The sequence below is a fragment of the Sphaerotilus sp. genome, assembly GCF_031429695.1.
Taxonomy (GTDB): Bacteria; Pseudomonadota; Gammaproteobacteria; order Burkholderiales; family Burkholderiaceae_C; genus Sphaerotilus.
Genome location: NZ_JANPAB010000034.1, coordinates 1 through 101,617, shown reverse-complemented (window position 1 = coordinate 101,617; position 101,617 = coordinate 1). Strand labels below are relative to the sequence as shown.

Genomic DNA, 101,617 nt, shown 5'->3' with positions numbered 1-101,617 from the left:
GCAGGTGGTGGAGTTGCAGGTGCGGGCCGCAGTGCTCAACCGCTTCACCCACTTGGGCACCCCGGTGACGCGGGCTGTGGCGTAACTCCGTCTGGGGTCAGGGGAAACTCAGCCTCGGCTGGGTTATGCAACAAAGCCGTGTGAAGGGGTGCATACGAAGCCTGCACCATACCCCGCCGGGCGCTGTGTCGCTCCCCGCGGCTACTTCTCGGCCGCGACCTTCAGATTGGCAAGCCCGGTCTCGAAATCCTTGCCGACCATCTGGTCCATGCTGACGAACACGCCGATGACTTTGGAGATGAGGGGCATCGGCCCCTGCATGGTCCATGTCACGGCCGTGGCGCCGTTCTGGGGCACCAGGGTGAAGGTCGCGGTGTTGTGCGCCTCGAATGGGGCAAGGAAATCGAGCTGGATGTCCACGCTCGACACGGATCGGGCCGAGCGGATTTCCATGCGTCCGCTGCCGACGTCCTTGTTGCCCTCCCAGGCATAGACCGCGCCCTGGCCACTGGCTGCGCCGCTGAAGTTGCGCTTCATTGCGGGATCACGCTTTTCCCAGGGCGACCAGGCACTCCATTGGTGGAAGTCGGCCAGGTAAGGGTAGATCTTGTCCGGTGGTGCCTGGATGTTGACGGCACGCTCGACCACGAAGGTGTCAGGCTGGGTGCTGGCGTAGCCCAGCAGGCCGAGGAGCGCCACGGCGATCCCCATCAACAGAGTCTTGAGCATGGCGCACTCCGGGCAGCGGCGCGGCGGCTTGCCGCGATCCGATTTTGACGCGAATCCGTGGCCGTGCGGTTCGTGAGAAACCCGGCGGTACCGGGTCGCTCAGCGGGTGCAACGGGTTCAGCGGCGGCGGCTGGTGCTGCCGCCCAGCAGCGAGCCGAGCACGCCGCGCACGATCTCGCGTCCGACGGAGGATCCGACCTGCCGCACCGCCGACTTGGCCATCGTCTGGACCAGCCCGTCGTGGCGGGCGCCGCGCGGGCCGGTCGAGCCAAACAGCAGCCCGCCGAGCGCGCCGGACAGCATGCCGCCGAGGCCACCGCCGCCAGCTTCCTCGGTCGCCGCACGGGCGCCATCGGTGATCGACTTGCCCGCTTCGCCGCGCAGGTTGTCGCCTGCGTCGGACGAGGTCGCCGCGCGGCCCTTGAGCTTCTCGTAAGCCGATTCGCGGTCCACCGTTTTCTCGTAGACGCCCGCCACCAGCGAGCCTTCGCGCAGCTGCTGGCGCTGGCTGGCACTGATCGGGCCGATCTGGCTGCCCGGCGGCAGCACATAGACCCGCTCGGTGACGCTGGGCCGCCCCTTGGCGTCGAGCAGGCTGATCAGGGCTTCGCCGACGCCCATTTCCGTGATCGCGGCGGCGATGTCGAGCTTCGGGTTCGGGCGCATCGTGTCGGCTGCCGACTTCACTGCCTTCTGGTCGCGTGGCGTGAAGGCGCGCAGCGCGTGCTGCACGCGGTTGCCGAGCTGGCCGAGCACAGTCTCGGGGATGTCGAGCGGGTTCTGCGTCACGAAATACACGCCCACGCCCTTGGAGCGCACCAGCCGCACGACGAGTTCGATCCGCTCGGTCAGCGCGGCCGGGGCGTCCTTGAACAGTAGGTGCGCCTCGTCGAAGAAGAACACCAGTTTCGGCTTGTCCAGATCGCCTACTTCCGGCAGCGTCTCGAACAGCTCCGACAGCATCCACAGCAGGAAGGTCGCGTACAGCCGCGGTGCGTTCATCAGCTTGTCGGCGGCGAGGATGTTGACGACACCCTGGCCGTCCACCGTCTGCATGAAGTCCTCGATCGACAGCATCGGTTCGCCGAAGAACTGGTCGCCGCCTTGCTGGTCGATCTGCATCAGGCCGCGCTGGATCGCGCCAACGGACGCCGCACTGATGTTGCCGTACTCGGTCTGGAACTCGCTGCTGTTGTCGCCGACGTACTGCAGCATCGCCCGCAAGTCCTTCAGGTCAAGCAGCAGCAGGCCGTTGTCGTCGGCGATCTTGAAGACGAGCTGCAGCACACCCTGCTGCGTCTCGTTCAGGTTGAGCATGCGCGACAGGAGCAGCGGGCCCATGTCCGACACCGTGGCGCGCACGGGATGGCCCTGTTCGCCGAACACGTCCCACAGCGTGGCCGGGCAGGCGCTCCACTCGGGTTCGCTCAGGCCACGCTCCTGGAGGAGCTGCGCCAGCTTGCCGCCGAGCTGGCCCTTCTGGGCGATGCCGGTCAGGTCGCCCTTGATGTCGGCCAGGAAGACCGGGATGCCCAGGCGCGAGAAGCTCTCGGCGAGCTTCTGCAGCGTGATCGTCTTGCCGGTGCCGGTGGCTCCGGTGATGAGGCCGTGGCGGTTCGCCAGTGCCGGCAGCAGGTGACATTCGATGTCGCCATGGCAGGCGAGCAGGATCGGCTCAGTCATTTTTGTGTCTCCGGGTCGGGTGCGCAGCGCGGCAAAAGTAAAATGGCAGTCTAACGAACTCAGCGCACGCAAGCGTACCCAGGAGCATTCATGGCCGGTCATTCCAAGTGGGCCAACATCCAGCATCGCAAAGGCCGCCAGGACGAGAAGCGCGGCAAGATCTGGACCCGCATCATCCGTGAGATCACGGTCGCTGCGCGGCAAGGTGGCTCCGACATCGGCACCAACCCGCGCCTGCGTCTGGCCATCGAGAAGGCCAAGGCCGCCAACATGCCGGCGGACCGCATCAAGTACAACATCGACAAGGCGTCCGGCAACCTCGAAGGCGTCAACTACGAGGAGATCCGCTACGAGGTCTACGGCATCGGCGGTGCGGCCATCATCATCGACACGATGACCGACAACCGTGTGCGCACCGTGGCCGAGGTGCGCCACGCCTTCAGCAAGTACGGCGGCAATCTGGGCACCGATGGCTCGGTGGCGTTCCAGTTCAAGCACTGCGGGCAACTGGTGTTCGCACCGGGCACCGACGAGGACAAGGTGATGGAAATCGCGCTGGAAGCCGGCGCCGAGGACGTCATCGCCGACGCGGACGGCGCCATCGAGGTGCTGACCGCGCCGCCGGAGTTCGAGGCGGTCAAGGCCGCGCTGGAGCAGGCCGGTCTCGTGGCAGAGATCGCGGGCGTGACGATGCGGGCCGAAAACACGGTTGATCTGGCGGGCGACGATGCCCAGCGCATGCAGAAGCTGCTGGACGTGATCGAGGATCTCGACGATGTGCAGGACGTGTACCACAACGCCGAAATCGGCGAGTGACCGGCGAGTGACAAGGTAGGATTCCGAGGCGGGGACCGGGCGCGCTGCGTGCCCGGGTTCAGTTTTCAGACAAATATGATGAAGAAAGTCCCATGAAAGTTCTCGTGATTGGCGGCGGTGGCCGTGAGCATGCACTGGCTTGGAAGCTGGCCCAATCCCCCCGCGTCCACAAGGTGTTCGTGGCGCCGGGCAACGGTGGCACGGCGCTGGATCCGCGCATGGCGAATGTGCCGATCTCGGATGTGGCCGCGTTGGCCGACTTTGCGCAGACCGAGAAGATCGGCATGACGGTCGTCGGCCCCGAGGTGGCGCTGGCGGCGGGTGTGGTGGACGAGTTCCGCGCCCGGGGAATGCGCATCTTCGGTCCGACGCAGGCGGCGGCGCAGCTCGAAAGCTCCAAGGCCTTCGCCAAGGACTTCATGAAGCGCCACAAGATCCCGACCGCGGCCTACGAGACCTTCAGCGACGCGGCGCAGGCGCATGCCTATGTCGACGAGATGGGTACGCCGATCGTGATCAAGGCCGACGGGCTGGCGGCGGGCAAGGGCGTGGTCGTGGCGATGTCGCTGGACGAGGCGCACCAGGCCGTGGACTGGATGCTGCTCGACAACAAGCTCGGCGTGCAGCACAACGCTGACGGCGCCCGCGTGGTGATCGAGGAGTTCCTGGTCGGCGAAGAAGCCAGCTTCATCGTCATGGTGGACGGCCGCAACATCCTGGCGCTGGCCACCAGCCAGGACCACAAGCGCCTGCTGGACGCCGACCAAGGCCCGAACACCGGCGGCATGGGCGCCTACTCGCCCGCCCCGGTGGTGACCCCCAACATCCACGCCAAGGTGATGCAGGACATCATCCGCCCGACGGTGGACGGCATGCGCCGCGATGGCATCCCCTTCACCGGTTTCCTGTATGCCGGGCTGATGATCGATGCCAAGGGCGGCGTGAAGACGCTGGAATTCAACACCCGCATGGGCGACCCGGAGACGCAGCCGATCATGATGCGGCTCAAGAGCGACCTGCTGCAGGTGCTGCAACATGCTACCGACGGCACGCTCGACCAGGTCACGCTGGACTGGGACCGCCGCGTGGCACTCGGCGTCGTGATGGCGTCGGCCGGCTATCCGCTGGACCCGAAGAAGGGCGACGCGATCCGCGGCCTGCCGGCGGAAACCGAGGACTGCAAGGTCTTCCACGCTGGCACCGCCACGGCCACGGGCCCGAACGGGAGCGTCGTCACCAGCGGTGGGCGCGTGCTGTGTGTGACCGCGTTGGGCGACTCGGTGCGCAATGCGCAGCAACGGGCCTATGACGCGGCACAGGGCATCCAGTACGCCGGCATGCAGTACCGCCACGACATCGGCTACCGCGCCATCAAGCGCACGCAGCAAGTCTGAGCCCGGACGTGCGATGACGACCACCGACGACACAGTGCTGTCCAACACCGAGGTGCGGGCCTATCTGCTGGGCCTGCAACAGTCGATCTGCGACAGGGTGGGTGCCGAGGACGGTCAGGCGTTCATCACCGACGCCTGGGAGCGCCCGCCCGGCGGCAAGCTCGAAGGCGCGGGCATCACCCGGCTGATCGAGAACGGTGGCCTGCTGGAGCGTGGCGGCTGTGCGTTTTCGCAGGTACGCGGCACGGCGCTGCCGACCTCGGCGACCCAGCACCGGCCCGAGCTGGCCGGCGCACCCTTCGAGGCGATGGGCGTGTCGCTGGTGTTCCATCCACGCAACCCCTATGTGCCGACGGTCCACATGAACGTGCGCATGCTGTCGGCGACGCCCACGGAAGGGCCGCTGGCGGGCCAGACCGTGCGCTGGTTCGGCGGCGGCATGGACCTGACACCGTTTTACGGCTTCGAGGACGACGCGGTCCATTTCCACCACACCTGCTGCGACGCGCTCGACCCGCACGATCCGGCGCTGTATCCGCGTTTCAAGACGTGGTGCGACGATTACTTTTTTCTGAAGCACCGCAACGAGCCGCGTGGCATCGGCGGCATCTTCTTCGACGATTTCTCGGCGCTGGGTGTGCAGGGCAGTTTCGCGATGCTGAAGGACGTGGGCGACGCGCTGCTCAAGGGCTGGCTGCCGATTGCGCAGCGCCGCCGCGAGACACCCTACGGCGAGCGCGAGCGCGATTTTCAGGCGTACCGGCGTGGGCGCTACGTCGAGTTCAACCTCGTCTGGGACCGCGGCACGCTGTTTGGCCTGCAGTCGGGCGGGCGCACCGAGTCGATCCTGATGTCGATGCCGCCGCAGGTCACCTGGCGCTACCAGTGGGCGCCCGAGCCGGGCACACCCGAGGCGCGTCTGTACACCGATTTCCTGCGCCCGCGTGACTGGCTGGCGGAGTTCGATGGCCGCTGAACCCCGGCGCATCGGGCTCTATGGCGGCAGCTTCGACCCGGTCCACCAGGCACACCGCACGCTGGCCGACACCGCCTTCGCCCAGCTCGCGCTGGACGAGTTGCGCTGGATTCCGGCCGGCCAGCCGTGGCAGAAAACCCGCCGTCTGGCGTCCGCCGAACACCGCGCGGCGATGGTCGGGCTGGCAATCGGCGACAATCCCGCTTTCGTGCTCGAAAAGTGCGAGATCGAACGGTCTGGTCCGAGCTACACGCTGGACACCGTGACACTGCTGCAGCAGCGCGAAACACACCCGGCCCGCTGGTTTCTGGTCATCGGGCAGGACCAGCTGGCGGGCTTCTGCACCTGGCATGGCTGGGCCGATTTGCTGCAGCGGGTGACGCTGGCGGTGGCGGGGCGCGCAGGCGTTCCGGTGCAGGCCCCGAACGAACTACTGAACACCGGACACCGCATCGTGGCACTCGACATGCCGTCGATGGCGGTGTCTTCGACAGAGCTGAGAACCCGGTTGGCCGCAGGCGAGCCGGCCCTTTCACTGGCGCCCCGGATGGTGGCGCCCGACGTGGCGCGCTATATTGATCGCCACGGGCTGTACCGATCCCACCATCCACACTCTGGTTTTCCCCCTCAATCCTGAATCCTCTGGAACAAGAACGGCGCTGAATGGACATCCGCAAGCTGCAACGCACCATCGTCGATGGACTCGAAGATGTGAAGGCCCAAGACATCGTGGTCTTCAACACCGAACACCTCTCGGCGATGTTCGAGCGCGTCGTCATCGCCTCCGGCACGAGTAACCGGCAGACCAAGTCGCTCGCCGCCAGCGTGCGCGAGAAGGTCAAGTCGCTGGGCGGCGACGTCCTGAGCGTCGAGGGCGAGGACAATGGGGAATGGATCATCGTGGACTGCGGCGCGGCCGTGGTGCATGTCATGCAACCCGCCATCCGTCAGTACTACCACCTCGAAGAGATCTGGGGTGGCAAGCCGGTGCGCCTGAAGCTCGCCAGCGCCACGCAAGGGCTGGTCAAGGCTTCGCGCGACGAGGACGAAGACGAGGACGAAGCCCCGACGGCACCCGCCCGCAAGGCTGCGCCTCGCAAGCGTTCGTCGTCTGCGTCGGAAGCGGCCGCTGACGTGAGGAAGCCCGCCGCCAAGAAGGCACCCGCCCGCAAGACCGCTGCGACCTCCGCCACGGGTGCGGTCGCTCGCAAGGCGCCGGCCCGCAAGTCTGCATCCGGTGCAGCACCGAAGATCAAGACCATCGTGGTCAACGCGCCCGACCGCGAGCGCAAGACGCCCGCCCGCAAGAAGGCCGCCGCACCCAAGCGCGGCGCCTGACGCCGGCGCGGTGAGTCGACCGTGAAGCTGCACCTCGTCGCGGTCGGGCAGAAGATGCCCGAATGGGCCGAGACGGCCTACGCGGACTACGCCAAGCGTTTTCCGCCGGACTGCCGTCTCGAACTCAAGGCAGTCAAGACCGAACCACGCACCAGCGGCAAGCCGGTCGAGGCGCTGATGGCGGCCGAGCGGGTGCGCATCGAGGCGGCCCTGCCAAAAGGGGTGCGCCGCGTCGTGCTCGACGAGCGTGGCACGCGGGTGACGACGGTGGCGCTCGCCGAGCGGCTCAAGGTCTGGCAACACGATGGCCGTGATGTCGCGCTGGTCATTGGCGGTCCGGACGGGCTGGACCCTGAACTGCGCGCCAGCGCGGACGAGTTGCTGCGCCTGTCGGACCTGACGCTGCCGCACGCTTTCGCGCGCGTGATGCTGGCCGAGGCACTCTACCGGGCGTGGTCGGTCACGGTCGGACACCCTTACCACCGCGAATGACGACCTCCCGCTCCCCCTGGCTCTACCTCGCCTCGCAAAGCCCGCGCCGCCGCCAGCTGCTCGACCAGATCGGTGTGCGGCACGAACTGCTGCTGCCCGACGTGGACGAGGATGCCGAGGCGCTCGAAGCCGTCCGTCCCGGCGAGGCGCCGCGCGCCTATGTGCAGCGCGTGACTCTGGCCAAGCTGGACGCGGCCCGCGCCCGGCTGCAACGCGCTGGCCTGCCGTCGGCGCCGATTCTGTGTGCGGACACGACCGTGGCGCTGGGCCGCCGCATCTTCGGCAAGCCAGCGGACGCTGACGATGCCTGCGAGATGCTGGGCGCCCTGTCGGCGCAGGAACACCGTGTCCTCACCGCCGTGGCGCTGGCGGACGGCGACCGGATCTGGCGGGGTTTGAGCGTCTCGCATGTGCGGTTTGCCGTGATCGACACCAGGCGCATCGCCGCCTACGTCGCGACCGGCGAGCCGATGGGGAAGGCCGGCGCCTACGCGATCCAGAGTGGTGCGGCGGCCTGGGTCGAGCGAATCTCCGGCAGTTATTCGGGCATCATGGGATTGCCCCTGTTCGAGACCGCCCGGCTGCTGAGCGCAGCGGGCTGGACGCTCTGAACCCACAAGAACAACGGAGACATCCCATCCCATGCAAGACATCTTGGTGAACTGGTCGCCGCAGGAGACGCGCGTGGCCATCGTCGAACACGGCGCGGTGCAGGAACTGCACGTCGAGCGCACGCTGGAGCGTGGCCTCGTCGGCAACATCTACGCGGGCAAGGTCGCCCGTGTGCTGCCAGGCATGCAGAGCGCCTTCATCGACATCGGCCTGGAGCGCGCCGCCTTCCTGCATGTGGCCGATGTGCAGGTCGCCGGCCAGCCCGGCCGCGGCCACCACGCCGAGAACGGCACCATGCCGCCGATCGAGAAGCTGGTGTACGAGGGCCAGACGCTGGTGGTGCAGGTCATCAAGGATCCCATCGGCACCAAGGGTGCGCGGCTGTCCACGCAGGTCAGCGTGGCCGGGCGGCTGCTGGTCCATCTGCCGCAGGACGACCACATCGGCATCTCGCAGAAGATCGGTTCGCACGAGCTGCGCGAGCAGCTCCGCCAGCGCATGGGCGTGCTGGTGGGCAACCGGGAGACGGGTGGCGGGGGCGGCTTCATCCTGCGCACCAACGCCGAGGACGCCACCGACGACGAGCTGGCCGAGGACATCGCCTACCTGCGCAAGACCTGGGTCACGATCCGCGCGCTGGCGCTGAAGTCGCCACCCGGCTCGCTGCTGCACGAAGACCTGAACCTGGTGCAGCGGGTGCTGCGCGACCTGGTGGACGAACGCACGGCGACGATCCGCATCGACTCGCGCATGCAGTTCGACACGCTGCGCGCCTTCGGTCAGCAGTTCACGCCGAGTTCGGTCAACCGCCTGCAGCACTACAAGGGCGAGCGCCCGATCTTCGATCTGTTCGGCATCGACCAGGAAATCGAGAAGGCACTGGCGCGTCGTGTCGATCTGAAATCGGGCGGCTACCTCGTCATCGACCAGACCGAGGCGCTGACGACGATCGACGTCAACACCGGCGGCTACGTCGGCGCGCGCAACTTCGACGACACGATCTTCAAGACCAATCTCGAAGCGTCGCAGGCCATCGCGCGGCAGTTGCGTCTGCGCAATCTGGGCGGGATCATCATCCTCGACTTCATCGACATGACCCGCGCCGACCACCAGGAGCAGGTGGTGTCGGAACTGCGCAAGCAGCTCGCCCGCGACCGCACCAAGATCACGATCAGCGGCTTCACGCAGCTCGGTCTGATCGAGATGACCCGCAAGCGCACCCGCGAGTCGCTGGCGCACATGCTCTGCCAGCCGTGCCCGACCTGTGGCGGGCGTGGGCAGGTGAAGACACCGCGCTCGGTCTGCTACGACATCCTGCGCGAGATCCTGCGCGAGGCGCGGCAGTTCAACCCGAAGGAGTTTCGCGTCATCGCCTGCCCGGCGGTGATCGAGATGCTGCTCGACGAGGAAAGCCCGCACTTGGCCGGGCTGAGCGACTTCATCGGCAAGCCGATTTCGCTGCAGGCGGAGGCGGCGGTGAATCCGGAGCAGTACGACATTGTGTTGATGTGAGGTCTCGCCGCAGCGCAAACGTTACCGCGTCTGCGAGGCCGTGCGCGGCGTTGTCGTACGTGTAATCGGCGACGAGCTGGCGCCCTCGCGTCGACATTCGCTGCCAAAGTGCCTCATCGGACAGCAGCACCGTTGCAGCGTCGATCCAGGCGCGCAGGTCCAGCGGCAGGATGCGGCCGTTTTCGTGGTCGCGCACGATCTCGCCCGCAGCCCCGGCCATTGGCGTGACCAGCACTGGCAAACCAACCGCACAGGCCTCGTTGGCGACCACGCCCCACGGATCCCAGCTAGATGGAAACAGGAATATTTTCCCCTGCCGGTAGGCTCGGGGCAGGGCTGTTTGATCGAGAAAACCGGGGAATTTCACATCGACCAACTCCGACATGGCACGGGCCTGCGCCTGCAGATCGTTCCAAAGCGGTCCTTTGCCCAGGTAGACCATCGACACCCGTCGACCTATGCGATGTGCTGTGCCGGCCGCCACGTCCATCGCGAAACCGGGGTTCTTGACCGGATGCATCCGCCCGCTGAAGATGAAATCGACGGGACGTTCTGTTCCCTCTGCTGCCTGATCTACTGCCTGAAAGTGTGCCATGTCGGCACACAGGTGCGACTGGAAGATGGACCCCGACGCGATGCCATAGGAGGCGTACAAGCGTCTGGAACCCAGACTTGGCCCCACGAACGCCGCAGAGCGGGCAAATACGGCGCGGCGTATCTGCCGGTGCATCCAGGTTAGGCTCTGTTCGGACGTGTCGGTCCCGTCAGTCATGACCACATGCGGAATGTTTCGGCGCCAAGCATGGAGAAATGCTGTGAGATACGGCTGGCTGTACGACGTGGTGACGACCACGTCGGGTGCAATCTCGGCAAGCAGCGCCGACAGTCCAGCAGTGAAATGGATGAACTTGTCACCGACCTGGAGTTCGCGCGAGGGAGGATAGTGGACATGAACGGAATCCGAAGTCGCTTCCAACTGCCAGTCTCTGTTGGGCTCCTTGTGCGTCAGATAGATGCAATGCACGTCGGCATTCGTCAGGGACGCTAGCGCGGCAAAGACCGGAACGCGGTAGGGCGCCGGCATGTTGGTGACGATCGCGATCCGGGGGCGCTGGGAAGGGGTCTGGTGATGCCGATGACGCATGAGATGGACGCGAAAATGCGCTCGCAGTTGACTTGGAATGGTAGTGAGCGCATGCCCGGGTGCCGTGTGCAAATTACCATGCTCACCCCCGGAAATCCGGGGTCAACGGCGCGTTTTTGCGCTCAGCCACTCGTGTACATGCTGCCCGACCGTTCGGTAGCCCTCTGTGGACGTGTGCGTGTCGTTCGGGCTGTAGAGATCGCGTGTCTGGCGGCTCAGGCGAACGAAGTCACCGAACAGGTCGGGTCCGAGGCCAGCCGTTTCCAGCGTGCCGCCAACGGTGGCGGCCCGGTCTGCCTGCAGGTAGATGCTGCTCTTGTTGGGCAGCACCAGCCAGGTGATGGACAGGTCAGCCTGGCGTCGGGCCAGTTGCTGCATCTGCTCGACGGACGAAGGCCCGAATGGTGCCGAGGTCCGGTCGTCCGCGAAGAACAGGCCGCGCTCGCACAACCGGTGGCTGAAGCGCTGGCAGCCGTCCGGCACCCGCTGGATGCGGACCCGGTCTGCGCCATCGGTGTGGTGAACCAGTTCTTCGGCACCGGACAGGCGCGCGTGGCGGGTGTGCAGCGTCGTCAGCAGCCCGGTGAACAGGGTTTCGCTGGTGTTCAGACCGAGGGGGCCGGTCGTGTCCCAGTCGCGCGCTGTCTGGCGGGTCTGGAGACGGCCGGTGCGCTGCTGCGCGCAGGCCAGCGAGGCGTCGAGGTGGCCGGCCAGTCCGCGCTCCACCGATTCGATCACCACCGCCGAACCGCGGAATCCCTGGGCCCGCAGCAGGCTGCCCAGATCGGCGCAGACCGGCCCGATCACCTGCCAGTCGATGGTGGCCACCTTCAGGCCATGGGCCACCAGCGCCGATTGCCACAGCAGCGGTGCGGAAAAGCTGTCGCCGATGACCAGCACGTCGGCGTCCTGCAGCGCGCTCGACACACGCAGCGCGCGCTCGATCGATCGCGGGGGCTGCGTCGGGCCGAATTCGGTTTCCGACAGGCGCCCGAGTCGTGTCAGGTCGCCCCGGAACGGTGGTGTCAGCAGGGTCCACAGCAGCAGTGCGGCGACACCCGCCACCACCGCGCCGAAGACACGCAGCCAGAGCCGAACGGAGGGGGACGCGGCGGTGGACTCGGCCTCGGCCGTGGCGAAGTGGTCAGCGGGTTGCATCAGAACTGGAAGTACAGAAAAGCACTGTGCGCGCCGAGGTGCGACACGCCCGCGCCGAACAGCACGCCCAGCACCAGTGCGCTCGCCACAACCCGGCCGCGGCCGCTGATCCGCGGCGGCAACCAGCGCGCGATCTGCCCGGAATTCGGCAGGCAGAACGCGATCAGCGCGCACAGCAGGAAGGTCCGGTAGAACTCCGACACCTTGAACGGCAGCTCGAAGCCGGCGAAGGGGCGGCTCGACCAGCCATTGAGCCCGGCCATGCCGCGGTAGAGGGCACCCGCCACCTCCATCGACTCGGCGCGGAACACCACCCACGCCACCGTGACCGCCACGAAGGTCAGCACCGCGCCCGCAAACCGCTGCAGCCGCCCGGACGGCGCGCTACCCACGTCGCGGCGCCACAGGTGGTTGATGACGAGGAAGGTGCCGTGCAGCGCCCCCCAGACCACGAAGGTCCACGCCGCGCCATGCCACAGGCCGCCGAGCAGCATGGTCAGCACGAGGTTGAGGTAACGCCGCGTCGTGCCGTGGCGGTTGCCGCCGAGCGGCACGTAGAGGTAGTCGCGCAGGAAGGTGGACAGCGAAATGTGCCAGCGGCGCCAGAACTCGATGATGCTGGTGGCCCGGTAGGGCGAATCGAAGTTGATCGGCAACCGGATGCCCAGGCACAGCGACAGCCCGATGGCCATGTCCGAATAGCCGGAGAAGTCGAAGTAGATCTGGAAGGCGTAGGCGATGGCGCCGAGCCAGGCCGTCAGCGCCGTGAGGTCCACGCCATGGCCCGCGGTGCCGAACACGACATCGGCGTACTGGCCCATCGGGTCGGCCAGCAGCAGCTTCTTGGCCAGGCCGACCGTGAAGGTGGCGAGTCCGAGCACCAGCTTGGCGCGGTCGAGCCGGTAGCTGGCCGGGTCGGCGAACTGCGGCATCATCTGCGCGTGGTGCAGCACCGGCCCGGCGATCAGGTGCGGGAAGTAGGTGACGAAGAGCAGGTAGTGCGAGAACGAACGCTCGCGCACCTTGCCCGCCCAGGCGTCCACCAGGAACGCGATCTGCGTGAAGGTGTAGAACGAGATGCCGATCGGCAGCAGCAGGTGGGGCAGCGGCCAGGTGGTGCCGGCCACCGCGTTGACGTTGCCGAGGAAAAAGTCGGCGTACTTGAACAGCCCGAGCAGCCCCAGGTTCATGGCCAGCGCGCCACGCAGTCGCCACAGGCGTGCGCGGTCGCTGCGGCCGGGCAGCGGCGTGACCCACAGGCCGGCAAGGTAGTTGACGCCGATTGACGCCAGCAGCAGTGGCACGGCCGACACGCCCCACCAGCCGTAGAAGAACAGCGACGCGCCACCCAGGAAACGCGCCGCCGCCAGCGCGTGGCGCGCGCCCAGCAGGTAGTGCCCGACCAGCACCAGCGGGAAGAACAGGAACAGGAACTCGTAGGAGTTGAAGAGCATGTGACTGGATGTCGGGTCGGTCAGGCGCGCAGGCGCGCTTTCAGCGCATCGATGCGCACGGTCAGACCGGCGAAGGCCACCCGCAGCCACTTGCTCAGGCGCCAGCCGGTGCGCACACGAAAGCGCCCGTCCCACAGCAGCGGCAGTGGCGGCCGGCGGGCCGGGTCTGCCAGCAGCGCGGCGAGGAACTGCTCGCGCTGCTCCTCGCGGTCGGTGGCGGCGCGCACGGTGTCGAGACAGCCGGCCAGCGTTGCATCGCGCTGCCACTGGCGGTGCAGGGCGAGGTGGCGGTCGGCGACGCGCTTGAGCCGCGTGCGCAATGCCGCGCCGTCGGCATCGACATGGCGCCCCGAGACCCCACCGCGGCGGTAGCGCAGCAGCGGCGCGTCCACCGTGCAGGCACCACCGGCACACAGTGTGCGCAGCGTGTTCACCTGGTCTTCGAGCAGGCAGTCGTCGGCCATCGGACCGAACCGGTCGAACAGGCGGCGCGTGACGGCGTGGGCGGCGCCGATGACGTGCGGGCGGCGACGTGCCCAGTCCGCGACGCTGCGCCACTGTGCGAGGTCATCGACGCGCAGGAGGCCGAGGTCCGTGCCGTCCGGCGCCATGTCGATGACGTGGGAGGCGATCAGGTCCACCCGCCGGCCAGTGGCGTCCCAGGCCTCGCGCACGCGCTGTGCCCGTTCGGGCAGACACAGGTCATCGCCCGCCATCAGCAGGATCAGCTCGCCCCGCGCCGCCTGCATCACCGTGTTGACATGGGCGCCCAGACCGAGGTTGACCGGGTTGCGCCGCGCGATGACCTGGTGCGGGCCGTGGTAGGCGGCGGCGTGGGCCTGCATGCGCGCGAAGGTGTCGTCGGGCGAGGCGTCGTCCGACAGCAGGATCTCGATCGGCTCGCCCGTCTGGGCCAGTGCGCTGGCGATGGCAGCGTCGATCAGCGGCGCCTGCCGGTAGGCCAGCACGACGAGGGTGAGCAGGGGCGCGGTGGTCATCGTCATGCGTCGATCGCCTTGAGCACCCGGGCCGGGATGCCGCCTGCCACCACCCCGGGCGGGATATCGGACAGCACGATGGCGCCGTTGGCGATGACCGAGCCTCGGCCGATCGTGACGCCCTTGAGCACGCGCACGTTGGAGCCGAGGAAAACGTCGTCCTCGATGACGACCGGGCTGGCCCAGGCCGGGTCCGAGCGCGCCCGGTCCTCCCGCCGGAGGCCGTGGAAATCGCTGTCGAAGATCTCGACGCCCGTGCCGACGAGCACCCGCTGGCCGAGCGTGATGCGGGTGTGTTCAGCGATGGCGCAGAAATTGTTGTTCAGCACCGTGCCGTCACCGATGTGGATCGACGCGCCGGGGTGGCGGGCTTCCAGATAGGCCAGCGTGGTGTGGAAGTGCGGCGAGGGGTAGACGCCGATGGTGACACGGCCCTCGAAGCGGATCTCGCCGCGGCCGGTGGCGTGCAGCGGCTGGCGCAGCCGTGGCCGGCCGCTGCAGCGGGCCGACGACAGCAGGCGGTGCAGCAGGATGCGCGGGCGCTGCATCCAGTGGTTGATCCGGACCGAGAACGGCATCCCCACGTCAGGCGGCCTGGAAGAAGCGCGTGATGACCCCGACCACTTCGTCGACCTGCGCCGGCTGCAGGTGCGGGCCCATCGGCAGGCTCAGCACCTCGTCGGCCAGCCGCTCGGCCAGCGGCAGGCTGCCCGGGCCGAGGCCGAGTTCGGCGTAGGCCTGCTGGCGGTGCGGGGCGATGGGGTAGTGGATCAGGGTGCCGATGCCGGCCTGGGTCAGGGCGGCCTGCAGCGCGGCGCGGCGCGGCGTGGTGATGACGTAGAGGTGCCAGGCGGGGTCTGCCCAGTCAGGGCAGGTCGGCAGGGTCAGGTCGGGTCCGGCCACGGCGGCGAGGCCACGCGTGTAACGCTCGGCCAGGGCACGACGCCGGTCGTTCCAGGCGTCGAGGTGGGCCAGCTTGACCCGCAGCACGGCGGCCTGCAGCGGGTCGAGCCGGCTGTTCCAGCCCTTGACCTCGTTGACGTACTTGACCCGCGAGCCGTAGTTGCGCAGCACGCGCAGGCGGTCGGCGAGTGCGGGGTCGCTGGTCGTCACTGCGCCGCCGTCGCCGAGCGCACCCAGGTTCTTGCCCGGGTAGAAGCTCCAGGCCACCGCATCGCCGTGGGCGCCGAGCGGGCGGCCCTGGTAGCGCGCGCCGTGGGACTGCGCGCCGTCTTCGAGGATGCGCAGGCCGTGTCGGCGCGCGATGGCGCACAGCGGGTCCATGTCGGCGGGCTGGCCGTAGAGGTGGACCGGCAGGATCACGCGCGTCTTCGGCGTGATGGCGGCTTCGACCCGGGTCGGGTCGAGCGTGTGGGTGTCCGCGCGCGGCTCCACCGGCACCGGCGTCGCCCCGCACTGGCTCACGGCCAGCCAGGTCGCGATGTAGGTGTTGGACGGCACGATCACCTCGTCGCCCGGCCCGACGTCCATCGCCAGCAGCGCCAGGTGCAGCGCATCCAGCCCGTTGGCGGTGCTGACGGCCTCGGCCGCGTGGCAATAGGCGGCGAACGCGCGCTCGAAGGCCTCGACCTCCGGGCCGAGGATGAACCAGCCGGAATCCAGCACGCGCTGGATGGCCGCATCGATCTCCGGCTTCAGCTCGTCGTAGGGCGATTTCAGGTCGAGAAAGGGGACCATCTCAGGGGGTCTCGGTGGGGGTTTCGGCGGCGGTGGTGGCCGTGCCGCAGAGCCCGAGGAACGCGTTGTAGTCGCGCACGTAGTCCGCTGCATCGTAGTAGTGCGAGGCGAAGACCATCAGCAGCGCGTCCGGGGAATACTGGTACTGGATGCCCCAGACCATCGGCGGCAGGTGCAGGCCGATGTCGGGCCGGTCGAGCACGAACTCCTGCCGGTGCGTGCCGTCGTCCGCCACGGCGCTGCACTGGCCGCGCACGCAGATCAGGAACTGGTGGCACAGGCGGTGTGCGTGTTCGCCGCGGGTCTCGACGCTGGGCACGTCGAACACCATGAAGTAGCGCCGCACCGGGAAGGGGACGGAGCGCTCGAATTCGCCCACGGTGAGGCTGCCGCGGATGTCGGTGACCCGTGGCAGGCGGTGCAGCGTCACGCCGCGGACGCGGGTGGGGGTGAAGCCGGGCTTGGCAGGGACGGAGGGGCCGTCGGCCTGGGCGTCGGCCTTTGCGGCATCGACGTAGCCGATGATCCGCGCCGGATTGCCGACGACGATGGCGTTGGGTGGCACCGAGCGCGTGACGACCGCCCCCGCACCGACCATGACGTTGCGGCCAATGGTCAGCCCCGGCAGGAGGGTCGCATTGGCACCGATCGACGCGCCGGCCTCGACGACCGTCTGCAGAAACTGCTCCGGGCGCTGGCGGCTGCGCGGAAAGCGGTCGTTGGCGAAGGTGACGTTCGGGCCGATGAACACATCGTCCGCCACGCGCAGCCCGTCCCAGAGCTGCACGCCGCTCTTGACGGTGACCCGGTCGCCGATGACCACATCGCCCTCGACCAGGGTCTGCGCGCAGAGGTTGCAGTCCCGGCCGATGCGTGCACCGGTCAGCACGACGACAAACTGCCAGACGCGCGTGCCGGCACCGATGTGCGGGCTTTGCACGTCGGCCAGCGGGTGGATGAAGGTGGACTCAGACATGTTTCCAGGCTCCGTGTTCGCGCAGCATGTGCAGGCTGTGCCCCGTGCGTTTCGTTTCCTCGGCGGACCACTGGTCGCGCTGGCGCTCGCGCTGCAGCTTGAAGCGCTTGCGTGCCAGCCAGCCCATGCCGAGGCGGCTGTAGAAATAGTGCCGGTCGCCGAGCGCCTTGGCGCCGGTTTCCTTCTTCAGCGCTTTCTGCGTGATCGAGCCGAAGTGGTGGAACACCGCGTCGCCGACCGTGCCGACCGGGATGCCGGCGCGGGTGCAGCGCACGAGGTATTCCATGTCCTCGTGGCCGCCGAGGCGCCGGTCGGTGTCGGGGAAGCCGATTGCCTCGAACACGCTGCGGTGGACCGCGAAACACACGCCGTGGAACCAGCCGCGGCGCACCGTGCCGGCCATCTTCACGAGGTAGTCCGGGGCGAACTGCGCGTAACCGTAGTCGTCGGCCCCTTCGAGCAGCGCGGGGCTGACGACCTTGAGACCCTGGCGCTCGGCGGCGTCGAGCAGGGCCTCGATCGCCCGCGGCCCGGCCAGCACGTCGTTGTTGAGCAGCACGACCCACTCGGCGTCGCCGGCCAGCAGCGCGCCCTGCGTCCACGCACCGCCGCAGCCGAGGTTGACGCGGTTGCGCTGCTGCGCGAGTTCCGGGTGGTCGGCCAGCCACTGCGGCGTCTCGTCGGTGCTGGCGTTGTCGATGACGAGGATGTCGCCGGGGGCCACGCCCTGGGCGCGCAGGCTGTCGATGCACATCACGGTGTAGCGCAACTGGTTCAGCACCGGGATGACGATGGTGGTGCGGCGGGTCATGGGGTGGGCGTCCTTCCTCGGTGCGACTCAGGCCACGAGCGTGTAGTGCTTGTGGCTCAGGTCCAGGCCGAACCAGCGCTCCAGCCGCATCGCGTGGCGGTGCTTGCGCTCGCGGCGGGTGAGCGTGTGGTCCGGGTCGGGCGTGAACGTGGGCTCGGCGTCGTGGGCGAGCCAGTCGGTCATGCAGGCCGGGTGTGTGCCAGTGAACGGGCGCAGGGCCTGCGGGTCGATCGTGTAGCGCATCTTCGGCGGCTGGTGCGACCAGTATTTGCTGACCTGGTCCATCTTGGCCTGCATGTAGTCGAGCCGGCGGACATGGCCGTAATGGTAGATGTGGGCGTTGGCCAGCGCGGCCTTGGGGTGGCGGCCGTGGCGGTGCCTGTCCATCACGACCCAGAACTGGCCGTCCGGTGCGTACGAGCGGATCGTGTTGCGGATCAGCCGGCACTCGCGCCGGTACCACGCCGGGCTCACGGCCAGCCACTGCGGCGCGCCGTAGAAGTGCAGGTAGTCGAACACCAGCGCCTCGACCTCCGGGTTGCCGTGGTGGCGGTCGACCGATGCGCGGATGGCTGCCAGCTCGCCCTCGTGCAGCACCTCGTCACCTTCCAGATAGAAGGCCCAGTCGCCCGTGCAGGCGTACTGCGCGATCATCTTCTGCTGCGCGTAGACAAAGCCGCGCTCGGCCATGCGTTCGTTCCACCGCGTGTCGAGGATGCGGATCTTGGGCTCGGCGGCGGCGAGCGCCCGGATGCGGATCGCGGTGTCGTCCTCACCGGCGCCGAGCGCGATGACGAACTCGTCCACCAGTGGCAGGATCGAGCGGATCGACGCCTCGAACGGGAAGCCGAGCTTCACGCCGTTGCGCAGGAAGGTGAAGCCGCTGATGACGGCGCGCGGGGTCGCACTCATGCGCGCGGCGGGCGTGGCTGGCGGCCCATCAGGAAGAACTCGTCGTTGGGTCGCATGCCGATCAGGTTCGCCATGCGGTTGGACAGCCCGAAGAACGCGGTGATGCCGCCGATGTCCCAGATGTCCTCGTCGCTGAAGCCGTGGGCGTGCAGCGTGGTGTAGTCGTCCTCGCCGATCGCGGCCGAGTCGCGGCAGACCTTGAGCGCGAAGTCGAGCATCGCCTTCTGGCGCGGCGTCAGGTCCGCCTTGCGGTGGTTGACGGCGATCTGGTCGGCGATCCGCGGGTTCTTCTCGTGGATGCGCAGGATGGCGCCGTGTGCGACCACGCAGTAGAGGCAGCCGTTCGCGCCCGAGGTGGCCACAACGATCATTTCCTTTTCGCCCTTGCTCAACCCGGACGGGCGCAGCATCAGCGCATCGTGGTAATCGAAGAAGGCGCGGCACTCGTCGGGCCGGTGCGCCAGTGCCAGAAACACGTTCGGCACGAAGCCGGCCTTCTCCTGCACGGCAAGGATGCGCGTGCGCAGGTCTTCAGGCAGCACGGCGAGGTCGGGCACCGGGTAGCGGCTGATCGGCAGGGTCGTCATGGGGAGGGTTCTCCGGTCGGTCCCGTGATTGTCAGGGCTGAAGTCAGGTTTGAAACTGAAGCGCATGCAGGCGGGCGAACAGGCCGCCCCGCGTGAGCAACTCCGCCTGCGTGCCCTGCTCGACGATGCGGCCCGCTTCCAGCACGATGACGCGGTCGGCCCGCTCGATGGTGGACAGTCGGTGCGCGATGACGATGGCGGTGCGCCCGACCATGAGCCGCTCCAGTGCGGACTGCACCAGCCGCTCGGATTCCGAGTCCAGCGCCGAGGTGGCTTCGTCGAGGATCAGGATCGGTGCGTCCTTGTAGATCGCGCGTGCGATCGCCAGCCGCTGGCGCTGGCCACCCGACAGGCGCTGGCCGTTGTGGCCGATGCGGGTGTCGATGCCCTCGGGCAGGGCGGCGGCGAAGTCGTGCAGGTTGGCGGCGCGCAGCGCGGCCTCGACCCGCACGCGGTCCACGGTCTGGCCCAGCGCCACGTTGGCGGCCACGCTGTCGTTGAACAGCACGACGTCCTGGCTCACCAGCGCGAACTGCTGGCGCAGGGCGGTGACGCGCCAGTCGATCAGCGGCGTGCCGTCGATCAGGATGGTGCCGGCCGTGGGTTCGACGAAACGGGCCAGCAGGTTGATCAAGGTCGTCTTGCCGGCGCCGGAGGGGCCGACCAGCGCGATCACCTGACCGGCGGGGATGTGCAGGTTCACGCCTTGCAGCGCCGGGGTGTTCTGTTCGCCGTAGGTGACATCCACCTGCTCGAAGGCGATCTCGCCGCGGGCGCGTCCCGGGTCGAACGGACCGTCGCGCTCGACCGGGGCCTCGTCGATCATCGCCATGCCGCGTTCGAGCGACGCGAGCCCGCGGGTGATCGGCACGGCGACCTCGGACAGGCGCTTGATCGGGGCCACCAGCATCAGCATCGCCATCACGAAGCCGACGAAGCCGCCGACCGTCTGGCTGTCGTGCCCGCTCTGCCACAGCGCGGTGACGATCACAGCGGACAAGGCGACGGCGGCGAGCACCTGGGTCAGCGGGGTCATCGTGGCGGCCGCGGCGACCGACTTCATCGCGATGCGGCGCATGTCCTCGCTCATGGCCAGGAAACGCTCGGTCTGGTGCTGCTGCGCTCCGTGCATGCGGACCACGCGCCAGGCCTGGACGTTTTCCTCCACCGTGTAGGCCAGATCGTCGGTGGCCTGCTGGCCGAGCAGCGTCAGGCGGTGCAGGCGGCGGCTGACCGTGCGCATCACGAAGGCCACCGCCGGGAACAGCACCGACACGAACAGCGTGAGCTGCCAGTTGATCCACAGCAGGTAACCCAGCAGCGCCACCAGCGTCAACAAGTCGCGCAGCAGGGTCAGGCCGGACGTGGACAACTGCAGCGCGCCGGCCTGCACCTCATGCGCGACCATGTTGGTCAGCGTGCTGGCGGAGTGAGTGGCATAGAGCTGCGGATGTGCGTCCATGAGGCGGCGGAACAGCGCCTCGCGCATGCCCTGCGTGCCGCGGTAGGCGACCCAGGCGAGCGTGTACTGCCCGACATAACCCGCGGCGCCACGGACCGCAAACAAGCCGATGATCGCCACCGGCACCTGCCACAGCGGAATGCCGGCCGCCCCTTGCTTGAAGCCTGAATCCAGCAGGCGCTGCATCAGGCTCGGCACCATCGGTTCAGTGGCGGCGACGATCACGGTGCAGATCGCCGAGACGATGAACCCGGCGCGGCTCGGAGAAAAATAAGGCCAGATGCGGCGCAGACGCTGGAACAGGGATTTCATCGGAGCGGGCTAAAGCGATTCTGAAGAGCGGGGCGCCGCGGAGGCGCAATTATCAGCGCAGGCGGCTTGTTGCCTACAATCTGCGCGGCCCGACCGTCTGGGTTGCCTCCGCTTGGCCTTGCATCCTTGAACCGAATCCTCTCCTGGCTCCACTTTCTGCCCCTTTTGTTGCTGACATGAATCTGACAATTGCGCCGCGTTTGTCAGTGATCGTCATCACGCGCAACGAAGTGCTGCGGCTGCGGCGCTGTCTGGACTCCGTGTCCTTTGCGGACGAATGCATCGTCGTGGACAACGGCAGCACGGACGGCACGCCGGAACTGGCCCGTTCGCTCGGCGCCCGGGTGACCAGCACCACCGACTGGCCCGGCTTCGGCGCGCAGAAGAACCGCGCACTGGCGCTGGCCCGCGGCGATTGGGTGCTGAGCCTGGATGCGGACGAATGGCTGGACGACGAACTCGCGGCGCAGGTGCGCGCGGTGGTCGAGACGCCTGGCACGCCAGCCTGCAGCCACACGCTCTCCCGCCTGTCGTCGTTCTGCGGGCAGTGGATGCGCCACAGCGGCTGGTACCCGGACCCGGTGCTGCGCCTGTTCCCGCGCGGCGCGGCGCGGTTCAGCGACGATCTCGTCCACGAGCGTCTGCTGTGCGATTTGCCGACCCGGTCGCTGCGTGGACACCTGCTGCACGAGAGCATGCCGACGCTGACCGTGGCCAACGACAAGATGAACCGCTACTCCAGCGGACGCGCCGCCGACCTCCATGCGCGGGGACGCCGCGGCGGGCTGGGGAAGGCCGTCGGACATGGCTTCTGGGCGTTCGTGCGGACCTACGTGTTGAAACGTGGTTTTCTTGATGGACGTATGGGGTTCATACTCGCGGTCCACAATGCCGAGGCTTCTTACTACCGTTACCTGAAAATGTGGCTTGAATGCGACGATCAAACTCGGATGCGATGATGGACCGGCGACTGTTTCTGCACCGCGGTCTGGGTGCTGGCGCTGCGATGGCGGGGGTGCTGCCGGCGGCGGCGCAGTTCCGTGTCGAGATCTCGGGCATTGGCACCGCGCAGGTACCGGTCGCCATCTCCCGCTTCCGGGATGAGGAGAAGGCCGGATTCCCTGTGTCGCAGATCGTGCGCGCCGATCTGGAGCGCAGCGGCCTGTTCAAGCTGGTGCCCACTGCGCCGGACAACCTCGATGAAACCTCGCGCCCGGTGTTCACCGAGTGGCGCAGCCGCAATGCCGATGCGCTGGCCGCCGGCACCGTGACCCGGCTGGCGGACGGCCGTTTCGACCTGCGCTACCGCCTGTGGGATGTGGTCAAGGGCACCGAGCTGATCGCGCAGTCGCTGGCTGTGCAGAAGGAAGATCTGCGACTGGCGGCCCACCGCATCGCCGACGACATCTACCAGAAGCTCACCGGCGAACGTGGCGTGTTCTCCACCCGCATCGCCTATGTCTCCAAGGGAGTCGGCCGCTACACCTTGTTCGTCGCCGATGCGGATGGCGAAGGTTCGCGGTCGGCCCTGAGCAGTGTGCAGCCGATCATTTCGCCAGCTTGGTCACCCGAAGGCAACGAATTGGCCTATGTCTCATTCGAGACTGGCAAGCCGGTGGTCTACGTGCAGGACGTGCTCAACGGCCGTCGGCGCACGGTGGCCGAGTTCCGCGGCTCGAACAGCGCGCCAGCGTTTTCGCCCGATGGATCACAACTCGCCGTCACGCTGACCAAGGATGGCAATTCCGAGGTCTATGCGATGGGCCGGCAGGGCGACAACCTGCGCCGCCTCACCACGGCGCCGGGCATCGACACCGAGGCGGCGTGGTCCTCCGATGGCAAGTCGATCTACTTTGTCAGCGACCGCGGTGGCGGCCCGCAGGTCTACCGCATGGGTGCCTCTGGCGGCAACGCCGAGCGGGTCACCTTCAGCGGCAACTACAACATCAGCCCCGCCCTCAGTCCCGATGGCCGCTATCTGGCCTACGTCAACCGCAATGGGGGCAACCAGTTCCGCCTGCAGTTGATGGACCTCGCTTCGGGAACTGTGACCGCACTCACGGACACCAACGACGACGAAAGCCCGAGCTTCGCACCCAACAGTCGGCTCATCATCTACGCCAGCCGCGCTGGCGGACGTGATCTGCTGATGACCACCACGCTCGACGGCACCATCAAGGCCCGCCTCAGTCCGCCCCAGGCGGAGGTGAGGGAGCCGGTCTGGGGGCCTTACAGCCGCTGAACCCGCGTGCCGCGGTGTGTTTTTTTGTTCAAACCCACGTTCCCGGAGTCAATCCATGTCCCCATTCCTCAACGGCCGCACCGTGTGGCTGGCTGCGTTCAGTGCCGCTGTGCTGGTGCTGACTGGCTGCGCATCGAATACCCGTGTCGAGCCACCTGCGCCGGTGGAAAGCCGCCTGGCGGGTGCTGCCGGGGCCGCTGCAGCGGTCTCCTCGAACGCCAATGCCGGCGCCACGACCGGCCAGGCTGCGCAGTCCACGGTCACGCCGGTCGACGTCACCCGCAATGACGCGGCAGCGAACGGCGCAGGCCGTGTCGTGTACTTCGACTTCGACAGCTTCGTGGTCAAGGACGAGTTCCGCGGTGTGGTCGAAGGCAATGCGCGCCGCCTGAGTGCGGACCGCAAGCGCCGTATGCTGGTCGAAGGGCACACCGACGAACGCGGTGGCCGCGAGTACAACCTGGCGCTGGGACAGCGTCGCGCCGAGGCGGTGCTGAAGTCGCTCACCTTGCTGGGTGTGCAGGACAGTCAAGTCGAGGCCGTGAGTTTCGGCAAGGAAAAACCGGCCGCCACGGGCAGCAACGAAGCGGCCTGGGCCAAGAACCGCCGCGCCGAGCTGAAGGACCGCTGAGATGCGCCGCGCCCAGCCCCTGAAACTGTCCGCCCTGACCGCAGCCCTGGTGCTGGTCACCTCTGCGCTCTGGCCGATGACGGCCAGCGCCGGTCTGTTCGATGACGAGGAGGCCCGCAAGGCCATCGTCGAGCTGCGCACCCGGTTCGAGCAGTCTCAGCAGCGGCAGGCGCAGTTCGAAGAAAACGAGCGCAAGGCGCTGGCTGCGCAGGTCGCTGACCAGGTCGAGCAGATCAGCGTGCTCAAGCGCAGCCTGCTCGACCTCAATGCACAGATGGAAACCTTGCGCTCGGAGATGGCCAAGCTGCGCGGTGCCGACGAGCAGCTCGCCCAGGGCAACAAGGATCTGGCCCGCGAGCTGGCCGATCTGCAGCGCAAGTACAAGGATGCGATGGCCGCGATCGACGACCGCATCCGCCGGCTGGAGCCGCAGCGCGTGTCGCTGGACGGCAAGGACGCGGTGGTTGATGCGCCGGAGAAGAAGGCCTACGACGAGGCCATCGGCATCCTGCGCAAAGGCGAGTTCGCCAATGCGGCGACGGCGCTGGCGGCGTTCCAGAAACGCTTCCCGTCGAGCGCCTACAACGGCCATGTGCAGTACTGGCTCGGCAACGCGCTGTACGGCAAGGGCGAGGTCAAGGAAGCGATGAGCATCTTCCGCACCCTGGTGTCGACCACGCCGGACCACCCGCGGGCTTCCGAGGCACTGCTGGCGCTGGCGAATTGCCAGATCGAGCTGAAGGACGGCAAGGGTGCGCGCAAGACGCTGGAGGAGCTGATTGCCAACTATCCGCAATCCGAGGCGGCGCAATCCGGACGTGAGCGCATCAAGCAGATCAAGTGATCCCGGTGACCTCTGCTGATGTGCAACTGCTGACGGCCCAGGTGCTCTGGGCTGTTTTTTCATTGGCGTTTGCGCTGGGTGTGCTGGTGCGCCAGACGCATTTCTGCACCATGGGCGCGGTGGCGGACATCATCAACCTGGGTGACTGGAGCCGCATGCGCATGTGGGCACTGGCCGCCGGGGTGGCCGTGGCGGGCTTCAATGGCCTGGTCGCGCTGGGCCTCGTGCAGGCGTCCAACACCGTGTACGGCGGGCCGCGCTGGCTGGTCGGATCGGCGCTCGCGGGCGGGCTGCTGTTTGGTTTCGGCATGGTGATGGCGTCGGGCTGCGGCAGCAAGACGCTGGTGCGCGTGGGCGGTGGCAGTCTGAAATCGCTGGTGGTGCTGCTGGTGATGGGGCTGACGGGCTGGGCAACGCTGCGCGGGCTCACCGCGGTGCTGCGGGTGAATACCGTGGACCGTCTTGTCATTGAGCTTCCGGTGTCCCAGGATTTGCCCAGTCTGCTGTCACATGTGACCGGGCAGCCAGTGGCGACGCTGGCCGGTGTGTGTGCGCTGCTCATTGGCGGAGGGGGTGTTGCGTGGGCACTGGCGCGGCCGGAGGGCCGGCATCCCCACGTGCTGGCCGGTGGTGTCGGCACGGGTTTGCTGGTTCTCGCGATGTGGTGGACCACGGGGCGTTTCGGCTTTGTCGCCGAACATCCCGAAACGCTGGAGGCCACCTTCCTGGCCACCGCCTCGCAGCGCATGGAATCGTTTTCCTTTGTCGCTCCGGTTGCGCAGGCGCTGGAGTGGCTCGTGTACTTCAGCGACCGCAGCCGGACCGTGGGCGTGGGCATGGTGGCGGTCGGGGGTGTTCTGTCGGGCGCGGCCGCTGCGGCGCTGGTGACCCGGAGTTTTCGCTGGGAGAGCTTCCGGGACGAGGGCGACATGGGGCGGCATCTGGTCGGCGCCGTGCTCATGGGTGCTGGGGGTGTGACGGCGATGGGCTGCACGTTCGGACAGGGGCTGTCCGGCCTGTCCACGCTGGGGCTCACGAGCCTGGTGGCGGTGCCGGCCATCCTGGGTGGGGCGGTGCTCGGCCTGCGGTTTCTGACGTGGCAACTGGAGCGTCAGGCATGACGACGACCCATAGGGTGGATTTTCCGGCGCTGGATGCCGATCTGGAGCGCCGCTTCGGTGGCCTTCGCCGTCTGTGGGGCGATGAGGGCTACCAGCGGGTGCGAGCGGCGCGGGTGGCCGTGGTGGGTGTCGGGGGCGTTGGCTCCTGGGCGGTCGAAGCGCTGGCACGCTGCGGCGTGGCGGCGCTGGTGCTGATCGACCTTGACCAGATCGCCGAATCGAACATCAACCGCCAGATCCAGGCGCTCGGCGCCACCGTGGGCGCGGCCAAAGTGACTGCGCTGCGCGAGCGGGTGGCCGACATTCATCCCGGCTGTGCCGTGTACGCGGTGGAGGAGTTCGTCGAGCCGGGGAACTGGCCGGCGCTGCTGCCCATCGAGGTGGATGTCGTGGTCGACGCTTGCGACCAGAATGCGGCCAAGTTGGCGATGGCGCGCTGGTCGATCACGACGGGCAAGGCGCTGGTCATGGCTGGCGCGGCGGGTGGCAAATCCAGGCCGGAGCGCATCGAGGCGGCCGATCTGGCCGAGGTGACGCACGATCCCTTGCTGGCGCGTTTGCGGCAGCAGTTGCGCAAGGACGGTGCGCCGCGCACGGGGCGCATTGGCGTGCGCTGCGTGTTTTCGCGGGAAGAGGTGCGCCTGCCGCCGCAGGACGCCTGCACGGTCGATGGCAGCCTGAACTGCCACGGCTATGGCTCCAGCGTGATGGTGACGGCCAGTTTTGGTATGGCTGCCGCTGCACAGGCGCTGGAACTCGTGCGTGGCACTTGACGAAGTGGGTAGCAGTTGGTTTAGAATCTAAGGCTCGACTCCAAACAAAATCGATCCGGTGATGGAAAGTAATGTGAAGACGAGAGGCGGCGGGTCGTTAGCTCAGTTGGTAGAGCAGCGGACTTTTAATCCGTAGGTCGCAGGTTCGAGTCCCGCACGACCCACCAAGCGCCAAAAGCGTGTTATAGTATCGGTCTTGACGCAATATGCGTTAGGCAAGTGGGGTTCTTAGCTCAGTTGGTAGAGCAGCGGACTCTTAATCCGTAGGTCGAGTGTTCGAGTCACTCAGGACCCACCACCAGATACTTGTGCGAACGCACGAACGCGAAATACCGCATCCAGATTTGCGGGCTCTTAGCTCAGTTGGTAGAGCAGCGGACTCTTAATCCGTAGGTCGAGTGTTCGAGTCACTCAGGGCCCACCAGAAATGCACCAAAGGACTTCCAGAAATGGGAGTCCTTTTTTGCTTTCCGGGCCAGCTCTTGAAAACCTGGTGGGTTCGCCTCAAGTTTCCTTCAACCGGAGGACACCCATGCGACTCGACAAACTCACCACCTTGCTGCAACAGGCGCTAGGCGATGCCCAGAGCCTGGCCTTGGCGGCGGACCACCCCTACATCGAGCCTGCGCACTTGCTGAAGGCGTTGCTGCAGCAGGAAGACGGCCCGCGCTCGCTGCTGCAACGTGCTGGCGTGAACCTGAAGGCGCTGGACGACGCCGTCGAATCCAGTCTGACGCGCATTGCCATGGTCGGTGGCGGTGAGTTGCAGCCCAGCCGCGAGCTGGTGGCCCTGCTGCAGGCTGCCGAGAAGGAATCGACCAAGCGCGGCGATCAGTACATTGCCACCGAGATGGTGCTGCTGGCACTGACCGAATCGAAAACCGACTTCGCCCAGGCCGTGCGCGGTGCGGGCCTGACGCGCAAGGCACTGGAGTCGGCGGTGGATGCGGTGCGTGGTGGCCAGACCGTGGATTCGGCTGAAGCGGAAGGCCAGCGCGAGGCCCTGAAGAAGTACACGCTCGACCTGACCGAGCGCGCCCGCCAAGGCAAGCTCGACCCCGTGATCGGCCGTGATGATGAAATCCGCCGTGCCATCCAGGTCTTGCAGCGCCGCACCAAGAACAACCCGGTGCTGATCGGCGAGCCGGGCGTCGGCAAGACCGCCATCGTCGAAGGGCTGGCGCAGCGCATCATCAACGGCGAGGTGCCCGAGTCGCTGAAGAACAAGCGCGTGCTGGTGCTGGACATGGCCGGGCTGCTGGCGGGGGCGAAGTTCCGCGGTGAGTTCGAGGAGCGGCTGAAGACGGTGCTCAAGGAAGTGGCGCAGGACGAGGGCCGCATCATCCTGTTCATCGACGAGCTGCACACCATGGTCGGTGCCGGCAAGGCCGAGGGCGCGATGGACGCGGGCAACATGCTCAAGCCGGCGCTGGCCCGCGGCGAGCTGCATTGCATCGGCGCTACCACGCTGAACGAGTACCGCAAGTACGTCGAGAAAGATGCGGCGCTGGAGCGGCGCTTCCAGAAGGTGCTGGTGGCCGAGCCGACGGTCGAAGCGACGATCGCCATCCTGCGCGGCCTGCAGGAGAAGTACGAGGTCCACCACGGCGTGGAGATCACCGACCCGGCCATCGTCGCCGCGGCCGAACTCTCGCACCGCTACATCACTGACCGTTTCCTGCCCGACAAGGCCATCGACCTGATCGACGAGGCGGCGGCCAAGATCAAGATCGAGATCGACTCCAAGCCCGAGGTGATGGACAAGCTCGACCGCCGCATCATCCAGCTCAAGATCGAGCGCGAGGCGGTGCGCAAGGAGAAGGACGATGCCTCCATCAAGCGCATGGGATTGATCGAGGAAGAGATTGCCAAGCTGGTGCGCGAGTACGCCGATCTGGAAGAGATCTGGAAGGCGGAAAAGGCCACGGCGCAAGGGTCGGCTCACGTCAAGGAAGAGATCGACCGCACCAAGCACCAGATCGAGGAATGGAAGCGCAAGGGCGATTTCAACCGTGTGGCCGAGCTGCAGTACGGCAAGCTGCCGGATCTGGAGAAGCGCCTGAACGAGGCGCAGGCCAAGGAGGAATCCAAGACCCGTGCCGGCAAGGATGGCAAGGGCGGCCCGCAACTGCTGCGCACGATGGTGGGGGCCGAGGAGATCGCCGAGGTGGTCAGCCGCGCCACCGGCATCCCGGTGTCCAAGCTGATGCAGGGTGAGCGCGACAAGCTGCTGCAGATGGAAAGCAAGCTGCACCAGCGTGTGGTCGGGCAGGAGGAGGCCATCGTCGCGGTGTCGAACGCGATCCGCCGTTCGCGCGCTGGCCTGTCCGACCCGTATCGACCGCTGGGCTCGTTCCTGTTCCTTGGCCCGACAGGCGTGGGCAAGACCGAGCTGTGCAAGGCGCTGGCGGGTTTCCTGTTCGACAGCGAGGACCACATGATCCGCATCGACATGAGCGAGTTCATGGAGAAACACTCGGTCAGCCGGCTGATCGGCGCCCCTCCCGGCTACGTCGGCTATGACGAAGGCGGTACGCTGACCGAGGCCGTGCGGCGCAAGCCCTACAGTGTCGTGCTGCTCGACGAGGTGGAAAAGGCGCACCCGGACGTGTTCAACGTGCTGCTGCAGGTGCTCGACGATGGTCGGCTCACCGACGGGCAAGGCCGCACCATCGACTTCAAGAACACCGTGATCGTGATGACCAGCAACCTCGGCTCGCACCTGATCATGGCGATGGCGGGTCAATCGACCGAGGACATCCGCGAAGCGGTCTGGGGCGAGGTGAAGGCGCATTTCCGGCCCGAGTTCCTGAACCGGATCGACGAGACCGTCGTGTTCCACGCGCTGGACCAGAAGAACATCGAGTCCATCGCCGCGATCCAGCTCAAGGGGCTGGAGGGGCGTCTGGCGAAGATGGAGATGGTGCTGGAGGTGACACCCGAGGCGCTGAAGGAGATCGCCAAGGTGGGCTTCGACCCGGTGTTCGGGGCGCGTCCACTCAAGCGGGCGATCCAGCAGCGCATCGAGAACCCGGTGGCAAGGCTGATCCTGGAAGGGCGGTTCGCGCCGCGGGACGTGATCCCGGTCGGGCTGGGCGTGGACGGCAGCTTCACCTTCGGCCGCACGGTCCACTGAAGCCTCAGAGGACTGGCGCCCTGGGCAGTGCAGCGTCCATCGCCATCAGGCGTGGGCGCAACTGGGTCCAACTGGTGAGGCTCGGGTCGTAGACCAGGTGCAGGGCCAGCCCTGGTTGTGCCTGCAGTGCCCGCACCCCAAGCGCCTCGTTTCCGCCCATCACGAGCACCTCGTCGGCTTGTCCCGCGAGGTGCAACTGTCGGCGCGTGCTGCTGCCCGCGGCCAGCAGCAGCGAGCCGCGGCGGGCCAGATCGTTGGCGAGGAAGGCCGCTCCAGCGTGTGCGGCCACGCGGCTGGTTGCTACATGGAACACACAGGCGCTTTGCACGCCGGGCAGTGCGTGTGCTTCCAGCACGAACCGCTCGATCGGGTGCGCACGCGCGGCCAGCGGCGCCAGCGCGGCTGGCGTGGTGGCGAGATCTGGCATGTCATGCAGCGTGTCGCGGCCGGTGGCCAGCGGGCTGAGCTGCGGGCCGTTGCCTTCCGGGTGCAGGGCGGCTTGCAGGCGGTTCCATGACTCGCTCACGAAGGTCCATGCCTCCACCGGTCGGCTCACCCGTGGCGCGATCTGGCACACCACGCCGCTGCCCGGCCCGAGTGCGGCGACCAGCCCGGCCAGTGCGGCATGGCTGCTGGCGGCCAGCGGCATGAACTGCAGGTAAGCACAGTGCCAGTCGGGCCGGAACATGGCGTCGCGGAGTGGCTGCAGAGCGTCGCTCAGGGCGTGCGGTGGCACATCACCGACGAGGACCACCGTCTGCGTGGCTTGGGCCATGAGCACGCGGGCGAGGGCCGTGCGGGTGGCGCTGTCGGCTTCCACATCGGTGCTGTACAGGCGCACACGCTGGCCGCGGCTGGCGGGGCAGTCCACGTAGTCGATGCTGGCCAGCACCGTGCCGTAGCTTTGCCGGCGGATGCTCAGCCGCTCCACTGGCCGTTCCGCTGCAGACGCGATGGCATGCAGCAGTCGGCGTGCGCTGCGGCTGGCGACATCGTGCAGGGCGATGTAGCTCGGGCGCAGGTACTCGAACTGCTGCTGCAAGGCTTCGCCCGGCTCGCAGGACACGAACAGCTCGCGGGTGTGGTTGCCGACCGGGCGGCCGATGTCGAGGGCGTTGTCCAGGCGGTCGTCGACGCTGCGCTGGATGTGGGTAGGCGACGCGTCGAGGCCGGAGTCGGATCCGTCGGCGGGCAGGGTCATGCCGTGGTCTCCAGGGAACGAAAAGGCGCGGGCATCCTATCATCCGCACCCTGCATCCTCTGGAACCATCAAATGGATACCTTGCCTGTCGTGATCGTGGGGGCCGGACTGGCCGGGCTGACTGTGGCGCTGCACCTTGCCGCCGAGCGGCGTGTGATCGTGCTCGCCAAGCGGCAGCTTGGCGAGGCGGCCACCGCCTGGGCGCAGGGTGGCATCGTCGGCGTGCTCGGCAGCGATGACAGCATCGACAGCCATGTGCGCGACACCCAGGAGGCCGGCGCCGGTCTGGTGGACGAGCACACCGCCCGCTTCATCGCCGAGCGCAGCGCCGATGCCGTGGGCTGGCTGGTGGCGCAGGGCGTGGCGTTTTCGCCCGATCCGGACGGCCCGCTCGGCCTGCACCTGACCCGTGAGGGCGGCCACGCCGTGCGCCGCATCGCCCACGCCGCCGACGCGACGGGTTACGCCATCCACCAGGCGTTGCTGGCCGAGGTGAAGCGCCACCCCAACATCGAGCTGCGCGAGCGGGCGATGGCGGTCGATGTGATCACGCCGCGCCACCTGCACACCGACACCGCGCCGCGCTGCTACGGCGTCTACGTGCTCGACATCGACAGCCAGCGCATCGAGACCATCGCCACCAGTGCCGTCGTGCTGGCCAGCGGCGGCGTCGGCAAGGTCTACCGCTACACCAGCAACCCCGACACCGCCACCGGCGACGGCATTGCCATGGCGTGGCGCGCGGGGTGCCGCGTGGGCAACATGGAGTTCATCCAGTTCCACCCGACCTGCCTGTACCACCCGCAGGACCGCAGCTTCCTCATCACCGAAGCCTTGCGCGGCGAGGGTGCCTTTCTGCGCCTGCCGGACGGCACGCGCTTCATGCTGACCCACGACGCCCGTGCCGAACTCGCGCCGCGCGATGTCGTCGCCCGCGCCATCGACTTCGAGATGAAGCGCCTCGGCGTGGACCATGTGTGGCTGGATGCGACACACCTCGGCGAAACCTTCCTGAAGGAGCATTTCCCCACCATCCATGCGCGCTGTCTCAAGCTCGGCATCGACATCGCGCAGCAGCCGATCCCCGTGGTGCCCGCGGCGCACTACACCTGCGGCGGCGTCGTCACCGACCTGCATGGCCAGACCGACCTGCCGGGACTCTACGCGGTGGGCGAGACGACCTACACCGGTCTGCACGGCGCGAACCGGCTGGCCAGCAACTCGCTGCTGGAGTGCGTGGTGCTGGGCCGCAGTTGCGCCGAGTCCATCATGACGGCCCCGACGACGGACCACCCCGCGCTGCCGCTGTGGGACGAAAGCCAGGTCGAGAACGCCGACGAGCAGGTGGTGATCTCCCACAACTGGGACGAGCTGCGGCTGGTGATGTGGAACTACGTCGGCATCGTGCGCACCACCAAGCGGCTGGAGCGGGCGCTGCACCGCATCCAGTTGCTGCGCGACGAGATCGACGACTACTACGCCAATTTCCGGGTCAACCGGGATCTGCTGGAGCTGCGCAATCTGGTGGAGTGCGCCGACCTGATCGTGCGCTCGGCGCTGATGCGGCATGAGAGCCGCGGGCTGCACTACAGCCGCGATTTCCCGACCACGCTGCCGGTGAGCTTTCCAACGGTGCTGGTGCGGCCGGCGCGCAGCCAGCGGGGTTCCAGGGCGGGCGCCCGGCGGCTGGCAGGTGGCCCGCCGCCGACAGGCTTGTGCGGCTGAGGTCCGCCGCAGCGGGGTCAGCGCTGGCTCAGCGGCGGGCCCGCATCGCCATGCGGGCTTGCACGAACTCGAAGGCGAAGGTGACGGCGTCGGTGATGGTTTCGTCCATCGCCAGGCGCTCCTTCTCCGTGAGGTAGAAGGTCAGATCGACCGAGTGCCGGATGTAGCGCGCCCCCAGCCGGTTCAGCGCGACACAGGCCACGTCCGGCAGGGCTTCCGCGTCGAGGTAGGGGTAGCCGGGCGCCAGACGGACCACCGTGTCGAACACCGGCCGTTCGTAGTGGTTGTGGACGGAAGTGAAATCGATGTTCATGGTGGGGATGTCGGCGTCCCCACCATGAACTTGACGTACTTCAGGCCGCGCCGATGTTCGCCACAAAGCCTTTTGATGGCTGGCTGATCGCAGCCGGGTTCGCTTTCACGAAGTCCAGCATCCGGTCGATGCAGCCGAGTGCCTGGCTGCGGATCGGCTCGTCCACATGGATCTCGCCTTGGCCGCGCTCCAGCCCTTCCAGGCAGTCGATCACGCCCTGCAGCGCGTTCATCGCCATCCAGGGGCAGTGCGCGCAGCTCTTGCAGGTGGCGCTGTTGCCGGCGGTGGGCGCCTCGATCAGCACCTTTGTCGGGGCGGACTGGCGCATGCGGTGGAACATGCCGTTGTCGGTGGCGACGATGAACTCGGGTGCGTCCAGCGTCATCACGGCCTTGAGCAACTGCGCCGTGGAGCCGACCACGTCCGCCTGATCGACGACCGCCTTGGGCGACTCGGGATGGACGAGGATCTTGGCCAGTGGGTGTTCACGGCGCAGCAGGTCCAGCTCGACGCCCTTGAACTCGTTGTGGACGATGCAGTCGCCTTGCCACATCAGCATGTCGGCACCGGTCTGGCGCTGCACGTAGCTGCCCAGGTGGCGGTCAGGTGCCCAGAGGATTTTCTTTCCCTGTGCATGCAGGTGGCGCACGATCGCCTCGGCGCATGAACTCGTCACCATCCAGTCGGCGCGGGCCTTCACGGCGGCGCTGGTGTTGGCGTAGACGACGACGGTGCGGTCCGGGTGGGCATCGCAGAACGCAGCGAAGGCGTCCGGCGGGCAGCCCAGGTCCAGCGAGCAGGTGGCGTCCAGATCGGGCATCAGCACCCGTTTCTGTGGCGACAGGATCTTGGCGCTCTCACCCATGAAGCGCACGCCAGCGACGATCAGGGTCTGCGCCGCATGGTCGCGGCCAAAACGGGCCATCTCCAGCGAGTCGCTGACGCAGCCGCCGGTCTCCATGGCGAGATCCTGCAGATCGCCGTCCACGTAGTAGTGGGCGACGAGCACGGCGTTGTGCTGTTTCAGCAGGTCGCGAGCGCGCTCCTTGAGGGCCGTGCGCTGGCTTGGGGTGAGTGGAGCGGGCACCTTGGCCCAGGCGTGCGCGGTGCAGCTCTGGCCCGAGGCGTCCTGTTGGGTGTAGTCGAATTGAACGTCGGTCATGGCGGAATCGTAGCGGAGGCGGTGCGTCAGACCCACTGGTTGCGTGCGACAGCGATCTGCCAGCGGGCCGCGCTGAGGTCGCCGAACTCGCGTTCGACGCAGGCAAGGATGAGCAGGCCCGGCTGCCTGGGCACGGGCAGCGCGAGGTGGTGGTGGGTCGGGCCGCTCCAGGACAGTTCCAGCAGCGGCTGTCCGGCGCCCAGCGTGCGGTGTGCCCGCCAGAGCGCACAGCCGGCCCGTGCCGTGCCTTCCAGCAGGGTCAATTGGTCGTCGGACTGGGTCTGCACGCTCAGCAGGCGCGCGTCTTCGACGGCGACGACGGCGCAAGCCGTCACACCCACGCCCATCGACAGCACACGCAGCACGCGGTGCATCACGGTGGCGGACACATCGGGCAGCGCCGAGGACACCGCCACCAGCGGCGCCAGTGCTGGCGACATGGCAGGTGCCGCCGGCTTGGCCGGTGCGGCTACAGGCGCAGCAATTGGAGCGGCAGCGGAGAGCGGTTGAACGGGAGCCGGTGCCGGTGCCGGTGCGGCTTTCGGCGACGGGGCCATGGCAGGTGCTGGAGTTGCCTTGGGTGCGGTGGTTTCTGCCGGGCCATCGATGGCGCCAGGAACGGTCGGCTCGCCGCTGGCAAAACCGGTCACCAGCGAGATCAGTTGCTGCGACCAGCCAGGGTCGTTGACAGAAAACAGCTCCAGCACGTGCATCTTCATGCCACGCGGCCAGGTGGCACGGCGCAGCCGGTCGGCGCGGCTGGGTTTGTCCGCCGGCGACACCAGCAGCAGCGAGGGGCCGCGCCAGGCGTCCGCACGCACGAAGTCGTTGATGCGCCGGATCAAATCCTTGTCGCCATTGGCGCCCGCCAGGATGACGGAGCGGTCCGCCTGTTCCAGCAGCGTCAGCGCGACACTGAGGCTGCGGTTGTCCGCGAACGAGGCGTCTACCTCGATCACGCCGAGCGACTGCCCGGAAGGCGTCGGCAGCACCGTGCTGCGCAGCAGGGCGACCGGCTCGGTGCCCTGCTCCTGCATCAGCGAAATTTCACTGATGCGGCCATGCGCGGCCAGGGCGAGCTGGGCGATCGAGAAGCCGGGCCAACTCCCCGATGGATCCCACACGGCCACCGTCTGCTGCGGCTGCACCGAATCGCGCGAGAACAGCGTCTGCACTGGGGGTGCGGTGGGTGTCTCGGCGCGGGTGCGGAGTTCGCGGGTACTGACGGGAACGGTGGTCGGTGGATCTGCGGGCAGGCTGCTTTGGCCGGCCCAGGCAGCGTCAGGCGGGGGGGTGTGGGTGCGCTTGAATTTCAGACTGAGCATGGTGTCTAGGGTAGGAGCCGGGTCGCATCACATCAGCACCTGCTGTGCCTCCATGATGCGGTAGCGCGTCATCGCCAGATTGCTGCGCAGCTTGTCCAGCACGGCCAGGATGAACAGGTCTGGGTGAGCGCGCAGCGTCCTGAGAATATGGTATCGGCTTCCGGCCGTCACCAGTATCTCTTCCAGCGGATCGCCGGGGCGGGAATGCCCCAGCTGGCGCAGGGTGCGGCGGTGGGTCTTCCAGATTTCCGCGGCCGCCAATGCGGCACGGTCGATGTCCGGCCCACGCGCCGGGCTGGCCTTGACCAGCCCGGTGTTGCCATCGACCAGCGCCACAAAGATCAGCCCGTCCAGCACGGTCAGCTCATCCAGTACCGCCAGCGCGCGCCGCGGGTGCACCGGCTGCCGGCCTGTCTCGGGCGTGTTGACCTCGGCATCGGCGGCGGCCTCCAGGGGCGCGACAAACAGCGTCGACTGCCGCGCAGGCGGCAGGGCCGGGAAGCTGGGCTGGCCGGCGTCCGACAGCGGCATTGGCGCGCTGCCGGGGGGCGGCGCGACAGCGGCGGGAGGGGAGGCCGCAGCGGGAAGGGCGCTGGCCTGTTCGGAGCGCAGGCGCTGCCAGTAGGCCAGCATCCGGTTCCACACCGCGCTGGCGCTGGTCAGTGGCTCGCAGATCGACTCGACGCGCACCTGCGCTGGCCAGTCCATGCGCTCGATTTTCTGCACCATCCAGCTTGCGCCCACCGGCAGCATGAACAGCAGATTGCGGCACTGCCAGTGCAGGCTCAGCGTTGCGCTGTGCAGATCCGACAGCATGTCGTCGATGGCCGAAGGTGCCATCGGACCGATGATCACCACCGACATGTCCGAGCGCTCCATCAGCGCCATCTGCACCTCGGCTGCGTCGCCGCCCTCGGCCTGAATGTCCGCGTGGTAGATCTTCAGCGTGTCGTCCGTGCGCCGGGGCAGGGTGGTGCGCTCGATGGTGGCCATCAGGTTCAGGCTGGACTGGTCGCGCAGGCTCAGGCGCTCAATGGGCTGGCCGCTCGCATCGGCCAGCGCCCGGATCACCGAAGCGGCCCACATGTGCGACGGGTCGCACATCGTGATGAGCTTCTGCCGCACGAAGGTGTCCTTGCGGCTGCCGGCAAAGTGGGCGCGCATGGCCTGCGCGGGCGAGCCGCTGACCAGCAGGTCATCGTGGTGGCGCGTGTCGGTGTTCTCTGTCGATTCGGACGGATCGCTTTCGTGGCCCATGATCGCCGTGGAGGCGAACTCGGGCTGCTCGGTGTCGTGGGCCGCGGCCTTGTTGCTCGCACGGGTCGAAGCGTCACGGTCACGCAGTGGGGTCAGATCGCCGAAGAGGCTCTTGAGCATGTTCATCGCGTGACGGGGCCGTCCGGAAAGAGGGGGGGTTGCATCGCTACTTTAGTCTCTGAAGCTGGTCGCGGCCTGAGTTTGCGTGAAAGTGCCTGAAATGGACGCATTCCGTCATCAGGGGTGTTGACGAAACTGAAATCCGGAAATGCGGGATTTTGTGATCGTTTCAGCGAAAATGCACGCGAGAGTGTGAACGCCGTGCCAAAGCGTTTGAACTGGTGTCGCGTGCGCTCGCCTGTCCGGGGGATCAATGCCCCGTGAACCAGGTCGCGGCAAGCTGGCTTTTGGGTGTGGAAATCCGGGTTCGTGCAGGACACACTGCTGGTCGGTTAGGCTGATCGGATGACGATGAATTGTTTCGCTGGATGGCGACTGCTTGCGCGGGCGGTGTGGTGCTGCCTTTGCGTTGGACTGGTCTGGCTGGCTGGTGCGCCGGCCGCCCGGGCCGCCGAGGCGTTTCTCGATCCCGAGCAGGCCTTCCACCTCACCGCCCGGGTCGCGGACGACCACACGCTGGCACTGCGCTTCGAGGTTGCACCGGGGTATTACCTGTACCGCGAACGGTTCGATGTCCGTGCTGTGGCACCGGATGTCGTGCTGGCGCCGCCGGTTTATCCGGCCGGAGTGGTCAAGTTCGACGAGACCTTCCAGAAGGACGTCGAGGTCTACCACGACAGCCTGGAGGTGCCTCTGACCATGCAGTCTGCGTCGGCGCAGTTCACGCTGACAGTGACGCACCAGGGCTGCGCGGACAAGGGCTTGTGCTATCCGCCGCAGGTACACCAGTTGCAGGTGCGCGCTGAGGCAGGAGCCTTGCGCACGGTGCGGGTATTGGCTGCCGACGCGCTCACGGGGGCGCCATCGCCGTCGTCGTTGGACGCCCTGCCGGAGAGCGGGGTGTTCGACCGCTTCGGCACCGTGTTGCGTTCGGGCAACCTCTGGGCCGTGGCCGGGATGTTCGCACTGGCGGGGGTGCTGCTGTCGTTCACGCCATGTGTGCTGCCGATGGTGCCCATTCTGTCGTCCATCATCCTGGGGCAGGGCGTTGCCAGCTCCCGTCGGCGCGGGCTGGCGCTGTCGGTGGCTTACGCGCTGGGCATGGCGCTGGTCTACACCGCGATGGGTGTGGCGGCTGGCCTCGCCGGGGAAGGGCTGGCCGCGGCGCTGCAGACGCCCTGGGTGCTGGGCGCCTTCGCACTGGTGCTGGTGGCGCTGTCGCTGTCGATGTTCGGCGTCTACGAACTGCAGCTGCCCTCGTCGTGGCAGACCCGCCTGCACGTGGCGAGCAGCCAGGTCGAGGGCGGCCGCTACGGCGGTGTGTTCGTGATGGGCGGGGTCTCGGCGCTGATCGTCGGGCCGTGCGTGGCGGCGCCGCTGGCGGGGGCGCTGGTCTACATCAGCCAGACGCGCGATGTGGTGCTCGGCGGGGTGGCGTTGTTCGCCATGGCTTGCGGGATGAGCGTGCCGCTGGTGCTGGTGGGGCTGTCGGCGGGGTCGCTGCTGCCCAAGGCGGGGGCGTGGATGGTCTGGGTGAAGCGCGGTTTCGGCGTGCTGTTGCTGGCGGTAGCCGCGTGGATGGTCTGGCCGGTGCTGCCGTTCGGGAAGACCGCCGAGACGCCTGGTACCGCCATGCACACGACGCCCGGTGATGGCGTGGTGTTCCGCCGCATCCGAACCGTGGCCGAACTGGACGAGGCGGTGCGCACTGCAGGGCGCCCGGTGCTGCTGGATTTTTATGCCGACTGGTGTGTGTCCTGCAAGGAAATGGAGCGATTCACCTTCATCGACCCGGCGGTCAAGGCGCGCATGGGCGAGATGCTGCTGCTGCAGGTGGACGTGACCGCCAACAACGCCGAAGACAAGGCGCTGATGCGCCGCTACGGCTTGTTCGGGCCGCCGGCGATCCTGTTGTTCGATGCGGCTGGCCGCGAGTTGCCCGAGCGCCGCATCATCGGCTTCCAGTCGGCCGCCACTTTTCTGTCTCACCTGAACCTGCCATGACGATGACCTCGACCTGTGACCTCTGCGACCTGCACAAGGGCGACACCAGCGGTGCGTTCCGCGTCCTGCCGCCCGTGTTTCGCTCCTTTGGTGGCCGCGCGGCGTTCGCCGGTCCCGTGACGACCGTGAAATGTTTCGAGGACAACACCTCCGTCAAGGCCGCGCTGGAAAGCCCGGGCCACGGCCGCGTGCTGGTGGTGGACGGCGCCGGCTCGCTGCGCCGCGCGCTCATCGGCGGCAACATCGCGGCTGCGGCGGCGCGCAATGGCTGGGCGGGTGTCGTGGTCGATGGCTGCGTACGCGATCTGGCAGAACTGGCCGCGTGCGACGTGGGCCTGTTTGCGCTGGCGCCCATGCCACTGCCGACCGAGCGGCGCCAGGCCGGGCTGGTCGACGTGGTGGTGCAGATTCAAGGCGTGCGGGTGCAGCCCGGCGACTGGCTGGTGGCGGATGCCGATGGCATCGTTGTCCTGGTGGCCGGGGCCTGAGATCCACGATTCAGGTCGTGCAGTGCGTCACGGTCGAGGTGGACCGTGTTTACAGGACGGTGGTGTCGGCGCCGAAAAGCGGCTATGCACGTGCTCTCCGCCCCGTCTGACCTCCTCGCGCCCTCGGTGGCGTCGGCTCTGCCCGATGCGCTGATGCTGTCGGCGCTGGTCGCCGACATCGGCATTCCGCCCTGTCCCGAAATGCTGGTGCGCCTGCGGGTCGAACTGGACCGCAAGCCGCCGCGCACCGAGGCGCTTGCCCGCATCGCGATGACCGATGTCGCCGTGTCTGCCGCGCTGCTGAAGGCGGCGTACGCGCCATGGACTGGCCGTGGCCGGGGGCGCGGCACGGTGGCGCAGGCCTTCGAACGGCTCGGCCCCGTGCGCTGCACGGCGCTGCTCAGTGCCCTGGTGCTGCGCGAGGTGCTGCCCGCCCATGGCCCGTCGCTGGAACGCTTCTGGGATGTCGCGCACCGGCGCAGCGTGGCGATGGCCTGGCTGGCGCGGCGGCATGGCGAGGTCGAACCGGACGTGGCGCAGACCTTCGGCCTGTTCTGCGATGTGGGAATTCCCGTGCTGCTGCAGCGCTTCCACGCGCCCAGCTACCGCGTCACGCTGGCAGAGGCCAATCTGGGCTACCGACCCTTCACCGAGGTGGAACGTACCCGCCACGGCACCGACCATGCCGTCGTCGGGGCCGCGCTGGCGCGGACCTGGGGCGCGGGCGAAGACATCGTCGAGGCGGTCTGTCTGCACCACGACTACCGGGTGCTGGGCATGTCCTGCCAGCAGCGGCCGGCCAGCCTGCTCATCGCGCTGGCGCTGGTGGCCGAGCGGATGATCCAGTTGCACCGCGGGCGCAACCGCCACGGTGAATGGCTGCGCGGTGGTCCCCAGGCGCTGGCCACGCTGGGCATGTCTACCGACGATTTCGAGGACTGGAGCGACGAAATCCGCACCCAGATGGTGCTCAGCGGGCCGTGACGATCTCCAGCAGCCGGTCCAGCCCGCCGTCGTTGATCGCCACCATCGCCTGCGCCCGTACCTTCGGCTTGGCCTGAAACGCCACCGACAGCCCGACGGCGCCCATCATCGGCAGGTCGTTGGCACCGTCACCGACCGCGATGGCCTGCGCCGGCGCACAACCGAGGTCGGCACACGCGGCCAGCACGGTACGGCGCTTTTCCTCGCCGTCGCAGATGTCGCCCCAGTCCTGCGCCAGGACGCGGCCGGTGAGGTGGCCATCGACGATCTCCAGCAGGTTGCTGCGCGCCTGGTCCATTTGCAGCCGCGCACGCACCCGGTCGGCGAAGAAGGTGAAGCCGCCCGACACCAGCAGCGTCCGCAGCCCCGCGTCACGGCAGGCAGCCAGCAGCGTCTCGGCACCCGGGTTCAACCGCAGCCGCTCGGTGTAGACGGCTTCCAGCGCCCCGGCCGGCACGCCCGCCAGCAAGGCCACGCGCCGGCGCAGGCTGTCCTTGAAATCGGTGATCTCGCCGCGCATGGCCGCTTCGGTGATCGCGGCGACCTCGGCCTTGCGCCCGGCGGCGTCGGCGATCTCGTCGATGCACTCGATGTTGATCAGCGTCGAGTCCATGTCGAAGGCGATGAGCTGGAAATCGCGCAGGCGCAGCGGCGGCTCGAAACCCTGGATCACCAGGCCGGGGGCAAATTCGCGGGGAGCAGCAGACATCGGGCAGGTCGTCAGATCGGGAAAGGCCGCGATGCTACCTGCTTCAGCCCGGCAACGGCTGCCCCAGTGCCCGCAGCACATCCCGCACGTACTGCGCCCGGTCCTTCGCGTCCGGATACGCCCGCTCGATGCGCAGCTTGTCGTTGCCGGCGAGCTTCACGTTCCGGTTCTTCTGCACCAGGTCGATGATGCGCATCGGGTCGATGGGCGGATTCGGGCGGAAGTGGATGGTGATCACTGCCGGCCCGGCGTCGATCTTGCTGACCCCATACGGCTTGGCCTGCACACGCAGGCGGTGCAGGTCGAACAGCGCCTGTCCCTGGGCAGGCAACTTGCCGAAGCGGTCCACGCACTCTTCGAGCATCGTGTCGATCTTGTCGGCCTTGTCTGCCGTGGCCAGGCGCTTGTAGAGGTTCAGGCGCACCTGCACATCCGGGCAATAGGCGTCGGGCAGGAGCGCCGGTGCGTGCAGGTTCACGTCCGTCGTGGCGCCGAAGAAGCCGGTGGGCGAGAGCAGATCAGGTTCCTTGCCCGCCTTGAGGGCCCGCACGGCTTCCGAAAGCATCTCGTTGTAGAGCTGGAAACCGACCTCCATCATGTTGCCACTCTGGTGGTCGCCGAGCACTTCGCCCGCGCCGCGGATCTCCAGGTCGTGCATGGCGAGGTAGAAGCCCGAGCCGAGTTCCTCCATGCTCTGGATCGCGTCCAGCCGCTGCTGGGCCTGCTTGGTGAGACTTTCGATGTCGGGCACCAGCAGGTAGGCATAGGCCTGGTGGTGGCTGCGGCCGACGCGCCCGCGGAGCTGGTGCAACTGGGCCAGACCGAATTTGTCCGCACGCGCCATGATGATCGTGTTGGCAGTCGGCACGTCGATGCCGGTCTCGATGATGGTCGAGCACAGCAGCACGTTGTGGCGCTGCGCCACGAAGTCGCGCATCACCCGCTCCAGCTCGCGCTCGGGCATCTGGCCGTGCGCAACGCCGATGCGTGCCTCGGGGATCAGATCCTGCAGCGACTGGCGGCGGTTCTCGATCGTGTCCACCTCGTTGTGCAGGAAATACACCTGCCCGCCGCGCTTCAGCTCGCGCAGCACGGCTTCCCGGATCGTGCCCTTGTTCTCGTTGCGCACAAACGTCTTGATCGCCAGCCGCCGCTGCGGCGCGGTCGCGATCACCGACAGGTCGCGCAAGCCTTCGAGCGCCATGCCCAGCGTGCGCGGAATCGGCGTGGCGGTCAGCGTCAGCACGTCCACCTCGGCCCGCATCGCCTTCATCTGCTCCTTGTGCCGCACGCCGAAACGGTGTTCCTCGTCGATGACCAGCAGCCCCAAGTTCTTGAACTTGGTGTCCGGGCTGAGCAGCTTGTGCGTGCCGACCACGATGTCCACTGTGCCGTTCGCCAGCCCCTCCATGGCGGCCTTGACCTCCTTGGGCGAACGGAACCGGCTCATCTCGGCGATCTTCACCGGCCACTGCGCGAAGCGGTCCACCAGCGTCTGGTGGTGCTGCTCGGCCAGCAGGGTGGTCGGGGCCAGGATCGCGACCTGCTTGCCGCCCGTCACCGCGACAAATGCCGCCCGCAGCGCCACCTCGGTCTTGCCGAAGCCCACGTCGCCACACACCAGCCGGTCCATCGGGCGCGGACTGATCATGTCCTGGATGACGGCGTGGATCGCGGCGTTCTGGTCGGCGGTCTCCTCGAAGCCGAAGCTGGCGGCGAAGGCCTCGTAGTCCTGTGCCGAGTAGCGGAAGGGGTGGCCTTCGCGGGCAGCGCGGCGGGCGTAGAGATTGAGCAGCTCGGCCGCAGCGTCGCGCACCTGCTCGGCCGCCTTGCGCTTGGCCTTTTCCCACTGGCCGGAGCCGAGGCGGTGCAGCGGCGCCTCGTCCGCGCTGACGCCGGTGTAGCGGCTGATCAGGTGGAGCTGCGCCACGGGGACGTAGAGCGTGGCCTTGTCGGCGTATTCGAGGTGCAGGAACTCGGTCGGGCCTTCGCCGAGGTCGATGCCAATCAGGCCCTGGTAGCGGCCGATGCCGTGGTTGGCGTGGACCACCGGATCGCCGACCTTCAGCTCGGACAAGTCCTTGATCAGCGCCTCGACATCGCTGGTGGCCTCCTGGCGACGGCGGCGGCGCGTGGTCGGGGCGCTGTCGAACAGCTCGGTCTCGGTGACGAGCTGGACGTGTTCGTCGGTCCAGAAGAACCCTGACGACAGCGGCGACGTGGTGATCGCGTAGCGGTGATCGCTGGCGAGGAAGGCGGCGAGCGAATCGACCGGCGCGGGTTCCAGCCGGTGGTCACGCAGCAGTTCGAGGATGCTTTCACGCCGCCCCGCACTCTCGGCGACGATGAGCACGCGGGTGGCGGAGCGCGCCTCGCCTTGGCTGCGTGCCGTGCGGGCGAGGTGGGCTTCCAGCTTGCGCAGCGGATCCTGGCCGCCACGCTCGATGCCCAGATCGGGCAGCGGCCGCGCCCAGTCCACGGCCTCATTGCCGCGGATCGACAACTGGGCGTGGGCGTTGCAGCGCGTGAAAAACTCTTCCAGCTTCAGGTACAGCTCTTCGGGCGGCAGGATCGGCCGCTCGGGGTCGTGCTGCAGGAAGCGGTGGCGCTCGCGGGTTTCGGTCCAGAAGCGCTCCAGCGTCTCGTTGACCTCACCGTGCAGTGCGAGCACGGCGTCCGGGCCGAGGTAGTCGAAGATGCTGGCTGTCTCGTCGAAGAACAGCGGCAGGAAGTACTCGATGCCGCCGCCGACGATGCCCTGGGCGATGTCCTTGTAGAGGCGCGCCCGGCTTGGATCGCCGTCCATGCGTTCGCGCCAGCGGGCCCGGAAATCCTGGCGGGCACGCTCGTCCATCGGGAATTCGCGCCCAGGCAGCAGCCGCACTTCCGGCACCGGGTAAAGGCTGCGCTGGCTGTCGGGGTCGAAGACACGGATCGAATCCACCTCGTTGTCGAACAGGTCCACGCGGTACGGCACCACCGACCCCATCGGGAACAGGTCGATCAGCCCACCGCGCACGGCGTATTCGCCCGGCGACACCACCTGGCTGACGTGCTGGTAGCCGGCAAGCGTGAGCTGTGCCTTCAGGCCGGCTTCATCCAGCTTCTGCTTCTGCTTGAAGTGGAAGGTGTAGCCAGCCATGAACGACGGCGGCGCCAGCCGCGTCAGCGCCGTGGTCGCCGGCAGCAGCACGACATCGACCTCGCCCGAGCGGATGCGCCAGAGCGTGGCCAGCCGCTCGGAGATCAGGTCCTGGTGCGGGCTGAAGGTGTCATAGGGCAGCGTCTCCCAGTCCGGGAACACGGCCACACGCAATTCGGGCGCGAAGAAGGCCAGCTCATCGGGCAGACGCTGCACATCGGCGGGTTCGGCCGTGACCACCCCGAGCACCTTTCCGGCCGCCTTGTGCTGTTGCGCGAACCGGGCCAGCAGCAGCGCGTCGGCCGATCCGAGCGGGCGGGGCAGCGTGTAGCGGTGGCCGGGGGCGATCTTGGGGAGCTGCATGGGCATGGTGTGGGGAGAAGCGGCGGGGCGGTCAGCGAGGTCGGCGGCGATTTTAGGCCGCAGGTCCGCAGCGGCGACAATCGGGGGCATGCAGATCGGAACCCTTCCCCGTTGTTACGCCCTTGTGCCCTGCGCGGGTGTTGGCCAGCGCGCTGGCGCCGCAGGTCCCAAGCAGTACAAGCCGGTCGCCGGTCGGGCCATGGTGGCGCACACACTGGCCGCGCTGGCGCAGGTGGCGCGCATCGAGGCCACGCTGGTCGTGCTGTCGCCGGAGGACGATCAGTTCGAAGCCGCTGCGCCGGACCATGCTGGCGCGCGGGCCTGGGTCGCACGCTGCGGCGGCGCCACGCGCGCGGAGACGGTGGCGCACGGACTGGTCGAATTGCAGGCCCGGGGTGTTCAGCCGCACGATTGGGTTCTGGTGCATGATGCGGCCCGATGCCTGTTGCAGCCAGCCTGGGTCGATCGCCTGATCGACGCCTGTCTGGACGACGAAGTGGGTGGTCTGCTGGCGCTGCCGCTGGCCGACACGCTCAAGCAGGCCGAGGGAGGGCGGGTGCAATCGACGGTCGATCGCACCGGCAAGTGGGCCGCGCAGACGCCCCAGATGTTCCGTGCCGGATTGCTGTTGCCCGCCTTGCGCATGGCTGGCGATGCCGTCACGGACGAGTCCAGCGCCGTCGAAGCGCTCGGGCATGCGCCGAAATTGATACTTGGGGATCACACCAATCTGAAAGTCACCTGGCCCGAGGACTTTGTCCTCGCCGAGAGGCTGATGAAAGGCTTAAATGGAATCCCCTGACCGCGGGATGTCGCGGTCGCTGTGTCTTCCTCGCTTGACTTTCCTTCCTGACTTGATTTCCTCCTATTTCCGGACAACAACACCATGAAAACCGTATGGATCGTGGACGGGGCCTACCTGTTCAACTATGGCCGCAACCGCCCCTTCGACTACCTCAAGCTCAAGGCGGAGATGACCCGCTTGAACGGCGGGCCGATCTACGAGTCGTACTACCTCAACTCGACCCCGGACGCCGCCACCGAGAGCCAGAACGCCTTCCACAGCTGGCTCAAGTCGGCCCCGCCGCGCGGCCCGAAGATGCGGGTCCAGCTCTACACGATCAAGGACCTCAACACGACGTGCCCGAGCTGCGCGCATCCTTTCCACCGCTCGGTGCAGAAGGGTGTGGACGTGGGCATCGCCACGCTGATCATCAAGCTGGCCGCGCAAGGCGTGTACGACCGCCTGATCCTGTCGGCGGGTGACGGCGATTTCGAGGACGCGATCACCTACATCAAGTCCGAGCTGCACAAGGAGTTCTGGCTGCACGGTGCCATGTCCAACCTGTCCACGGATCTGCAGTGCTACGCCGACCATGTCTTGTGGATGGACGACATGCACCCGGCGATCGACAAGGACAAGCCGAGCTACGGCAGCGGCTCCGCGGTGTCGGCATGAACCTGAGTGCCTTGCGGATCGGTGAGGGCTGGGACACGCACGCCCTGGTCGCGGGCCGCCCGCTGGTGCTGGGCGGCGTGACCATCCCGCATGTGGCTGGGCTGCTGGGCCACTCGGATGCCGATGCGCTGCTGCATGCCATCACCGACGCGCTGTTCGGCGCCGCCGGATTGGGCGACATCGGCCGGCATTTTCCTGACACTGCCGCCGAGTTCAAGGGAGCGGATTCGCGGCGCCTGCTCGCGGAAGCGGCGCGGCGCGTGCGGGCGGAAGGCTGGTCCATCGTCAACGTGGACAGCACCATCGTCGCGCAGGCCCCCAAGATGGCGCCGCACATCCCCGCCATGCGCGCGGCCATCGCGGTGGCGCTGGAAATCGGCGTGGACTGCGTGAACGTCAAGGCGAAGACGGCCGAGCGGCTGGGGCCGGTGGGGCGCGGCGAATCGATCGAGGCCCGCGCGGTCTGCCTGCTGGCGCGCTGACCGGCCCTCGCCCTGGGCAGCGTCAGCCGCCGATGTAGCTCATCTCGATGCGTCGGCCGGATGCGCTGGAGCTGGCCGGCTGGCTGGCGCGCAACTGCGAATAGCGGTCGTCGCGTTCCTGCCAGATCAGCCCGACCGCGGCTGCGATGTCGTCGTCGGTGTATGGGCGACCTGTCGGGTGCGGCTGCCGCAGCAGGCTGCGCAGATCGTACCCCTGTTGCGCAAACAGGCACAGATATAACTGGCCCTCGGTAGACAGCCGGGCGCGGCTGCAGTCGCCACAAAAGGCCTGGGTCACACTGGAGATGAAACCGACCTCGCCACGCCCGTCGCGGTAGCGCCAGCGCTCCGCGGTTTCCCCGGACTGGCTGGGGTCGAGCGCCTCCAGGGGGAAATGCAGGTCCAGCAGGCGCTGCACCTCAGCCGAAGGCATCACCTCGTCCATTCGCCAGCCGTTGGTGGCGCCCACATCCATGTATTCGATGAAACGCAGGATGACGTGGCCGTCGTAATGGTCGCGGAAATAGCGCGCCATGGGCAGAATCTCCTGCTCGTTGGTGCCACGCTTGACAACCATGTTGACCTTGATCGGTCCCAGGCCGGCGGCCACCGCCGCGTCGATGCCCGCCAGCACGTCGGCGACCGGAAAATCGACATCGTTCATGCGCCGGAAAATGGTGTCGTCCATCGCGTCCAGGCTGACCGTTACCCGGTTCAGACCGGCGGCTTTCAGCGCGGCGGCCTTGCGCGCGAGCACCGAGCCGTTGGTGGTGAGCGTGATATCCAGTGGTGTGCCATCCGGCGTGCGCACGGCGGACAGCATCTCGATCAGCCGCTCTAGGTGCTTGCGCAGCAGCGGCTCGCCGCCGGTCAGGCGAATCTTGTGCACGCCATGGGCCACGAAAATCTGCGCCAGCCGGAGAATCTCTTCGAAACTGAGCAGCGCGGATTGCGGCAGAAACTGGTGATTTTTATCGAATACTTCCTTGGGCATGCAATAGCTGCAGCGGAAGTTGCACCGGTCCGTCACGGATATTCGCAAGTCACGCAGCGGTCGGCCGAGACCGTCGCTCAGCAGGCCTGAGGGCAGGGTGATCGTGTCAGGAATCCGCGGCAGTGCGGCGGAAGAGGCCGAGGCGCTGCGCTGATCGACAATGGCAATGGTGTTTCGTTCCGACATGGCCGCCGCATTGTGCCTGTTTCAGGCCGGGTGCGATGCGAGCAGGGCGATGTGGGCGCCGATCAGTTGCCAAGGTTGGTGGCGTTGAGATTGCGCGGGGCGGTGCCGGTGCTCAATTGTGGGACACGGCGCGCACCGTCGAAGCGGCGGGTCCAGTAATCCTGGCGCATGTCCTCGACGCGCACAGTGCTGCCCGTGCGTGGGGCGTGGATGAATTTGCCTTCGCCGACGTAGATGCCGACATGGGAAAACGCACTGCGCATGGTGTTGAAAAACACGAGATCGCCGGGTTTGAGGTCATCCTGTCGGATGGACAACAAGCCGGGCGCATTGGCCTGTTCGGAGGAGCGGCGCGGCAGCAGCAGACCGACGCTGTTTTCGAATACATGGCGGGTAAACCCGCTGCAATCGAATCCGGTTTCTTCGCTGGTGCCACCAAAACGGTAGCGCACGCCGAGGAAGTTCATCGCGGACAGCACCAGATCAGAGGCTGTCTCGCGCACACCGCCCAGCAGGTCTTCAGCCGTGCGACTGGCCGATGCACCTGTGCTGTCGGCAGTGAAACGGTCTTGCAGAAAGCGGCTGATCGGGTCGGTGGCTTCTGGCAACGCGCGGGCAGGCAGGCTGGTCAGGGCCAGCACGGATGCGGCCAGTCCAGTCAGGATCAGGGTGCGTAGTGCCGAGTACAAACCTTGCATGGGGGATTGGAGTGTGAAAAAAGTCACCGGCGGAGCATAGGGACGGGCCTCTGGACTGTCAATCCAGAACCCCTCCTCAATACTTAAGGCTTGGTCAGCCGTACAGTTTGCCTGAAATGAAAAAATAAAACCACCCGGAGGTGGTCTGTCGGTAGCAGGGCGAACCTGCTCCGGGGGTTGAACGGCCCGTCGGGCCAGCGATCAGACCGCGAAATCGATCAGGCTGTGGCCGTTTTCGATCGCTGCGGTCAGCCACTTGGGCTTCAGACCGCGGCCGGACCAGGTTTCACCCGTGTTCGGATCGCGGTACTTGGCAGCGACCTTGCGGGTCGTGCCGGGTTCGGCGATGCCGATTTTCGGCGGGCGACCGGGCTTGCCGGACGTCAGGTCGGCGGCGGTGATGCCGTTCTCGGCCATCAGCGCCTTGATCTGGCTGATCACCCCTGCGCGTTCATTGCGCAGGGTTTCGGCAATCTGCTTGTCCAGGTCGGCTTGCAGGCGATCGAGTTCGGCCTTCTGCGCGATGAGTTCTTGATAGGTGGTCATGTGTAATTCCCCAACGGTTGATCCGGGGCGGATTCTAGAAACAATGTGTTCCTTCTGTCCAGTACCGAATCGGGACCAGGGTATCTCGAATCATGCCGATGGCGGCACGTATCCCTGCGGCTGGTCTGCACCGGAGCCGAAGAAATAGTTCTCCATCTGGCGGGCCAGATACTGTCGTGCGCGTGCATCGGCCAGATTCAGCCGGTTTTCGTTGACCAGCATGGTCTGGTGCTTGAGCCATTGCTGCCAGGCTTCCTTGCTCACGCTCTGGTAGATGCGCTTGCCCAGCTCGCCGGGATAGGTCGGGAAGTCGAGTCCTTCGGCTTCCTTTTTCAGCAGGATGCATTGAATGGTGCGTGCCATGGGGGTTTTCCTTTCAGGGAATGCAAGGGGCGGTTCAGCCGAGTTTCTTGACCAGCACCTGAGAGCGCCGGTCCCAGTTGTATTTGCGTTTTCGGGCTTCGGGCAGCCAATCGGGATCGACCTGCTGGAAGCCACGTTTGACAAACCAGTGCATCGTGCGCGTGGTGAGCACGAAGATGCTGTCGAGGCCCATCGCGCGTGCGCGCTGCTCGATGCGTTTCAGGATGCGTTCGCCGTCGCCCTGGCCCTGCACCTGCGGCGAGATCGTCAGCGCGGCCATTTCGGCGGTCTTCGCTTCCGGGTAGGCATAGAGCGCCGCGCAGCCGAAGATGATGCCGTCGTGCTCGATGACGGTGTAGGTGGTGATGTCGCGCTCGATCTCGGTGCGGCTGCGCTTGACCAGCGTGCCGTCGCGCTCGAAGGGCTCGATGAGCTGCAGGATGCCGCCCACGTCGTCGGCGGTGGCCTCGTGCAGGCTCTCCAGCTTCTCGTCCACGACCATCGTGCCCACGCCATCGTGGGTGAAGATCTCCATCAGCACTGCGCCATCGCCGGCAAACGGCAGGATGTGCGACCGCTCGACCCCGCCCTCGCAGGCGCGCACGCAGTGCTGCAGGTAGAACGCAGGATCGCTGGGCTGGGTCGGCTCGGGCAGGCGGGCCAGCAGGCGGCGGGCGTCGGCCAGTGCCAGCTCGGTGTCGATGGGACTTTCCGGGTCGTCGAGGTTTTCGCGGATGCCGGCGATCTCGGTCATGAACATCAGCTTGTCGGCCTGCAACGCGATGGCGGTGGCGGTGGCGACCTCTTCCATCGTCAGGTTGAACGCCTCGCCGGTGGGCGAGAAACCGAACGGCGACAGCAGCACCAGCGCGCCGATGTCGATGGCGCGGCGGATGGTGGCCGAATCGACCTTGCGCACCACGCCGCTGTGCATGAAGTCCACGCCGTCCACGATGCCGACCGGGCGGGCGGTGAGGAAGTTGCCCGACACGACGCGCACGGTTGCATTCGCCATCGGCGTGTTCGGCAGCCCTTGCGAGAACGCGGCCTCGATTTCAAAGCGCAGTTGACCGGCGGCTTCCTGCGCGCAGTCGAGCGCCACCGGGTCGGTGATGCGCTTGCCGTGGCTGAAACGCGAGGCGTGGCCCTTGGCGCGGAGCTGTTCGTTCACCTGCGGGCGGAAGCCGTGGACCAGCACCAGCTTGATGCCCATGGCATGCAGCAGCGACAGATCCTGGACAAACGCGTTGAGCTTGCCGGCCGCGATCAGCTCGCCGGCCATGGCGATCACGAAGGTCTTGCCGTGGTACGCATGGATGTGCGGCGCCACCGAGCGGAACCACGGAACGAAGGTATGCGGAAAGACGAGGCTCATGGGGTCGGGATTGTGCCTGAGCACCTGCCGCGGACGCCCGATGGCCCGGGCCATGGACAATGCGGCGCAGCAAGACAAGCAAGAGGGGCACGCCGTGAAAACACTGTTGAGGTCACTGGCCTTGAACCAGCAAGGGCTAGGCGCAGCGACTGCGTTTGGTCATGGGGCGGCTGGGGCGCTGCAGGCCATCGAACACCTCGGGTATGTCCAGATCGACACGCTGGCCGTGATCGAGCGGGCGCACCACCATGTCCTGTGGAGCCGCGTGCCCGGGTATGAACTGGAACACCTGAACCAGCTCCTGCGCGAGCGGCGGGTGTTCGAGCACTGGTTCCACGCCGCGTCCTGCCTGCCGATGCGCGACTACCGGTTTTCCCTGCCGCTGATGGCGTCGGCGCGCGACGGGCACAACCGGCATTCCGCCCAGGCCGATGCCGCCGTGATGCGCCAGCTCCTGGACCGGGTGCGCCTCGACGGGCCGCTGACGCTGCGCAGCCTGGACCATCAGCCCTCGGCTGTGAAGGGCGGCTGGTGGAACGCGGGGCCGGTCAAGCACGCGCTGAACCGACTCTTCATGCAGGGTGACCTGATGGTGTGCGAGCGCCAGGGGATGGAGAAGGTCTACGACCTGGCCGAGCGGGTACTGCCCGGCGGGCTGGATCTGCGGGAGCCGACGGTGGACGAGTCTGCGCGCTACCTGCTGGACACGGCGGTGCGGGCACATGGGGTCGTGACCTGGGCGCAATTGCTGCACCTCAGGACGGGGCAGGCCATCCGGGACGCGGTGCGCCGCGCACTGGATGAGCGGCTTGCAGATCGGTCGCTGGTGCCACTGGAGGGCGCGACGCTGCCGGACGCCTATGTGGATGCCGCGGCGCTTGACCGCACGGCACCCACGGCCAGCCGGGAGGTGCACCTGCTCTCGCCATTCGACAACGTCGTGATCCACCGCGAGCGCCTGAGCGGCTTGTTCGGGCTGGACTATCGGCTGGAGTGCTACACGGCGGCGCCGAAGCGGGTGTACGGGTATTTCTGTCTGCCGATCCTGTTCGGGGACCGGTTCGTGGGGCGGGTGGATTGCAAGGCCCATCGGCGCGAGCGGCGTTTCGAGCTGCTGAGCGTGCATGTCGAGGAGCCGCTGCCCGAACGGGACGAGTTTCTGCCGGCGTTCACCGAGGCATTGCAGGCGCTGGCGGAATTCTGCGGGTGTGACCGGGTGGACACTGGATCGGCGTCAGGGGCTGGTTTCCTCAACTTGACGCGGTGAATCCATCGTCGCACGATGCGATGCACCACCCACGAGGAGACCCGCATGGACGTTTTCAAGACCCACGGCGCGATCAGTTGGAACGAGCTGATGACCACCGACCCGGTGCATTCGGCCGATTTCTACCACCAGCTCTTCGGCTGGACGGTGGAGACGATGCCGATGCCGCAAGGCCCGTACCGCATCCTCAAGGTCGGGGACACCGCCATCGGCGGCATCATGGGCATCCCGCCCACCGCTCCGCCGGCAATGCCGCCCAACTGGTGTCCCTATGTGACCGTGGACAGCGCCGATGAAACCGCGGGCGAATGCGCGGCCTTGGGCGGGCGGGTGCTCATCGAGCCGACCGACATCCCTGGCATCGGGCGCTTCGCGGTGCTGCAGGATCCGCAGGGCGCGGTGCTCAACATCATGGAATACGGCATGCCGGGCGACGCACCGACCTGAACGTCCGGGGTGTCGGGGCTGGGCGGCGATAATCCGGCCCCTGTGAACCCGACGCTCCCCACCCCTCCCGCCGCGCCGCCGAAGCGGACCGCTGCCGCCGCCGCGCCCACGCGCCGCCCCGCCAACCCCGTTCCGCCGATCACCTATCCCGACGCGCTGCCGGTCTCGGCCCGGCGCGACGAGATTGCGCAGGCGATGCGCGACCACCAGGTCATCATCGTCTGCGGCGAAACCGGCTCGGGCAAGACCACGCAGATCCCCAAGATCGCGCTCGAACTCGGCCGCGGTCTGGGCGCGGGCGGCTCGGGCCTGATCGGCCACACCCAGCCCCGCCGCATCGCCGCCAGCTCCGTCGCCAAGCGCATCGCCGACGAGCTGAAATCGCCGCTCGGCGAGGTGGTCGGCTACAAGGTGCGCTTCCAGGACCGCCTGCAGGCCGGCGCCTCGGTCAAGCTGATGACCGACGGCATCCTGCTCGCCGAGACCCAGTCCGACCCGCTGCTGCGCAATTACGACACCCTGATCATCGACGAGGCCCACGAGCGCAGCCTCAACATCGACTTCCTGCTCGGCTACCTGCGCCAGATCCTGCCGCGGCGGCCCGACCTGAAGATCGTCGTCACCTCGGCCACCATCGACGCCGACCGCTTCGCGCAGCACTTCGCCTCCGCCAAGGGGCCGGCGCCGGTGATCCTGGTCAGCGGGCGCACCTTCCCGGTCGAGCAACGCTGGAAACCGTTCGAGGACAGCAAGGACTACGGCCTCGACGACGCCATCGCCGACGCGGTGGACGACCTCTGGCGCAGCGGCTCGGGCGACATCCTCATCTTCCTGCCCGGCGAGCGCGAGATCCGCGATGCCGCCGAGCACCTGCGCAAGCACCTCAGCCACCAGCCGCTGCACCGCCACGCCGACATCCTGCCGCTGTTCGCCCGCCTGTCGCAGCAGGAGCAGGACCGCGTCTTCGAGACGGGTGGTGGCAAACGCATCGTGCTGGCCACCAACGTCGCGGAAACCTCGCTGACGGTGCCCGGCATCCGCTACGTCATCGACACCGGCCATGCCCGCGTCAAGCGTTACAGCTACCGCACCAAGGTCGAGCAGCTCCAGATCGAGCCGATCTCGCAGGCGGCGGCCAACCAGCGCGCCGGCCGCTGCGGGCGCGTGGCCAACGGCATCTGCATCCGGCTCTACGACGAGAAGGATTTCCTGGGGCGCCCGCGTTTCACCGACCCGGAAATCATGCGGTCCTCGCTGGCTGGCGTGATCCTGCGCATGAAGTCGCTGCGGCTCGGGCTGGTCGAGGATTTCCCGTTCCTGGAGCCACCGCCGCGCAAGGCGATCGCCGACGGCTACGCGCTGCTGGGCGAACTCGGCGCGGTGGATGACGCCAACGAGCTGACGCCGATCGGCCAGGAGCTGGCGCGGCTGCCGCTCGACCCGCGGGTGGGCCGCATGATCCTGGAGGCGCGCAACCGCGAGGCGCTCAACGAGGTGCTGGTCATCGCGTCCGCCCTGAGCGTGCAGGACGTGCGCGACCGGCCGATGGACCAGCAGCAGAACGCCGACGAGAAGCACAAGAAGTTCGACGACGAACGCTCCGAGTTCATGGGCTACCTGAAGCTCTGGAAGTGGATCGATGAGGGCAGGGGCCACCACGCACCGACCGAAGGCGCCGCGCACAAGCTCAGCAACCGCCAGCAGGAACAGCGCCTGCGCGAGAGTTTCGTCAGCCCGCGCCGCGTGCGCGAGTGGCGCGACATCTACAGCCAGCTCCACACCGTGGTCGCCGAACACGGCTGGCGGCTCAACGGCTCGGCGGCGACCTATGACCAGATCCACCTGTCGATGCTGGCCGGCCTGCTCGGCAACATCGGGCTGAAGTCCGAGGACGAGGACTGGTACCTGGGCGCCCGCGGCATCAAGTTCTGGCGCCACCCGGGCGCACACCTGAGCAAGAAGCTGGGCCGCTGGCTGGTGGCGGCCGAACTCGTGGACACGACGCGGCTGTTCGGGCGCGGGCTGGCCGCCATCGACCCGGCGTGGATTCCGCCGATCGCGGGGCACCTGCTCAAGGTCCAGTTGCTGGAGCCGCACTGGGAGAAAAAGGCCGCCGAAGTCACCGCGCTGGAGCGGGCGACGCTCTACGGCATCGTCATCTACGCCAATCGCCGCGTGAACTTCGGCAATGTGGATGCACCCGCCGCGCGCGAGATCTTCATCCGCGAGGCGCTGGTGAATGGCGAGTGGGAGACCAAGCTGCCCTTCCTCGCCCACAACCAGAAGCTGATCCGGCAGGTGGAAGAGCTGGAGCACAAGTCGCGCCGGCAGGACGTGCTGGTGGACGACGAGCTGATCCACGCCTACTACGACGCGCAACTGCCGCGGGATGTCGTCAGCGGTGCGACCTTCGAACGCTGGTGCCGCCACGAAAGCAAGGCGGAGCTGTCCGGGCCGAAGCTGCTGCACCTGACCCGCGACGAGCTGATGCGCCACGAGGCGGCCGGGATCACGACGGCCGCGTTCCCGAAGACGCTGCGGCTGGGTGGCATCGACTGCACGGCCGAGTACCTGCACAGCCCCGGCGACGCCAAGGACGGCGTCACGGTGACGGTGCCGATCTACGCACTGAACCAGGTGAGCGAGGAACGCTGCGAGTGGCTGGTGCCCGGCATGCTGGAGGCCAAGGTGCTGGCGCTGGTCAAGAGCCTGCACCAGCGCCCGCGCTCGCGGCTGGTGCCCTTGCCGGATTACGTCGCCGAGTTCGTCGAGCTGAACCCGTTCGCACAGGGACTGCTGGTCGATGTGCTGCTCAAGGCGGTGCGCGAGCGGAGCCAGATCGCCGTGCAGCGCAACGATTTCAAGCTGGAGATGGTGGCGGCGCACCTGTTCATGAACTTCCGCGTCGTCGATGAACACGGGCGGCAGTTGGGGATGGGGCGGAATCTGGCGGCCTTGAAGGCGGAGCTGGGCGGGCAGGCGCGGACGGCGTTTCAGGCGCTGGCGGGGTTGAAGGTGGCGGCTTCGGCAGCGCCTGCACCTGTCGCCGCACCGACGGCGGCGAAGGCCAGGCCGACCGCTGCATCCGCTGCTCCTGCTGCACCGGCTGCGCAGTACACCACCTGGACCTTCGGCGAACTCCCAGAGCTGATGGAGATCCGCAAGGCCGGCCAGACGCTGATCGGCTTCCCGGCGCTGATCGACCGCACGACCCACGTCGAGATCGAGGTGTTCGACGAACCGGACGCGGCGGCCGCGAAACACCATGCGGGCCTGCGCCGGCTGGTGGCGCTGAACCTCAAGGAGCCGCTGAAGTACCTGGAGAAGAACATCCTGACCTGCAGAAGATGTCGGTGTCCTTCATGCCGCTGGGCACACAGGAGGAACTGCGCGACCAGATCATCGACGTGGCGCTGACGCGGGCGTTCCTGGCCGATCCGCTGCCGACCGACGCCCGCGCCTTCCAGCAGCGTCTCGACGAAGGCCGGCCCCGCCTGAACCTGATCGCGCAGGAAGTCGCACGCACGGCCGGCACCATCCTGATCGACTACGCCGCCGCGCTGCGCAAGCTCAAGGACACCCGCGTGCCCAAGGACGTGGCCGACGACATCACCGGCCAGTTGCAGCGCCTCGTGCCGAAGCGCTTCATCGCGCAGACGCACTGGTCACAGCTCCACCACCTGCCGCGCTACCTCAAGGCCGTCGTGCTGCGGCTGGACAAGTGGCGCGCCGACCCCGTCCGGGATGCGCAGCGCCTGACCGAGCTGCGCCCGCTGGAAACCCGTTACACCCGCCGCCTCGCCGATCTCAAGGGCACCGACGACAGCCGCCTGACCGAATACCGCTGGCTGCTGGAGGAACTGCGGGTCAGCCTGTTCGCGCAGGAGCTGCGCACGCCGCAGCCGGTGAGCGTCAAGCGGCTGGACAAGGTGTGGGCGCAGTTGAACCAATGACCTCCGGCTTGGTGCCTTAGCGAACAGACCTGACGGCTTCCGGCGCGCACGCTGCACTGCGCACACCCCGCTGCGCGTGGAGACTCCGGATGAAAGCACTTGTCTATCTCGGTCCGCACCAGAAGGCGCTGGAGGACCGTCCCAAGCCGGTCATCACCGCCGCCACCGATGCCATCGTGAAGATGACGCGCACGACGATCTGCGGCACCGACCTGCACATCCTCAGGGGTGATGTGCCGACCTGCACACCCGGCCGCATCCTCGGCCACGAAGGCGTGGGCATCGTCGAGACGGTGGGGTCGGCCGTCACGGCGTTCAAGGCCGGCGATCCGGTGCTGATCTCGTGTGTCAGCGCCTGTGGTCAGTGCGCGAACTGCCGACGCCAGATGTATTCGCACTGCAGCACCGGTGGCTGGATCCTGGGCAACCGCATCGACGGCACGCAGGCCGAGTTCGTGCGCATCCCCCATGCGGACATGAGCCTCTACCCGATTCCGGCAGGCGCGGACGAGGAGGCGCTGGTGCTGCTGAGCGACATCCTGCCGACCGCGATGGAGTGCGGCGTGCTCAATGGGCGCGTGCAGCCCGGCAGCACGGTGGCCATCGTCGGCTCCGGGCCGATCGGCCTGGCGGCGCTGCTGACGGCACAGTTCTACGCGCCCGCCGAGATCATCATGATCGACCTCGACGACGGCCGACTGGCGGTCGCCAAGCGGTTCGGCGCGACGGCCACCCTCAACAGCGGCAACGGTCAGGCGGCTGACGCGGTGATGCAGCTCACCGGGCAGCGCGGCGTGGACACCGCGATCGAGGCGGTGGGCGTGCCCGCCACCTTCGAGCTGTGCCAGCAGATCGTCGCGGCCGGCGGCACCATCGCCAACGTCGGCGTGCATGGTGTCAAGGTCGATCTGCACCTGGAAAACCTGTGGGACCGGAACATCACGATCACCACGCGGCTGGTGGACACCGTGAGCACGCCAATGCTGCTGAAGACGCTGTGCGCCCACCAGCTCGACCCGAAGCCGCTGATCACCCACCGCTTCAAGCTCGACCAGATCCTCGACGCCTACGAGACCTTTGCGCACGCGGCCGAAACGCACGCGCTCAAAGTGCTCATCGAAGCCTGAAGACGCCATGCGGTACACCGTTCTGTCGAGGGTGGTTCTGTTGACTGCAGTCTCTGGCTGCACCGCATGGGCGCCCTCCGTTCCACCGTCGGCGCCGACACTGCTGGCCATCGACGTTCCTGCGGGATGGTCGGCTGCAGAGGCCGCAGGCGCGGGCACCCGTGGTGTCGGCGGCGAGTCGCTGGTGACTTGGTGGCAAAGCTTCGACGACCCGCTGATGGCCGATCTGGTGGGCCGCGCCCTGCGGTCCAACACCAGTGTCGCCAGCGCCCAGGCGGCGTTGCGCCAAGCCCAGGGCTTGCGCGACGTGGCTGCTGCCGCACTGCGGCCGACGCTGGGCGGCTCGGCCTCGGCGCAGCGTGGCACGGCCGGCGGCGCCAGCACCGGGAACCGGTTTCAGCTTGGACTGGATGCCCAGTGGGTGCCCGACGTGTTCGGTGCTCGCCGTGACGCACTGGATGCGGGTGAGGCCGTGGCGGCGGCCAGTGCGGCCAGCCTGGGGGATGTGCAGGTGCAGGTGGCCGCCTCGGTGGCGTCGAGCTACCTCCTGCTGCGTGCGGTGCAGGCGCGTCGGGCCATCGCCAGCGACAACCTGGCCAACCAGCAGGAAACCTGGCAGATCACCGACTGGCGCCAGCAGGCGGGCCTGGTCACGGTGCTGGAAGTCGAGCAGGCGCGGGCGGCGGCGGCGCAGACGCAGGCGCTGCTACCCGTGCTGCAGACCAGCATCGACCAGACCCTGCATGCGCTGGCGGTGCTGGTGGGCCAGCCGCCGGCGGCTTTGCGAACCGAACTGGGGACCGTGTCGAATGCCATGCCGGACACCCTGCCGATACCGCGCGGCGACCTCGTGCTGATGCTGGACATTCCCGCCGACACCTTGCGCCAGCGCGCCGACGTTCAGGCGGCCGAGTACCAGGTGGCCGCCGCCTTGGCCCGTGTCGGACAGGCCGAGGCGCAACGCTGGCCGAGTTTTGCCATCGGCGGCTCCCTCGGTTGGAGCGCGATCAGCATGGCCGCGCTGACCAACGGGGCCTCGGTGCTCGGCAGCCTGCTGGCCAGCGTCCGCCTGCCGGTGTTCGACGGCGGCACGGCGCATGCCCAGGTGCAAGTCCAGCAGGCCGCGCTGGAGCAGGCGCAGCAGGCGTACCGCGCGGCCGTGCTGGGGGCGCTGAAGGACGTGGAAAACGCCCTCGTGGCACTGCGCGGTGACCGGCTGCGGCTGGCCAGCCTGCGCATGGCCGCCGACGCGGCGGGCAACGCCGCACGGCTGGCCCGCCAGCGTTACAGCAGCGGTCTGGTGGACTTTCAGACCGTGCTGGAAACGCAGCGCAACCAGTTCGCCACCCAGGACGGGGTGGTCGGCGCTCGGGCCGATCTCGGCAACGACCAGGTGCGGCTGTTCACTGCCCTGGGCGGTGGCTGGCGCAGGGTGGACGCGCAACAGGCGGCGGCGCGGTGAGTGCCGCCCCACCGCCCGGGGTGCCTGCGCCTGCGCCATCGACGCTGCTGGACGAACCTGCCGCCAAGCCCTGGTACCGCCGCTCCGGGCTGTGGGCCACGGTGGTGGTCGTGGTGCTGCTGGCGGCGGGACTGGCGTGGTGGCTGGCCCGCCGCGCCGCCAGTGCGCTGCCCAGCTACACCACGCAGGCGGTATCCCGCGGCAACCTCACGCTCACCGTCACCGCCAATGGCACGGTGCAGCCCACGCGGTCCATCAACATCGGCAGCGAGCTGTCGGGCACGGTGCTGGAGGTCCATGTCGATGTCAACGACCACATCCGCAAGGGCCAGGTGCTGGTGGTGCTGGACACCGCCAAGCTGCGCGGCCAGATTCTGCGGTCGCAGGCGGCCTTGACGGGCGCGCAGGCCAGGCTGGCGCAGACGGCCGCCACCGTCAGCGAGGCGCAGGCCGCCTTCGGCCGGCTCGAAGCGGTGGCGGTGCTGTCCGGTGGCAAGGTGCCGTCCAAGGCCGAACTCGGCGCTGGCCGTGCCATGCTGGCCCGCGCCATCGCCGACGAAGCCAGTGCCCGCGCTAGCATCAGCGACGCCCGTGCGGCGCTGTCCACCGACCAGATCAACTGGTCCAAGGCGTCCATCACGGCGCCTGCCGACGGCGTGGTGCTGACCCGCACCGTGGACCCCGGCAACGCGGTGGCGGCCTCGCTGCAGGCGGTGACGCTGTTCACCGTGGCCGAAGACCTCACCCGCCTGCGCCTGTGGGTGTACGTGGACGAGGCCGATGTGGGCGCCGTGCAGGTGGGGCAGCACGCCACCTTCACCGTCAGCGCCTACCCGAGTCGGCCATTCCCGGCACGCCTCACGCGGGTGGGCTTCGGCTCGACCATCACCGACAACGTCGTCACCTACCTGACCTACCTGGACGTGGACAACGCCGACCTGCGCTTGCGGCCGGGCATGACGGCCACAGCCACCATCGTTGCCACCGAGCGCAAGGACGTGCTGCTGGTGCCCAACGCGGCCTTGCGCTACACGCCCACGACCGCGGCAGTGACCGCCAGGAAGGGTATCGCATCGGGCATCGCCTTCGGGCCTCCGAAGACCGAGAGCCGGCGCAAGGGCGCCGCCGACAGCGCCAGCACCGCCACCGCGCGCCAGGTGTGGGTGTTGCCGCCAGGGGGCAAGGGGGCTGCCGCTGCGCCGGTGGCCGTGGCCGTGACGCCGGGCATCAGCGATGGCCACATGACAGAAATCACGGGCGGCGACCTGAAGGCGGGCATGCAGGTCGTCACGGCACAGAAGACGGCCGCCGCGCCATGACGACACCCTCCGCCTCACCCCTGATTCAACTGCTCGGCGTGAGCAAGCGCTACGGGCAAGGTGCGACGGAACTGCTGGCGCTGAACCGCATCGACCTCGCCATCGCGGCTGGCGAGTTCGTCGCGATCATGGGGCCGAGCGGGTCGGGTAAATCCACCGCCATGAACATCCTGGGCTGCCTGGACACGCCCACGGCCGGCCAGTACCTGTTCCAGGGCGCCCATGTCGAAGCCTTGTCGCGTGACCAGCGCGCCCGCCTGCGCCGGCGCTACCTGGGCTTCGTGTTCCAGGGCTTCAACCTCCTGCCGCGCACCTCGGCGCAGGAGAACGTCGAACTGCCGCTGCTGTACCGCGGCGACAGCGCCACGGCGCGCCGCACCGCTGCCGCGAAAGCGTTGCATGACGTGGGCCTGGGTGGCTGGGAGCAGCACACGCCGGCAGAACTCTCCGGCGGCCAGCAGCAGCGCGTGGCCATCGCCCGCGCCATCGTCACCCAGCCCGCCGTGGTGCTGGCCGACGAGCCCACCGGCAACCTCGACACCCAGCGCAGCCACGAAATCATGGGCCTGCTGATGGCGCTGAACCGCGACCACGGCATCACCGTGCTGATGGTGACGCACGAGCCGGACATGGCCGCCTACGCCCGCCGCATGGTGCATTTCGTCGATGGCCGCATCGCCAAGGATGTCGCCAACCCGAACCCCACCACGTCGGCACCGGCCATCGAGCCGGCCGAGACCGTCTGATCGGGCGCCGCGATGCTGTTCAACGTGTTCATGCTCGCCCTGCGCTCGGTGCGCCGCAACCTGCTGCGCTCGTTCCTCACGATCCTGGGCATCGTCATCGGTGTCAGCGCGGTGATCACGATGGTCACGCTGGGCAATGGCGCCACGCAGGCCATCGAAGAAAAGATCACCAGCCTGGGCACCAACCTGCTGATGGTCAGCCCCGGCCAGCGCATCGGTGGGGGCGGGGGTGGCGGTGGCGTGCCGCAGTTCACCGAGGCCGACGCCGACGCCATCGCCTCGCAGATCGGTGGCGTGGCGGCTGTGGCCCCGCAGGGCCGCACCAACGCCACCGTGGTCGCGAACGGCCGCAACTGGTCCACCAGCGTCACCGGCAGCACCAACGCCTGGTTCGAGACCGGCAACTGGCAACTCGCCAGCGGCCGCCTGTTCGCGCCGGACGAGCAGCTCTCCGGTGCTGCCGTCTGCATCGTCGGCGAGACGGTGCGCCGCGAACTCTACGGCGGCACGGCGGGCGAAACCGGCCTGGGCCAGCTGCTGCGCGTCAAGCAGTTCACCTGCGACGTGGTCGGCATCCTCGCGGCCAAGGGGCAGGGCGGCATGGGCGACCAGGACGACACCGTGGTGCTGCCGCTGCACACGCTGCAGCGGCGCGTCACCGGCAGCCGCAAGGTCAGCACGCTGATGGTGTCGATGCAGGACGGGGCCGACAGCGCGCCCCTCAAGGCCGGCCTGCGCCAACTGATGCGCGAACGCCGAACGCTGGCGGACAGCGACGATGACAACTTCAACATCTTCGACACCCAGCAACTGGCCGACACGCTGAGCAGCACCATGGGCGTGCTGACCAGCCTGCTCGGGGCGGTGGCGGCGGTGAGCCTGCTGGTGGGTGGCATCGGCATCATGAACATCATGCTGGTGAGCGTCACCGAGCGCACCCGCGAGATCGGCTTGCGGCTGGCCGTGGGGGCGCTGGAAGGCGAGGTGCTGCTGCAGTTCCTGATCGAGGCCATCGTGCTGTCGGCGCTCGGGGGACTGGTGGGCGTGGCGATCGCGACGGCGGCGTCGTATGGTGGCGCCATGCTGATGGCCGTGCCTTACGTGTTCGATCCTGTCATCAACCTGGTGGCGCTGGTGTTCTCGGCGGCCATCGGGATGGTGTTCGGCTACTTCCCGGCGCGGCGCGCGGCGCAGATGGACCCGATCGAGGCCTTGCGCCATGAATAGAAGCACGGGAAATCGGATAGATCGTCAACCGTTCAGTCAGCGGGTTGCATCGCATCGCGCCAAATAGGTGACAAACTTCACGTTTTTCTCCTACAGTGCAGTGCCGCCATGGTGGCGGATACACCTGACTTCTGATCTGAGGAGATGAGACATGGGCATTGTTTGGATGGTGATCGTGGGCTTCCTGATTGGCCTCGTGGCACGGTGGATCATCCCCGGCGCGCAGTCGCTGGGCTTTATCCTGACGACCTTGCTGGGCATTGCCGGCTCGTTCGTCGCGGGATACGCTGGCCAGATGCTCGGCTGGTACACCCAGGGACAGCCGGCGAGCTACATCGCGTCAGTGGTCGGCGCGGCGGTGCTGCTGTTCGTGGTCGGCAAGCTCAAGGGCGCTTGACGCCCGGGCCATCAAACGGAAAAAGGCCGGCATGTCGCCGGCCTTTTTTCTGGATGAGCACCGAACCGGGTGCGGATCAGGCTCAAGCGTCCAGCGCCTCGCCGATGACACCCTTCTTGAACAGGAAGTTGCCGTAGGGCTGCAGATCGCTGGTCAGCACGATGGCAAACGCCGTGCGCACGCGGTCGTAGAACGCAAACCGCTCGATCGCCTCGCACTGCTCGGCGCGCGCGTGACCACCCGTTTCGATCAGCTCGATCACCTCACGCTGCAGGCGGCTGCGGTAGCCGTCGGGCGTGTCGCAGACCTTCATGTAGGCGATCGGCTGTGTCACCGCCACGTCCAGCGGCAGCAGGCTGAGCAGGGCTTGCGCCGTGCGCTGGATACCAGCGCCGGGCAGGTGGATGATGGGCTTGCGTCGTCCATCCGGGCCAATGCTGAGGCTGGCCGCGGTGAAGTTGGCATCGGCCACGATGATCTCGTCGCCATGGCCCATCTCCGCCAGCACCTGCAGCAACTGCGGTGTCAGCAGTGGGTCGATCCCCTTGAGCATGTCGTCTCCTGTAATGGTCTGGTCGGTTCGTGTGGTGCGCTGCGCCGCCTCAGGCCAGGCATTCCTTGGGGATCTTGTCGGCCGGCATGGCGCCCGTCATCACTGCCACGGTGTCGCTCATGCTGATCTTCTTCGGGTTCAACACTGCGGCCCGCTTGCCCAGCCGGGCGACGTGGATGCGGTCGGCGATCTCGAAGACGTGCGGCATGTTGTGGGAGATCAGGATCACCGGCAGGCCCTTGTCGCGCACCCGGCGGATCAGGTCGAGCACCATGTTGCCTTCCTTGACGCCCAGCGCCGCGGTCGGTTCGTCCAGGATCACCACATGCTCGGCAAACGCCGCCGCCCGCGCCACCGCCACACACTGGCGCTGGCCGCCGGAAAGCGTCTCCACCGCCTGCGTCATCGAGCGGATACCGACTTTCAGCTCGTTCATGCGGGTGATGCTCTGCTCCAGCATCCGCTTCTTGTCGATCATGCGCAGCACGCTCCCGGCAAAGCCGGGGCGGAGCAGTTCACGACCGAGGAAGAGGTTCTCGGCAATCGTCATGGCCGGGGCCACGGCGAGATCCTGGTAGACCGTCTCGATGCCGACGCGGCGGGCGTCGATCGGGCTCTTGAAGTGGATCGGCTTGCCGTCCAGCCAGATCTCGCCTTCGTCGGGGATGGTGGCCCCCGACAGGCACTTGATCAGCGAGGACTTGCCCGCGCCGTTGTCACCGATCACCGCCAGGATTTCACCGGCGCGCAGCTCGAAGTCAGCACCGTCGATGGCCGTGACCTGGCCGTAGCGTTTGACCAGGCCCTTGGCCTGCATCACGATTTGCGGTTGTGCGCTCATGTCAGCGGCCCCCCTTGCGAGACATCTGATCCGTGGCCACGGCCAGGATCACCAGGATGCCGGTCACCAGGATCTGGTAGACCGACGACACGCCCATCAGCGTGAGGCCGTTGCGGAACACGCCGACGATCATCGCGCCCATCAGCGTGCCGAGCAGGATGCCGCGGCCACCGAACAGGCTGGTTCCGCCGAGCACCACGGCCGTGATGGCGTCGAGGTTTTCGGTCTGGCCGGCGTTCGGGTCACCCGCGCCGGTCCGGGCCACGGCCAGCATCGAGGCGATGCCGTAGAACGTGCCGGCGAGCGCATAGACGGTCAGCAGCACGCGGTCGGTCGGGATGCCGGTCAGGCGCGTCGCTTCAGGGTTGTTGCCCACGGCGTAGACATGGCGGCCCGGCGCAGTCTCGCGCAGCCAGAGCCAGGTCGCGATGTACAGCGCGAGCATCAGGACGGTCCCATAGGCGACGCGGGCGCCACCCAGGCCGAAGGTCTCGCCCAGCAGGTTCATGCCGTCCGGGATCTGGGTGATGGTCTGCGCGTGCGAGTAGAGCTGCGTGACGGCGAAGGCGATGTTCAGCGTGCCCAGCGTCACGATGAAGGGCGGCAGCTTGACGCGGGTGACGAGCAGGCCGTTGATCAGGCCGAACAGGGTCGTCACGGCGACGCCGCAGAGGATGGCCAGCGGGGCGTTCAGGCCGTAGTCGGCGGCGACCTTGGTCATCACGATGGAGCCCAGTGCCATGACCATGCCGCAGGACAGGTCGATGCCGGCGGTCAGGATGATCAGGGTCTGGCCGATGGCGATGGTGCCCACGACCATGACCTGCTGCAGGATCAGCGAGAAATTCTGCAGCGTGAGAAAGCGTTCGTGCTGGAAGGAGAAGAAGGCACAGGCCAGGATCAGGGCGATGGCCGGGCCCAGTGTCCCGATCGGGGGAAGCTTGGCTTTGAGCGAATTCATGGGTTTGGCTCGCTGGTGGCGTGCATGAAAGAAAAGCCCCGCGTTGACGGGGCTTTCGGACCAGGGGGATCGAATGACCGCCCCTGTGCGGTCAGAGATCTGGAAGGATCTTTGACGGATCTGGCTTCACACCAGATCAGTCACCCCAGCACTGGCCACGGGCCTTCTTGGTGTCGATGCTCTTGACGCCAGCGGCTGCCTTGGAAGCCACCAGGTCCACGCCGGTGTCGGTGTAGCCCGACTGGCGCTTGCCATCCTTGGCGAACTTGACACCAGCAGCGACGCCCATTGCGGCCATCTTCAGCGGGTACTGCATCGAGGTCGCGGCGATCACGCCCTTCTCGACGTTGCCCACGCCGTTGGAGCACATGCCGTCCACACCCAGGATGACGACGTTCTTTTCCTTGCCAGCGGCCTTCAGCGCCTTGTAGGCACCGGCGGCTGCGGGTTCGTTGATGGCGTACACGACGTTGATGTCGCCGTTCTTCTGCAGGCAGTTTTCCATGCCGGTCTGGCCCTTGGCTGCGTCACCGAAGCTGTCGGCCATGCAGACGACTTCAGCCGGCTGGGCCAGCTCGTTGCTGTCGGCGGGCAGGGTCTTCAGGCCGTAGCCGGCCAGGAAGCCGTTGTGGCGCTGCGCACCGACCGGGTGGCCGGGGAACAGGTCCATCGTGGCGATGACGGGCTTCTTGCCGCCCAGCATGGCCTTGGCGTAGGCGCCGATCAGCTCGCCGGCCTTGTAGTTGTTGGTGGCGAACAGGGCGTCCGCTTCCGGCACCGGGCTGTCCAGGGCGATGACTTGCACGCCTTGGGCCTTGATCTTCTTGATGGTCGGAACGATCGCGTCACCTGACGAGGTGATCAGGATGGTCTTGGCGCCGGCGGCGACCATGTTTTCCATCGCGGTGATCTGGCCGGCGGTGTCGCCGTCCTGCTTGCCTGCAGCCGACAGCAGCTTGGCGCCCAGCTTCTTGGCTTCGGCTTCGGCGCCTTCCTTCATCTTCACGAAGAACGGGTTGGTTTCGGTCTTGGTGATCAGGCCGATGACGGGCTGTGCGGCCATCGTCGAGGTGGCGAAACAGGCGAGAGCGGCAGCGAAGCCCAGGGTGGAAAGACGCGACATGTGTTGTCTCCGAAGAAGGTAAGGACTCGCAGGACGAGCCAGGTGGTGAGGTGAGGTCCGTTCTGTGGTGAACCTGCAGAACAGATGGTAGCGGCTCGACTAATTAAATCAACCAGTTTGATTTAGTGATTTCCCTAGTGTCATCGCTCCCGATGGATGAGACGATCGCGACCCCGATTCCGTTGACCGAGAAAACCATGAGTGCCATGAGTGCCCCGAGTGTTACGCCTGCGCCCGCGAACTTGCCCATCGTCATCTGTGGCGAGTCCCTGCTGGATGTGTTCCAGGATGGCTCCACGCCCACCGGCCTGCATCTGGACGCCGTGGTCGGCGGCTCGCCGCTGAACGTGGCGGCCGGTGTGCAGCGCATGGGGCAGCCGGCTGTCTTCCTCGGCGCCATCTCGCGTGACTTCCTGGGGGAGCGCATCCTGAAGAGCGTGGTGGACGAGGGTATCTCGACCGAGGCCGTTGTGCTCAATGACGCGCCGACCACGCTGAGCCTGGTGGGTGTCGATGCCAATGGTGTGCCCAGCTACCGTTTCTACGGTACGGGCGGCTCCGATCGGCAACTGCTGCCCGAGCACCTGGCGCGCCTGCCGGCTGACGTGGCGGCCATTCATTTCGGCTCCTTCGGCTGTGTGGTCGAGCCGATCGCGTCCACCATCCGCACACTGGTCGAGCAGCGCCACACGTCCGCTGTCATTTCCTATGACCCGAACGTGCGCCTGAACGTCGAGCCATCGCTGGAGGCGTGGCGCGACAACATCGAGTGGATGGCCTCGCGCACGCACCTGCTCAAGCTCAGCGACGAGGATTTCGAGCGGCTGTACCCCGAGCTGAATCCGGCGGATCTGGCGGCGCGCTGGCTGGCGGCAGGCGTGTCGCTGGTCATGATGACCCGTGGTGGCAAGGGTGCATTGGCGTGGACCCGCGAAGGGCAGTGCGAAGTGTCCGCACCCAAGGTGCAGGTGCAGGACACGGTCGGCGCCGGGGACACCTTCCAGGCCGCCACCCTCGTGGCGTTGGCGGAAATCGGGCGCCTGAGTCCAGCGGGGCTGGCGGCGATCACGCTTGACGAGGTGCGCCGCGTGGCCGACTTTGCGGCGCAGGCGGCGGCCATCACCTGCACCCGCCGCGGCCCTGATTTGCCGCGTCGAAATGAACTTCGTGCAGTTGTCTGAAAATCAGCTATGATCTAAGGCTCTTGTCGGGGCGTAGCGCAGCCTGGTAGCGCATCTGGTTTGGGACCAGAGGGTCGAAGGTTCGAATCCTTTCGCCCCGACCAAGAACTCTTTTTTGCTTCTACAGCACACTGCCCGTAGCTCAACTGGATAGAGCACCGGCCTTCTAAGCCGGGGGTCGGGAGTTCGAGTCTCTCCGGGCAGGCCAGTCGGCACACCCACTCCCCGTTTCTCCCCGCGCATGTCCACTCCGCTGGAACGCCGCCTCCTCCCGTTCATCGCCTGCCAAGGCGCCTTTTCGACGCTGATCGGCTTCGCGGAGGTGCTGGTGTTTGCGCAGCGCGGCTGGTCAGAAGCGGTGCAGTTCACGGCGGTCATGCTGACGGTGGCGATGGTGTGCATCGTGGGGTCGTTTGCGCTGGGCCGGCTGCTGTCGCTTCGGCCGGCGCACCTGATCCGCGCCGGTTTTCTGGCCCCAGCCCTCCTGCTGTTCGGAGCGCAGGGCGAGCCGCTGTGGCTGGCCATGGCGATCGGGTCATTCATGGGTCTGACCTGGGGCGCACGGCTCTGGCTGGAGCTGAGCCTGTTAGCCGACGCCGACCGCGACCCCTACGCCGCCCACACCACCGTCTGGACCGTCTTCGCCGGGCTGTGTGCCACGCTGACGGTCACGCTGTTCCTGTCGATGACGGGCGAGCGCGCAGCGGCGGTCTACACCAGCTATGCGGTGCTGGCGCTGGTCGCGGCCTTCTGGGCGCCGCACCGCTTGCCGGACACGCCCGCCATCCACTGGGACAACCCTTGGGCGGTGGTCCGGCAGCCGGGGTTCTCGCGGTGCCTGCCGCTGTACGGACTCGAATCGGGCTTGCTGGGCATCGGGATGGTGCTCGGGGCCAGCGGCGCGGTGCAGGCGCTGGGTGTGGTGAGCCACTACGGCTGGGCAGCCAGCGCGGCGACAGTGCTGGGCGGACTGGGTCTGTTCGCGCTGCGCCGCCGCCGCCACGCCGGCAACCGCTTGCGCTGGATGGCACTGGCCGCACTGGGCATGGTCGCCGCCCACGCGCTGCTAGGCGCCAGCATCTGGCATCCCGGCCTCTACATCGCCCACCTGCTGCTGCTCGCCACCGTGCAGCCGTTCTGGTTCGCCAGCGAGCAGGTGCTCAACCAGCGGGTGCTCGACCTGGAGGGCGCGCTGGCGGACCGGATCGTCGTGCGCGAGGTCGTGCTGTGGGCGTTCCGGATGCTGGCGCTGGGCGGGTTCTGGTGGGCGGTGCAGGGATGGTCGCCGGTGCGGGTGCTGCTGGGGGCGGGGCTGATGGCGGTGGCGGTGCTGCTGGAATGGGGCGTCGGCCGCGCCTGGCTGCGCCGCACACCCTGACCAACCGCACTTCAACTGCGCTTGGTGGCGATCAGCGACAGCACCTTCGACCCCTGCAACTGCGGCCGATCCGCCTCGACCTCCGTCAGTGGCGCCACTTCCACCATTGACGCCATGCAGCGCCTCGTCAGTTCCTGGTACGTGAGCGTGCCTTCGAGCTTCCACGCCACCTCCTCGTCCGTCAGATCCCGCAGCTTGCGGGCCGGTGAGCCAACCACCAGCGTGCGTGGCGCCACCTTCTTGCCCGCCGGCACAAACGCGCAGGCCGCCACGATCGCCGCCTCGCCCACCTCGGCCTCGTCCATCACCACGGCGTTCATGCCGACCAGCGCATCCCGCCGCACCGTGCAACTGTGCAGCACCGCACCGTGCCCGATGTGGCCGTTCTCTTCGACGAGGGTGTCCTGGTTCGGGAAACCGTGGATCACGCAGGTGTCCTGCACGTTCACGCCCCGGTGCAGCACGATGCGCCCGAAGTCCCCGCGCAGGCTGGCACAAGGGCCGATGTAGCAGTCCGGGCCGACGATCACGTCGCCGATCAGCACGGCGGTGGGGTGGACGTAGGCGCTTGGATGGACGACGGGCGTGACGCCTTCAAGGCTGTAGCAGGGCATGGTGGGGATTTCCTGAGTTGCAGAGCGTGGGGATTCAATCTATTCTCTACCGAACGGTCGGTCAATCCGAGAAAATCCCAGAAACCCAGGAGTTCCCGTGTCTGAACCACTGCTGCTACAGGCCCGCGAAGGCGCGGTGCTCACGCTGACACTGAATCGCCCCGCGGCGCTCAACAGCTTCACCACGGCGCTGCACCGCGCACTGTTCACCGCGCTGGACGATGCGGCTGGTGATGCCGGTGTGCGCTGTGTGGTGTTGACGGGGGCAGGGCGGGCGTTCTGCTCCGGGCAGGATTTGTCTGATCCGGTGGTCGCGCCGGACCTGACGCCGGGCGCGCCACCCAAGGATCTCGGCCACGTGATCGAACATTTCTACCGCCCGCTGGTGCTGCGGCTGCGCTCGATGCCAGTGCCGGTGGTCGCGGCGGTCAATGGCGTGGCGGCCGGGGCGGGAGCGAATCTGGCGCTGGCCTGTGACCTCGTGCTGGCGGGGCGCTCGGCGAGCTTCATCCAGGCGTTCACCAAGATCGGCCTCGTGCCGGACACCGCGGGCACCTGGCTGCTGCCGCGGCTGGTCGGGCGGGCGCAGGCGCTCGGGCTGGCGCTGCTGGGCGACAAGCTGCCGGCGGCCGAGGCGGAGCGGATCGGGCTGATCTGGCGCTGCGTGGATGACGCCGCGCTGCAGGCCGACGCGCAGGCTCTAGCGCAGAAACTCGCTGCGATGCCGACCGCCGCGCTGGTCGCCACGCGGCAGGCCATGGACGCCGCGCAAGGGATGGACCTGCCCAGTGCGCTTGACGCCGAATGCACGCTGCAACGCCATTTCGGCAGTGCGCACGACTACCAGGAAGGCGTGGCCGCGTTCATGGCGAAACGTGCCCCGACCTTCACCGACCGCTGAAACCACTGCCATGACGACGCCCCAAGACACCGCCGATTTCGTCGCCACCGGGATGATGGCCAACGACCAAGCCTGCCAGTCGCTCGGCATCCGCGTCACGCACATCGCGCCGGGCCGCGCCACGATGACGATGACCGTGCGCCCGGACATGCTCAACGGCTTCGCCATCTGCCACGGCGGGCTGATCACGACGCTGGCGGATTCGGCCTTCGCCTACGCCTGCAACTCGTACAACGAACTGACCGTGGCTTCGGGGCTGTCGGTGGACTTCGTGGCGCCGGGTCGGGAGGACGACGTGCTCACCGCCGTGGCCGAGGAGGTCTCGCTGGCGGGCCGCACGGGCGTGTACGACGTGGCCGTGACCAACCAGCGCGGTGAGCGGATCGCGGTGTTCCGCGGCCGTTCGTACCGCATGAAAGGTCGGCCGACCGTGCCGCCCGTTGCCTGAAAAGACAAGGAGACCCCATGCCCGTGCGCCAACCTGCTCCCGGTGAACTGGAGCCGATCGAAACCGCCAGCCGCGACGAAGTGGCGGCGCTGCAGCTCGACCGCCTGCGCTGGACGCTGCAGCACGCCTACGACAACGTGCCGCACTACCGCGCCGCGTTCGACGAAAAAGGCGTGCATCCGAGCGACCTGAAGACGCTGGCCGATCTCGCCAAATTTCCCTTCACCACCAAGAAGGACTTGCGCGACAACTACCCGTTCGGCCTCTTCGCTGTGCCGCGCACGCAGGTGACGCGCATCCATGCGTCATCGGGCACGACCGGCAAGCCCACGGTCGTCGGCTACACGAAGGGCGACATCGACCGCTGGGCCGATCTGGTGGCGCGTTCGATTCGCGCTGCGGGGGGCCGGGCGGGCGACATCGTGCATGTGGCCTACGGCTACGGGTTGTTCACCGGCGGCCTGGGTGCCCACTACGGCGCCGAGCGGCTCGGCTGCACCGTGATCCCCATGTCCGGCGGCCAGACCGAGAAGCAGGTCCAGCTCATCACCGATTTCCGCCCCGACATCCTCATGGTCACGCCGAGCTACATGCAGGTGATCGTCGAGGAGTTCGTGCGCCAGGGGATGGACCCGCGGGAGATGTCGGTCAAGGTCGGTATCTTCGGGGCCGAGCCGTGGACCGAGGCGATGCGCCGCGAGATCGAGGGCAAGGCGGGCATCGACGCGGTGGACATCTACGGGCTGTCCGAGGTGATGGGGCCGGGTGTGGCGAGCGAGTGCATCGAGTCCAAGGACGGGCCGGTGGTCTGGGAGGACCATTTCTATCCCGAGATCATCGACCCGGAGACGGGCGAGGTGCTGCCCGATGGCGCGGAAGGCGAACTGGTCTTCACCACGCTGACCAAGGAAGCCCTGCCGGTCATCCGCTACCGCACCCGCGACCTGACCCGCCTGCTGCCACCCACGTCGCGCGCGTTCCGCCGCATCGGCAAGATCGTCGGCCGCAGCGACGACATGCTGATCATCCGCGGCGTCAACGTCTTTCCGACCCAGATCGAGGAGATCGTGCTGGCGCATCCGCAGCTCTCGGGCCAGTACCAGATCCACGTCAGCCGCGACGGTGCGCTGGACCAGGTGGGCGTGCGCTGCGAGCTGCAGCCCGGCGTGGTGCTGTCGCCGACCGAGCACCAGGCGGTGGCGGATTGGGTGACGCACCGCATCAAGACGCTGGTGGGGATCTCGACGCGGGTCGAGGTGCTGCCCACCGATTCGATCGAGCGCACGCTGGTCGGCAAGGCCCGCCGCGTCTTCGATCTGCGCAAACGCTGAAGCGTCCACACACGCTGAAAGGATTTCCCCATGTACACCCAGGCAATGGACACGATGGCCCGCGAGGCAGGCACGGGCACGGGTGCCGGTCTGAAGGCGGTGCGTTCGGTCGAGGAGCAGCAGCTCGAAGCGCGTTTCGACGCCCGCATCGACGACGGCGCCTTCATCGAGGCCAAGGACTGGATGCCCGAGCACTACCGCAAGACGCTCGTGCGCCAGATCAGCCAGCACGCCCACAGCGAGATCGTCGGCATGCTCCCCGAGGGCAACTGGATCACCCGGGCGCCGACCCTGAAGCGCAAGGCGATCCTGATGGCCAAGGTGCAGGACGAGGGTGGCCACGGGCTGTACCTCTACGCCGCCGCCGAGACGCTGGGCACGAGCCGCGACCAGTTGTTCGACGCGCTGCACTCGGGCAAGGCCAAGTACAGCTCGATCTTCAACTACCCGACGCTGACCTGGGCCGACATCGGCGTGGTCGGCTGGCTGGTGGACGGCGCGGCGATCATGAACCAGGTGCCGATCTGCCGCTGCTCGTATGCGCCGTATGCGCGGGCGATGGTGCGGATCTGCCGCGAGGAGAGTTTTCACCAGCGCCAAGGCTACGACAGTCTGCTGACGATGATGCAGCAGGGCACCGAGGCGCAGAAGGCGATGGTGCAGGACGCGGTGAACCGCTGGTGGTGGCCGTCGATCATGATGTTCGGGCCGCCGGATGACCAGTCGCCGAACTCGGCGCAGTCGATGCGCTGGGGCATCAAGCGGTTCTCGAATGACGATCTGCGCCAGAAGTTCATCGATGCCACGGTGCCGCAGGCCGAGTTGCTGGGCGTGACGCTGCCGGACCCGGACCTGAAATGGAACGCCGAGCGCGGCTGCCACGACTTCGGGGCGATCGACTGGGCCGAGTTCTGGCGCGTGATCGCGGGCGACGGGCCGTGCAATCGCGAGCGGCTGGGCATGCGCGTCAAGGCGTGGGAAGACGGCGCCTGGGTCCGCGAGGCCGCGCTGGCCCATGCCCGCAAGCAAACCGAACCGATGAAGGCATCCGCATGACGACTCAAAACGAATGGCCCCTGTGGGAAGTCTTTGTCCGCAGCAAGGCGGGACTCGACCACAAGCACTGTGGCAGCCTGCACGCCCCGGACGCGAAGATGGCGATCCAGCTCGCCCGCGAGGTCTACACCCGCCGGCAGGAAGGCTGCAGCGTCTGGGTCGTGCCCTCGGACCAGATCACCGCCAGCGATCCGGGCGACAAGGACATGTACTTCGACCCGATGGAAGACAAGGTGTACCGCCACCCGACCTTCTACGTGCTGCCCGAGTCCGTGGACCACATGTGAGCAAGGGCCGCACGAGATGAGCACACCCTCCATCCAGCCGAGCCGCGACCCGGCGGCACAGTACCTGCTGCGCCTGGGCGACACCTGCCTGATCCTGGCGCAGCGCCTGGGCGAGTGGTCCGGCCATGCGCCGATCCTCGAAGAGGACATCGCGCTGACGAACATGGCGCTGGACCTGATCGGCCAGTCGCGGGCGCTGCTGACCCGCGCCGGGCAGGTGGGCGCCGCGGCCGGCGCGCCGCTGTTCGACGAGGACCAGCTCGCGTTCCTGCGCGACGAGCGGGATTACCTGAACCCGACGCTGGTCGAGCTGCCCCGCGGCGACTTCGCCTTCACGGTGCTGCGCAACGCGATGGTGGCGACCTTCCTGCGCCTGATGTGGACGCGGCTGGCGCAGTCGAGCGACGCCGAACTGGCCGCCATCGCTGGCAAGGCCGTGAAGGAAGCGCGTTACCACGAGCAGCACGCGACCGACTGGGTCGTGCGCCTCGGCGACGGTACCGAGGAATCCACCCGCCGCATGGCTACCGCCGTGGATACGCTGTGGCGTTACAGCGCGGAGTTGTTCGACGCTGACGCGATCGACGAGGCTGCGGCCGCGTCTGGCCTCGGGCCGCGCTGGTCGGACCTGCGCGACGACTGGCAGTCGGTGATGCACCCGCTGCTGGCCGAAGCCGGGTTGACGCTGCCAAAACCGTCCGCCTTCCTGAGCACCGGCAAGCGCGGGGTACACAGTGAGCACATGGGCTTCCTGCTCGCCGACTTGCAGACCCTGCAGCGCACCTTCCCCGGAGGCGTGTGGTGAACGACACCGGCGCCAGCGCCACCGCCATCGAGCGCGCCTGGGCCGTGCTGCACGGGGTGCCCGATCCCGAGGTGCCGGTGATCTCGCTGTGCGACCTCGGCATCGTGCGCGACGTGCGGCGCGGCGACGATGGCGCGCTGGAGGTGGTGCTGACGCCGACCTATTCCGGCTGCCCCGCCACCGAGCAGATCGAGCAGGACGCCACGGCCGCGCTGGTCGCCGCCGGACTCGGCCCGGTGCGCCTGTCGCTACAACGCGCCCCGGCCTGGACCACCGACTGGATCAGCGCCGACGGTCGCCGCAAGCTGCGCGAGTACGGCATCGCCCCGCCCGGACCCGTAGAAGCGGGCGCCGCTGTGCCGATTCGGCTGGTGCGCCGCGGGGCGCCGGTCGCGTCGATCGCCTGCCCGCGGTGCGGCAGTTTGCAGACCGAACGCCTGTCCGCCTTCGGTTCGACCGCGTGCAAGGCGCTGTGGCGTTGCCTGAGCTGCCGCGAGCCGTTCGAACACTTCAAGCCGATCTGAACCGGCACGACACCACACGAGATCGCCATGAGCCTGCATTTCCATCCGCTGCGCGTGCGCGCCGTGCAACCCGACACCGACGAGGCAGTCCTCGTGTCCTTCGACGTGCCGGACGAGCTGCGCGAGACCTTCCGCTTCCAGCCCGGCCAGTACCTGACGCTGCGCAGCGACATCGACGGGCAGGATCTGCGCCGCTCGTATTCGATCTGCGCGGGGCTGGACGACGGCGCGTTGCGCGTGGGGGTGCGCAAGGTGCCGGGCGGCGTGTTCTCGACCTGGGCGAACGATCGGTTGCAGCCCGGTGACACGCTGCAGGTATTTCCGCCGCAGGGGCATTTCACGCTGGCGTTGCCCGCCGAAGCCACGCCGCGCCACATCGTCGGCATCGCGGGCGGCAGTGGCATCACGCCCATCCTGTCGATCATGAAATCGCTGCTGGCCCGCGAGCCGCGCAGCCGCTTCACGCTGCTCTACGGCAACCGCACGCCGCGCTCGACCATGTTCAAGGAGGAACTCGAAGACCTCAAGAACCGCCACATGGGCCGGCTGGCGCTGCACCCCGTCTTCTCGGCGGAGCAGGTGGACAGCCCCCTGCACAGCGGCCGGCTCGACCGCGACAAGCTCGGCCTGTTCCTGCGCACGCTGGTGCCGGTGGCGTCGATCGACGAGGTGTTCGTCTGCGGGCCGCACCGCTTCAATGACGAGGTGGAAACCGCGCTGCTGGATGCGGGCGTGCCGGCCGAGCGGCTGCATGTCGAGCGGTTCGGCGTGCCGGGTGCCGCTCCGGGGGCCGCCGCGGTGCATCAGGCGCTGCCGGGTGACGCCGAGCAGGCGCGGGTGGTGATCATCCGCGACGGGCTGACCCGCGAGATCGCCTTCCGCCGCTCGGACCCGAGCATCCTCGACGCCGCGGCCTTCGCCGGGCTGGACATGCCGTACTCGTGCAAGTCGGGCGTGTGCAGCACCTGCCGGGCCAAGGTGCTCGAAGGCGAGGTGCGGATGGACCGCAATTTCGCGCTCGACAAGCACGAGGTGGCGGCCGGTTTCGTGCTCACCTGCCAGTCGCACCCGCTGACCGAGCGCGTGGTGCTGAGCTTCGACGAACGCTGAACGAGGCGCATCCCCTTGGCACGCACCCGTTCCGCCGGCTACGACGACCAGCGCGAGATGATCCTCGCCCACGCGGCGGAGCTGTTCTCGCAGCGCGGCTATCCGGCCACGTCCATGAACCAGTTGGCCGAAGCGTGCGGGTTGTCGAAACCGACGCTCTACCACTACTACCGCGACAAGTACGCGCTGCTGGTCCAGATCGCCGAGGGCCATGTGGCGCGGCTGGCCGAGCTGGTGCGTGGCATCGAGGCGGAAGGGCTGCCCGCCGAACCGCGGCTGCACCGGCTCATCATCCGCTTCGTCGAGGAATACGCCGACGCCCAGCACGCCCACCGCGTCCTCACCGAAGACGTGCGTTTTCTGGAGCCGGAAGACCGGGCGCGCGTGCTGGTGATGGAGCGGCAGGTGGTCGATGGCTTTGCGCGGGCGCTGGTTGAACTGCGGCCCGAGTTCCACGACGCACAGCTCGCCACACCGGTCTCGATGCTGCTGTTCGGCATGATCAACTGGATGTTCACCTGGCTGAAACCCGACGGCCGCCTGGGCTACGACCGGATGGCGCCGATCGTGGCCGACCTGTTCTTTGGCGGCATTCACCGCATTTCCCCGACCCCAGTTCCACCCCAAGAGGAGACACCCCGATGAAACTCAACAAGATCCTGACCCTGCTGGCCGCTGCACTCACCAGCGCCGCCGCACTCGCCGACATCACCGTCGGCGTGACCGTTTCCGCCACCGGCCCGGCGGCCTCGCTCGGCATCCCCGAGAAGAACACCGTCGCGCTGATGCCCAAGACCATTGCGGGCCAGACGGTGAACTACATCGTGCTGGACGACGCGTCCGACACCACGGCGGCCGTCGCCAACACCCGCAAGCTCATCACCGAGCACAAGGTAGACATCATCCTCGGCTCGACCACCACGCCGAACTCGCTGGCGATGATCGACGCCGTCTCGGAAGCGCAGACGCCGATGGTCTCGATGGCGGCTTCCGCGCGCATCGTCGAGCCGCAGGACGCCAAGAAGCGCTGGGTCTTCAAGACACCGCAGAACGACATCCAGATGTCGCTGGCGATCGCCGAGCACATGGCCAACAGCGGCGTGAAGACAGTGGCTTTCATCGGTTTCGCGGACGCTTACGGCGAAGGCTGGTTCCAGGAATTTTCCAAGGCGGCCGAGCTGAAGAAGCTGCGTGTCGTCGCCAGTGAACGCTATGCACGCAACGACACTTCGGTGACGGGGCAGGTGCTCAAGCTGATGGGCGCGCAGCCGGATGCCGTGCTGGTCGCCGGCTCGGGCACGCCGGCCGCACTGCCGCAGAAGGCGCTGAAGGAGCGCGGCTACACCGGCAAGATGTACCAGACGCACGGGGTTGCCAATGCCGACTTCCTGCGCGTTGGCGGCAAGGATGTCGAGGGCACCTTCCTGCCGGTGGGTCCGGTGCTGGTGGCCGATCAGCTGCCCGCCGGCCATCCGGTGAAGAAGTCCGCGCTGGCCTATGTTGCTGCCTATGAAGCGGCCTATGGCAAGGGCACGGTCTCGACCTTCGGCGGCCACGCCTGGGACACGGGCCTGCTGATGACGGCCGCGGTGCCAGTGGCGCTGAAGAAGGCCAGGCCGGGGACGCCCGAGTTCCGCGCTGCGCTGCGCGACGCACTGGAATCGGTCAAGGAAATGCCGGGTGCCCATGGCATCTTCAATACCTCGGCCAGCGATCACCTCGGCCTCGACCAGCGCGCCCGCGTGATGGTCACGATCGAGAACGGCGCCTGGAAGCTGGCGAAGTGATGGTGGCCGCGCTGCAAAGCCACATCGCCGGCCGCTGGATCGGCCAGGACGCCGCGCAGCCGCTGCGCAGCGCGGTCAACGGCCAGGTCGTCGCGCACACGCACGCCGAGGCGATCGACTTCGCCGAGGCGGTGGACCACGCCCGGCGCGTCGGCCTGCCGAACCTGCTGGCGCTGGATTTCCAGCAGCGGGCGCAGCGGCTGAAGGCGCTGGCGAAGTTCCTGATGGAGCGCAAGGAGCAGCTCTACGCCGTGTCCGCGCACACCGGGGCGACGCGGGCCGACTCGTGGATCGACATCGAAGGCGGCGCGGGCACGCTGTTCGCCTACGCCGGTCTGGGCAGCAATGAACTGCCGTCCGGCAATGTCGTTCACGAGGGACCGGCGATCCCGCTTGGCAAGAAGGGCGGCTTTGCAGGGACGCACATCCTCGTGCCGCGGCGTGGCGTGGCGGTCCACATCAACGCGTTCAACTTTCCGGTCTGGGGTCTGCTGGAGAAGTTCGCGCCGAGTTTCCTGGCCGGGATGCCCTGCATCGGCAAGCCGGCGACGGCGACCAGTTACCTGACCGAAGCGGCGATGCGGCTGATCGTCGAATCCGGGATCCTGCCGGACGGGGCGCTGCAACTGGTCATCGGCGGCACGGGTGACCTGCTCGACCGCCTGAATGGGCAGGACGTGGTGACCTTCACCGGCTCGGCCGACACGGCGGCGCGGCTGCGTGTCCACCCGAACCTGATTCGCCACTCGGTGCCGTTCAACGCCGAGGCCGACTCGCTCAACTGCGCGATCCTGGCCCCGGACGTGACGCCGGACGACGAGGAATTCGACCTCTTCGTCAAGGAAGTCGCCCGCGAGATGACGGTCAAGGCGGGCCAGAAATGCACCGCGATCCGCCGCGCCATCGTGCCGAGGCAGCACCTCGACGCCGTGGCCGAGCGGCTGGCGGCGCGGTTGGCCAAGGTGACGGTGGGCGATCCGTCGGCCGAGGGCGTCCGCATGGGGGCGCTGGCGTCCCATGCGCAGCTCGCCGACGTGGCCGAGCGCGTGGCGATGCTGCTGGCGGATGGCGCGGAGCTGGCCTGCGGTGGTTCCGGCGCGGTGCGTCCGGTCGGCGAAGGCACGGCGGGTGGCGCCTTCTTTGCGCCGACGCTGCTGCTGAGCCGCCAGCCAATGGCGCACGATGCGGTCCACGACATTGAGGCGTTCGGCCCGGTCAGTACGCTGATGGCGTATGACGGGCTGGACGAGGCGGTGGCGCTGGCCGCTCGCGGTCGCGGCTCGCTGGTGGCGACGCTGGTGACCCGCGATCCTCGGACTGCTGCCCGCGTGATCCCGGAAGCGGCAGCGCTGCACGGCCGGCTGCACATCCTCGACCGCGAATCGGCGGTGGAATCGACCGGCCACGGCTCGCCGCTGCCCGTGCTCAAGCACGGTGGGCCGGGTCGGGCGGGTGGTGGCGAGGAACTTGGCGGTGTGCGGGCGGTGAAGCACTACCTGCAGCGCACGGCCATCCAAGGCTCTCCGACGATGCTGGCCGCGGTCACGGGCGAGCATGTGCGCGGCGCGAAGCTGATCGAAACCGAGGTGCATCCGTTCCGCCGCCACTTCGAGGAACTGCAGATCGGCGAGTCGCTGCTGACCCACCGCCGCACGGTGACCGAGGCCGACATCGTCAACTTCGGCGGCGTCTCGGGCGACTACTTCTACATGCACTTCGACGAGATCGCCGCCAAGGAGACGCAGTTCGGCCAGCGCATCGCGCACGGCTACTTCGTGCTGTCGGCGGCGGCGGGGCTGTTCGTCTCGCCCGCGCCGGGGCCGGTGCTGGCCAACTACGGGCTGGACACGCTGCGCTTCGTCAAGCCGGTGGCGATCGGCGACACGATCCGGGCGCGGCTGACCTGCAAGCGCAAGATCGACCGCAACCGGGTCGATTCGAGCGGCGTGGGGCAGGGCGTGGTGGCGTGGGACGTGGAGGTCAGCAACCAGCTCGGGGAGCTGGTGGCGAGCTACGACATCCTGACGCTGGTGGCGAAGAAGGCGAAGGCGGGCTGAGCGTCAGCGCCGCGGGGCGAGGTGAATGCCGGCCATCATGCAGCGCACCGACCCCCCCGCCAGCTCCACCGTCGGCACGTCCAGCGGCACCAGCCGGGCCGTGCGCTCGATGGCGGTTTTCTGCGCCGTGGTCAGGCTGTCGAACGCACGCCGTGACAGGGCCAGCAGGCGCCCACCGCGGCCCGACAGCTCGATTGCATTGCCCGCGAAATCGGCGATCTGCGCCGCGCTCAGCGCGATCACTTCGCGGCCCGATTCCTCCAGCCGGGCGCGCACTTCGGCTGCGCGCCGCGCGTTGGCCATCCACTCGAACCCGACCAGCGCGAACGCGGTCGCCACACACATCAGCACGTTGGTGTGGTAAACCGGCCGGCCGGCCGCGTCGGCGGTGTCGAACACCATCGGCTCGTAGTTGAAGTGGGTGCAGAAGCGCTCCAGCGCGACCGGGTCGGCGCGGCTGGAGCGTGCGGTGTAGGCGACGCGGGCGAGGTGGTCGAACACCATCGCGCCGGTGCCTTCGAGGAACAGGCCATCCGGCTCCAGCCCGGAATAGTCGATCACGTCCTGCACCCGGTACTCGGCCTTGAGCAGTTCGATCACGTCGGCGCGGCGCTCGCGGCGTCGGCTGGGCAGGGCCATCGGGTAGAGCGCGACGTGGCCGCCCGGGTGGGTCGAGAACCAGTTGTTCGGAAAGATCGAGTCGGGCGTGTCGCGCTCGCCGTGGTCCTCGAACAGGTGGATCCGCACGCCCTCGGCCTCCAGACGTGCGACGGCGGCGGTGACTTCGCGGTACGCGGCGTCGGCCACGGCCTGCGTGGCTTGGGGGTCAGCGGGACGCTGGAAGGTGTTGTCGGCGGTGGTCTCCGGGTTGGGGGTGAAGCGGTGCGGCCGGACCATGACGATCGCGGCAGGCGCTTGTGTCGAGCGGAGGAGGAGGAGGCTGTGCATGGTGGAAATTCTTTCGCCCGGACGCACCAGAATGAAGCATGCACCTTGTCCATTTGCTACATCGATATGGCAATCTGCCCATCTCGATTGCCACTCTGCCCACTACTCCATGGACGACACCGTGCGCCTGCGCCCCGAGGCCGAAGCCCAGCGCATCCGCGCCATCATGAGCATCGAGGTCGAGGGCCACCGCGGCGGGGAGGTTCGCCGCCTGCTGCGCGGACACCCCAACGTGGTGGCGCTGCACACCACCAATGGCCGCTGGGACTTGGTGGCGGAGTTGCGCGCCGACACGCTCGAAGCCTTCGACAAGGTGCTGAGCGCGATCCGGCTGATCCAGGGCATCTCGAACACGGAAACGAGCCTGCTGCTGACCACCGACAAGGCATGACACGTGATGCGATCGGCGCATGGGTTTCGGGGTCATTGCCAAGAGGCATCCGCACTGCTCTGTGGTTGAATGCTTGCTCCCTCAGAAAAGCATTTCCATTTTCACGGAGACTGAACATGCCCGGCCTGCTGCCCAATGTCGATCCCGACGGCTTGCTCGAATACTCGGTCGTCTACACCGACCGCGCCCTCAACCACATGTCGCAGCGCTTCCAGGGTGTCATGCGCGGCATTTCGGCTGTGCTGAAGGAAGCGTACAACGCCCGCTCGGCCATCATCGTGCCCGGCAGCGGCTCGTTTGGCATGGAGGCGGTGGCCCGCCAGTTCGCCACGCAGCAGCGGGTGCTGGTGATCCGCAACGGCTGGTTCAGCTTCCGCTGGTCGCAGATCTTCGACATGGGCGGCATTCCCTCGGAAACCCGTGTGCTCAAGGCACGCCAGGTCGCCAGTGGTTCACAGGCGCCGTTCGCGCCGGCGCCGATCGACGAGGTGGTCGCCGCGATCGCCGAGTTCCGCCCCGGCGTCGTCTTCGCCCCGCACGTCGAAACCGCCAGCGGCATGATCCTGCCTGACGATTACCTGAAGGCGGTGGCCGACGCCGTGCACGCGGTTGGTGGCCTGTTTGTGCTCGACTGCATCGCCTCGGGCGCGATGTGGGTGGACCTGGTGGCGACCGGCGTGGACGTGCTGATCAGCGCTCCACAGAAGGGCTGGAGCGGTTCGCCGTGCTGCGCCTTCGTGATGCTGAGCGAACTGGCGCGGGCGCGCATCGACGCCACCACCAGCACCAGCTTCGCCTGTGACCTGAAGAAGTGGCTGCAGACCATGGAGACCTACGAGAGCGGCGGCCACGTCTACCACACCACCATGCCGACCGATGCGCTGGCCAAATGCCTGGAGGCGATGGAGGAAACGCGTGCGGGCGGCTTCACCTACCTCAAGGCGCAGCAGGTGGAACTCGGCCGCCGCGTGCGTGAGTTGATGGTGCGCCGCGGCTTTCCGAGTGTTGCGGCCGAGGGCTTCCAGGCGCCGGGCGTGGTGGTGAGCTACACGACGGACCCGGATCTCCAGTCGGCGAAGAAATTCATCGCGCAGGGCTTGCAGACCGCCTCGGGCGTGCCGCTGCAGTGCGACGAGCCCGCGGACTTCCGCAGTTTCCGCATCGGCCTGTTCGGGCTGGAGAAGCTCTGCCACCTCGACCGCAGCGTCGCGGCACTGGACGCCGCGCTGGACCGCATCCAGGCACCGGCCGCCCAACCCGCCCAGGCCGTCAGCGCCTGACGCGGTCGTGCACGGCCATGCCCACCAGCATGGCCACCATGAAAATGGCCGCGTCACCCCACCCGCTGCCGAGGGCGACGATGGCCGGCCCCGGGCAGAAACCGGCGATGCCCCAGCCGATGCCGAACAGGGCGCCGCCGAGGACCAGCGGCCGGTCGATCTGCGTGGCTTTCGGCCAGTCGATGCGCTGTCCATCCCAGGTGGTGCCGCGGCGGCGCGCCCAGGCGAAGGCCACCAGTCCCACACACACGGCGGCGCCCATCACGAGTGCAAGGCTTGGATCCCAAGCGCCTGCCAGGTCCAGGAAACCTTGCACCTTGAGTGGCTGCGTCATGCCGGCTGCGATCAGGCCCAGTCCGAAGACGACACCGGCCAGCAGTGCGAGCAGTGACCGCATCGTGTGGTTGCCGGTGGTGGTGTCGGTGGCAGAGGTGTGGTTCTGCATGGCCTTCATCCCATCAGGTGGCGGTTGACGAACACGGTCGCGAAGCCCGTCCCCATGAACACCAGCACGTTGACCAGCGAGCGCAGCGACAACCGGCTCAAGCCGCACACGCCGTGGCCGCTGGTGCAGCCATTGCCCATGCGCGAGCCGAAGCCGACCAGCAACCCCGCGGCGACGAGGCCTCCCGTGGATGCACCAGACTGCATCGGCGGCAACTCCGCCGCCAACCGCCAGATCCAGGGTGCGATCAGCAGGCCGAGCAGGAACAGCAGCCGCGTGGCCTGCGGGGCCCACGCCAGCTGTCCGCGCGACAGCGCGTGCAGCGGCTCGCCGACGATGCCCGCGATGCCAGCAATTCGGCCAACACCGAGCAGATAGAGCGCAGACGCGAGGCCGATGAGGGCACCGCCAGCGAGTGCAGCACCGGGCGTGAAATGGGTCCAGTCGAAGGTCATGTGGTCGTTGGTCAAGGCAAGGCTGCGGATCGTACCGACCTTGCCGTGCGCAGGCAAGACACCCCAGGGGGCATGTCGCGCATTGGCTTGGGGTGTGAACTATCCACGTCCGGAATGGCGAGAATTCCCCTGTTTCTCACAGGGTATGTGCGGTATTGCACGGGCTATTCATGCCAATTCAAACGATGGTACACGGAGGTTTATTGCATGATTCCGGCACCACTTCAGAGCGATTCATGAGCGCCTCCATCTCCGTTCTCCACGTCGGTGCGGATGCACCGCAAGCCTCGGATTCCCGTTTCGGGCGCTGCGTCTGGCGCTTGTGTCCCACGCTGGAGATGGCCCAGGCGGCGCTGGCCGAATCCACACCGGAGGCGATCCTGATCTCGTGCGTGGATGAAGCGCAAGCCAGGACGCTGCCGTACTGGGCTGCCTGGACCCAGGCGGTTCTGGCGGCGGCCGTGGTGGTGCGCACACCAAAACCCTCACGGGAACTGATGCTGAGCCTGCTGCGGGCCGGCGTGCAGGACGTGCTGCCGTCCGAGCAGTCCGACGACGAGTCGATCGGGCGCAGCCTGTGTCTGGCGATCGAGCGCAAGCGGCAGGAGCAGGAGCTGCGCCGTGCCTGGTCGATCGACCTGGCCACGGGTCTTCCGAACCGGGTCCAGCTGATGGAGCTGCTGCACCAGCTCTGCGCCCTGCGTGAACGCGAGCCGGCGCCGATGGCCCTGCTGGTGATCCGGGTGGACGGGCTGGCGAGCACGGAAGCCCGCCTTGGCGTGGCGGCCGCACAGGCACTGCGGCGCAAGCTGGCGGTGCGCCTGCGCAGTGGATTGCGGGCGAGCGATGTCGTGTCGGCCCTGGCGCCGGATGCGTTTGCGGTGGTGCTGACGCGGATGGAATCGCCCCAGGACAGCGACCGGGTGGCGCAGAAACTGTCGCAGTTGCTGCGAGAGCCGTTCATGGTCAGCGCGCAGACGGCCGTGGTCACCGTGTCGACCGGCCTGGCGGTGTATCCCACAGACGGCCGGCAGCCGGAAGCGCTGCTCAAGCTGGCACTCTCCGCCGCGGCCGCGCGCAGGGGGCTGGGCCGACAGGGTTTCGCGGACCGCCAGGAACGGGGCGCCGCGCCCGCCGCCAACGACGACTGACGCAGCGCCCCAAGGCTGTTCAGCGCAGGATGTCGCCGATGCAGAGGTACTTCGTTTCGACGTAGTCCTCGATGCCCTGGTGTGAACCCTCGCGTCCGAGACCCGACTGTTTCACGCCACCGAACGGCACCTCGGCCACCGAGATCAGCCCGGTGTTGATGCCCACCATGCCGTACTCCAGCGCCTCGCCGACACGGAAGATGCGGCCGATGTCGCGGCTGTAGAAGTAGCTTGCCAGCCCGAACTCGGTGGCGTTGGCCAGTGCGACCACCTCGGCTTCGGTCTTGAAGCGGAACACCGGGGCGACCGGGCCGAAGGTTTCCTCGCGGGAGCACAGCATGTCGCTGGTCACGTCGGCCAGCACGGTCGGCGTGTAGAAACGTTCACCGATGCGGGTACCGCCGACCACGATGCGGGCGCCCTTGGCCAGTGCGTCGGCCACATGCGCCTCGACCTTGGTGATGGCATGGGCGTCGATCATCGGACCTTGGGTCACGCCGGCGTCAAAGCCGTTGCCGACCTTGATGGCCACCGCCTTGGCCGCGAGCTTGTGGACGAAGGCGTCGTACACGCCTTCCTGTACATAGATGCGGTTCGCGCAGACGCAGGTCTGGCCGGCGTTGCGGTACTTGGAAACCATCGCGCCCTCGACGGCCGAGTCGATGTCGGCGTCGTCGAAGACGATGAAGGGCGCGTTGCCGCCGAGTTCCAGCGAGAGCTTCTTGATGGTCGGGGCGCACTGCTTCATCAGGATGCGGCCGACTTCGGTCGAGCCGGTGAAGCTCAGGTGGCGCACGGTGTCCGAGGCGCACAGCACGTTGCCGATCGCGATGGACGAGTCGGCGTCGCCGGTGAGGATGTTGAGCACGCCGGGCGGCATGCCGGCGCGCTGGGCCAGCTCGGCGCAGGCCAGCGCGGACAGCGGTGTCTGCTCGGCCGGCTTGATGATGACGGTGCAGCCGGCGGCCAGCGCCGGGGCGACCTTGCGCGTGATCATCGCGATGGGGAAGTTCCACGGCGTGATCGCTGCGCAGACGCCGATGGGCTGCTTCAGGATGACGTAACGCTTGTTGTTGTCGGTCGAGGGGATGGTCTCGCCGTAGACGCGCTTGGCTTCCTCGGCGAACCACTCGACGAAGCTCGCGCCGTAGACCACCTCGCCGCGGGCTTCGGCCAGCGGTTTGCCCTGCTCGGCGGTCATGATGCGGGCGAGGTCGTCGGCGTGCTGGACCAGCAGCGCGTACCACTTCATCAGGATTGCGCCGCGCTCCTTGGCGGTCTTGCTGCGCCAGGCGGGCCAGGCGGCGTTCGCGGCGACGATGGCGGCTTCGGCTTCGGCGGCGCCCAGCAGCGCGACATCGACCAGCTTGTCACCGGTAGCCGGATCGGTCACGTCGAAGCGGTCACGGCCGGCGACCCACTCGCCGTTGATGAGGGCATCGGTCTTGACCAGCGACGGGTCGGCGAGCAGGGCGAGGGGTGAGGTCGGGGTGATCGTCATTGGGGGTGGGCAGTTGGAGGGCAGGTAGGGTCGGCGCTAACTGTACGCCCGCACCCGAAGTGGCGCACACGCCCATCCGATGCGTCCTGGGGCATGCAGTACCCGCGGCGGCGCGGTGCCACCTCAACGCGGCTTGGCCAGCTCCATCACCCAGTAGTTCGACCGGTTGGCCGTGTTGTACACACAGGCCACCGCGAACTCCTCCATCGCCGGGTTCATCAGGTTGGCGCAGTGGCCGTCGCTGCCCATCCAGGCGTCGACCACGCGCGTCACCGTTGGCTGGCCGGCAGCGATGTTCTCTCCGACGCTGGCCCAGGAGTAGCCAATCGCGTTGATGCGGTCGCTGACGGTGCTGCCATTGCTGCCGGTGTGCGCGAAGAAGTTGTTCGTCACCAGGTCGATGGCGTGTGCCGCCGCCGCACGGAACAGGGTGCCATTCCAGCGCAGGCCGCTGGCTGCGGCAAAAGCGCCACGGCTGCCGCAGGACTGCGCGCCGGCACGCCGCCGGTTGACCTCGGCGACGACTGCGGCCTGGAAGGCGGTGATGCTGCAGGTCGTGGCGGCCGCCAGGGTGATGCTGGCCGGGGTGACGGTGGCGCCTGCCATGGTGGATCCAGCGCCGGTGGACAGCGCGGCGCTGGTGGTGGCTTGAACGGGTTCTTCCTCTCCGCCGACATTGCAGGCACTCAACAGGCTCAAGAGCAGTGTGGTGCCGATCCAGCGGGCGAAGTTACAAGTGCGGAAGGTGGGGGTGCTGTTGTTGTGGGTCATGTCAGGTGGCCTCTTTGCTTGAATTCATTCTGGGAGGTGGTCCCACCTGGTGTCGATCGGTACGCCATGGATCCGGGGGGATCGTGGCTTCTACACGCTCCAAAGCGCGTCATCTTCACGCGGACCTGTCCCTTCGGCCCGTGTTCGAGGGGGATCCGACGGTGGCATTCACCACCGGCCTCCTGCAGACTTCGAAGCCGGAACTGAAAGAAGTCGCAAGCAGTTGTCTGCATCGCGTTCGGTTCTGCTACAGGAGTCAGTGCATGTCTGTTTTCCCGTCATCAGCCCAGGAACGTCCGATGGTCCCCGTCCGGTCCATCGGCGCCAATGTCTGGTTGATCACTTGCACCGCCGAGCGTGTCGAGACCCGAGCCCGCCACGGCCGTGCGCGCTGGAGCCTGTGTGCCGGCCTGCGTCGCCGGCTGACCGCCACGCGGTTGGTCCACACCCTGGCCTGAAGCGCGTCTGAAGTGAACGTTTTGGCATAACTTCCGCGCAAGCGTCGCCGGCTAGGATGCTGGCGATGCAGTTTTCAAACCGGAACTCTCAAGGACCCTCGCTGCCGATGGTCGATCTGGGCAAGGCAGTGGCCTCCCAACTCATTGTCTGGCACCACCTGGCCCTGTACGGTCCCATGTCCGATGTCGTGGGCGACCTGACTGGCGGCCTGATGGTGTGGCTGGTCAGCCATGCGCGACTGGCGGTGCAGGTCTTCCTGGTGATCGGCGGCTTTTTGGCCGCCCGCGGCCTGTTGCCCGCACCTGATGCCCCGAGCCGCCATGTCTCCGGTGACTTGCCTCGCACGCTGCTTCGCCGGCTGCGGCGCCTGATGCCGCCGTACATCGTGGCCTTGCTGGCGGCGGTGTGGTGCGCGCTGTGTGCACGCACATTGATCGACTATCCGACCATTCCGGATGCGCCGACCGCTTGGCAGTTCGTCGCCAACGCGCTGATGTTGCAAGACGTGCTGGAGGAGAACGCGCTCTCGGCCGGCGTCTGGTATGTCGCGATCGATGCGCAGCTCTTCGCCGTGCTGGCGCTGCTGTGTGCAGTGCGTGGCTGGTGGGGCGGGGATGCGGCCGAGCGCGGGCGCATGACTGCGCTGACCGTTGTGCTGCTGACCGGCGCGTCGCTGCTCTGGTTCAACCGTGACCGACAGCTGGATGCCTGGGCGCCGTACTTCTTCGGCTCCTACGGCCTGGGCGTGCTGGCGCAGTGGGCACGCGCGGCGCGGCAGCGGGCGCTGTGGACCGCGCTCATCGTGGTGTTGACTGCGCTGGCGCTGCTGGTGGAATGGCGCAGTCGGCTGGCGCTGGCGGGCTGCGTGGCGCTGGTGCTGGCGCTGGATGTCGGCCGTGGCTGGCGCTGGCTGAATGCCGGTCCCGCTCGCGAGGCCGTGGCCTTCCTGTCCCGCATCTCCTACACCGTGTTCCTGCTGCACTACCCGGTCATTCTGGTGGTGGGTGCTGCGTTCTACCGCCTGTGGCCGACCTCGCCGGGGATGAACCTGCTGGGTCTGGGTGTCGCCTGGGGGGCGAGTCTGCTGGCCGGCTGGTGGCTGCAGGAGGCACTGACACCGTCTCAGGCGATGGGTACGCGCAAGGCCGACCACAGCACGGCCACCAGATCCGTGGCCGCCGCCTCGATGTCGGCCGGCCTGCCCTGAGCGACCACCTCCCACAGGAGGTGCTCCATCGGCCCCAGCACCACCGAGCGCAGCAGCCGCAGCGACACGTCGCGCCGAATCTCCCCGCTGGCCTGACCGCGGGCGAGCAGGTCCATCAGCGGGGCGGTGTAGCGGCGTTGCAGCGGTAAAAAGCTCTCGCCGAGTTCCTGGCCTTTCGAGCGGCCTTCGGACAGCACCAGCGCGCACAAGCCCGTTCCCTGCACCAGGAACAGCCGCAGATGCGTCTCGACGAGGTAAAGCAGTTGCGTCCGGATCGGCTGCGCGCGCGGCAGGCCGTCCTCCATCGTCGCGATGATCTCGTCGTACCAGTCGCTGATCACGGCCACGCACAGCGCCCGCTTGCCGTGGAAATAGGTGAACACCGTCGCCTCGCTCACGCCCAGGCGCTGCGCGATCTCGGTGGTCGTTGCGCGCTCGTAACCCTTCTCGGCAAAGACCTCGCGGCCCACGCGCAGCAGGTCGCGGATGCGCTGCTCGGACTTGGCGCTGGCGGGGGCACGGCGGCGGGCGGGCTGGACGGTCGACGGAGTTTCTGCGGGCATCTTGTCATCTTAGTGCGGGTGGGTGGATAATAATTGAGTGATACTCAATAACGAGGAGACACCCATGACCGCGATGCATCCGTTCGACGGACTCAGCCATGTCCACGGCCCCACCGACCACCCCTTGTCGCGCCAGACCGTCGCACAGGCGCTCGCGCAGACCGTGGCCCGCTTCGGCGATCGTGAGGCGGTGGTGTTCCGCGAGCAGGGCGTGCGCTGGACGTGGCGGCAGTTTTCGGTGGAGGTCGATCGGCTGGCCGCAGGGCTGCACGCGCTGGGCCTGCGGCGCGGCGAGCGTCTGGGCATCTGGTCGCCGAACCGGGTCGAGTGGCTGGTCACGCAGTTCGCCACGGCGCGGCTGGGCGTGCTGCTCGTCAACATCAACCCGGCGTACCGGCTGGCGGAGCTGGAATACGCGCTGCAGCTCTCCGGCTGCCGGGCGGTGATCGCGGCGGAGCGGCTGCGCACGGCGGACTACCTGGCGATGCTGCAGACGGTGGCGCCGAAGCTGCCGGCGCTGGAGTTCATCCTCCGCATGGGCGATGGCGCGACGCCGGGGATGCTGCGTTATGCCGACGTGCTGGCCGCGCCGGAGGCCGTCGATGTGGCGGCGCTCGACGCGATCGAATCCCCGCTCGGCTGCCATGACCCGATCAACATCCAGTTCACCAGCGGCACCACCGGCCACCCCAAGGGCGCGACGCTGACGCACCACAACGTCGTCAACAACGCCATCGCGGTCGCGGCGGCGATGCGCCTCACCGAAGCGGACAAGCTCTGCATCCCCGTGCCGCTGTACCACTGCTTCGGCATGGTGCTGGCGGTGCTGGCCTGCGTGGCGAGCGGGGCGGCGATGGTGTTCCCGGGCGAGGTGTTCGACGCGGGCACAACGCTGGCCGCCGTGTCCGAGGAAGGCTGCACTGCGCTGCACGGTGTGCCGACGATGTTCATCGCCGAACTGGACCATCCTGATTTCGCCACGTTCGACCTCAGCCGGCTGCGCACCGGGATCATGGCCGGCTCGCCATGCCCGATCGAGACGATGAAGAAGGTCATCGCGCAGATGCACCTCGCCGAGATCACCATCGCCTACGGCATGACCGAGACCAGCCCGGTGTCGTTCCAGAGCAGCGCCGACGATCCGCTCGACCGCCGCGTGACCACCGTCGGCCGCGTGCAGCCGCACGTCGAGGCCAAGGTGGTCGATGCCGAGTTCAAGACGGTCCCGGTCGGCACGCCCGGCGAGCTGTGGACCCGCGGCTACCTCGTCATGCAGGGCTACTGGGGCGACGAGGCCAAGACCCGCGAGGCCATCGTCGAAGGCGGCTGGATGCGCACCGGCGACCTCGCCACGATCGACGCCGAGGGCTACTGCAACATCGTCGGCCGCGTGAAGGACATGCTGATCCGGGGTGGCGAGAACGTCTACCCGCGCGAGATCGAGGAGTTCCTGTTCCGCCACCCGAAGGTGCAGTCGGTGCAGGTCTTCGGCGTGCCGGACCAAAAGTACGGCGAGGAGGTCTGCGCGTGGATCGTGCTGCGGCCGGGCGCTCTCTGCACCGCCGACGAGATCCAGGCGTTCTGCCGCGACCAGATCGCCCACTACAAGGTGCCGCGCCACATCCGCTTCGTGGACGCCGCCGAAATGCCCATGACCATCACCGGCAAGGTGCAGAAGTTCGTCATGCGCCGCGCCATGACCGAAGAACTCCAGCGCACCGAAAACAAGACCGCCTGAACCGCTCCCAGCCAGGAAAACCCCCATGTTCGAATCCACCTTCCAGTTCCCCCTCGGCGACGACGTGGCCGCGCTGCGCGACGCCGTGCGCGACTTCGCGCAGCACGAGATCGCCCCGCGTGCCGCCGACATCGACCGCGACAACCTGTTCCCGCACGCGCTGTGGAAGAAGCTCGGCGACCTCGGTGTCCACGGCCTGACCGTGGCGGAGGAATACGGCGGCACCGGCCTGGGCTACGTCGCCCACATGGTCGCGATGGAGGAGATCAGCCGCGCCAGCGCCTCGGTCGGCCTGAGCTATGGCGCGCACTCCAACCTGTGTGTCAACCAGCTCAACCGCAACGGCACCGAAGCCCAGAAGCAGAAGTACCTGCCCAAGCTCATCAGCGGCGAGCACATCGGCGCGCTGGCGATGAGCGAGCCGGGCGCCGGTTCCGACGTGGTCAGCATGAAGCTCAAGGCCGAGAAACGCGGCGACCGCTACGTGCTCAACGGCTCGAAGATGTGGATCACCAACGGCGGCGACGCCGACACGCTGGTCGTCTACGCCAAGACCGAGCCGGAAATGGGCGCCCGTGGCATGACGGCCTTCATCGTCGAAAAGGGCATGGCCGGCTTCACGCACGGCCACCACCTCGACAAGCTGGGCATGCGCGGCTCGAACACTTGGCCGCTGTTCTTCGACAACTGCGAGGTGCCGGAAGAAAACGTGCTGGGCGGCGAGGGCAACGGCGCCAAGGTGCTGATGTCGGGCCTCGATTTCGAGCGCATCGTGCTGTCGGGCGGGCCGCTGGGGATCATGGCGGCGTGCCTGGACGTGGTGGTGCCGTTTGTCCACGAGCGCAAGCAGTTCGGGCGGTCGATCGGCGAGTTCCAGTTGATGCAGGGCAAGCTGGCGGACATGTACTCGACGTTCCAGGCCTGCCGCGCCTACGGCTACGCGGTGGCCGGCGCCTGCGACCGGGGTGACCACAGCCGCACGCTGCGCAAGGACGCGGCCGGCGTGATCCTCTACACCGCCGAGAAGGCGACGTGGATGGCGGGCGAGGCAATCCAGGCGCTCGGCGGTGTCGGCTACACGAACGAATACCCCGTCGGCCGCCTCTGGCGCGACGCCAAGCTCTACGAGATCGGCGCCGGCACCAGCGAGATTCGCCGGATGCTGATCGGCCGCGAGCTGTTCAACGAGACCTGCTGAACGTCACCAGCCAAAAGCCGAGCGACCACCCCATGCAAGCCCTTCAAAGCAAGATCAACCCGCGTTCGGACGATTTCCGTGCCAACGCGGCTCACATGAAAGCCCTGGTCGAAGACCTGCGCGTGCAAGCCGCGAAGGTGGCCCTCGGCGGCGGTGAGTCGGCCCGCGCCAAGCACACCGCCCGCGGCAAGCTGCTGCCCCGCGAGCGGGTGAACCAGTTGCTCGACCCGGGCACGCCCTTCCTCGAGGTCGGCCAGCTCGCCGCATTCGGCCTGTACGACAACGATGCGCCGGCGGCCGGCGTGATCACCGGCGTGGGCCGCGTGCAGGGCGTCGAATGCATGATCGTCGCCAACGACGCGACGGTGAAGGGCGGCACCTACTACCCGATGACGGTCAAGAAGCACCTGCGTGCGCAGGAGATCGCGATGCAGAACCACCTGCCGTGCATCTACCTTGTCGATTCGGGCGGCGCCTTCCTGCCGAAACAGGACGAGGTTTTCCCCGACCGCGACCACTTCGGCCGCATCTTCTTCAACCAGGCCACGATGTCGGCGATGGGCATCGCGCAGATCGCCGTCGTGATGGGTTCCTGCACGGCGGGCGGCGCCTACGTTCCGGCGATGAGCGACGAGACCATCATCGTCAAGAACCAGGGCACGATCTTCCTGGGTGGCCCGCCGCTGGTGAAGGCCGCGACCGGCGAGGTCGTCAGCGCAGAAGACCTGGGCGGCGGCGATGTCCACACCCGCGTCTCCGGCGTGGCCGACCACCTGGCCGAGAACGACAGCCACGCGCTGTTCATCTGCCGGCGCATCGTCGCCAACCTGAACCGCCGCAAGCCGTCGCAGCTCGTGCTCGCCCCGAGCGAGGCGCCGCTGTACGACCCGGAGGAGATCTACGGCATCGTCTCGGCCGACCCGCGCAAGCCCTACGACGTGCGCGAGATCATCGCCCGCGTCGTGGACGGCTCGCGCTTCGACGAGTTCAAGGCCCGCTACGGCACGACGCTGATCACCGGTTTTGCGCAGCTTTACGGCATGCCGATCGGGATCATCGCCAACAACGGCATCCTGTTCGGCGAGTCGGCGCAGAAGGGCGCGCACTTCATCGAACTCTGCGCCCCGCGCGGCATCCCGCTGGTCTACCTGCAGAACATCACCGGCTTCATGGTGGGGCGCAAGGTCGAGAGCGCCGGCATCGCCAAGGATGGCGCCAAGATGGTCACGGCGGTTGCGACGGCCCAGGTGCCCAAGCTCACGGTGCTGATCGGCGGCTCGTTCGGCGCGGGCAACTACGGCATGTGCGGCCGGGCGTATTCGCCGCGTTTCCTGTGGATGTGGCCGAACTCGCGCATCAGCGTGATGGGGGGTGAACAGGCCGCCAGCGTGCTCGCCACCGTCAAGCGCGACGGCATCGAAGGCAAGGGCGGCGCGTGGTCCGCGGACGACGAAGCGGCGTTCAAGGCGCCGATCCGCCAGCAGTACGAGGACCAGGGCCATCCGTACTACGCCACCGCCCGCCTGTGGGACGACGGCGTGGTCGATCCGGCGCAGACGCGGCGCACGCTCGGGCTGTCGCTGTCGGCGTCGCTGAATGCGCCGATCCAGCCGACGAAGTTCGGCGTGTTCCGCATGTGAGGCCGACGCCATGACGCTGACGACATTGAACACACTGAAGATCGAACGACGTGGCGAGGCTGCGCAATGCGTGGCCTGGGTCTGGATGGCGAAACCCGCGGTCCACAACGCCTTCGACGAGACGCTGATCACCGAGCTGACCGCCACGCTGCTGGCGCTGGACGCCGACCCTGCCGTGCGCGTGATCGTGCTGGCGGGCGAGGGCAAGAGCTTCTCGGCGGGCGCTGATCTGGCGTGGATGCAGCGTCAAGGCGCGGCGAGCGTGGACGAAAACCTCACCGACGCCCGCCGCCTCGCCGCGCTGTTCCGCACGCTGTCCACGCTCGCCAAGCCGACGATCGCCCGTGTCCACGGCGCGGCGCTCGGTGGCGGCATGGGGCTGGCCGCCGCCTGCGACATCTGCGTGGCGAGCGACCGGGCGGTGTTCGCGACCTCCGAGGTGAAGTTCGGGATCATCCCGTCCGCCATCAGCCCCTACGTGATCCGCGCCATCGGCGAGCGACAGGCGTACCGCTACTTCCAGACCGCCGAGCGCATCTCCGCCATCCGGGCGCAGCAGATCGGCCTGGTCCATGAAGTCACCGACAGCGAAGGACTCGACGCGCAGGTGCAGTCCATCGTCGATGCCTTGCTCACGGGTGGCCCGCACGCGCAGGCCGCCGCCACCGACCTGATCCGCGCCGTGGCCAACCAGCCTGTGACCGATGCCGTGGTGGACGACACCGCCCGCCGCATCGCCACGCTGCGCAGCACGCCGGAAGCCCGCGAAGGTCTGAGCGCCTTCCTGGAAAAACGCCCGCCTGCCTGGATGACTTCCGCGCCTGCACCGAACCCCACGGGACACTGACATGTTCACCAAGATCCTGATCGCCAACCGTGGCGAGATCGCCTGCCGCGTCATCAAGACGGCGCGGCGCATGGGCATCGCGACCGTCGCGGTGTACTCCGAAGCCGACGCCAATGCCCGCCACGTCCGCATGGCCGATGAGGCGGTGCTGATCGGCCCGGCGGCAGCGCGGGAGAGCTACCTGCGCGCCGACAAGATTCTCGAAGTTGCCCGTGCCACAGGAGCGCAGGCCGTGCATCCCGGCTACGGCTTCCTGTCCGAGAACGACGCCTTCGCCGACGCCTGCGCTTCAGCCGGCATCGTCTTCATCGGCCCGCCCGCGTCGGCGATCCGGGCGATGGGCAGCAAGTCCGCGGCCAAGGCGCTGATGGACAAGGCCGGCGTGCCGCTGACGCCGGGCTACCACGGTGACCGCCAGGAACCCGCCTTCCTCGCCGAACAGGCCGCCAACATCGGCTATCCGGTGCTGATCAAGGCCAGCGCGGGCGGTGGCGGCAAGGGCATGCGCCGCGTCGATCGGGCCGAGGACTTCGAGTCCGCGCTCGCCTCGTGCCAGCGCGAGGCGATCAACGCATTCGGTGATCAGCATGTGCTGGTCGAGAAGTACGTGCTCCGACCACGCCACATCGAGATCCAGGTCTTCGGCGACACGCAGGGCGACTGCGTCTACCTGTTCGAGCGCGACTGCTCGGTGCAGCGCCGCCACCAGAAGGTGCTGGAGGAAGCGCCCGCGCCCGGCATGACCCCCGAGCGCCGCGCCGCGATGGGCCGGGCGGCGGTGGAGGCGGCCAAGGCGGTCGGCTACGTCGGCGCCGGCACGGTCGAGTTCATCGCTCACCAGGACGGTTCGTTCTACTTCATGGAGATGAACACCCGGCTGCAGGTCGAGCACCCGGTCACCGAGATGATCACCGGGCTGGACCTCGTGGAGTGGCAACTGCGCGTCGCGTCCGGCGAGCCGCTGCCGCTGCGCCAGGAGCAGCTCACGCTCGACGGCCACGCGCTGGAGGCCCGCATCTACGCGGAAGACCCGGACCGCGGTTTCCTGCCGTCCACCGGGCGGCTGGTCCATCTGGCGCCACCGGCCGAGAGCGACCATGTGCGCGTCGATACCGGCGTCGAGCAGGGCGACGAGATCTCGCCGCACTACGACCCGATGATCGCCAAGCTCATCGTCTGGGACCGCGACCGGCCGCGTGCGCTGGCGCGGATGCGGGCGGCGCTGGCGCAGTACCGCGTCGTCGGCGTGTCGAACAACATCGAGTTCCTGCAGCGGCTGGTGACGGCGCCCGCGTTTGCCAACGCCGATCTGGACACGGCGCTGATCGAGCGGGAGAGCGCCGTGCTGTTCCCCGCGCCGCAGCCAGTGCCGCAGGCGGTCTGGGCCTTGGCGGCGCTGGCCGAACTGCAGCGCGAGGGGCAGGGTGTGCGCGACGATTCCCCGTGGTCGGTGCTCGACGGCTGGCGCCTGAACTCGACCGCACAGCGCACGCTGACGCTGCGCCTGGGTGACGAGGTGCAGCCGGTCGGTGTGGCCTACGTCAGCGGCGGCCAGGGCCATGTCCTGACGATTGGCGGCCAGTCGCTGACCGTGCGCGGCCAGTTCGGCCCGAGCGGCACGGTGCATGCGCAGCTCGGCGAGCGCCGGGTCAGCGCGGCCGTCGTCACCAGCGGCGAGCGGCGGCAGGTGTTCTTCGAGGGCCGCTCGTGGCCGATCACGGTCGTGGGCGCGCTCAGTGCGGGCGGCGGCGGCGATGACCATGCGGGCGGCCTGAAAGCGCCGATGCCCGGCAAGGTGATCGCGCTGATCGCGGCGGTTGGCAGCGTGGTCGAGAAGGGCGCCCCGCTGCTGGTACTCGAAGCGATGAAGATGGAGCACACCATCAGCGCGCCCGCCAAGGGGCTGGTGAAGGCGTTCCACTTCGCGGCCGGCGATCAGGTCACGGATGGCGTGGACCTGGTGGATTTCGACGTCGAGGTGCAGCCATGAACCACGTCCGCATCGTCGAAGTCGGCCCGCGCGACGGCCTGCAGAACGAAAAGCAGCCCATCCCGACCGCGACCAAGCTGGCGCTGATCCGCAAGCTCGCTGCCGCCGGGTTGAGAGACATCGAGGCGACCGCGTTCGTCTCGCCGAAGTGGGTGCCGCAGATGGCCGACCATGCCGAGGTGATGGCCGGCTTGCCGTCACAGGCCGAGTTTCCGGGTGTGAACTACCCGGTGCTGACGCCGAACCTCAAGGGCTTCGAGGCGGCGGTGGCGGCTGGCGCGCAGGAGGTGGCGGTGTTCGCGGCGGCCTCCGAAGCGTTCTCGCAGAAGAACATCAACTGCTCGATCGCCGAGTCCATCGCCCGCTTCGCGCCGATCCTGGCGGCTGCGCAGGCGGCGGGTGTGCGGGTGCGGGGCTACCTTTCGTGTGTGGTCGGGTGTCCTTACGAGGGCGCCATCGCCCCGCAGGCCGTCGCCGACATCGCGTGGCGGCTGCGGGATCTCGGCTGCGTCGAGGTTTCGCTCGGGGACACGATCGGCATCGGTAACCCGGCAAGCGTGGGGCGGATGCTCGAAGCGGTGGCGGCGCGGGTGCCGATGGCCCACCTCGCCGGGCACTACCACGATACCTACGGCATGGGCGTGGCCAACGTCTGCGCGAGCTACGAAATGGGGGTGCGGGTGTTCGACAGTTCGGTCGCCGGGCTGGGCGGCTGTCCCTATGCCAAGGGCGCGACCGGCAATGTCGCCACCGAGGACATCGTCTGGCTGCTGCACGGGCTGGGTGCAACGACCGGCATTGATCTGGATACGCTGGTCGACTGCGGCGCCTGGATCAGCGCGGAGCTGGGACGGGTTTCGGGCTCGCGGGTGGCGCGGGCGCTGCTCGCCAAGCGCGGCTGATCAGCGATTCCGGGTCTTGCCATCCTGCTGCTTGTTGCCGGAGGCTGGCAGCACGTACAGCGTGGCTTCGGCGATGCCGGAGCGGAGCATGTTGAGTTTCTCGGCTGCAGCGCGGGAAAGGTCCGCTACACGGCCGCCGATGAACGGGCCACGGTCGTTGACCGTGACGACCACGCTGCGCTGGTTGGCGGTGTTGGTGATCATGACCTGCGTGCCGATGGGCAGCGTGCGGTGCGCCATCGTCATCTCGCTGGCGTCGTAGGGGGTGCCGCTGGCGGTCGGTCGGCCGTGGAACTTGTCGGCATAGAACGACACGCGGCCGGTCTGGAACAGCGTGGCCGCAGCGGTGGCGGCACTGACTGCGGTGCTGGTGGCAACATTGGCGACGCTGAACACGGCGGCTGTCGCGGCCGTGGCGGCCCCCATCGCGGCGTTGGTCGCCGTGCTGGCGGCGGTCACCGCGACGGTCGTCGCGACATTGGCGGCCGTGGTCGCGGCGGAAGTGGCTGCGCTGGTCATGCGCTCGATCGGACGTTCCACCAGTCGCTCGAACTGCGAGACCGTCGAGGCGGCGGACTCTGACGGTTCGGCGGCCACAGCCCGGGAAACCTCACTGACGGTTTGCTCTTCTGCGGCCCGGCTGGCGGGTGCAACCGCGAATAGCGCGGCGGCGAGACTGAGGCAGGTCAGGGGGGTCTTCGCGGTGCGTGGAATCAATGTCGATCTCCGTCCGAGGGTGGATTGGGAGCGCAGTCTAACGGCATCCGCAACATCCGCGAAACAGGGAAAAGCGAGGGGGCAATCCAGATTGTTCAATTGCAGCGCGGACTTACACCGCCTTCCCCTGGCAATTCAGCGCGTGAACAGCCGCTTCCAGCCCGCGTGGCCGAGCGCCTTCAGCGTCTCGATGTTGCGCTCGTAGATGTCTCCGGCGTCTGGGAAAGCAGCGACCGCGGCGTCGATGCTGTCCTCGCGCAGCAGGTGCAACGTCGGGTAGGGCGCGCGGTTGCTGAAGTTCTCGATGTCGTCGATGTGGGTCTCGTCGAACTGGTAATCGGGGTGGAAACTCGCGACCTGCAGGATGCCGTCGAGCTGCAGTTCCTCCACCGCCGCGTCCGCCACATCGAGGAAATCGTTGTAGTCCATGAAGTCGCCGAGCACCTGCGGGTGGATCAGCAGCGTGGTCTCGGTCTTCTCGGGCGAGGCCTCGGCCAGCGTTTCCAGCTCCTTCACCAGGTCCTCCAGCAGGGCTTCCGGCGTGGTCGCCGCGCTGACCACATAGCGGATCTGCTCTTTCACATGCACCGCCTTGGCGAAGGGGCACAGGTTCAGGCCGATGACGGCCTTTTCCAACCACTCGACGGTGTCGGCGATGACCTGGGTGTCGTTCGGGCGGGTCGTGTCCTGGCTCATGCGTCGATCTCCACGCCGCGCTCGCGCAGCAGGTCTTTCAGGGCGGGCAGCAGTGGCCCGAGTTTCTCTTCCAGCGTGTCGCGCACCGTGTCGACCAGAACCTGCGTCTGCCGCTCGATCTCGATGTTCAGCGCATCGCCCACCCGCTTGTCGCCGAAGGTCGTCTGGCGCAGCGTCTCGGGGATCAGCCAGACCTCGAACCAGCCGGCACGCCGGTCGGCTTCGGCGATCGTCAGGCTGGCGCCGTTGACGGCGATGTAGCCCTTCGGGAACACGTAGCGCATCCACGGCGCGGGCACGCTGAGGCGCAGGACGTGGTTGTTCTCGGGCTGGCGGACCTCGGCGAGCGTGGCCTGGAAGTCGATGTGGCCGGACAGCGGATGGCCGCCGATCTCCACGCCGTCGCGGGCGGCGCGCTCGACGTTGATCCGGCTGCCGACCTGGAGCGTGCCGAGCGTGGTGAGGTTGAGGCTCTGCAGCATCACGTCGAAGTCGGCGTGGCGGGCGTCGCGGTGCTGCGTGACAGTCAGGCAGGTGCCGTCGCAGGACACGCTCGCGCCGATGGCTTGGCCGTCGAGGAAGCCGGGCGGGAATTCGAGCGTGAAGCTGCGCAGGCCGGGGCGGTCGGTGAGGGCCGCGACGGTGGCGATGGATTGGACGATGCCGGTGAACATGGGTCTGGGTTGCCTCGATTTGTCGGATGCTGGCACACTGGATCGCCAACAACCGGGAGTCGCATCCATGGGGTACATCGATCTGATCGCCCACAAACTGCTGGAATTATCGCCAGACCAGCAGGCCGAGGTCTTGCGTTTCGTTCAGGCAGTGGCCGGTCAGCCGCTTGCCAGGGCGTCAGACCACGACCGGTTGGAGGACGTCCTGAAAGGTTCCTGGGGGGCCTGGGGGCAGGCAGCCGTCTCGACCATTGACGCGGAACTGGCGGCTGTACGTGAGGAATGGTCTCGGGAGGCACTGTGGCAGAGTCGGCCCTGAGCGTCCAAGGCGCCTGTGTGGTGGACACCAATGCGGTCGTCTATTTCCTCAATCAGGCTGGTGGTGAAGCCTTTCGTCAGCGGTTCGAACAAGCTGTGCGGGTCGGTGCCGTGGTGTCGGTGGTGACCCGCATCGAAGTACTGGGCTGGCCAGGTTTCAGCGATCGGGCCGACGCCTTGCTTGTGGCCGAACGACTCCTGTCTGCATTGTGCGAAGAGCCGGTGACCGAGCCGATCGTCGCCGCGACGATCAGCATTCGGCGACTTCATCGGCTGAAGGTGCCCGACGCCCTGATCGCTGCGACTGCCCAGGTGCTCGGTTTGCCACTGATGACCCACAACCTGAACGATTTCAAGCGTGTGCCAGGTTTGGTCCTGATAGACCCACTCGCCGCTTGATGCTTGATTTCAGGGGAGCACCTGCACACCCGGTACCCCTTCACGCAAAGAACCGACGACCGCTGCCTCGCCGAAGCCGGCCTCGCGGAACATCGCCAGTACCGCGTCCACGCCGTCCGGCGCCACGCTCACCAGCAGCCCGCCGCTGGTCTGCGGATCGGTCACCAGCGCGCGCTGCCAGTCCGGGAAGCCGTCGGGCAGGGTGACACTGGCGCCGTAGCTGGCCCAGTTGCGTGTCGAGGCGCCGGTCCAGAGGCCGTTCTGCGCATGGGCGACGGCGCTGGCGATCAGCGGCAGCGCGTCCCAGCGCACCTCGGCCGCGAGCTTCGATCCCCGGCAGATCTCCAGCAGGTGCCCGGCCAGCCCGAAGCCGGTCACGTCGGTGATCGCATGCACGGCGTCCAGCCCGGCCAGATCGGCGCCGACACGGTTCAGCTTCGTCGTGTGGCGCAGCATCTCGGCGTAGCCGTCCGCGTCCAGCAAACCCTGCTTCAGCGCCGCCGACAGCACGCCCACGCCCAGCGGCTTGCCCAGCACCAGCACGTCGCCGGCCTGTGCGTCGGCGTTGCGGCGCACGCGTTTCGGATGCACCAGTCCCAGCGCCACCAGCCCGTAGATCGGCTCGACCACATCGATCGAATGCCCGCCCGCAATCGGGATGCCCGCCTCGCGGCAGACGCTGGCGCCGCCTTCGAGGATGCGGCCGATCACCTCGGGCGACAGCGTGTTGATCGGCATTCCGACGATGGCCAGCGCCATGATCGGCCGGCCGCCCATCGCGTAGACATCCGACAGCGCGTTGGTCGCGGCGATGCGGCCGAAGTCGTAGGGGTCATCGACGATCGGGGTGAAGAAGTCGGTGGTCGCCACCAGCGCCTGCTCGTCGTTCAGGCGCCAGACGGCCGCGTCGTCGCTGGTCTCGATGCCGACCATCAGCTCGGGCGGGATCAGGCCGGGCGTGTTGCGCGAGAGGATGTCGCTGAGCACGCCCGGGGCGATCTTGCAGCCGCAGCCGCCGCCGTGGGCGAGCTGGGTGAGGGCGGGGGAGGCGGCGGCTTGGGGCATGGCGTGGTTGGGTCGGGTGACATCGGCGAGTGAAGGAGGGGATTTTGCCTGCACGCACGGTTCTGGCGCTTCGCCGAGCCAAGCGGTGGGGATTTGCACTTAAAGTCCGGGCCAAACGCCAACCCTTTATGAACAGCCCTGTCTTCGAACAACCGATTCTCGACTTGCCTCATGCCTGCCAGGGGCGTCAGGAGGAGGCATCCGGCGGGCGACTGCAGGGCAAGGTCAACGGCGTCAATGTCTTCCGCCCTCGCACCGGCCTCGGCGAAGTCCGCCGTGATGGCATCGCCTGCTGGTTCATCGACACCTCGCGGCCATTTGCGCGGCTGAAGTCGGGGCGGATCGCGGTTAAAGTCATCAATCATCTTGGGGATGAGGTGATGAAGGTGTTTCGGTTGAACTAATTCTCAATACCGATTCTATTGATAATTTCTTTGGAGGTTACATGATTAATTCTGAAGCCGTTGCTCGGCAAGTCAAGAAGATTGAAAACTTCGTTGCTGCGCATCCTGGTGGCTTTGTTGCACAACCCACCCAGCCGGCCGGTGGTCGAGCGGTGAGGTAGGCTGACGGGATGAGCAAGCCGGCGAAGAAGAAGTACACGACGAAGAACTGGTCGCCCTACACGAAGGCGCTGAGAGCCAGGGGGTCGC

Annotated in this window: 96 protein-coding genes, 5 tRNA genes and 2 pseudogenes; 63 read left to right on the top strand and 40 right to left on the bottom strand. The window is 67.6% G+C overall.

The genetic code is table 11. The annotated features are described in order from the left end of the window. Window positions 1-201 precede the first annotated feature (201 nt). Both RMP06_RS06815 and RMP06_RS06810 read right to left on the bottom strand, forming a co-directional pair. On the bottom strand, window positions 202-729 hold the full coding sequence (locus tag RMP06_RS06815) for an SRPBCC family protein (RefSeq protein WP_310461018.1): 528 nt from the start codon (window positions 727-729) through the stop codon (window positions 202-204). A gap of 117 nt (window positions 730-846) precedes the next feature. Beyond that, window positions 847-2,412 (bottom strand): helicase HerA-like domain-containing protein, encoded by a 1,566-nt coding sequence (locus RMP06_RS06810; protein WP_310461017.1) that lies wholly within the window; start codon window positions 2,410-2,412, stop codon window positions 847-849. A 90-nt stretch (window positions 2,413-2,502) separates the two neighbouring features. Between RMP06_RS06810 and RMP06_RS06805 the strand changes: the two genes are divergently transcribed. The 8 genes from RMP06_RS06805 to rng all read left to right on the top strand — a co-directional run bounded on the left by RMP06_RS06805 (window position 2,503) and on the right by rng (window position 9,552). Then, window positions 2,503-3,228 (top strand): YebC/PmpR family DNA-binding transcriptional regulator, encoded by a 726-nt coding sequence (locus RMP06_RS06805; RefSeq protein ID WP_310461016.1) that lies wholly within the window; start codon window positions 2,503-2,505, stop codon window positions 3,226-3,228. A 92-nt stretch (window positions 3,229-3,320) separates the two neighbouring features. Then, the gene (purD, locus tag RMP06_RS06800; RefSeq protein WP_310461015.1) at window positions 3,321-4,622 is read left to right on the top strand and encodes a phosphoribosylamine--glycine ligase; all 1,302 of its coding nucleotides are present in this window, start codon (window positions 3,321-3,323) and stop codon (window positions 4,620-4,622) included. Between the two features lie 13 nt (window positions 4,623-4,635). Further along, window positions 4,636-5,598, top strand: coding sequence for an oxygen-dependent coproporphyrinogen oxidase (gene hemF / locus RMP06_RS06795; protein ID WP_310461014.1), 963 nt, complete (start codon window positions 4,636-4,638; stop codon window positions 5,596-5,598). After that, the gene (nadD, locus tag RMP06_RS06790; RefSeq protein WP_310461013.1) at window positions 5,588-6,235 is read left to right on the top strand and encodes a nicotinate-nucleotide adenylyltransferase; all 648 of its coding nucleotides are present in this window, start codon (window positions 5,588-5,590) and stop codon (window positions 6,233-6,235) included. The genes hemF and nadD overlap by 11 nt, the downstream gene beginning before the upstream one ends. A 26-nt stretch (window positions 6,236-6,261) precedes the next feature. Beyond that, entirely contained in the window at window positions 6,262-6,936 is a 675-nt protein-coding gene (gene rsfS, locus RMP06_RS06785; protein WP_310461012.1) for a ribosome silencing factor, read from the top strand. A gap of 21 nt (window positions 6,937-6,957) precedes the next feature. Next, window positions 6,958-7,428 (top strand): 23S rRNA (pseudouridine(1915)-N(3))-methyltransferase RlmH, encoded by a 471-nt coding sequence (gene rlmH, locus RMP06_RS06780; protein WP_310461011.1) that lies wholly within the window; start codon window positions 6,958-6,960, stop codon window positions 7,426-7,428. Further along, entirely contained in the window at window positions 7,425-8,039 is a 615-nt protein-coding gene (locus RMP06_RS06775) for a Maf family protein (RefSeq protein WP_310461010.1), read from the top strand. The genes rlmH and RMP06_RS06775 overlap by 4 nt, the downstream gene beginning before the upstream one ends. Window positions 8,040-8,070: 31 nt before the next feature. Further along, on the top strand, window positions 8,071-9,552 hold the full coding sequence (rng, locus tag RMP06_RS06770; protein ID WP_310461009.1) for a ribonuclease G: 1,482 nt from the start codon (window positions 8,071-8,073) through the stop codon (window positions 9,550-9,552). On the opposite strand, the gene RMP06_RS06765 is transcribed toward rng, so the two are convergent. The 11 genes from RMP06_RS06765 to msbA form a co-directional block, all read right to left on the bottom strand. Further along, on the bottom strand, window positions 9,479-10,636 hold the full coding sequence (locus RMP06_RS06765; RefSeq protein ID WP_310461008.1) for a glycosyltransferase family 4 protein: 1,158 nt from the start codon (window positions 10,634-10,636) through the stop codon (window positions 9,479-9,481). The genes rng and RMP06_RS06765 overlap by 74 nt on opposite strands. A 162-nt stretch (window positions 10,637-10,798) precedes the next feature. Continuing rightward, a complete protein-coding gene (locus RMP06_RS06760; protein ID WP_310461007.1) occupies window positions 10,799-11,854 on the bottom strand; it encodes a hypothetical protein in 1,056 nt (351 codons plus the stop codon). After that, a complete protein-coding gene (locus RMP06_RS06755) occupies window positions 11,854-13,308 on the bottom strand; it encodes an MBOAT family O-acyltransferase (RefSeq protein WP_310461006.1) in 1,455 nt (484 codons plus the stop codon). Before RMP06_RS06755 ends, RMP06_RS06760 begins: the two co-directional genes overlap by 1 nt. A gap of 20 nt (window positions 13,309-13,328) precedes the next feature. Next, entirely contained in the window at window positions 13,329-14,312 is a 984-nt protein-coding gene (locus tag RMP06_RS06750) for a glycosyltransferase family 2 protein (RefSeq protein ID WP_310461005.1), read from the bottom strand. Continuing rightward, a complete protein-coding gene (locus tag RMP06_RS06745; RefSeq protein ID WP_310461004.1) occupies window positions 14,309-14,884 on the bottom strand; it encodes an acyltransferase in 576 nt (191 codons plus the stop codon). The genes RMP06_RS06750 and RMP06_RS06745 overlap by 4 nt, the downstream gene beginning before the upstream one ends. Before the next feature lie 7 nt (window positions 14,885-14,891). Beyond that, window positions 14,892-16,004, bottom strand: a complete 1,113-nt coding sequence (locus RMP06_RS06740) for a DegT/DnrJ/EryC1/StrS family aminotransferase (RefSeq protein ID WP_310461003.1) — start codon at window positions 16,002-16,004, stop codon at window positions 14,892-14,894. A 1-nt stretch (window position 16,005) separates the two neighbouring features. Beyond that, window positions 16,006-16,980, bottom strand: coding sequence for a WxcM-like domain-containing protein (locus tag RMP06_RS06735; protein WP_310461002.1), 975 nt, complete (start codon window positions 16,978-16,980; stop codon window positions 16,006-16,008). Then, entirely contained in the window at window positions 16,973-17,791 is an 819-nt protein-coding gene (locus RMP06_RS06730) for a glycosyltransferase family 2 protein (RefSeq protein ID WP_310461001.1), read from the bottom strand. The genes RMP06_RS06735 and RMP06_RS06730 overlap by 8 nt, the downstream gene beginning before the upstream one ends. Before the next feature lie 27 nt (window positions 17,792-17,818). Beyond that, window positions 17,819-18,703 (bottom strand): glycosyltransferase family protein, encoded by an 885-nt coding sequence (locus tag RMP06_RS06725; protein WP_310461000.1) that lies wholly within the window; start codon window positions 18,701-18,703, stop codon window positions 17,819-17,821. After that, a complete protein-coding gene (locus RMP06_RS06720; RefSeq protein ID WP_310460999.1) occupies window positions 18,700-19,290 on the bottom strand; it encodes a peroxidase-related enzyme in 591 nt (196 codons plus the stop codon). Before RMP06_RS06720 ends, RMP06_RS06725 begins: the two co-directional genes overlap by 4 nt. 43 nt (window positions 19,291-19,333) lie before the next feature. Then, the gene (gene msbA, locus RMP06_RS06715) at window positions 19,334-21,064 is read right to left on the bottom strand and encodes a lipid A export permease/ATP-binding protein MsbA (RefSeq protein ID WP_310460998.1); all 1,731 of its coding nucleotides are present in this window, start codon (window positions 21,062-21,064) and stop codon (window positions 19,334-19,336) included. 176 nt (window positions 21,065-21,240) lie between these two features. Here msbA and RMP06_RS06710 point away from each other — a divergent pair, with 176 nt between their 5' ends. The 10 genes from RMP06_RS06710 (at window position 21,241) to clpB (ending at window position 29,811) form a co-directional block, all read left to right on the top strand. Continuing rightward, window positions 21,241-22,023: a glycosyltransferase family 2 protein gene (locus RMP06_RS06710; RefSeq protein WP_310460997.1), complete on the top strand. Its 783-nt coding sequence runs from the start codon at window positions 21,241-21,243 to the stop codon at window positions 22,021-22,023. Continuing rightward, window positions 22,020-23,306, top strand: coding sequence for a Tol-Pal system beta propeller repeat protein TolB (tolB, locus tag RMP06_RS06705; RefSeq protein ID WP_409050116.1), 1,287 nt, complete (start codon window positions 22,020-22,022; stop codon window positions 23,304-23,306). Before RMP06_RS06710 ends, tolB begins: the two co-directional genes overlap by 4 nt. 55 nt (window positions 23,307-23,361) lie before the next feature. Continuing rightward, a complete protein-coding gene (pal, locus tag RMP06_RS06700; protein WP_310460995.1) occupies window positions 23,362-23,937 on the top strand; it encodes a peptidoglycan-associated lipoprotein Pal in 576 nt (191 codons plus the stop codon). Between the two features lies 1 nt (window position 23,938). Then, window positions 23,939-24,781 carry a tol-pal system protein YbgF gene (gene ybgF, locus RMP06_RS06695; protein WP_310460994.1) on the top strand — a complete coding sequence of 281 codons (843 nt, stop codon included), beginning with the start codon at window positions 23,939-23,941 and terminating at the stop codon, window positions 24,779-24,781. Between the two features lie 5 nt (window positions 24,782-24,786). Continuing rightward, the gene (locus tag RMP06_RS06690) at window positions 24,787-25,902 is read left to right on the top strand and encodes a YeeE/YedE family protein (protein WP_310460993.1); all 1,116 of its coding nucleotides are present in this window, start codon (window positions 24,787-24,789) and stop codon (window positions 25,900-25,902) included. Then, window positions 25,899-26,675 (top strand): tRNA threonylcarbamoyladenosine dehydratase, encoded by a 777-nt coding sequence (locus tag RMP06_RS06685; RefSeq protein ID WP_310460992.1) that lies wholly within the window; start codon window positions 25,899-25,901, stop codon window positions 26,673-26,675. The genes RMP06_RS06690 and RMP06_RS06685 overlap by 4 nt, the downstream gene beginning before the upstream one ends. Before the next feature lie 91 nt (window positions 26,676-26,766). Beyond that, window positions 26,767-26,842, top strand: a tRNA-Lys gene (locus RMP06_RS06680). A 55-nt stretch (window positions 26,843-26,897) separates the two neighbouring features. Beyond that, window positions 26,898-26,973: transfer RNA gene (locus RMP06_RS06675), tRNA-Lys, on the top strand. A gap of 50 nt (window positions 26,974-27,023) precedes the next feature. Continuing rightward, window positions 27,024-27,099 (top strand) — tRNA-Lys (locus tag RMP06_RS06670). 108 nt (window positions 27,100-27,207) lie between these two features. Then, a complete protein-coding gene (gene clpB / locus RMP06_RS06665) occupies window positions 27,208-29,811 on the top strand; it encodes an ATP-dependent chaperone ClpB (protein ID WP_310460991.1) in 2,604 nt (867 codons plus the stop codon). A 4-nt stretch (window positions 29,812-29,815) separates the two neighbouring features. Here the strand turns inward: clpB and RMP06_RS06660 are convergent, their stop codons facing one another. Then, window positions 29,816-31,012 (bottom strand): hypothetical protein, encoded by a 1,197-nt coding sequence (locus RMP06_RS06660; RefSeq protein WP_310460990.1) that lies wholly within the window; start codon window positions 31,010-31,012, stop codon window positions 29,816-29,818. A 72-nt stretch (window positions 31,013-31,084) separates the two neighbouring features. Here RMP06_RS06660 and nadB point away from each other — a divergent pair, with 72 nt between their 5' ends. Next, a complete protein-coding gene (gene nadB / locus RMP06_RS06655; protein WP_310460989.1) occupies window positions 31,085-32,737 on the top strand; it encodes an L-aspartate oxidase in 1,653 nt (550 codons plus the stop codon). 28 nt (window positions 32,738-32,765) lie between these two features. Here the strand turns inward: nadB and RMP06_RS06650 are convergent, their stop codons facing one another. From RMP06_RS06650 to RMP06_RS06635, 4 genes are read right to left on the bottom strand one after another with little or no spacing between them, the layout of a single operon-like run. Then, window positions 32,766-33,050, bottom strand: a complete 285-nt coding sequence (locus RMP06_RS06650; RefSeq protein WP_293998756.1) for a late competence development ComFB family protein — start codon at window positions 33,048-33,050, stop codon at window positions 32,766-32,768. Between the two features lie 40 nt (window positions 33,051-33,090). After that, window positions 33,091-34,212 (bottom strand): quinolinate synthase NadA, encoded by a 1,122-nt coding sequence (gene nadA, locus RMP06_RS06645; protein ID WP_310460988.1) that lies wholly within the window; start codon window positions 34,210-34,212, stop codon window positions 33,091-33,093. Window positions 34,213-34,238: 26 nt separating this feature from the next. Continuing rightward, complete coding sequence (locus RMP06_RS06640) at window positions 34,239-35,537, bottom strand: hypothetical protein (RefSeq protein WP_310460987.1); 1,299 nt, start codon at window positions 35,535-35,537, stop codon at window positions 34,239-34,241. A gap of 27 nt (window positions 35,538-35,564) precedes the next feature. Then, window positions 35,565-36,920: a roadblock/LC7 domain-containing protein gene (locus tag RMP06_RS06635; protein WP_310460986.1), complete on the bottom strand. Its 1,356-nt coding sequence runs from the start codon at window positions 36,918-36,920 to the stop codon at window positions 35,565-35,567. 339 nt (window positions 36,921-37,259) lie between these two features. Between RMP06_RS06635 and dsbD the strand changes: the two genes are divergently transcribed. The 3 genes from dsbD to RMP06_RS06620 all read left to right on the top strand — a co-directional run bounded on the left by dsbD (window position 37,260) and on the right by RMP06_RS06620 (window position 40,390). Then, entirely contained in the window at window positions 37,260-38,918 is a 1,659-nt protein-coding gene (gene dsbD, locus RMP06_RS06630; RefSeq protein ID WP_310460985.1) for a protein-disulfide reductase DsbD, read from the top strand. Then, a complete protein-coding gene (gene rraA / locus RMP06_RS06625; RefSeq protein ID WP_310460984.1) occupies window positions 38,915-39,406 on the top strand; it encodes a ribonuclease E activity regulator RraA in 492 nt (163 codons plus the stop codon). Before dsbD ends, rraA begins: the two co-directional genes overlap by 4 nt. 84 nt (window positions 39,407-39,490) lie before the next feature. Then, a complete protein-coding gene (locus RMP06_RS06620) occupies window positions 39,491-40,390 on the top strand; it encodes an HDOD domain-containing protein (RefSeq protein ID WP_310460983.1) in 900 nt (299 codons plus the stop codon). On the opposite strand, the gene serB is transcribed toward RMP06_RS06620, so the two are convergent. Together serB and mfd are read right to left on the bottom strand one after the other, a co-directional pair. Continuing rightward, window positions 40,377-41,099, bottom strand: a complete 723-nt coding sequence (gene serB / locus RMP06_RS06615) for a phosphoserine phosphatase SerB (RefSeq protein WP_310460982.1) — start codon at window positions 41,097-41,099, stop codon at window positions 40,377-40,379. The two genes, RMP06_RS06620 and serB, sit on opposite strands and share 14 nt — an antisense overlap. Window positions 41,100-41,142: 43 nt before the next feature. Beyond that, window positions 41,143-44,604, bottom strand: a complete 3,462-nt coding sequence (gene mfd / locus RMP06_RS06610; RefSeq protein ID WP_310461022.1) for a transcription-repair coupling factor — start codon at window positions 44,602-44,604, stop codon at window positions 41,143-41,145. Window positions 44,605-44,692: 88 nt separating this feature from the next. Here mfd and ispD point away from each other — a divergent pair, with 88 nt between their 5' ends. The 3 genes from ispD (at window position 44,693) to ispF (ending at window position 46,545) form a co-directional block, all read left to right on the top strand. Further along, window positions 44,693-45,406, top strand: coding sequence for a 2-C-methyl-D-erythritol 4-phosphate cytidylyltransferase (gene ispD, locus RMP06_RS06605; RefSeq protein WP_310460981.1), 714 nt, complete (start codon window positions 44,693-44,695; stop codon window positions 45,404-45,406). Between the two features lie 84 nt (window positions 45,407-45,490). Beyond that, window positions 45,491-46,063: an NYN domain-containing protein gene (locus tag RMP06_RS06600; protein ID WP_310460980.1), complete on the top strand. Its 573-nt coding sequence runs from the start codon at window positions 45,491-45,493 to the stop codon at window positions 46,061-46,063. Continuing rightward, entirely contained in the window at window positions 46,060-46,545 is a 486-nt protein-coding gene (gene ispF / locus RMP06_RS06595; protein WP_310460979.1) for a 2-C-methyl-D-erythritol 2,4-cyclodiphosphate synthase, read from the top strand. The genes RMP06_RS06600 and ispF overlap by 4 nt, the downstream gene beginning before the upstream one ends. A gap of 22 nt (window positions 46,546-46,567) precedes the next feature. Here ispF and moaA read toward each other — a convergent pair whose 3' ends face one another. From moaA to argA, 5 genes are all read right to left on the bottom strand, one after another. After that, the gene (gene moaA, locus RMP06_RS06590; RefSeq protein WP_310460978.1) at window positions 46,568-47,725 is read right to left on the bottom strand and encodes a GTP 3',8-cyclase MoaA; all 1,158 of its coding nucleotides are present in this window, start codon (window positions 47,723-47,725) and stop codon (window positions 46,568-46,570) included. A gap of 62 nt (window positions 47,726-47,787) precedes the next feature. Further along, entirely contained in the window at window positions 47,788-48,366 is a 579-nt protein-coding gene (locus RMP06_RS06585) for a C40 family peptidase (RefSeq protein WP_310460977.1), read from the bottom strand. 258 nt (window positions 48,367-48,624) lie between these two features. Next, the gene (locus tag RMP06_RS06580) at window positions 48,625-48,969 is read right to left on the bottom strand and encodes an H-NS histone family protein (protein ID WP_310460976.1); all 345 of its coding nucleotides are present in this window, start codon (window positions 48,967-48,969) and stop codon (window positions 48,625-48,627) included. Window positions 48,970-49,059: 90 nt separating this feature from the next. Next, window positions 49,060-49,332 (bottom strand): oxidative damage protection protein, encoded by a 273-nt coding sequence (locus RMP06_RS06575; RefSeq protein WP_310460975.1) that lies wholly within the window; start codon window positions 49,330-49,332, stop codon window positions 49,060-49,062. 34 nt (window positions 49,333-49,366) lie between these two features. Then, window positions 49,367-50,707 (bottom strand): amino-acid N-acetyltransferase, encoded by a 1,341-nt coding sequence (gene argA / locus RMP06_RS06570; RefSeq protein ID WP_310460974.1) that lies wholly within the window; start codon window positions 50,705-50,707, stop codon window positions 49,367-49,369. A gap of 94 nt (window positions 50,708-50,801) precedes the next feature. On the opposite strand from argA, the gene RMP06_RS06565 reads away from it, so the two are divergent. From RMP06_RS06565 to RMP06_RS06525, 9 genes and pseudogenes are all read left to right on the top strand, one after another. Further along, window positions 50,802-51,974, top strand: a complete 1,173-nt coding sequence (locus RMP06_RS06565) for a winged helix-turn-helix domain-containing protein (RefSeq protein ID WP_310460973.1) — start codon at window positions 50,802-50,804, stop codon at window positions 51,972-51,974. A gap of 45 nt (window positions 51,975-52,019) precedes the next feature. Beyond that, window positions 52,020-52,421 (top strand): VOC family protein, encoded by a 402-nt coding sequence (locus RMP06_RS06560; protein WP_310460972.1) that lies wholly within the window; start codon window positions 52,020-52,022, stop codon window positions 52,419-52,421. Window positions 52,422-52,430: 9 nt separating this feature from the next. Next, a pseudogene (hrpA, locus tag RMP06_RS06555) lies at window positions 52,431-56,374 on the top strand (ATP-dependent RNA helicase HrpA). Window positions 56,375-56,463: 89 nt separating this feature from the next. Next, a complete protein-coding gene (locus RMP06_RS06550) occupies window positions 56,464-57,501 on the top strand; it encodes a zinc-dependent alcohol dehydrogenase family protein (RefSeq protein ID WP_310460971.1) in 1,038 nt (345 codons plus the stop codon). Between the two features lie 31 nt (window positions 57,502-57,532). Next, entirely contained in the window at window positions 57,533-58,963 is a 1,431-nt protein-coding gene (locus RMP06_RS06545; protein ID WP_310461021.1) for an efflux transporter outer membrane subunit, read from the top strand. Then, window positions 58,960-60,282 (top strand): efflux RND transporter periplasmic adaptor subunit, encoded by a 1,323-nt coding sequence (locus RMP06_RS06540; protein WP_409050115.1) that lies wholly within the window; start codon window positions 58,960-58,962, stop codon window positions 60,280-60,282. Before RMP06_RS06545 ends, RMP06_RS06540 begins: the two co-directional genes overlap by 4 nt. Then, window positions 60,279-61,028, top strand: coding sequence for an ABC transporter ATP-binding protein (locus RMP06_RS06535; protein WP_310460970.1), 750 nt, complete (start codon window positions 60,279-60,281; stop codon window positions 61,026-61,028). Before RMP06_RS06540 ends, RMP06_RS06535 begins: the two co-directional genes overlap by 4 nt. A 12-nt stretch (window positions 61,029-61,040) precedes the next feature. After that, a complete protein-coding gene (locus RMP06_RS06530; protein ID WP_310460969.1) occupies window positions 61,041-62,255 on the top strand; it encodes an ABC transporter permease in 1,215 nt (404 codons plus the stop codon). Between the two features lie 151 nt (window positions 62,256-62,406). Further along, entirely contained in the window at window positions 62,407-62,652 is a 246-nt protein-coding gene (locus tag RMP06_RS06525; RefSeq protein WP_310460968.1) for a GlsB/YeaQ/YmgE family stress response membrane protein, read from the top strand. An 82-nt stretch (window positions 62,653-62,734) separates the two neighbouring features. Here RMP06_RS06525 and RMP06_RS06520 read toward each other — a convergent pair whose 3' ends face one another. From RMP06_RS06520 to RMP06_RS06505, 4 genes are all read right to left on the bottom strand, one after another. Next, window positions 62,735-63,205, bottom strand: a complete 471-nt coding sequence (locus RMP06_RS06520) for an RbsD/FucU family protein (RefSeq protein WP_310460967.1) — start codon at window positions 63,203-63,205, stop codon at window positions 62,735-62,737. Between the two features lie 49 nt (window positions 63,206-63,254). After that, a complete protein-coding gene (locus tag RMP06_RS06515) occupies window positions 63,255-64,046 on the bottom strand; it encodes an ATP-binding cassette domain-containing protein (RefSeq protein ID WP_310460966.1) in 792 nt (263 codons plus the stop codon). Between the two features lies 1 nt (window position 64,047). Further along, window positions 64,048-65,007, bottom strand: coding sequence for an ABC transporter permease (locus RMP06_RS06510; RefSeq protein WP_310460965.1), 960 nt, complete (start codon window positions 65,005-65,007; stop codon window positions 64,048-64,050). Between the two features lie 136 nt (window positions 65,008-65,143). Next, window positions 65,144-66,130: a substrate-binding domain-containing protein gene (locus tag RMP06_RS06505; protein ID WP_310460964.1), complete on the bottom strand. Its 987-nt coding sequence runs from the start codon at window positions 66,128-66,130 to the stop codon at window positions 65,144-65,146. A gap of 206 nt (window positions 66,131-66,336) precedes the next feature. Here RMP06_RS06505 and RMP06_RS06500 point away from each other — a divergent pair, with 206 nt between their 5' ends. From RMP06_RS06500 to RMP06_RS06485, 4 genes are all read left to right on the top strand, one after another. Next, window positions 66,337-67,311, top strand: coding sequence for a carbohydrate kinase family protein (locus RMP06_RS06500; RefSeq protein WP_310460963.1), 975 nt, complete (start codon window positions 66,337-66,339; stop codon window positions 67,309-67,311). A 27-nt stretch (window positions 67,312-67,338) separates the two neighbouring features. After that, window positions 67,339-67,415 (top strand) — tRNA-Pro (locus RMP06_RS06495). A gap of 27 nt (window positions 67,416-67,442) precedes the next feature. Then, window positions 67,443-67,519, top strand: a tRNA-Arg gene (locus RMP06_RS06490). A 33-nt stretch (window positions 67,520-67,552) separates the two neighbouring features. Then, on the top strand, window positions 67,553-68,689 hold the full coding sequence (locus RMP06_RS06485) for a hypothetical protein (protein ID WP_310460962.1): 1,137 nt from the start codon (window positions 67,553-67,555) through the stop codon (window positions 68,687-68,689). Window positions 68,690-68,700: 11 nt separating this feature from the next. On the opposite strand, the gene RMP06_RS06480 is transcribed toward RMP06_RS06485, so the two are convergent. Then, the gene (locus tag RMP06_RS06480; protein WP_310460961.1) at window positions 68,701-69,303 is read right to left on the bottom strand and encodes a phenylacetic acid degradation protein PaaY; all 603 of its coding nucleotides are present in this window, start codon (window positions 69,301-69,303) and stop codon (window positions 68,701-68,703) included. Window positions 69,304-69,400: 97 nt separating this feature from the next. Here RMP06_RS06480 and RMP06_RS06475 point away from each other — a divergent pair, with 97 nt between their 5' ends. The 11 genes from RMP06_RS06475 to paaZ are packed head-to-tail and all read left to right on the top strand — an operon-like array spanning window position 69,401 to window position 79,609. Beyond that, window positions 69,401-70,204 carry an enoyl-CoA hydratase-related protein gene (locus tag RMP06_RS06475; protein WP_310460960.1) on the top strand — a complete coding sequence of 268 codons (804 nt, stop codon included), beginning with the start codon at window positions 69,401-69,403 and terminating at the stop codon, window positions 70,202-70,204. A gap of 10 nt (window positions 70,205-70,214) precedes the next feature. Continuing rightward, the gene (gene paaI / locus RMP06_RS06470) at window positions 70,215-70,652 is read left to right on the top strand and encodes a hydroxyphenylacetyl-CoA thioesterase PaaI (RefSeq protein ID WP_310460959.1); all 438 of its coding nucleotides are present in this window, start codon (window positions 70,215-70,217) and stop codon (window positions 70,650-70,652) included. 17 nt (window positions 70,653-70,669) lie between these two features. Beyond that, complete coding sequence (gene paaK / locus RMP06_RS06465; RefSeq protein WP_310460958.1) at window positions 70,670-71,983, top strand: phenylacetate--CoA ligase PaaK; 1,314 nt, start codon at window positions 70,670-70,672, stop codon at window positions 71,981-71,983. Window positions 71,984-72,013: 30 nt separating this feature from the next. Beyond that, the gene (gene paaA, locus RMP06_RS06460; protein WP_310460957.1) at window positions 72,014-73,039 is read left to right on the top strand and encodes a 1,2-phenylacetyl-CoA epoxidase subunit PaaA; all 1,026 of its coding nucleotides are present in this window, start codon (window positions 72,014-72,016) and stop codon (window positions 73,037-73,039) included. After that, window positions 73,036-73,326, top strand: coding sequence for a 1,2-phenylacetyl-CoA epoxidase subunit PaaB (gene paaB / locus RMP06_RS06455; RefSeq protein ID WP_310460956.1), 291 nt, complete (start codon window positions 73,036-73,038; stop codon window positions 73,324-73,326). Before paaA ends, paaB begins: the two co-directional genes overlap by 4 nt. A gap of 16 nt (window positions 73,327-73,342) precedes the next feature. Next, complete coding sequence (paaC, locus tag RMP06_RS06450; RefSeq protein ID WP_310460955.1) at window positions 73,343-74,131, top strand: 1,2-phenylacetyl-CoA epoxidase subunit PaaC; 789 nt, start codon at window positions 73,343-73,345, stop codon at window positions 74,129-74,131. Continuing rightward, window positions 74,125-74,655 carry a 1,2-phenylacetyl-CoA epoxidase subunit PaaD gene (paaD, locus tag RMP06_RS06445; RefSeq protein WP_409050113.1) on the top strand — a complete coding sequence of 177 codons (531 nt, stop codon included), beginning with the start codon at window positions 74,125-74,127 and terminating at the stop codon, window positions 74,653-74,655. The genes paaC and paaD overlap by 7 nt, the downstream gene beginning before the upstream one ends. Window positions 74,656-74,682: 27 nt before the next feature. Continuing rightward, window positions 74,683-75,765 carry a 1,2-phenylacetyl-CoA epoxidase subunit PaaE gene (gene paaE / locus RMP06_RS06440; RefSeq protein WP_310460953.1) on the top strand — a complete coding sequence of 361 codons (1,083 nt, stop codon included), beginning with the start codon at window positions 74,683-74,685 and terminating at the stop codon, window positions 75,763-75,765. Between the two features lie 15 nt (window positions 75,766-75,780). Next, the gene (locus RMP06_RS06435) at window positions 75,781-76,410 is read left to right on the top strand and encodes a TetR/AcrR family transcriptional regulator (protein ID WP_310460952.1); all 630 of its coding nucleotides are present in this window, start codon (window positions 75,781-75,783) and stop codon (window positions 76,408-76,410) included. Beyond that, on the top strand, window positions 76,407-77,552 hold the full coding sequence (locus RMP06_RS06430) for an ABC transporter substrate-binding protein (protein ID WP_310460951.1): 1,146 nt from the start codon (window positions 76,407-76,409) through the stop codon (window positions 77,550-77,552). Before RMP06_RS06435 ends, RMP06_RS06430 begins: the two co-directional genes overlap by 4 nt. Continuing rightward, a complete protein-coding gene (gene paaZ, locus RMP06_RS06425; RefSeq protein WP_310460950.1) occupies window positions 77,552-79,609 on the top strand; it encodes a phenylacetic acid degradation bifunctional protein PaaZ in 2,058 nt (685 codons plus the stop codon). Before RMP06_RS06430 ends, paaZ begins: the two co-directional genes overlap by 1 nt. 3 nt (window positions 79,610-79,612) lie before the next feature. Here the strand turns inward: paaZ and ctlX are convergent, their stop codons facing one another. Then, window positions 79,613-80,557 (bottom strand): citrulline utilization hydrolase CtlX, encoded by a 945-nt coding sequence (ctlX, locus tag RMP06_RS06420; protein ID WP_310460949.1) that lies wholly within the window; start codon window positions 80,555-80,557, stop codon window positions 79,613-79,615. Between the two features lie 118 nt (window positions 80,558-80,675). Here ctlX and RMP06_RS06415 point away from each other — a divergent pair. Both RMP06_RS06415 and RMP06_RS06410 read left to right on the top strand, forming a co-directional pair. Further along, a pseudogene (locus RMP06_RS06415) lies at window positions 80,676-80,948 on the top strand (Lrp/AsnC family transcriptional regulator); the annotation flags it as partial. A gap of 116 nt (window positions 80,949-81,064) precedes the next feature. Continuing rightward, entirely contained in the window at window positions 81,065-82,228 is a 1,164-nt protein-coding gene (locus tag RMP06_RS06410) for a pyridoxal-phosphate-dependent aminotransferase family protein (protein WP_310460948.1), read from the top strand. Here the strand turns inward: RMP06_RS06410 and RMP06_RS06405 are convergent. Then, window positions 82,218-82,625 (bottom strand): DUF6691 family protein, encoded by a 408-nt coding sequence (locus tag RMP06_RS06405; protein ID WP_310461019.1) that lies wholly within the window; start codon window positions 82,623-82,625, stop codon window positions 82,218-82,220. The genes RMP06_RS06410 and RMP06_RS06405 overlap by 11 nt on opposite strands. A gap of 53 nt (window positions 82,626-82,678) precedes the next feature. Continuing rightward, window positions 82,679-83,128: a YeeE/YedE family protein gene (locus tag RMP06_RS06400; protein WP_310460947.1), complete on the bottom strand. Its 450-nt coding sequence runs from the start codon at window positions 83,126-83,128 to the stop codon at window positions 82,679-82,681. 236 nt (window positions 83,129-83,364) lie between these two features. Here RMP06_RS06400 and RMP06_RS06395 point away from each other — a divergent pair, with 236 nt between their 5' ends. Then, window positions 83,365-84,279, top strand: a complete 915-nt coding sequence (locus tag RMP06_RS06395; RefSeq protein ID WP_310460946.1) for a GGDEF domain-containing protein — start codon at window positions 83,365-83,367, stop codon at window positions 84,277-84,279. Between the two features lie 19 nt (window positions 84,280-84,298). Here RMP06_RS06395 and RMP06_RS06390 read toward each other — a convergent pair whose 3' ends face one another. After that, window positions 84,299-85,780, bottom strand: coding sequence for an NAD-dependent succinate-semialdehyde dehydrogenase (locus tag RMP06_RS06390; RefSeq protein ID WP_310460945.1), 1,482 nt, complete (start codon window positions 85,778-85,780; stop codon window positions 84,299-84,301). A gap of 123 nt (window positions 85,781-85,903) precedes the next feature. Further along, complete coding sequence (locus RMP06_RS06385) at window positions 85,904-86,551, bottom strand: CAP domain-containing protein (protein ID WP_310460944.1); 648 nt, start codon at window positions 86,549-86,551, stop codon at window positions 85,904-85,906. Between the two features lie 299 nt (window positions 86,552-86,850). Here RMP06_RS06385 and RMP06_RS06380 point away from each other — a divergent pair, with 299 nt between their 5' ends. After that, the gene (locus RMP06_RS06380; protein ID WP_310460943.1) at window positions 86,851-87,009 is read left to right on the top strand and encodes a hypothetical protein; all 159 of its coding nucleotides are present in this window, start codon (window positions 86,851-86,853) and stop codon (window positions 87,007-87,009) included. A 56-nt stretch (window positions 87,010-87,065) separates the two neighbouring features. Next, window positions 87,066-88,217, top strand: a complete 1,152-nt coding sequence (locus RMP06_RS06375) for an acyltransferase family protein (RefSeq protein WP_310460942.1) — start codon at window positions 87,066-87,068, stop codon at window positions 88,215-88,217. Here the strand turns inward: RMP06_RS06375 and RMP06_RS06370 are convergent. Next, complete coding sequence (locus RMP06_RS06370) at window positions 88,133-88,780, bottom strand: TetR/AcrR family transcriptional regulator (RefSeq protein ID WP_310460941.1); 648 nt, start codon at window positions 88,778-88,780, stop codon at window positions 88,133-88,135. The genes RMP06_RS06375 and RMP06_RS06370 overlap by 85 nt on opposite strands. A gap of 64 nt (window positions 88,781-88,844) precedes the next feature. On the opposite strand from RMP06_RS06370, the gene RMP06_RS06365 reads away from it, so the two are divergent. From RMP06_RS06365 to RMP06_RS06340, 6 genes are read left to right on the top strand one after another with little or no spacing between them, the layout of a single operon-like run. After that, window positions 88,845-90,518, top strand: a complete 1,674-nt coding sequence (locus tag RMP06_RS06365; protein WP_310460940.1) for an AMP-binding protein — start codon at window positions 88,845-88,847, stop codon at window positions 90,516-90,518. Window positions 90,519-90,543: 25 nt separating this feature from the next. Beyond that, window positions 90,544-91,716, top strand: a complete 1,173-nt coding sequence (locus RMP06_RS06360; protein ID WP_310460939.1) for an isovaleryl-CoA dehydrogenase — start codon at window positions 90,544-90,546, stop codon at window positions 91,714-91,716. Window positions 91,717-91,748: 32 nt separating this feature from the next. Next, a complete protein-coding gene (locus RMP06_RS06355) occupies window positions 91,749-93,356 on the top strand; it encodes a carboxyl transferase domain-containing protein (RefSeq protein ID WP_310460938.1) in 1,608 nt (535 codons plus the stop codon). Window positions 93,357-93,372: 16 nt separating this feature from the next. After that, window positions 93,373-94,203 carry an enoyl-CoA hydratase/isomerase family protein gene (locus tag RMP06_RS06350; RefSeq protein WP_473964757.1) on the top strand — a complete coding sequence of 277 codons (831 nt, stop codon included), beginning with the start codon at window positions 93,373-93,375 and terminating at the stop codon, window positions 94,201-94,203. A 1-nt stretch (window position 94,204) separates the two neighbouring features. Continuing rightward, window positions 94,205-96,193 (top strand): acetyl/propionyl/methylcrotonyl-CoA carboxylase subunit alpha, encoded by a 1,989-nt coding sequence (locus tag RMP06_RS06345; RefSeq protein ID WP_310460936.1) that lies wholly within the window; start codon window positions 94,205-94,207, stop codon window positions 96,191-96,193. Next, entirely contained in the window at window positions 96,190-97,095 is a 906-nt protein-coding gene (locus RMP06_RS06340) for a hydroxymethylglutaryl-CoA lyase (protein WP_310460935.1), read from the top strand. Before RMP06_RS06345 ends, RMP06_RS06340 begins: the two co-directional genes overlap by 4 nt. Here the strand turns inward: RMP06_RS06340 and RMP06_RS06335 are convergent, their stop codons facing one another. From RMP06_RS06335 to RMP06_RS06325, 3 genes are all read right to left on the bottom strand, one after another. Then, window positions 97,096-97,692 carry a septal ring lytic transglycosylase RlpA family protein gene (locus RMP06_RS06335; protein ID WP_310460934.1) on the bottom strand — a complete coding sequence of 199 codons (597 nt, stop codon included), beginning with the start codon at window positions 97,690-97,692 and terminating at the stop codon, window positions 97,096-97,098. A 255-nt stretch (window positions 97,693-97,947) separates the two neighbouring features. Beyond that, on the bottom strand, window positions 97,948-98,508 hold the full coding sequence (locus tag RMP06_RS06330; protein WP_310460933.1) for a DUF1415 domain-containing protein: 561 nt from the start codon (window positions 98,506-98,508) through the stop codon (window positions 97,948-97,950). Beyond that, a complete protein-coding gene (locus tag RMP06_RS06325; protein WP_310460932.1) occupies window positions 98,505-99,182 on the bottom strand; it encodes a riboflavin synthase subunit alpha in 678 nt (225 codons plus the stop codon). The genes RMP06_RS06330 and RMP06_RS06325 overlap by 4 nt, the downstream gene beginning before the upstream one ends. Here RMP06_RS06325 and RMP06_RS06320 point away from each other — a divergent pair. Both RMP06_RS06320 and RMP06_RS06315 read left to right on the top strand, forming a co-directional pair. After that, window positions 99,169-99,501, top strand: coding sequence for a hypothetical protein (locus RMP06_RS06320; RefSeq protein ID WP_310460931.1), 333 nt, complete (start codon window positions 99,169-99,171; stop codon window positions 99,499-99,501). The genes RMP06_RS06325 and RMP06_RS06320 overlap by 14 nt on opposite strands. A 20-nt stretch (window positions 99,502-99,521) precedes the next feature. Further along, window positions 99,522-99,899, top strand: coding sequence for a type II toxin-antitoxin system VapC family toxin (locus RMP06_RS06315; RefSeq protein ID WP_310460930.1), 378 nt, complete (start codon window positions 99,522-99,524; stop codon window positions 99,897-99,899). A 9-nt stretch (window positions 99,900-99,908) separates the two neighbouring features. On the opposite strand, the gene selD is transcribed toward RMP06_RS06315, so the two are convergent. Next, window positions 99,909-100,964, bottom strand: coding sequence for a selenide, water dikinase SelD (gene selD / locus RMP06_RS06310; protein WP_310460929.1), 1,056 nt, complete (start codon window positions 100,962-100,964; stop codon window positions 99,909-99,911). A 44-nt stretch (window positions 100,965-101,008) separates the two neighbouring features. Between selD and RMP06_RS06305 the strand changes: the two genes are divergently transcribed. Continuing rightward, window positions 101,009-101,368, top strand: a complete 360-nt coding sequence (locus RMP06_RS06305) for a hypothetical protein (RefSeq protein WP_310460928.1) — start codon at window positions 101,009-101,011, stop codon at window positions 101,366-101,368. Window positions 101,369-101,617: the final 249 nt, after the last annotated feature.

Excerpts from the sequence above, each read along its gene's own strand:
- RMP06_RS06380 (WP_310460943.1), top strand. The coding sequence starts at position 86,851 with ATGGTCCCCGTCCGGTCCATCGGCGCCAATGTCTGGTTGATCACTTGC.
- RMP06_RS06525 (WP_310460968.1), top strand. The coding sequence starts at position 62,407 with ATGGGCATTGTTTGGATGGTGATCGTGGGCTTCCTGATTGGCCTCGTG.
- selD (WP_310460929.1), bottom strand. The coding sequence starts at position 100,964 with ATGCCCCAAGCCGCCGCCTCCCCCGCCCTCACCCAGCTCGCCCACGGC.
- RMP06_RS06560 (WP_310460972.1), top strand. The coding sequence starts at position 52,020 with ATGGACGTTTTCAAGACCCACGGCGCGATCAGTTGGAACGAGCTGATG.
- RMP06_RS06730 (WP_310461001.1), bottom strand. The coding sequence starts at position 17,791 with ATGACCCGCCGCACCACCATCGTCATCCCGGTGCTGAACCAGTTGCGC.
- serB (WP_310460982.1), bottom strand. The coding sequence starts at position 41,099 with ATGTCTGCTGCTCCCCGCGAATTTGCCCCCGGCCTGGTGATCCAGGGT.
- RMP06_RS06660 (WP_310460990.1), bottom strand. The coding sequence starts at position 31,012 with ATGACCCTGCCCGCCGACGGATCCGACTCCGGCCTCGACGCGTCGCCT.
- nadB (WP_310460989.1), top strand. The coding sequence starts at position 31,085 with ATGGATACCTTGCCTGTCGTGATCGTGGGGGCCGGACTGGCCGGGCTG.
- RMP06_RS06505 (WP_310460964.1), bottom strand. The coding sequence starts at position 66,130 with ATGTCGCGTCTTTCCACCCTGGGCTTCGCTGCCGCTCTCGCCTGTTTC.
- ybgF (WP_310460994.1), top strand. The coding sequence starts at position 23,939 with ATGCGCCGCGCCCAGCCCCTGAAACTGTCCGCCCTGACCGCAGCCCTG.
- RMP06_RS06815 (WP_310461018.1), bottom strand. The coding sequence starts at position 729 with ATGCTCAAGACTCTGTTGATGGGGATCGCCGTGGCGCTCCTCGGCCTG.
- RMP06_RS06735 (WP_310461002.1), bottom strand. The coding sequence starts at position 16,980 with ATGTCTGAGTCCACCTTCATCCACCCGCTGGCCGACGTGCAAAGCCCG.
- RMP06_RS06325 (WP_310460932.1), bottom strand. The coding sequence starts at position 99,182 with ATGTTCACCGGCATCGTCCAATCCATCGCCACCGTCGCGGCCCTCACC.
- RMP06_RS06385 (WP_310460944.1), bottom strand. The coding sequence starts at position 86,551 with ATGACCCACAACAACAGCACCCCCACCTTCCGCACTTGTAACTTCGCC.
- RMP06_RS06740 (WP_310461003.1), bottom strand. The coding sequence starts at position 16,004 with ATGGTCCCCTTTCTCGACCTGAAATCGCCCTACGACGAGCTGAAGCCG.
- tolB (WP_409050116.1), top strand. The coding sequence starts at position 22,020 with ATGATGGACCGGCGACTGTTTCTGCACCGCGGTCTGGGTGCTGGCGCT.
- hemF (WP_310461014.1), top strand. The coding sequence starts at position 4,636 with ATGACGACCACCGACGACACAGTGCTGTCCAACACCGAGGTGCGGGCC.
- RMP06_RS06760 (WP_310461007.1), bottom strand. The coding sequence starts at position 11,854 with ATGCAACCCGCTGACCACTTCGCCACGGCCGAGGCCGAGTCCACCGCC.
- RMP06_RS06620 (WP_310460983.1), top strand. The coding sequence starts at position 39,491 with ATGCACGTGCTCTCCGCCCCGTCTGACCTCCTCGCGCCCTCGGTGGCG.
- RMP06_RS06775 (WP_310461010.1), top strand. The coding sequence starts at position 7,425 with ATGACGACCTCCCGCTCCCCCTGGCTCTACCTCGCCTCGCAAAGCCCG.
- paaB (WP_310460956.1), top strand. The coding sequence starts at position 73,036 with ATGACGACTCAAAACGAATGGCCCCTGTGGGAAGTCTTTGTCCGCAGC.
- nadA (WP_310460988.1), bottom strand. The coding sequence starts at position 34,212 with ATGACCGACGTTCAATTCGACTACACCCAACAGGACGCCTCGGGCCAG.
- RMP06_RS06725 (WP_310461000.1), bottom strand. The coding sequence starts at position 18,703 with ATGAGTGCGACCCCGCGCGCCGTCATCAGCGGCTTCACCTTCCTGCGC.
- RMP06_RS06805 (WP_310461016.1), top strand. The coding sequence starts at position 2,503 with ATGGCCGGTCATTCCAAGTGGGCCAACATCCAGCATCGCAAAGGCCGC.
- RMP06_RS06575 (WP_310460975.1), bottom strand. The coding sequence starts at position 49,332 with ATGGCACGCACCATTCAATGCATCCTGCTGAAAAAGGAAGCCGAAGGA.
- RMP06_RS06400 (WP_310460947.1), bottom strand. The coding sequence starts at position 83,128 with ATGACCTTCGACTGGACCCATTTCACGCCCGGTGCTGCACTCGCTGGC.
- paaI (WP_310460959.1), top strand. The coding sequence starts at position 70,215 with ATGACGACGCCCCAAGACACCGCCGATTTCGTCGCCACCGGGATGATG.
- RMP06_RS06480 (WP_310460961.1), bottom strand. The coding sequence starts at position 69,303 with ATGCCCTGCTACAGCCTTGAAGGCGTCACGCCCGTCGTCCATCCAAGC.
- RMP06_RS06535 (WP_310460970.1), top strand. The coding sequence starts at position 60,279 with ATGACGACACCCTCCGCCTCACCCCTGATTCAACTGCTCGGCGTGAGC.
- RMP06_RS06550 (WP_310460971.1), top strand. The coding sequence starts at position 56,464 with ATGAAAGCACTTGTCTATCTCGGTCCGCACCAGAAGGCGCTGGAGGAC.
- RMP06_RS06755 (WP_310461006.1), bottom strand. The coding sequence starts at position 13,308 with ATGCTCTTCAACTCCTACGAGTTCCTGTTCCTGTTCTTCCCGCTGGTG.
- rng (WP_310461009.1), top strand. The coding sequence starts at position 8,071 with ATGCAAGACATCTTGGTGAACTGGTCGCCGCAGGAGACGCGCGTGGCC.
- RMP06_RS06510 (WP_310460965.1), bottom strand. The coding sequence starts at position 65,007 with ATGAATTCGCTCAAAGCCAAGCTTCCCCCGATCGGGACACTGGGCCCG.
- clpB (WP_310460991.1), top strand. The coding sequence starts at position 27,208 with ATGCGACTCGACAAACTCACCACCTTGCTGCAACAGGCGCTAGGCGAT.
- RMP06_RS06650 (WP_293998756.1), bottom strand. The coding sequence starts at position 33,050 with ATGAACATCGATTTCACTTCCGTCCACAACCACTACGAACGGCCGGTG.
- RMP06_RS06765 (WP_310461008.1), bottom strand. The coding sequence starts at position 10,636 with ATGCCGGCGCCCTACCGCGTTCCGGTCTTTGCCGCGCTAGCGTCCCTG.
- RMP06_RS06580 (WP_310460976.1), bottom strand. The coding sequence starts at position 48,969 with ATGACCACCTATCAAGAACTCATCGCGCAGAAGGCCGAACTCGATCGC.
- RMP06_RS06500 (WP_310460963.1), top strand. The coding sequence starts at position 66,337 with ATGAGTGCCCCGAGTGTTACGCCTGCGCCCGCGAACTTGCCCATCGTC.
- RMP06_RS06345 (WP_310460936.1), top strand. The coding sequence starts at position 94,205 with ATGTTCACCAAGATCCTGATCGCCAACCGTGGCGAGATCGCCTGCCGC.
- RMP06_RS06485 (WP_310460962.1), top strand. The coding sequence starts at position 67,553 with ATGTCCACTCCGCTGGAACGCCGCCTCCTCCCGTTCATCGCCTGCCAA.
- RMP06_RS06370 (WP_310460941.1), bottom strand. The coding sequence starts at position 88,780 with ATGCCCGCAGAAACTCCGTCGACCGTCCAGCCCGCCCGCCGCCGTGCC.
- ctlX (WP_310460949.1), bottom strand. The coding sequence starts at position 80,557 with ATGCACAGCCTCCTCCTCCTCCGCTCGACACAAGCGCCTGCCGCGATC.
- mfd (WP_310461022.1), bottom strand. The coding sequence starts at position 44,604 with ATGCAGCTCCCCAAGATCGCCCCCGGCCACCGCTACACGCTGCCCCGC.
- RMP06_RS06600 (WP_310460980.1), top strand. The coding sequence starts at position 45,491 with ATGAAAACCGTATGGATCGTGGACGGGGCCTACCTGTTCAACTATGGC.
- RMP06_RS06320 (WP_310460931.1), top strand. The coding sequence starts at position 99,169 with ATGCCGGTGAACATGGGTCTGGGTTGCCTCGATTTGTCGGATGCTGGC.
- dsbD (WP_310460985.1), top strand. The coding sequence starts at position 37,260 with ATGACGATGAATTGTTTCGCTGGATGGCGACTGCTTGCGCGGGCGGTG.
- RMP06_RS06390 (WP_310460945.1), bottom strand. The coding sequence starts at position 85,780 with ATGACGATCACCCCGACCTCACCCCTCGCCCTGCTCGCCGACCCGTCG.
- pal (WP_310460995.1), top strand. The coding sequence starts at position 23,362 with ATGTCCCCATTCCTCAACGGCCGCACCGTGTGGCTGGCTGCGTTCAGT.
- paaK (WP_310460958.1), top strand. The coding sequence starts at position 70,670 with ATGCCCGTGCGCCAACCTGCTCCCGGTGAACTGGAGCCGATCGAAACC.
- rsfS (WP_310461012.1), top strand. The coding sequence starts at position 6,262 with ATGGACATCCGCAAGCTGCAACGCACCATCGTCGATGGACTCGAAGAT.
- argA (WP_310460974.1), bottom strand. The coding sequence starts at position 50,707 with ATGAGCCTCGTCTTTCCGCATACCTTCGTTCCGTGGTTCCGCTCGGTG.
- msbA (WP_310460998.1), bottom strand. The coding sequence starts at position 21,064 with ATGAAATCCCTGTTCCAGCGTCTGCGCCGCATCTGGCCTTATTTTTCT.
- RMP06_RS06405 (WP_310461019.1), bottom strand. The coding sequence starts at position 82,625 with ATGCGGTCACTGCTCGCACTGCTGGCCGGTGTCGTCTTCGGACTGGGC.
- RMP06_RS06635 (WP_310460986.1), bottom strand. The coding sequence starts at position 36,920 with ATGAACATGCTCAAGAGCCTCTTCGGCGATCTGACCCCACTGCGTGAC.
- rraA (WP_310460984.1), top strand. The coding sequence starts at position 38,915 with ATGACGATGACCTCGACCTGTGACCTCTGCGACCTGCACAAGGGCGAC.
- RMP06_RS06530 (WP_310460969.1), top strand. The coding sequence starts at position 61,041 with ATGCTGTTCAACGTGTTCATGCTCGCCCTGCGCTCGGTGCGCCGCAAC.
- RMP06_RS06340 (WP_310460935.1), top strand. The coding sequence starts at position 96,190 with ATGAACCACGTCCGCATCGTCGAAGTCGGCCCGCGCGACGGCCTGCAG.
- RMP06_RS06750 (WP_310461005.1), bottom strand. The coding sequence starts at position 14,312 with ATGACGATGACCACCGCGCCCCTGCTCACCCTCGTCGTGCTGGCCTAC.
- RMP06_RS06365 (WP_310460940.1), top strand. The coding sequence starts at position 88,845 with ATGACCGCGATGCATCCGTTCGACGGACTCAGCCATGTCCACGGCCCC.
- RMP06_RS06355 (WP_310460938.1), top strand. The coding sequence starts at position 91,749 with ATGCAAGCCCTTCAAAGCAAGATCAACCCGCGTTCGGACGATTTCCGT.
- moaA (WP_310460978.1), bottom strand. The coding sequence starts at position 47,725 with ATGTCGGAACGAAACACCATTGCCATTGTCGATCAGCGCAGCGCCTCG.
- RMP06_RS06685 (WP_310460992.1), top strand. The coding sequence starts at position 25,899 with ATGACGACGACCCATAGGGTGGATTTTCCGGCGCTGGATGCCGATCTG.
- RMP06_RS06330 (WP_310460933.1), bottom strand. The coding sequence starts at position 98,508 with ATGAGCCAGGACACGACCCGCCCGAACGACACCCAGGTCATCGCCGAC.
- paaA (WP_310460957.1), top strand. The coding sequence starts at position 72,014 with ATGTACACCCAGGCAATGGACACGATGGCCCGCGAGGCAGGCACGGGC.
- RMP06_RS06520 (WP_310460967.1), bottom strand. The coding sequence starts at position 63,205 with ATGCTCAAGGGGATCGACCCACTGCTGACACCGCAGTTGCTGCAGGTG.
- paaE (WP_310460953.1), top strand. The coding sequence starts at position 74,683 with ATGAGCCTGCATTTCCATCCGCTGCGCGTGCGCGCCGTGCAACCCGAC.
- RMP06_RS06375 (WP_310460942.1), top strand. The coding sequence starts at position 87,066 with ATGCTGGCGATGCAGTTTTCAAACCGGAACTCTCAAGGACCCTCGCTG.
- nadD (WP_310461013.1), top strand. The coding sequence starts at position 5,588 with ATGGCCGCTGAACCCCGGCGCATCGGGCTCTATGGCGGCAGCTTCGAC.
- RMP06_RS06745 (WP_310461004.1), bottom strand. The coding sequence starts at position 14,884 with ATGCCGTTCTCGGTCCGGATCAACCACTGGATGCAGCGCCCGCGCATC.
- purD (WP_310461015.1), top strand. The coding sequence starts at position 3,321 with ATGAAAGTTCTCGTGATTGGCGGCGGTGGCCGTGAGCATGCACTGGCT.
- ispF (WP_310460979.1), top strand. The coding sequence starts at position 46,060 with ATGAACCTGAGTGCCTTGCGGATCGGTGAGGGCTGGGACACGCACGCC.
- RMP06_RS06360 (WP_310460939.1), top strand. The coding sequence starts at position 90,544 with ATGTTCGAATCCACCTTCCAGTTCCCCCTCGGCGACGACGTGGCCGCG.
- RMP06_RS06810 (WP_310461017.1), bottom strand. The coding sequence starts at position 2,412 with ATGACTGAGCCGATCCTGCTCGCCTGCCATGGCGACATCGAATGTCAC.
- RMP06_RS06720 (WP_310460999.1), bottom strand. The coding sequence starts at position 19,290 with ATGACGACCCTGCCGATCAGCCGCTACCCGGTGCCCGACCTCGCCGTG.
- RMP06_RS06410 (WP_310460948.1), top strand. The coding sequence starts at position 81,065 with ATGCCCGGCCTGCTGCCCAATGTCGATCCCGACGGCTTGCTCGAATAC.
- RMP06_RS06395 (WP_310460946.1), top strand. The coding sequence starts at position 83,365 with ATGAGCGCCTCCATCTCCGTTCTCCACGTCGGTGCGGATGCACCGCAA.
- RMP06_RS06640 (WP_310460987.1), bottom strand. The coding sequence starts at position 35,537 with ATGCTCAGTCTGAAATTCAAGCGCACCCACACCCCCCCGCCTGACGCT.
- ispD (WP_310460981.1), top strand. The coding sequence starts at position 44,693 with ATGCAGATCGGAACCCTTCCCCGTTGTTACGCCCTTGTGCCCTGCGCG.
- RMP06_RS06515 (WP_310460966.1), bottom strand. The coding sequence starts at position 64,046 with ATGAGCGCACAACCGCAAATCGTGATGCAGGCCAAGGGCCTGGTCAAA.
- RMP06_RS06430 (WP_310460951.1), top strand. The coding sequence starts at position 76,407 with ATGAAACTCAACAAGATCCTGACCCTGCTGGCCGCTGCACTCACCAGC.
- RMP06_RS06710 (WP_310460997.1), top strand. The coding sequence starts at position 21,241 with ATGAATCTGACAATTGCGCCGCGTTTGTCAGTGATCGTCATCACGCGC.
- paaC (WP_310460955.1), top strand. The coding sequence starts at position 73,343 with ATGAGCACACCCTCCATCCAGCCGAGCCGCGACCCGGCGGCACAGTAC.
- paaZ (WP_310460950.1), top strand. The coding sequence starts at position 77,552 with ATGGTGGCCGCGCTGCAAAGCCACATCGCCGGCCGCTGGATCGGCCAG.